Origin of the sequence: Lysinibacillus sp. C5.1 (assembly GCF_016350185.1) — a bacterium.
GTDB lineage: Bacteria > Bacillota > Bacilli > Bacillales_A > Planococcaceae > Lysinibacillus > Lysinibacillus sphaericus.
In genome coordinates this window covers 2,316,243-2,431,585 of record NZ_CP066226.1, presented here as the reverse complement: position 1 = coordinate 2,431,585, position 115,343 = coordinate 2,316,243, and the positions used below count along the sequence as shown (strand labels likewise).

At 36.7% G+C, this 115,343-nt stretch carries 109 protein-coding genes, 1 pseudogene, 4 riboswitches and 1 other annotated feature (1 of these 115 only partly in view); of the genes and pseudogenes, 28 read left to right on the top strand and 82 right to left on the bottom strand.

The window, feature by feature from the left end; translation table 11 throughout:
- A riboswitch (cobalamin riboswitch) is annotated at positions 1–97 on the bottom strand; it reaches 96 nt to the left of the window's first position.
- Between the two features lie 483 nt (positions 98–580).
- On the top strand, positions 581–856 hold the full coding sequence (locus tag I5435_RS11760; RefSeq protein WP_024361739.1) for a YqhV family protein: 276 nt from the start codon (positions 581–583) through the stop codon (positions 854–856).
- 333 nt (positions 857–1,189) lie between these two features.
- Here I5435_RS11760 and I5435_RS11755 read toward each other — a convergent pair whose 3' ends face one another.
- Positions 1,190–1,903 carry an SDR family oxidoreductase gene (locus I5435_RS11755; protein ID WP_024361738.1) on the bottom strand — a complete coding sequence of 238 codons (714 nt, stop codon included), beginning with the start codon at positions 1,901–1,903 and terminating at the stop codon, positions 1,190–1,192.
- Between the two features lie 30 nt (positions 1,904–1,933).
- Positions 1,934–2,485, bottom strand: a complete 552-nt coding sequence (locus I5435_RS11750) for an NAD(P)H-dependent oxidoreductase (RefSeq protein WP_108030360.1) — start codon at positions 2,483–2,485, stop codon at positions 1,934–1,936.
- Between the two features lie 322 nt (positions 2,486–2,807).
- Here I5435_RS11750 and I5435_RS11745 point away from each other — a divergent pair, with 322 nt between their 5' ends.
- The gene (locus tag I5435_RS11745; RefSeq protein ID WP_337982286.1) at positions 2,808–3,146 is read left to right on the top strand and encodes a winged helix-turn-helix transcriptional regulator; all 339 of its coding nucleotides are present in this window, start codon (positions 2,808–2,810) and stop codon (positions 3,144–3,146) included.
- Between the two features lie 668 nt (positions 3,147–3,814).
- On the opposite strand, the gene I5435_RS11740 is transcribed toward I5435_RS11745, so the two are convergent.
- The 4 genes from I5435_RS11740 to I5435_RS11725 all read right to left on the bottom strand — a co-directional run bounded on the left by I5435_RS11740 (position 3,815) and on the right by I5435_RS11725 (position 6,599).
- Positions 3,815–4,633: an SPL family radical SAM protein gene (locus tag I5435_RS11740; RefSeq protein ID WP_337982285.1), complete on the bottom strand. Its 819-nt coding sequence runs from the start codon at positions 4,631–4,633 to the stop codon at positions 3,815–3,817.
- Positions 4,634–4,655: 22 nt separating this feature from the next.
- Positions 4,656–5,189: a methylated-DNA--[protein]-cysteine S-methyltransferase gene (locus tag I5435_RS11735; protein WP_231786219.1), complete on the bottom strand. Its 534-nt coding sequence runs from the start codon at positions 5,187–5,189 to the stop codon at positions 4,656–4,658.
- Complete coding sequence (locus tag I5435_RS11730) at positions 5,173–5,799, bottom strand: bifunctional transcriptional activator/DNA repair enzyme AdaA (protein WP_258842151.1); 627 nt, start codon at positions 5,797–5,799, stop codon at positions 5,173–5,175. Before I5435_RS11730 ends, I5435_RS11735 begins: the two co-directional genes overlap by 17 nt.
- 86 nt (positions 5,800–5,885) lie before the next feature.
- Positions 5,886–6,599, bottom strand: coding sequence for a 2OG-Fe(II) oxygenase (locus tag I5435_RS11725; RefSeq protein WP_025219496.1), 714 nt, complete (start codon positions 6,597–6,599; stop codon positions 5,886–5,888).
- A 178-nt stretch (positions 6,600–6,777) separates the two neighbouring features.
- On the opposite strand from I5435_RS11725, the gene I5435_RS11720 reads away from it, so the two are divergent.
- Both I5435_RS11720 and I5435_RS11715 read left to right on the top strand, forming a co-directional pair.
- On the top strand, positions 6,778–7,689 hold the full coding sequence (locus tag I5435_RS11720; protein WP_108030355.1) for a DNA-3-methyladenine glycosylase family protein: 912 nt from the start codon (positions 6,778–6,780) through the stop codon (positions 7,687–7,689).
- A gap of 317 nt (positions 7,690–8,006) precedes the next feature.
- Complete coding sequence (locus I5435_RS11715; protein ID WP_024361728.1) at positions 8,007–8,627, top strand: class I SAM-dependent methyltransferase; 621 nt, start codon at positions 8,007–8,009, stop codon at positions 8,625–8,627.
- A 192-nt stretch (positions 8,628–8,819) separates the two neighbouring features.
- Here I5435_RS11715 and adhP read toward each other — a convergent pair whose 3' ends face one another.
- The 15 genes from adhP to I5435_RS11640 all read right to left on the bottom strand — a co-directional run bounded on the left by adhP (position 8,820) and on the right by I5435_RS11640 (position 24,520).
- Entirely contained in the window at positions 8,820–9,836 is a 1,017-nt protein-coding gene (gene adhP, locus I5435_RS11710) for an alcohol dehydrogenase AdhP (protein ID WP_337982284.1), read from the bottom strand.
- A gap of 313 nt (positions 9,837–10,149) precedes the next feature.
- Positions 10,150–10,662 carry a DinB family protein gene (locus I5435_RS11705; RefSeq protein ID WP_025219498.1) on the bottom strand — a complete coding sequence of 171 codons (513 nt, stop codon included), beginning with the start codon at positions 10,660–10,662 and terminating at the stop codon, positions 10,150–10,152.
- A 137-nt stretch (positions 10,663–10,799) separates the two neighbouring features.
- Positions 10,800–11,549, bottom strand: a complete 750-nt coding sequence (locus I5435_RS11700; RefSeq protein WP_337982283.1) for a glycosyltransferase — start codon at positions 11,547–11,549, stop codon at positions 10,800–10,802.
- Positions 11,550–11,799: 250 nt separating this feature from the next.
- A complete protein-coding gene (locus I5435_RS11695) occupies positions 11,800–12,942 on the bottom strand; it encodes an MFS transporter (protein WP_038509638.1) in 1,143 nt (380 codons plus the stop codon).
- Positions 12,943–13,227: 285 nt separating this feature from the next.
- The gene (locus I5435_RS11690) at positions 13,228–14,583 is read right to left on the bottom strand and encodes an NAD(P)-binding domain-containing protein (RefSeq protein WP_337982282.1); all 1,356 of its coding nucleotides are present in this window, start codon (positions 14,581–14,583) and stop codon (positions 13,228–13,230) included.
- A gap of 143 nt (positions 14,584–14,726) precedes the next feature.
- Positions 14,727–15,008 (bottom strand): Fe-S cluster assembly protein HesB, encoded by a 282-nt coding sequence (locus tag I5435_RS11685; protein WP_337982281.1) that lies wholly within the window; start codon positions 15,006–15,008, stop codon positions 14,727–14,729.
- The gene (gene arsA / locus I5435_RS11680) at positions 15,005–16,774 is read right to left on the bottom strand and encodes an arsenical pump-driving ATPase (protein ID WP_337982280.1); all 1,770 of its coding nucleotides are present in this window, start codon (positions 16,772–16,774) and stop codon (positions 15,005–15,007) included. The genes I5435_RS11685 and arsA overlap by 4 nt, the downstream gene beginning before the upstream one ends.
- A 1-nt stretch (position 16,775) precedes the next feature.
- Positions 16,776–17,135, bottom strand: coding sequence for an arsenite efflux transporter metallochaperone ArsD (gene arsD / locus I5435_RS11675; protein ID WP_229389716.1), 360 nt, complete (start codon positions 17,133–17,135; stop codon positions 16,776–16,778).
- Between the two features lies 1 nt (position 17,136).
- Positions 17,137–17,556, bottom strand: coding sequence for an arsenate reductase (thioredoxin) (gene arsC / locus I5435_RS11670; protein WP_229389717.1), 420 nt, complete (start codon positions 17,554–17,556; stop codon positions 17,137–17,139).
- Positions 17,557–17,569: 13 nt separating this feature from the next.
- Positions 17,570–18,628: an ACR3 family arsenite efflux transporter gene (gene arsB / locus I5435_RS11665; protein WP_024361719.1), complete on the bottom strand. Its 1,059-nt coding sequence runs from the start codon at positions 18,626–18,628 to the stop codon at positions 17,570–17,572.
- A complete protein-coding gene (locus I5435_RS11660) occupies positions 18,621–18,947 on the bottom strand; it encodes an ArsR/SmtB family transcription factor (RefSeq protein WP_024361718.1) in 327 nt (108 codons plus the stop codon). Before I5435_RS11660 ends, arsB begins: the two co-directional genes overlap by 8 nt.
- A gap of 345 nt (positions 18,948–19,292) precedes the next feature.
- The gene (pdxR, locus tag I5435_RS11655) at positions 19,293–20,723 is read right to left on the bottom strand and encodes a MocR-like pyridoxine biosynthesis transcription factor PdxR (RefSeq protein ID WP_337982279.1); all 1,431 of its coding nucleotides are present in this window, start codon (positions 20,721–20,723) and stop codon (positions 19,293–19,295) included.
- 99 nt (positions 20,724–20,822) lie between these two features.
- A complete protein-coding gene (gene hemL, locus I5435_RS11650; protein WP_337983866.1) occupies positions 20,823–22,115 on the bottom strand; it encodes a glutamate-1-semialdehyde 2,1-aminomutase in 1,293 nt (430 codons plus the stop codon).
- A 181-nt stretch (positions 22,116–22,296) separates the two neighbouring features.
- The gene (locus I5435_RS11645; RefSeq protein ID WP_337982278.1) at positions 22,297–23,514 is read right to left on the bottom strand and encodes a benzoate/H(+) symporter BenE family transporter; all 1,218 of its coding nucleotides are present in this window, start codon (positions 23,512–23,514) and stop codon (positions 22,297–22,299) included.
- A 481-nt stretch (positions 23,515–23,995) separates the two neighbouring features.
- Positions 23,996–24,520: a pyridoxamine 5'-phosphate oxidase family protein gene (locus I5435_RS11640; protein WP_038509643.1), complete on the bottom strand. Its 525-nt coding sequence runs from the start codon at positions 24,518–24,520 to the stop codon at positions 23,996–23,998.
- A gap of 326 nt (positions 24,521–24,846) precedes the next feature.
- Between I5435_RS11640 and I5435_RS11635 the strand changes: the two genes are divergently transcribed.
- Together I5435_RS11635 and I5435_RS11630 are read left to right on the top strand one after the other, a co-directional pair.
- Positions 24,847–25,608, top strand: a complete 762-nt coding sequence (locus tag I5435_RS11635) for a methyltransferase domain-containing protein (RefSeq protein WP_337982277.1) — start codon at positions 24,847–24,849, stop codon at positions 25,606–25,608.
- Positions 25,609–25,665: 57 nt separating this feature from the next.
- Positions 25,666–25,881 (top strand): gamma-type small acid-soluble spore protein, encoded by a 216-nt coding sequence (locus I5435_RS11630; protein ID WP_337982276.1) that lies wholly within the window; start codon positions 25,666–25,668, stop codon positions 25,879–25,881.
- 447 nt (positions 25,882–26,328) lie between these two features.
- Here I5435_RS11630 and I5435_RS11625 read toward each other — a convergent pair whose 3' ends face one another.
- The 19 genes from I5435_RS11625 to I5435_RS11535 all read right to left on the bottom strand — a co-directional run bounded on the left by I5435_RS11625 (position 26,329) and on the right by I5435_RS11535 (position 46,005).
- A complete protein-coding gene (locus tag I5435_RS11625; protein ID WP_337982275.1) occupies positions 26,329–27,609 on the bottom strand; it encodes an MFS transporter in 1,281 nt (426 codons plus the stop codon).
- Positions 27,610–27,679: 70 nt separating this feature from the next.
- The gene (locus I5435_RS11620) at positions 27,680–29,149 is read right to left on the bottom strand and encodes an aldehyde dehydrogenase family protein (protein ID WP_337983865.1); all 1,470 of its coding nucleotides are present in this window, start codon (positions 29,147–29,149) and stop codon (positions 27,680–27,682) included.
- 105 nt (positions 29,150–29,254) lie between these two features.
- Complete coding sequence (locus I5435_RS11615) at positions 29,255–30,391, bottom strand: acyl-CoA dehydrogenase family protein (RefSeq protein WP_337982274.1); 1,137 nt, start codon at positions 30,389–30,391, stop codon at positions 29,255–29,257.
- A 19-nt stretch (positions 30,392–30,410) separates the two neighbouring features.
- Positions 30,411–31,607 carry an acyl-CoA dehydrogenase family protein gene (locus I5435_RS11610; protein WP_108030338.1) on the bottom strand — a complete coding sequence of 399 codons (1,197 nt, stop codon included), beginning with the start codon at positions 31,605–31,607 and terminating at the stop codon, positions 30,411–30,413.
- A 35-nt stretch (positions 31,608–31,642) separates the two neighbouring features.
- Positions 31,643–32,056, bottom strand: a complete 414-nt coding sequence (locus I5435_RS11605; RefSeq protein ID WP_337982273.1) for a Zn-ribbon domain-containing OB-fold protein — start codon at positions 32,054–32,056, stop codon at positions 31,643–31,645.
- Positions 32,057–32,067: 11 nt separating this feature from the next.
- The gene (locus I5435_RS11600; protein ID WP_025219512.1) at positions 32,068–33,231 is read right to left on the bottom strand and encodes a thiolase C-terminal domain-containing protein; all 1,164 of its coding nucleotides are present in this window, start codon (positions 33,229–33,231) and stop codon (positions 32,068–32,070) included.
- 20 nt (positions 33,232–33,251) lie between these two features.
- On the bottom strand, positions 33,252–33,674 hold the full coding sequence (locus I5435_RS11595; RefSeq protein ID WP_024361706.1) for a MaoC/PaaZ C-terminal domain-containing protein: 423 nt from the start codon (positions 33,672–33,674) through the stop codon (positions 33,252–33,254).
- 67 nt (positions 33,675–33,741) lie between these two features.
- Positions 33,742–34,197: a MaoC family dehydratase N-terminal domain-containing protein gene (locus tag I5435_RS11590; protein ID WP_024361705.1), complete on the bottom strand. Its 456-nt coding sequence runs from the start codon at positions 34,195–34,197 to the stop codon at positions 33,742–33,744.
- Between the two features lie 4 nt (positions 34,198–34,201).
- The gene (locus tag I5435_RS11585; RefSeq protein WP_025219513.1) at positions 34,202–36,370 is read right to left on the bottom strand and encodes an acetate--CoA ligase family protein; all 2,169 of its coding nucleotides are present in this window, start codon (positions 36,368–36,370) and stop codon (positions 34,202–34,204) included.
- 367 nt (positions 36,371–36,737) lie between these two features.
- On the bottom strand, positions 36,738–38,780 hold the full coding sequence (locus I5435_RS11580; protein ID WP_337982272.1) for a helix-turn-helix domain-containing protein: 2,043 nt from the start codon (positions 38,778–38,780) through the stop codon (positions 36,738–36,740).
- A gap of 269 nt (positions 38,781–39,049) precedes the next feature.
- Entirely contained in the window at positions 39,050–39,727 is a 678-nt protein-coding gene (locus tag I5435_RS11575; RefSeq protein WP_337982271.1) for a DUF6946 family protein, read from the bottom strand.
- A 95-nt stretch (positions 39,728–39,822) separates the two neighbouring features.
- Positions 39,823–40,332, bottom strand: coding sequence for a GNAT family N-acetyltransferase (locus I5435_RS11570; RefSeq protein WP_024361701.1), 510 nt, complete (start codon positions 40,330–40,332; stop codon positions 39,823–39,825).
- A gap of 310 nt (positions 40,333–40,642) precedes the next feature.
- Positions 40,643–42,364, bottom strand: coding sequence for a sensor domain-containing protein (locus I5435_RS11565; protein WP_024361700.1), 1,722 nt, complete (start codon positions 42,362–42,364; stop codon positions 40,643–40,645).
- A gap of 359 nt (positions 42,365–42,723) precedes the next feature.
- Positions 42,724–42,894: a hypothetical protein gene (locus I5435_RS11560; protein WP_024361699.1), complete on the bottom strand. Its 171-nt coding sequence runs from the start codon at positions 42,892–42,894 to the stop codon at positions 42,724–42,726.
- Complete coding sequence (locus I5435_RS11555) at positions 42,891–43,046, bottom strand: transcriptional regulator (protein WP_337982270.1); 156 nt, start codon at positions 43,044–43,046, stop codon at positions 42,891–42,893. The genes I5435_RS11560 and I5435_RS11555 overlap by 4 nt, the downstream gene beginning before the upstream one ends.
- Positions 43,047–43,246: 200 nt before the next feature.
- Positions 43,247–43,396, bottom strand: coding sequence for a hypothetical protein (locus I5435_RS11550; RefSeq protein WP_024361697.1), 150 nt, complete (start codon positions 43,394–43,396; stop codon positions 43,247–43,249).
- A gap of 318 nt (positions 43,397–43,714) precedes the next feature.
- A complete protein-coding gene (locus I5435_RS11545) occupies positions 43,715–44,218 on the bottom strand; it encodes a DinB family protein (RefSeq protein ID WP_229389730.1) in 504 nt (167 codons plus the stop codon).
- Positions 44,219–44,293: 75 nt separating this feature from the next.
- Positions 44,294–45,250: a tyrosine recombinase XerC gene (locus I5435_RS11540; protein ID WP_024361695.1), complete on the bottom strand. Its 957-nt coding sequence runs from the start codon at positions 45,248–45,250 to the stop codon at positions 44,294–44,296.
- Between the two features lie 341 nt (positions 45,251–45,591).
- Positions 45,592–46,005: a hypothetical protein gene (locus I5435_RS11535; RefSeq protein WP_108030330.1), complete on the bottom strand. Its 414-nt coding sequence runs from the start codon at positions 46,003–46,005 to the stop codon at positions 45,592–45,594.
- A gap of 76 nt (positions 46,006–46,081) precedes the next feature.
- Here I5435_RS11535 and I5435_RS11530 point away from each other — a divergent pair, with 76 nt between their 5' ends.
- The 3 genes from I5435_RS11530 to I5435_RS11520 all read left to right on the top strand — a co-directional run bounded on the left by I5435_RS11530 (position 46,082) and on the right by I5435_RS11520 (position 49,404).
- The gene (locus I5435_RS11530; protein ID WP_025219520.1) at positions 46,082–47,572 is read left to right on the top strand and encodes a circularly permuted type 2 ATP-grasp protein; all 1,491 of its coding nucleotides are present in this window, start codon (positions 46,082–46,084) and stop codon (positions 47,570–47,572) included.
- Positions 47,526–48,488, top strand: coding sequence for an alpha-E domain-containing protein (locus I5435_RS11525; protein ID WP_080653292.1), 963 nt, complete (start codon positions 47,526–47,528; stop codon positions 48,486–48,488). Before I5435_RS11530 ends, I5435_RS11525 begins: the two co-directional genes overlap by 47 nt.
- Positions 48,489–48,549: 61 nt before the next feature.
- A complete protein-coding gene (locus I5435_RS11520; protein ID WP_024361691.1) occupies positions 48,550–49,404 on the top strand; it encodes a transglutaminase family protein in 855 nt (284 codons plus the stop codon).
- A 44-nt stretch (positions 49,405–49,448) separates the two neighbouring features.
- On the opposite strand, the gene I5435_RS11515 is transcribed toward I5435_RS11520, so the two are convergent.
- Complete coding sequence (locus I5435_RS11515; RefSeq protein ID WP_024361690.1) at positions 49,449–50,324, bottom strand: tyrosine-type recombinase/integrase; 876 nt, start codon at positions 50,322–50,324, stop codon at positions 49,449–49,451.
- Between the two features lie 357 nt (positions 50,325–50,681).
- Between I5435_RS11515 and I5435_RS11510 the strand changes: the two genes are divergently transcribed.
- Complete coding sequence (locus tag I5435_RS11510; protein WP_025219523.1) at positions 50,682–51,476, top strand: enoyl-CoA hydratase/isomerase family protein; 795 nt, start codon at positions 50,682–50,684, stop codon at positions 51,474–51,476.
- A 45-nt stretch (positions 51,477–51,521) separates the two neighbouring features.
- Here I5435_RS11510 and I5435_RS11505 read toward each other — a convergent pair whose 3' ends face one another.
- Positions 51,522–52,334, bottom strand: coding sequence for a hypothetical protein (locus I5435_RS11505; RefSeq protein ID WP_337982269.1), 813 nt, complete (start codon positions 52,332–52,334; stop codon positions 51,522–51,524).
- 245 nt (positions 52,335–52,579) lie between these two features.
- On the opposite strand from I5435_RS11505, the gene I5435_RS11500 reads away from it, so the two are divergent.
- Positions 52,580–53,746 (top strand): aminotransferase class I/II-fold pyridoxal phosphate-dependent enzyme, encoded by a 1,167-nt coding sequence (locus I5435_RS11500; protein WP_337982268.1) that lies wholly within the window; start codon positions 52,580–52,582, stop codon positions 53,744–53,746.
- Positions 53,747–53,844: 98 nt separating this feature from the next.
- Here I5435_RS11500 and I5435_RS11495 read toward each other — a convergent pair whose 3' ends face one another.
- Both I5435_RS11495 and I5435_RS11490 read right to left on the bottom strand, forming a co-directional pair.
- On the bottom strand, positions 53,845–55,044 hold the full coding sequence (locus I5435_RS11495) for an AI-2E family transporter (RefSeq protein ID WP_337982267.1): 1,200 nt from the start codon (positions 55,042–55,044) through the stop codon (positions 53,845–53,847).
- A gap of 63 nt (positions 55,045–55,107) precedes the next feature.
- The gene (locus I5435_RS11490) at positions 55,108–56,058 is read right to left on the bottom strand and encodes an LCP family protein (RefSeq protein ID WP_025219526.1); all 951 of its coding nucleotides are present in this window, start codon (positions 56,056–56,058) and stop codon (positions 55,108–55,110) included.
- A 174-nt stretch (positions 56,059–56,232) separates the two neighbouring features.
- Between I5435_RS11490 and msrA the strand changes: the two genes are divergently transcribed.
- Positions 56,233–56,754 carry a peptide-methionine (S)-S-oxide reductase MsrA gene (gene msrA, locus I5435_RS11485; protein ID WP_337982266.1) on the top strand — a complete coding sequence of 174 codons (522 nt, stop codon included), beginning with the start codon at positions 56,233–56,235 and terminating at the stop codon, positions 56,752–56,754.
- Positions 56,755–56,833: 79 nt separating this feature from the next.
- Here the strand turns inward: msrA and recQ are convergent, their stop codons facing one another.
- The 13 genes from recQ to I5435_RS11420 form a co-directional block, all read right to left on the bottom strand.
- The gene (gene recQ / locus I5435_RS11480; protein WP_024361683.1) at positions 56,834–58,597 is read right to left on the bottom strand and encodes a DNA helicase RecQ; all 1,764 of its coding nucleotides are present in this window, start codon (positions 58,595–58,597) and stop codon (positions 56,834–56,836) included.
- Between the two features lie 8 nt (positions 58,598–58,605).
- The gene (locus I5435_RS11475) at positions 58,606–59,709 is read right to left on the bottom strand and encodes a TcaA NTF2-like domain-containing protein (RefSeq protein WP_337982265.1); all 1,104 of its coding nucleotides are present in this window, start codon (positions 59,707–59,709) and stop codon (positions 58,606–58,608) included.
- A 286-nt stretch (positions 59,710–59,995) separates the two neighbouring features.
- Positions 59,996–61,177, bottom strand: coding sequence for an MFS transporter (locus I5435_RS11470; RefSeq protein WP_337982264.1), 1,182 nt, complete (start codon positions 61,175–61,177; stop codon positions 59,996–59,998).
- A 185-nt stretch (positions 61,178–61,362) separates the two neighbouring features.
- On the bottom strand, positions 61,363–63,036 hold the full coding sequence (gene argS, locus I5435_RS11465; protein WP_337982263.1) for an arginine--tRNA ligase: 1,674 nt from the start codon (positions 63,034–63,036) through the stop codon (positions 61,363–61,365).
- A gap of 41 nt (positions 63,037–63,077) precedes the next feature.
- Positions 63,078–63,295: a binding site (T-box leader), on the bottom strand.
- Between the two features lie 164 nt (positions 63,296–63,459).
- Positions 63,460–63,774, bottom strand: coding sequence for a hypothetical protein (locus I5435_RS11460; protein WP_025219532.1), 315 nt, complete (start codon positions 63,772–63,774; stop codon positions 63,460–63,462).
- Between the two features lie 286 nt (positions 63,775–64,060).
- On the bottom strand, positions 64,061–65,521 hold the full coding sequence (locus tag I5435_RS11455; protein WP_337982262.1) for a pyridoxal phosphate-dependent decarboxylase family protein: 1,461 nt from the start codon (positions 65,519–65,521) through the stop codon (positions 64,061–64,063).
- Between the two features lie 108 nt (positions 65,522–65,629).
- A complete protein-coding gene (locus I5435_RS11450) occupies positions 65,630–67,156 on the bottom strand; it encodes an MFS transporter (RefSeq protein ID WP_024361677.1) in 1,527 nt (508 codons plus the stop codon).
- Positions 67,157–67,186: 30 nt separating this feature from the next.
- Positions 67,187–68,089, bottom strand: a complete 903-nt coding sequence (locus I5435_RS11445) for a prephenate dehydrogenase dimerization domain-containing protein (RefSeq protein WP_025219534.1) — start codon at positions 68,087–68,089, stop codon at positions 67,187–67,189.
- A complete protein-coding gene (gene pabB / locus I5435_RS11440; protein WP_337982261.1) occupies positions 68,079–69,539 on the bottom strand; it encodes an aminodeoxychorismate synthase component I in 1,461 nt (486 codons plus the stop codon). The genes I5435_RS11445 and pabB overlap by 11 nt, the downstream gene beginning before the upstream one ends.
- Positions 69,520–70,131: an anthranilate synthase component II gene (locus I5435_RS11435; protein ID WP_337982260.1), complete on the bottom strand. Its 612-nt coding sequence runs from the start codon at positions 70,129–70,131 to the stop codon at positions 69,520–69,522. Before I5435_RS11435 ends, pabB begins: the two co-directional genes overlap by 20 nt.
- Entirely contained in the window at positions 70,128–70,424 is a 297-nt protein-coding gene (locus I5435_RS11430) for a chorismate mutase (protein WP_024361673.1), read from the bottom strand. The genes I5435_RS11435 and I5435_RS11430 overlap by 4 nt, the downstream gene beginning before the upstream one ends.
- Before the next feature lie 187 nt (positions 70,425–70,611).
- Positions 70,612–71,442, bottom strand: coding sequence for a N5-glutamine methyltransferase family protein (locus I5435_RS11425; protein WP_024361672.1), 831 nt, complete (start codon positions 71,440–71,442; stop codon positions 70,612–70,614).
- Entirely contained in the window at positions 71,442–72,881 is a 1,440-nt protein-coding gene (locus tag I5435_RS11420) for an FAD-dependent oxidoreductase (RefSeq protein WP_337982259.1), read from the bottom strand. Before I5435_RS11420 ends, I5435_RS11425 begins: the two co-directional genes overlap by 1 nt.
- 357 nt (positions 72,882–73,238) lie before the next feature.
- On the opposite strand from I5435_RS11420, the gene I5435_RS11415 reads away from it, so the two are divergent.
- The 5 genes from I5435_RS11415 to I5435_RS11395 all read left to right on the top strand — a co-directional run bounded on the left by I5435_RS11415 (position 73,239) and on the right by I5435_RS11395 (position 78,338).
- On the top strand, positions 73,239–74,156 hold the full coding sequence (locus I5435_RS11415) for a polyprenyl synthetase family protein (protein ID WP_025219537.1): 918 nt from the start codon (positions 73,239–73,241) through the stop codon (positions 74,154–74,156).
- 14 nt (positions 74,157–74,170) lie between these two features.
- Entirely contained in the window at positions 74,171–74,332 is a 162-nt protein-coding gene (comX, locus tag I5435_RS11410; protein WP_081769888.1) for a competence pheromone ComX, read from the top strand.
- Positions 74,333–74,671: 339 nt separating this feature from the next.
- Positions 74,672–76,969 (top strand): sensor histidine kinase, encoded by a 2,298-nt coding sequence (locus I5435_RS11405; protein WP_337982258.1) that lies wholly within the window; start codon positions 74,672–74,674, stop codon positions 76,967–76,969.
- A 16-nt stretch (positions 76,970–76,985) separates the two neighbouring features.
- Positions 76,986–77,642, top strand: a complete 657-nt coding sequence (locus tag I5435_RS11400) for a response regulator (RefSeq protein ID WP_337982257.1) — start codon at positions 76,986–76,988, stop codon at positions 77,640–77,642.
- 138 nt (positions 77,643–77,780) lie between these two features.
- Positions 77,781–78,338 (top strand): hypothetical protein, encoded by a 558-nt coding sequence (locus tag I5435_RS11395; protein ID WP_024361667.1) that lies wholly within the window; start codon positions 77,781–77,783, stop codon positions 78,336–78,338.
- Positions 78,339–78,490: 152 nt separating this feature from the next.
- Here I5435_RS11395 and I5435_RS11390 read toward each other — a convergent pair whose 3' ends face one another.
- The 12 genes and pseudogenes from I5435_RS11390 to I5435_RS11335 form a co-directional block, all read right to left on the bottom strand.
- Positions 78,491–81,007, bottom strand: coding sequence for an ABC transporter permease (locus tag I5435_RS11390; RefSeq protein ID WP_337982256.1), 2,517 nt, complete (start codon positions 81,005–81,007; stop codon positions 78,491–78,493).
- The gene (locus I5435_RS11385) at positions 81,000–81,680 is read right to left on the bottom strand and encodes an ABC transporter ATP-binding protein (RefSeq protein WP_024361665.1); all 681 of its coding nucleotides are present in this window, start codon (positions 81,678–81,680) and stop codon (positions 81,000–81,002) included. The genes I5435_RS11390 and I5435_RS11385 overlap by 8 nt, the downstream gene beginning before the upstream one ends.
- A gap of 112 nt (positions 81,681–81,792) precedes the next feature.
- A complete protein-coding gene (locus I5435_RS11380) occupies positions 81,793–82,638 on the bottom strand; it encodes a sensor histidine kinase (RefSeq protein WP_024361664.1) in 846 nt (281 codons plus the stop codon).
- The gene (locus tag I5435_RS11375; RefSeq protein ID WP_024361663.1) at positions 82,639–83,316 is read right to left on the bottom strand and encodes a response regulator transcription factor; all 678 of its coding nucleotides are present in this window, start codon (positions 83,314–83,316) and stop codon (positions 82,639–82,641) included. It abuts the gene before it with no gap.
- Positions 83,317–83,746: 430 nt separating this feature from the next.
- The gene (locus I5435_RS11370) at positions 83,747–83,983 is read right to left on the bottom strand and encodes a hypothetical protein (RefSeq protein ID WP_337982255.1); all 237 of its coding nucleotides are present in this window, start codon (positions 83,981–83,983) and stop codon (positions 83,747–83,749) included.
- Positions 83,980–84,999 (bottom strand): MoeB/ThiF family adenylyltransferase, encoded by a 1,020-nt coding sequence (locus tag I5435_RS11365; protein WP_229389747.1) that lies wholly within the window; start codon positions 84,997–84,999, stop codon positions 83,980–83,982. The genes I5435_RS11370 and I5435_RS11365 overlap by 4 nt, the downstream gene beginning before the upstream one ends.
- A complete protein-coding gene (locus I5435_RS11360; protein WP_337982254.1) occupies positions 84,992–85,762 on the bottom strand; it encodes a thiazole synthase in 771 nt (256 codons plus the stop codon). Before I5435_RS11360 ends, I5435_RS11365 begins: the two co-directional genes overlap by 8 nt.
- 1 nt (position 85,763) lies before the next feature.
- Positions 85,764–85,958, bottom strand: a complete 195-nt coding sequence (thiS, locus tag I5435_RS11355; RefSeq protein WP_337982253.1) for a sulfur carrier protein ThiS — start codon at positions 85,956–85,958, stop codon at positions 85,764–85,766.
- Positions 85,948–86,740: pseudogene (locus I5435_RS11350) on the bottom strand (FAD-dependent oxidoreductase). The gene thiS and the pseudogene I5435_RS11350 overlap by 11 nt, the downstream one beginning before the upstream one ends.
- The gene (locus I5435_RS11345; protein ID WP_337983843.1) at positions 86,697–87,317 is read right to left on the bottom strand and encodes a thiamine phosphate synthase; all 621 of its coding nucleotides are present in this window, start codon (positions 87,315–87,317) and stop codon (positions 86,697–86,699) included. The pseudogene I5435_RS11350 and the gene I5435_RS11345 overlap by 44 nt, the downstream one beginning before the upstream one ends.
- 132 nt (positions 87,318–87,449) lie before the next feature.
- Positions 87,450–87,548, bottom strand: a riboswitch (TPP riboswitch).
- A gap of 226 nt (positions 87,549–87,774) precedes the next feature.
- A riboswitch (TPP riboswitch) is annotated at positions 87,775–87,883 on the bottom strand.
- Positions 87,884–88,224: 341 nt separating this feature from the next.
- Positions 88,225–88,635, bottom strand: a complete 411-nt coding sequence (locus I5435_RS11340) for a hypothetical protein (protein WP_337983842.1) — start codon at positions 88,633–88,635, stop codon at positions 88,225–88,227.
- 519 nt (positions 88,636–89,154) lie between these two features.
- Complete coding sequence (locus I5435_RS11335; RefSeq protein WP_024361655.1) at positions 89,155–89,583, bottom strand: HEAT repeat domain-containing protein; 429 nt, start codon at positions 89,581–89,583, stop codon at positions 89,155–89,157.
- A gap of 719 nt (positions 89,584–90,302) precedes the next feature.
- Here I5435_RS11335 and I5435_RS11330 point away from each other — a divergent pair.
- The gene (locus I5435_RS11330) at positions 90,303–91,907 is read left to right on the top strand and encodes an ABC-F family ATP-binding cassette domain-containing protein (RefSeq protein WP_024361654.1); all 1,605 of its coding nucleotides are present in this window, start codon (positions 90,303–90,305) and stop codon (positions 91,905–91,907) included.
- Positions 91,908–92,020: 113 nt separating this feature from the next.
- Here I5435_RS11330 and I5435_RS11325 read toward each other — a convergent pair whose 3' ends face one another.
- Positions 92,021–92,491, bottom strand: a complete 471-nt coding sequence (locus I5435_RS11325) for a DinB family protein (protein ID WP_337983841.1) — start codon at positions 92,489–92,491, stop codon at positions 92,021–92,023.
- A gap of 225 nt (positions 92,492–92,716) precedes the next feature.
- On the opposite strand from I5435_RS11325, the gene I5435_RS11320 reads away from it, so the two are divergent.
- The 6 genes from I5435_RS11320 (at position 92,717) to I5435_RS11295 (ending at position 96,753) form a co-directional block, all read left to right on the top strand.
- Positions 92,717–93,712 carry a S66 family peptidase gene (locus tag I5435_RS11320; RefSeq protein ID WP_024361652.1) on the top strand — a complete coding sequence of 332 codons (996 nt, stop codon included), beginning with the start codon at positions 92,717–92,719 and terminating at the stop codon, positions 93,710–93,712.
- Positions 93,713–93,771: 59 nt separating this feature from the next.
- The gene (locus tag I5435_RS11315) at positions 93,772–94,428 is read left to right on the top strand and encodes a hypothetical protein (RefSeq protein ID WP_337983840.1); all 657 of its coding nucleotides are present in this window, start codon (positions 93,772–93,774) and stop codon (positions 94,426–94,428) included.
- A 57-nt stretch (positions 94,429–94,485) separates the two neighbouring features.
- A complete protein-coding gene (locus I5435_RS11310) occupies positions 94,486–95,310 on the top strand; it encodes a S1C family serine protease (RefSeq protein WP_337983839.1) in 825 nt (274 codons plus the stop codon).
- Between the two features lie 382 nt (positions 95,311–95,692).
- Positions 95,693–96,058: a DUF2089 domain-containing protein gene (locus I5435_RS11305; RefSeq protein WP_024361649.1), complete on the top strand. Its 366-nt coding sequence runs from the start codon at positions 95,693–95,695 to the stop codon at positions 96,056–96,058.
- A 13-nt stretch (positions 96,059–96,071) separates the two neighbouring features.
- Positions 96,072–96,461: an SHOCT-like domain-containing protein gene (locus I5435_RS11300; protein ID WP_024361648.1), complete on the top strand. Its 390-nt coding sequence runs from the start codon at positions 96,072–96,074 to the stop codon at positions 96,459–96,461.
- Between the two features lie 10 nt (positions 96,462–96,471).
- Positions 96,472–96,753, top strand: a complete 282-nt coding sequence (locus tag I5435_RS11295; RefSeq protein ID WP_337983838.1) for a hypothetical protein — start codon at positions 96,472–96,474, stop codon at positions 96,751–96,753.
- 103 nt (positions 96,754–96,856) lie between these two features.
- Here I5435_RS11295 and I5435_RS11290 read toward each other — a convergent pair whose 3' ends face one another.
- The 3 genes from I5435_RS11290 to I5435_RS11280 all read right to left on the bottom strand — a co-directional run bounded on the left by I5435_RS11290 (position 96,857) and on the right by I5435_RS11280 (position 98,248).
- Complete coding sequence (locus I5435_RS11290; RefSeq protein ID WP_024361646.1) at positions 96,857–97,336, bottom strand: YkvA family protein; 480 nt, start codon at positions 97,334–97,336, stop codon at positions 96,857–96,859.
- A 207-nt stretch (positions 97,337–97,543) separates the two neighbouring features.
- Positions 97,544–97,744, bottom strand: a complete 201-nt coding sequence (locus tag I5435_RS11285; RefSeq protein ID WP_004230088.1) for a cold-shock protein — start codon at positions 97,742–97,744, stop codon at positions 97,544–97,546.
- A 222-nt stretch (positions 97,745–97,966) separates the two neighbouring features.
- Complete coding sequence (locus I5435_RS11280; protein WP_024361645.1) at positions 97,967–98,248, bottom strand: DUF1033 family protein; 282 nt, start codon at positions 98,246–98,248, stop codon at positions 97,967–97,969.
- 131 nt (positions 98,249–98,379) lie between these two features.
- Between I5435_RS11280 and I5435_RS11275 the strand changes: the two genes are divergently transcribed.
- From I5435_RS11275 to I5435_RS11260, 4 genes are all read left to right on the top strand, one after another.
- Positions 98,380–100,107, top strand: coding sequence for a methyl-accepting chemotaxis protein (locus tag I5435_RS11275; protein ID WP_337983837.1), 1,728 nt, complete (start codon positions 98,380–98,382; stop codon positions 100,105–100,107).
- Between the two features lie 41 nt (positions 100,108–100,148).
- Entirely contained in the window at positions 100,149–100,430 is a 282-nt protein-coding gene (locus I5435_RS11270; protein WP_024361643.1) for an acylphosphatase, read from the top strand.
- Between the two features lie 267 nt (positions 100,431–100,697).
- On the top strand, positions 100,698–101,348 hold the full coding sequence (locus tag I5435_RS11265) for a 5-bromo-4-chloroindolyl phosphate hydrolysis family protein (RefSeq protein WP_024361642.1): 651 nt from the start codon (positions 100,698–100,700) through the stop codon (positions 101,346–101,348).
- Positions 101,345–102,415, top strand: a complete 1,071-nt coding sequence (locus I5435_RS11260; RefSeq protein ID WP_258842112.1) for a toxic anion resistance protein — start codon at positions 101,345–101,347, stop codon at positions 102,413–102,415. Before I5435_RS11265 ends, I5435_RS11260 begins: the two co-directional genes overlap by 4 nt.
- Before the next feature lie 64 nt (positions 102,416–102,479).
- On the opposite strand, the gene I5435_RS11255 is transcribed toward I5435_RS11260, so the two are convergent.
- The 9 genes from I5435_RS11255 to I5435_RS11215 form a co-directional block, all read right to left on the bottom strand.
- A complete protein-coding gene (locus tag I5435_RS11255; protein WP_025219552.1) occupies positions 102,480–102,677 on the bottom strand; it encodes a DUF6501 family protein in 198 nt (65 codons plus the stop codon).
- Between the two features lie 500 nt (positions 102,678–103,177).
- Entirely contained in the window at positions 103,178–103,909 is a 732-nt protein-coding gene (locus tag I5435_RS11250; RefSeq protein ID WP_024361639.1) for an amino acid ABC transporter ATP-binding protein, read from the bottom strand.
- Between the two features lie 13 nt (positions 103,910–103,922).
- Positions 103,923–104,648, bottom strand: a complete 726-nt coding sequence (locus I5435_RS11245) for an amino acid ABC transporter permease (protein ID WP_024361638.1) — start codon at positions 104,646–104,648, stop codon at positions 103,923–103,925.
- Between the two features lie 284 nt (positions 104,649–104,932).
- Positions 104,933–105,787, bottom strand: a complete 855-nt coding sequence (locus tag I5435_RS11240; protein ID WP_337983836.1) for a transporter substrate-binding domain-containing protein — start codon at positions 105,785–105,787, stop codon at positions 104,933–104,935.
- A 119-nt stretch (positions 105,788–105,906) separates the two neighbouring features.
- A riboswitch (Lysine riboswitch) is annotated at positions 105,907–106,092 on the bottom strand.
- A 375-nt stretch (positions 106,093–106,467) separates the two neighbouring features.
- Positions 106,468–107,712: a 2-oxoglutarate dehydrogenase complex dihydrolipoyllysine-residue succinyltransferase gene (gene odhB, locus I5435_RS11235; RefSeq protein WP_337983835.1), complete on the bottom strand. Its 1,245-nt coding sequence runs from the start codon at positions 107,710–107,712 to the stop codon at positions 106,468–106,470.
- A gap of 91 nt (positions 107,713–107,803) precedes the next feature.
- Positions 107,804–110,626, bottom strand: a complete 2,823-nt coding sequence (locus I5435_RS11230) for a 2-oxoglutarate dehydrogenase E1 component (protein WP_025219556.1) — start codon at positions 110,624–110,626, stop codon at positions 107,804–107,806.
- Positions 110,627–110,858: 232 nt separating this feature from the next.
- Positions 110,859–112,244, bottom strand: a complete 1,386-nt coding sequence (locus I5435_RS11225; protein WP_337983834.1) for a sensor histidine kinase — start codon at positions 112,242–112,244, stop codon at positions 110,859–110,861.
- Complete coding sequence (locus tag I5435_RS11220; RefSeq protein WP_024361633.1) at positions 112,241–112,918, bottom strand: response regulator transcription factor; 678 nt, start codon at positions 112,916–112,918, stop codon at positions 112,241–112,243. The genes I5435_RS11225 and I5435_RS11220 overlap by 4 nt, the downstream gene beginning before the upstream one ends.
- Positions 112,919–113,016: 98 nt before the next feature.
- On the bottom strand, positions 113,017–115,044 hold the full coding sequence (locus tag I5435_RS11215; protein ID WP_337983833.1) for a diguanylate cyclase domain-containing protein: 2,028 nt from the start codon (positions 115,042–115,044) through the stop codon (positions 113,017–113,019).
- Positions 115,045–115,343 lie beyond the last annotated feature (299 nt).

Genomic DNA, 115,343 nt, shown 5'->3' with positions numbered 1-115,343 from the left:
CTCATTTACAGTTGCGGGACAGCATGGGATTTACACCCATTTTCCTTTTAATTGAATGAAATTTCATTTCACTCAAACTTGTAATAATTGCTATGAAATTAGTATTAAACATAACATGCACGAAAGTTTACGTCAATTTTATTTTCAGAATATAATAAAATAAGAAAAATCTTCATTATTTTATAAACTTGCTGAGTGTATTCATTTAACTAAAAAAGACCATTGTTCCAAAAGAGAATAAGGCTGACGTTTTATTAAATATCTACTCCAAATATAAAATTTTAAAAATCTTAGCGTAGCCTTCCAGTCTCATTTGATAAATTGATAAACCTCTCTTTAAGTACTAACTTCCCCAGGATTTTACAAAACAGAAAATAGATTTATAAAACTGATTGTATTAATATTTTTTGCACTTTTAACTAGATAATCAACATAGTAATTAACACTATCAAGCATACGATTACAAGCATATCTCATACGAATGATACATATAGTGATGTTAGTATTTCATTCAAACAGAATTCTATAATTAGACTGAGATGGATTTATAAGATATGCGAATATTATCTATAAAGATAGGATGATGACCATTATTGAAAAATCGGTTCTAGCTATGGTTATTTTACGTGTATTGTCTGGAAGTATTGAAGTAAGTGCTGGTTTGTTGATGCTAAAGTTGAACAATTTAGAAAAAGCATTCTATATTAATACAATGCTTGCATTGGTTGGTCCAACAGTTTTAATCGTAACAACAGCAATTGCATTATTTGGACTAGCTGATAAAATACCTGTGGCGAGAATTATTTGCTTATTTACTGGAATTACACTTATCATTGTTAGCTCACATATAAAGTAATAGGGACATTTCGTTCTAAATCCTTGTTATGTATTAGCCATCCTGAACAATATCTTTACTGTTCAATAATTTGCTGTAGCGTGTGACGACGCTACTTTTTTTATGTAAAAGTCACCTCTACCTAACAAATTGAGATTGTGTGTATCGCACGCAATTATTCGTTTGTGGCGTTGGTGCTTAAAATCGTCCACACACTGTTGTTAAAAAGAACACTAACTAAACACCTCCGCGTTAATTGATATATACAATACTCGTTAGTCAACGCGAAAGGTGTTTTATTTGTTAGGTCAGTTTTAGTTCTACAAAAGTTTGTTTAGGAAATATATTCTGGTTTTAAGTTAACATGTGGCCGCCTTCTACATGAAGAACCGTTCCAGTCACGAAACTATTTTGTAGCAAATATAGTACGCTTTGTGCAACATCATCAGCTCGCCCTATTCGTTTCACAGGGAGTTTATTTTCAACTGTATTATAGAAGTGATTACGTGCTTCTTCTGGCATTTTGCTACGGGATGGTGTATCAATTATACCTGGTGAAACGATGTTTACTCGGATAGGAGCAAGTTCTAATGCCAAAGTCTGACCTAAATTGGAAATAGCCGCATTAACTGCACCTAGTATTGCTGAGCCCACCATAGCCTTGTAGGCTACAACGCCAGAAAATAAAATAATAGAACCGTTTGGTGAAATGTTAGAAGCACCGTATTTGGCTGCATAATATTGTCCCCAAAATTTGTTTTCAAACAGTTTTCGTGCTTGTGCTGTATCCGTTTGGAGGAATGCCCCGCTGGATGTTTCTGCCGCGCTTATCACCAGATGATCGACATGACCAATCTTTTCAAAGAAAGATTGTACTTGCTGTTCTTGTGTTGTATCTAGAATATAAGTTGTTGCCCTAACTCCTAATTGCTCTTTTGCCTTCTGCAATTTCTCTTCGGAGCGACTGGCAATGATTACTTCTGCCCCTTGCGCTACTAGCTGTTTAGCTGATGCCAAACCAATCCCAGAGCTTCCACCGATAATTACAACTTTTTTATCTTTTAACATATTTCTCTCCCCTTATTCGTTTACATAAGTTTAAAAATTCAATATCTCTTGCAGGTGTAAATCAAGTTCGGATACAAACTTTTCAATCTTTGGATTTTTGACTACGTCATAACAAGAGAAACTCTTTAATGGTTTCATTCCGATAAATTTCTGTATAAGATGTAAATGCATTATTGCATCTTCTAGGGTATTCCCTTCAAAAAATTCACTTGGATTGTTAAATGCTTTTTCAGGGGCATTCCAGGTAAGCGAAAACATATATTTCTTTTCAGTCAACAATCCACCTTTCCCATACTCATCAGCACCCCTAAAAAATAAACCATAGGCATATACCTCATCCATATACGTCTTCAATAAGCCGGGGACACTGAACCAATAAATAGGTGTTTGATAAATGACAATATCAGCCCATATAAATTTTTGTTGTTCTTCTTCGATTTTATATCCGTTTTGAATAATTGTTGTTTTTACATTGTTCTTTTTTTCTAAAAAACTAACCATTTTGTTCATCAATGTTTGGTTCAAATTCCCCTCAGCTGAACTGTATTTCTGATGACCGTTAATAATAAGTATATTTTTCATCTTTTTCTGGCTCCTTCAATTCTGTTATCTCTTAAAACAAACCTAGTGTCTTGCCAATGTTCTACTAACCGTTTGCTACAGCGGGAAAATTCCCTTAGTGTTGTACAAATAGTAATAGCAACGGTAGCTTATTTCATTGATTTCTGACAATAATTTTGAGCACCTCCTCAATTAAGGATGAAATTAACAAATACAAAGATATTATAAATATAGTAACTTCCTTTAGGGAAGTAGTGATATTTAATTCATTAAGTTTCTGAAAGTATACTATTGTGCTATGATGAGGTAAATTGCTCAAAAATTTTGAGGGAGGATGTTTCAAATGAGTGTGATTGAGACAGTAGTGTTGACCAAAGGAGTACCTGGTGAGGCTTGCCCCATTGCGAAAACACTCGATGTAATTGGAACTAAATGGACATTTTTAATAATTCGCGATTTACTTATAGAAGGAACAATGCGGTTCAGTGACCTATTAAAATCTATGGATGGAATTAGTCCGAAAACACTTTCCCTCCGTCTTAAAACACTAGAAAATCATGGGATTTTGATTAAAAAGGTTTTCCCAGAAGTTCCCCCTCGTGTGGAATATACGTTAACAGACAAAGGAAAACAGTTGGAAGGTGTTTTCATTGAATTAAAGCGATTTGGATTAAATTTATAAATAGTTTAAACAAGTCATGCTTTACATTTTGGTATGTTAATATATTGTAAAAAAGGGGCTGGGACATAACTAAAAAAATTTAAGAAACAGACGAAAGCTGTTCATAATTTTTTGCTATATGGAGACCTTAGCTATTCTTGCTTTTGCAATTAAAAAAATTAGAAGTGTTCACTAGTTGTTGGTAGCGAAGGCGGTGACTCCAGTGGGAACAGCACATAATGTTAGACGCAACAGACCGCGCGTTAGCGAGGGTTGCGGCTTACGGTGTGCCCGCGGAAAGCACCGCCGTAGCGGTCAACAACGGCATAGCAAAAAAGTGTTAGATTGATGGCAGTCAATCTAACACTTTTTCTCTTATGTCCCAGCCCCTTTTAATGCACTATATGATGCTCCACAATCCGCTTGGACCCATTTCCATACTTTCGATAACTAGAAAATTGTGACAAAAGTAATTATATTAGGGTAGATTATTACACATTGCTTTTACGGATTTTCCCATAAAAATTACACTGTAAAACATATCGAGATTCAACCACACATACAGTTGCCCATCTCGATAGCTCTCACAGCGCACAAGCATCGTTTATATAAAATTCAGCAAGGATGCTTGTAATGCTCGTTCCGTTATTTGCAAAGCTCCATTTGTGATAGCCAATGTGCTATTACTTTTAGGGCTCAAATCCTGCTTGACTTAGATAAACATCACTTTCTGGAAAGATTTTAATAAATCGATTATAGACATTATTAATTACATGTGGTCCGTACCAATCTTCTAAACCAAGTTGGGCATATTTCTCCTCCATGCCAAGTTTTCTTGTGCGATATCCACCACTGCCATCTCCTAAAAAGTAGTCATCCAAACATATTCGATCGACGAATGGTTTCAATTTCTCAGGAAAATATTCCCCACTTGGTAAAATGGGGGCTATAGCCACTTGGGTCGGGATTTTGTTGGCTGCTAATGTTTCTAATGTCTTAAAACGCGCCTGAATTGGTGGTGCATCTGGCGTAAAATGTTTACGTATTGTTTCGGAATCTGTCTCAATCGTTACACTTACTCGAACTTTCTCTTTAAATTGCTGTAGCAAATCAATATCACGACTTACAAGAGGGCTTCTAGTTTGCACTAAAAGGAAGTCTGGGGGATCTGCGACCATCACTTCTAGTAAGGACCTTGTCACTTTTTCCTTATGCTCGATTGGCTGATAAGGATCTGTACTTGATGACATAAAAATGGTCACATTTCCTTTAGCTTTGGCGCGCTGAAGCTCCTTTTTTAATAAATTTGCAGCTCCGTTTTTTATATCGACCCATTTGCCCCATTCACCATCTCGAAAAAGTGCCACAGGCATTGCTCGTACATAACAATAGGAGCACCCAAATGAACAGCCTGTATAAGGATTTAGTGAATGCGTATAGCCAGCAAGAAAACCAGTTCCTTTATTCAGAATCGTTTTTGGATTTTTATAGAATAATTCACTTTTCATCACCGTCCCCCTCCATTCATAATTACTCGTAGCTAGTTGAAGTTCCCTTTTCTAACTCTAGGAGCTGTGTTTTCATTTCTAATCCTCCTCGATAGCCTGTTAATGAGCCATTCTTGCCAATTACCCGATGGCACGGTACAGTAATTAATACTGGATTGGCTCCAATCGCTGTGCCAACCGCGCGCACAGCTGCTGGTTTATTAATAGCATTGGCAATTTCTGAATAGGATTTCGTCTGTCCATAAGGAATGTCACAAAGTGCATTCCACACTGCTATCTGAAATGGTGTCCCTACATAATCAAATGGCATAGTAAATGTTTTTCGCTTTCCTTGTAGGTATTGAATCAATTCAACCATATAGGGTTCTAGCTTTTTATTATCTTCAATTAGTGGACTTCCTGGAAAGCGCTTCTTGGCCCATTCGATTAACTCCTCGAATGCGCTGTTCTGTGAACTTACATACACTAACCCTTTAGAAGTGGAAGCAATATAAAAATGCCAATCTTCAAATGTTAGTAAAGCCCAATAGAGCGTTGTTTTATTGTTTGTTACCACTATCTTTTCCTCCAGTTATATGCATTTGTCGAAATTGTGCTGGTGTCAATCCAGTTTTCTTTTTAAATAACGTAATAAAATAAGGCGTATTCATCATTCCTACACAAATGGCGATATCTCCGATGGCTTTATTTGTTTGCATTAATAATTGTTTAGCCTCATGTACGCGAACTCGTTGTATATACTCAACCGGTGTTATACCCTTAATTTTTTTAAATGTGCGATGCATATGATAGGGACTCCCATGGCAAATTGTAGCTAACGATTCTAGGGTTAATTTTTCTGTGTAATTTTTATCAATGTAGGCAGTAATTAGCTCGACCCATTCGCTATCAGGTAATTTTTCATTAGTTGGCTTGCAACGTTTACAAGGCCGGAAATTTGCGCGTAGAGCTTGTTCTGCGTTTTGAAAAATACAGACATTTTCTTTTTTAGGGACGCGCGATTTACAAGATGGTTTACAGAAGATCCCTGTTGATTTGACAGCATAGAAAAATTGATGATTATACGTTGGATCATTATTTATTATTGCTTGCCACTTTTCATCTGTTATCTGTTCCATATCATTTGAAGTTTTATCATGACACTCGTGATTGAACCTATCTAGCATTACGCTCACCTCTCTTTACACTATACTCCTTAGAAATTCCCAATGTAAGATGCTTGAAATAGAATAGCAAGATATTGAAGTAGTTTTTATGTCGCATCATGAAAAATGATTCCAAGACCAAAACGTTCCCCTAAAGTAACTGTACTTACTCCGTGACGAACCTTATTTTTGTAATACCCTTTTTGACCAAGAACAACTCTATAGTTCGTAGGGAAAATGAGCGCACTGCCTTGAGCTAAAGTAATAACATGTCCTCTACTTTGAGCACGAGGAATTTGTTCCACTAATAGCGATTCTCCACCGCAAAAGTCTTTTTCACGTTGATTTAAGACAAAGACTACTTGAAATGGGAAAAATATATCGCCGTATAAATCTTGATGCAAACAATTAAAGCCCCCTGTTTCATACTTTAATAGTAAAGGTGTTGGTCTTGTTTGCTCATTTTCTTTACAGATGGTCAAAAAATCTTGAAGGTTGTTGGGAAACTGTGCTGTTTTTCGTAAATACCCCAACCAACGATTCGCTGTTTTTGACAATTCTACATAGAAGACCTCTCTTAAACTTTGGACGATATCAGGTAGTGGATAGGAAAAGTATTTGTACTCCCCATGGCCAAAGCGATAGCGTTTCATATTGATTGTTGTTCTGTACGGCTCTTTCTCAAGATACAACGCTTTTAGAAATTCACATTCCGCCTTTGTTAAAATCACTGGAAGCTTTGCAAACCCTTGTGCATCTAATTCATTTTGAATGGTGTCCCAATCTAAGTTTTCCACTCTTGTTTTAATATCTTGAACCATTGTTACACCCTCCTATTCGCATTCTTGATAACTAACACTATAACCGCATCAGTAGAAAAACATAAGGTGTTTAGAATGTAATAGCAAGATAACAAAATTCGTCTCGATTATGATATGGTAAAGTAAATTTTAATCGTGTATGTTTCCTAATAATAAGTTTGTAGAGGAGAATGCAAAAGTGAGATGGCATGAAAATAATGATGAGATGGTCATTCCATTACCTAACCATTTCGATATGAATGCAAATCTAAACTATCTATTACGAGAAAAAAATGAATGTCTGTATGAAGTTGAGAACAATGTTATTACAAAGGTTATTGCGATAGGAGAAATGCGCTCCTTAGTGCAGATTAGCGTAAGCCAACATAACCAAATGATTGTTCAATTCCTAAATGATTCTAGACCGAATGATAAGCGGATACGACAACAAATTGTACACTATATTTATGAATGGTTTGACCTTGAGAACGATTTAACGCCATTTTACGACATGGCAACTACAGACCCATTACTTGAAATGCCCGCCCGAAAATTTTATGGATTGCGTGTAGTCGGCATTCCTCATTTATTTGAAGCTTTATGCTGGGGCGTTATAGGGCAACAAATTAATTTAGCCTTTGCTTACTCCTTAAAGAAACAATTTGTAGAAAGCTTTGGCGATTTTATCGAATGGAGAGGTAAAAAATATTGGGTGTTCCCAACGTACGAGCGCATTGCACAGTTAACACCATCCGACCTAGCAGATATCAAAATGACGGCAAAAAAAAGTGAATATATCATTGGTATTGCCAAATTGATGGAAAATGGTACATTATCGAAGGAAAAATTACTGGCAATGAACTTTAAAGATGCCGAAAAAAGCTTAATTCAAATACGCGGCATCGGTCCATGGACAGCCAATTACGTGCTGATGCGCTGCCTGAGATTCCAAACAGCTTTTCCAATTGATGATGTCGGTCTGATTAATTCGATAAAAGTATTACGTAATATGACGCAAAAGCCTACAAAAGATGAAATTTTAGCACTATCAGTCAACTGGAAAAATTGGGAATCATACGCTACCTTTTATTTATGGCGTGTTCTATACTGATAACGTTCTGATTATAGTTAAATGTCTTTGTCATATGTAAGTAGGAGGCATCGTTGTTATTACTGGTTTCAGACTGAAGTCAAGGTAGATTGTCTTCAATTTTTTTCTGTAATAAATAGCTGGAATCTGTGTGTTCATCCCACTTTATTAGACACCTATGTCGCTAGCTCTAGATGTCTAAGGAGGATATGTTCGAAGCTATAGTTTAGTATACAAGGAATATTTAGTGACAATGCTTGCGCTGTACGGAGTTACCTTCCTTAAGCAATTTAAAATGACTTTCCTTTAATTTTATGGATGAAAGATGGGATGACCGATTGAATAATAAGTGGAATAAGATTGTCTACAAAGTGGGCTCTTCTTTCTATGATAGATTTTTTAATACTGGTGTTTTTTTGAAGACGAGAAAAAAGATTTTTCAACAAGTCCCTTTTCAAAGCAAGCAGAAAATCTTATTTGTTGGGATCGGTACTGGAGCTGATTTAGAATACATTGACTTTATGAATTATGATATTACAGCCATTGATTATTCGCCTGATATGTTAGCTATCGCTAAAAGTAAATTCGAGCACTCTGCTATCCAATTTATCGAAATGGATGCGCAAACAATGACTTTTGAAGATGAATCATTTGACTATATTGTGGCGAGTTTAATTCTTTCTGTCGTGCCTGATGAACATAAATGCTTTGAAGAAATGATTCGCGTTTTAAAGCTGAATGGAAAAATACTAATTTTTGATAAATTTGCTGCTAAACATCAACGAATAACTGTAACCAAAAAGCTGTTAAGGCCCTTTATAAGCCTATTAGGTACTGATATTGGTCGAAGTTTTGAGGAAATGTTTAGCCAACAAAAACAAAGGCTTAAAATTATAAAGGATGACCCTGTTATGTTAAAAGGAATGTATAGATATATTGAAGTTATGAAAATTAAGTAACTATGACAGAAGCAATTTTCTAATTCAATTAACTTAGAAACGCCTTTGTGCATAAAAAATATGAATCTAGATGAAAGTCAATTGCTTCCTTTCACTAAAAAACACAGGTATTTGTAAAGATAAAAGAAAGGCACCTCCTTTGTAGCGGAAGTGCCTAGTTTAGTTATTTATAAATTAATAGATAACAAGCTATTAATTTGTAAAGTCAATTACCATACGTCCTGTTATTTTACCTTGTTCCATCTCTTCCATAATCTCGTTAATTTCTTCGATTTTTCGCAATGTTACTTTCGGCACTACCTTACCTTCTGCAGCAAATTGGAATGCTTCTTGTAAGTCTTGGCGTGTACCTACTAATGTACCAATCACTTGGATGCCATCCAGTACTAAACGAGGGATATCTAAATCCATTTTATCTACAGGTAAACCAACTGCTACTACTCGTGCGCCTGCTTTTACCACATCAATCGCTTGATTGAACGGCGTTTTAGCTACAGCTGTAACCACAGTTGCATCTAAGCCTTTCCCATTCGTCAGTTCTTTCGCTTTAGCAATTGGGTCTTCATTTAATAAATTGACAATAGCATCTGCCCCTACCTCTTTAGCAAATGCTAGCTTCTCATCATTAATATCGAACGCCACAACGTTTGCACCATAAACATGTTTAGCGTACTGCACAGCTAAGTTGCCGAGACCACCAATACCAAATATCCCAATCCATTGTCCTGGACGGATATTTGACACTTTCACAGCCTTGTAAGTTGTCACACCTGCACAAGTGACAGAAGAAGCGGCGGCTGGATCTAAATTAGCTGGAACCTTAACTGCATAATCAGCTGATACAATCACTTGCTCGGCCATAGCACCATCTACTGTATACCCTGCATTTTTAACATCGCGACAAAGTGTTTCACGACCTGTCGTACAATATTCACAGTGTCCGCAACTCTCATACATCCAAGCAATAGATACTCGGTCACCAACTTTTAGTGACGTAACCCCTTCTGCAACTTCAATCACTTTATCAATACCCTCATGACCTAATACAATCCCTGTAACATCACCGAAATCTGCATTTTTGACATGTAGATCCGTATGACAAACACCACAAAATTCTGTTTGTACTAATGCTTCACCATGTTTTAATGGTCTTAGTTGCTTCTCCTCTACACTTACTTTTTTGTCTTTCGTTACGACTGCTGCTATCATAATTAACATGCCTCCTTATAATGTAAGAAATCATTTTAATTAACAAGCGTGCATGCACTAAAGTGTGAATTCGCTTTCATTTTATAAAGGATTTTAATTGAATTCAATTATTTTTAGGACGATTCATAAAAAATAAGTCTACCCTCATAGAAAAATACTATTATTTTAAATAAATAGAATATTTTTAAAATTAAATAAATCGAAAGCTGTAGGATGATTTTAAAAAAACCTCGCCCAAAAGCCTTTTAATAGTAATCAGCCTACAGAAAATGAAAAAAGAGCTGCATTATGCAACTCTTTCAACTTTACAACCTTACACCAAGTTACGTAATGGGGCTTCTTCATCGGCTGATGGTCCATAAAAGCCTGGCACCGCAATATCAAGAAGGCGTAAGTATACGCCCAGTTGTGCACGGTGGTGAACCATATGACTAATTCCAAAAGTACGTAACGCAAGTGCTCTCGGCTCTTGGCGAATAATATGCTGGCCATGGCGAAGTGTCCATTCATCGCCGAGCGCTTTGTCGTCACATTCGGCAAGCAACTTATCGAGTTTGGAGACGTTGGCGTCAAATTCTTCTAGAATGTCAGATTGTTTTTCTATTGCTTCTCGTCGAAGTGGTACTGTTGAAAGATCCAACTCCGTGTGCTGAATAATTGTGATTTGCCAGTTTAGCAGATTGATTAGATGTGTGGCTAGTCCACCAAGGGTCATTGATTTATCATGTGGTCGCCATGACATATGCTCCTCGGGTAAGCGTTCCAATATGCGACGTGTAGAAGCTAGTTCTTGCGTTACGTCGCCGATGATTAATTGTTTACTCATATCTGTTGCCCCTCTCTTTTAGCTATAAACAAATAATTTCAATAAAAAAAGCGTTAATCCTGCTTCGATTAACGTCTCTGTAAATTTTAATAGATGCTTGACAATTAGAATCTTTATTTTTCCCTCAACTTCATAGATTATCGATCATGATTTTCATAATAGGCTTCATCTGCATAGTGTTTATCTGTTCCTTTCAGATAAGCTAAAATTAATTTCGGACGTTTAAGTAACACCCAGTCTCCGTGTTTATCAAACTTTCGGCTGGAAGTTATCATACCATTTTGAATTGTTCCGTATTTTTTCCCTTTCTTTTTTCCCCACACTTTTAAGCGTTTGGCAAAATCAGCATCTTCCGCCATAAGCATGGCTTCATTAAATCCGTTAATGGACTTAAAATCCTCTTTGTAGCACCAAAAAATCCCCACGGATATGGCACCATATTTAAAAAGTAAAGGTCCTATTAATAACATAGTTGAAACGAAAATCCCTAAAGACATTCTTTCAAATTTCCCTGTAACTCCTCCGCCAATATACTTTCCCGAGCTCAAGTTTTGTACTACCTTTGTAAGCATATGCTCATTCATCTGTGTATCTGCATCTATCGTTACGATGATTTCCCCGCTAGCTCTTTCAACGCCTGTGTTTCTAATTTTAGAAAGGTTTTTATCGTCATTGTTTACTGTAATACAATTATAAGATTTTGCAATTTCTTCCGTTTTGTCTGTACAGCGATTTAGCACAACAATGATTTCAACTTGATTTTGAAATAATTTTGACGCTTTTGAAATGGATTCTAAACATTTTCCAATGTACTTTTCTTCATTATGGGCGGGTATAATAATAGAAATGATTACATCCTCTTGATGCGTATTTGTCGAAGTGTCCATCCAATCTCCTTCACCATTATATTTAATCTATTCATATTAGCTATTACTTAAATATATTCAAATGAAAATGTGAAAATGCCTAACTGACTTATGGTGCTTTAGTTCTTCTTTCATACAATCAAAATAAAACTAGCCTGCAATGTTACGGGGCTAGTTTTATTTTAATCTATTTTACAAATATATGATATATTTTCTATTTATTGTATTAATCCTTTAGGCTTGATTGGACAAAAATTGACCATATATTTATTTAGTTTCTTTGCCATTTAAAGGTTAGTATGGCTACTATCAATGCGATACAGGCAATTGTGCCACCGATTATCGCATTTATTTCAGCAGTATATGCGTCAATGGTTATGCCCCCTATCGTGGAGCCTAATGCCATACCAATATGGGCACTAGAATTATTTAAACTTTGATGGATATCTGATGTAGTCGATGCAGAAGAAACAATATAACTTTGAATCGCAGGTTGTAGTGACCAACTTAGTAAACTCCATAATAATATTGCTCCAACGAACAGCACGACAGAAAATTTTAAGAACGGTATCGCAACAATCGTTAGTGTAAATAAGGATAGTACGGAGAAAATTGTTCGTTTTGCACTAATACGATCAGTAAAATATCCACCTAATAAACTTCCGCATATGGAGAATATACCAATGATTAAATACATTAGGCTAAGAGACTTCTCTGACAAATGTAGCGTTGACTGAAGAAATGGTGTTAAGTATGCATACAAAGTCATATGCCCTGTAAAAAATATGATGGAAATCGAATGAATAAGTAAAATCTTTCGTTCCTTTAACGCCTTTACTTGTGCTTTTAAAGGTAACTTCTTCTTTGGCTCGATTTTCCCCAATGCAAAAAATACAATTAACATAAGCAATAATGTCAAAATAGCAATAAATAGAAATGGAGCCCGCCAACCTAATTCGCTACCTAACCATAAACTAAACGGAACACCAAACACCAGGGAAGCACTAACCCCCATTAATACAAGGCCAATTGCTCTTGCTGTATATGCATCATCGCTTATTTGAGAAGCGATGGTGATACATAATGAAACAAGAAGCGACGCACACATAGCTGATAATATTCTAGCAGCCAAAAGAACAGTATACATATCACTCAACACAATGATCATATTCGAGACAAAGAAAATAAACAAAACAATGAGAAATAATCTTTTGCGCTCCATCTTTGAGGTTAAAGATAATAAAATAGGGCCTGATATGGCAAAACTTAATGAAAACATGGAGATTAACATTCCTACTTTGCCATACGAAATCTTTAAATCTTCCGCAATCAGTGGAAGCAACCCTCCAATTACTAATTCAACTAGACCAACTATAAAGGCAATCGTCGATAATAGGTAAATTCTTTTATCCATCATTTCACTCCTCTAAAAAAATACAAAAAGCAGCGCCTCCAATTTAGGAGGCGCTGCATTAAAACATTTTCTTTGTCAATTCGCTAACATGACATCCAAAGTCATGTCGCCTTATTCAATTAAAAATTTCTTAAACAAAAATACCATTTTGCATTATTGGTTGTCAATTATATTTATGCCATTATTTTTCGTCAACATAGGACTCCGAAGACGGTTCCAGCAACTTGCGCAATAGGAATTAATACTAGTGCAAAAGACTGCTAGCTTTCGCTAACAGTCAATTTTTTAACAACACGTATTGGATGGTTGACCAAGTTGAGCACTACATACACCTGTTTCAGGTAACTCTAATTCCACACGTTTTGAAGCTTCTGTATCACCACATAAGTATGCCGTTATGGAACGGACTTGTTCATAACCTGTTGCCATTAAAAATGTTGGTGCGCGACCATAGCTTTTAGCACCGACAATATAGAAGTCTTTTTCTGGTTGTCTCAGTATTTCTTCTCCATGCGCTCTTACTGTTCCACAACTATGCTCATTCGGGTCAATTAAAGGCGCCAATGCTTGCACACTTTCTGTTGCTGCATCGATGGAAAGGCGTAGTTCGCTGTTAATCGTAAAATCAGGTCGATTACCTGCGTTAACAATTAGCTCTTCAAATCCTGTTAATACTTTTGTTTCCCCGTTAATAGTACCAATAATTTGGATGTTCTCATCTTGACGCAACTGTGAGATATAGAAAGGTGTAACGACCTCAACCTTACCTGTCTCAACTAATTCGTGAATACGTATTCCCAGTGCGCCTCGTGCAGCTAATGCATCTTTTTCCTCACCACCATAGGCTTCTTCTACAGATTTCTTCCGCATTATCCATACTAATTTTGTTGCAGGATTATCTTCTTGTAGTACCGCAAGTGTCAATAAGGTATTAATCGCTGAATGGCCACCACCAATAACAGCAATCTTCTTATTTGCATATCTCTTAGCATTTGAATTTATATCAGGAATACCATACTCAATGTGATTTGCTAGGGCTTTTTCATTTTGTAGCCACACACCTGTAGTATTCGCCGGATTTGGATTTCCCCATGTACCAGTTGCATCAATAACAGCTCTTGCCGCAATGATATGAATGTCATTCTCTCGTTCAACATAAATAGTAAAGGGTTGTTCTAGTCGATTTTTCGTCTTCATCTTATCATTAAATTGTCGTGAAATACCCACTACTTTTGCATTTAATTGAATGTTAGGCTTTATTTGTACTAACTCAGCCAAAGGTTTTAAATAGAGATCAATTAATTCATTTCCTGTTGGTAACGTATCTAAATTAGGTTCAACCCAATCGGAGGTTTCTAATAATGCTTTAGCAGCTTTATTGATGTTATAACGCCATGGAGAAAATAACGTCACATGCCCCCAACTACGCATATTGTGTGCTATTTCATGCCCTGCCTCTAGTACAATAAAGGCTTGTTTTTGTGCCACTAAATGAGCAGCAGCAGCTAAACCAATTGGACCTGCGCCAATTATTACGACGGGTAAATTTTTATTGGCATTAGGATTAATCTGTTGAATTTCAATGCTCTTTGCAGGGGTGCAACAAGATGTATTTTGTTTCATTACATTTAGCGTGTTCATCTTACTTCTCCTTTTTAGTCATTTACATAAGTAATTACTTATATAAAAGATATTTTTTACGTCTAGCAGTTAGCTAGACGTAATATAGTTATGCTTTGTAACATAAGCAAACTTTTGTAGCCTCTATTCCTGTCGGCTTTTAATTAGCAAGAGGTCGGAGAATATCCTTCCAATACTAAACCAAGATCACCATTCTCTTCTTCGGCATGGATTGTTACATCTGTCAATTGTGGTGCAATATCAGGATGGATTGCGACTTGGATACCTTCGATTGTTTGAATAGTATCTTCTGCTGTTGGTGCTTCTAAGCCTACACCTAAATTAACCCCACAGCAGCCTGCAATACCAAAGAAACGAAGTGTTTTAACCTCCGAATCAGCTATTACCTGTTCTAAATAATGTTTGCCTTCAGGACTCATTTTCATTTGATTTTCTCTCCTTTTAGTTCATGTAAGCCTTTTGTTCCGATTGGTGGTGTTTTTACCCATGGAATGGCTACGAATTGATTGTTGCTGATGGATTGTACTGCATTCAGCCATTTTGTTTCTGCTTGTTGTTTTTGAATTAATATGGCACTTGTTGTGTGGATTGAAGAAAATGTTTGATTGACAACCCACCAATCAACAGATAATCCAGCACGCTGTAAATCTTCCTGTAAGCGTGTCGCTTCATAAACAGGTGTTGCTTCAGGAAGTGTTACAATAGCAACACTGGTATAAGAAGCATCACGCAACCTTGGTAACAGGTTAGAAACAGCTGGAGGAATATCCCCTTGTGAACGGCTTATTTCGCGATAATAAGCTTCTGTTGCATCTAGTAAAAGTAACGTATGCCCTGTTGGTGCTGTATCAATAACAATGACCTCATCTTGATGATTTTCTACCACATTTGCAAATGCACGAAATACTGCAATTTCCTCGGTACAGGGGGAAGCTAAATCTTCCTTCACAAACGCTAAACCTTCTTCGTTCATTGTTTCACTTGCCTTTGCCAACACTTCAGCTTCATAATTTGCAACTTCTTCTTTCGGATCTATTCGACTTATCGTTAAATTTTTGACTTGTTCGTTTCCAAATGTCCAATTTAAATGCGCAGCAGGGTCTGTTGTAGTTAAATGTACAGGAATACCTTCTTCGGCTAAGCGTAAGGCAATATAAGAAGCAATCGTAGTTTTACCAACCCCACCTTTACCCATTGTAAAAATCAATTTTGGTTTACGTTCTAAATAATCAGCAATCATTTCCTCGACTTCTGGAATCTTAATTTCTTCGTTTGATGCATGTGTATGTGAAATTTCCTGATTAGTCATCCATGCTTGCAAACGTTCCATACTTGATAATGAGTACGGTACAAACGGTAAGTAGAAATGTTCAAATCGATTTAGTTCTTTTGGAATTCTGGCTAATGCATCCGATTGACGTGCAATGAATGCTTCTTCTGTACAATCAGTAGAATTGACATTACGCATATAGCCATTAATTAATAACGTCTGATTTTGAATACCAATTTCATACAACTCGTTAGAAGCACGAGCGGCTTCTTTTAAAGGGTTTTCTTCAGGGCGTGTCACTATCATTAACGTTGTTTGATTCGCATCTTTTAAACGATGAACAGCCTCTTTATAAACTTCACGTTGTGGTTCTAACCCTTTTAAAGGACCTAAACATGAAGTGCCAGTCGTATTTTCATCTAGAAATGTAGACCATGCAGAAGGTAGTTGTAATAAGCGTAATGTATGACCTGTTGGTGCTGTATCAAACACGACAGTGTCAAAATTTCCAATCACTGAAGTATCAGTCAATAGTGTTGCGAATTCATTAAAAGCAGCAATTTCAACTGTACAAGCCCCCGAAAGTTGCTCCTCCATATTTTGAATGACCACATCAGGTAGTTTTCCACGGTACGGACCAACCATTCGTTCTTTGTAATGTTGTGCTGCTTGTTCAGGGTCTAAATTTATCGCAAATAGATTGTTTATGCCTTCAATTTTTGTTGGACTATTCGAAAGCGTTTGACCAAAAATATCTTGTAAGTTAGATGCGGGATCTGTACTAATTAAAAGTACCTTTTTCCCTTTATTTGCAATGGCTATTGATAGGGCACAAGCAACAGACGTTTTCCCAACGCCCCCCTTCCCCGTAAAAAACAAAAATGGGGTGTCAGGGAAATGACTTCTTGTAAAGCGTTCCATTTTACGCATCTCCTTTTAGTGACAAGCGTACTTTTGGCTTTTGTAGTAAGTTTTCTTCTGAAAGCCCTGACCACTGTGAAAATTGCTCATTAGTGGGATATATCCCTTTACAAAGTAACTCCCCATCAACAAACGTTGCAGGCAAGGCATCCATTCCTTGTGCCATTAAAAGTTGATTGATTGCTTCATTTTCTATAAAAGCATTTGGATCGTTCGTGAGATTAAATCTTACAGCTTCAATGTTTGTATTTTTTAAATTATTCATTATAAACGACATACGTAATAATTCTGGGTCTATAGAAGGGCCACATAAGCCTGTTGAACAGCACATGGCTGGCTCATAGATATGAATTTTTTTCAATTTACTTCAGCTCCTCGCCTACAAATTTTTCAATACGTTGACCTATAGCATCGCGTACATTTTGGAAGACAGTCCATTTGTCCTCATCTGTACCTATTGCTTTCGCTGGATCTTCAAATCCCCAATGCTCACGGCGAATATGCGGAGGCGTCATCGGACATTTAGCAGCGGCATCCCCGCATAACGTCACAACTAATGTGGCATTGTTTAATGTCTTAAAATCAATTAAATCAGATGTATGATTTGAAATATCAATCCCTACCTCCTCCATTGCTTTAATGGCATTTGGATTTACGCCATGAGCCTCAATCCCAGCACTTTTCACAGTCCAATTAGTAGGTAACAATTTTTTAGCCCATCCTTCAGCCATTTGACTACGGCATGAGTTCCCTGTACATAAGAAATAAAGTGTGTTAGTCATAAGTGTTTGCTCCTTATAATTTAATCGTTTTAAAGTATTTTTTCTGCCAACGTAAAGCAACCCATACAAGTCCTATGAGAACGGGTACTTCTACAAGGGGGCCTATAACTGCCGCAAATGCTACGCCACTATGAAGACCAAACACACCAACTGCTACCGCAATCGCCAACTCAAAGTTATTACTTGCCGCTGTAAAAGAAAGAGCAGCTGTAACCGGATAAGATGCGCCAGCTTTACGGGAAGAGAAAAATGAAACAGCAAACATCACGACAAAGTAAATAAATAATGGAATAGCAATTCGTACGACATCAAGTGGCAGTTCAACCAATTGCTCACCTTTTAAAGCAAACATCATAACAATCGTGAATAAAAGTGCAATTAAAGTAAGTGGAGAAATTTTCGGTAAGAATTTTTCCTCATACCACTGTTTTCCTTTTGTTTGAATCCCAATCCATCGTGTCAGGAACCCTGCCGCAAATGGGATACCTAAGTAAATAAGTACGCTTTTTGTAATTTCCCACATGGAGATGGAAACATTGAAATTCTCTAAACCAAACCAACCAGGTAATACATTTAAGAAAAAGTATGCAAAAATCGAATACGTTAAGATTTGAAAAATCGAGTTAAAGGCAACTAAGCCAGCTACATATTCGCGGTCCCCACGTGCTAGATCATTCCACACAATGACCATGGCAATACAGCGAGCCAAGCCAATCATAATGAGTCCAGCCATGTACTCTGGATAATCGCGCAAGAAGATGATGGCTAGAAAGAACATTAAGAATGGTCCAAGTAACCAGTTTTGAAAAAGGGATAGTAAAAGCACTTTCCAATCTTTAAACACTCGCCACATTTCCTCATACTTTACTTTCGCTAATGGTGGGTACAACATAACAATTAAACCTATGGCAATCGGTATGGACGTTGTACCAAGAGACATGGACTCTAACGATTCTCCAATATTGGGCATTGTGATACTGAATACGACACCTAGCCCCATGGCAACAAATATCCAAAGAGTAAGGTAACGATCTAAAAAAGACAGCTGTTTCGTTAAAGACTCATTACTCACTATCAGTTCCCCCTACATGGCAGCCATTTGTGCCACAGTTGCACCCAGTTAAAGGCTGAATATGCTCTAAAATTCCCTTCATCAGTGGCGTTTGTTCCTCTACTAAACGATAATGTTTCCAAGTCCCTACTTTTCGTTCTGTAATAATACCTGCCTCCTTTAATTTTCTTAGATGCTGACTAACGGCTGGTTGTGAAATGCCTAGAACCTCTACAAAATCACAAACACATACCTCTCCATTTTTCATACACGCAAGTAATTTCATGCGATTCAAATCTGCTGCTGCCTTTAATTGTTTTTCAATTAGCATATAATCCATTTATTTGCCCTCCTTATATAATCATTTGCTTATATATTATTGTAAATAAAATCACCTTGAGTAAAAGGTGATTTTAACTATATATAACTATATTCTTATATTATGATTTTATGTTTTGAAATGCAACAGTTAAATACATGATATGAAAAAAACTTGCATATCTTCATAAAATCGATTGTTAATGGTGAAAATCAAGAGAGCCAATGTTGGAATGCCTCTCCCTCTTTTCGCATTAGATACTGAAGGCATCGACTTTTATCGTTGGCTATGCCTTTGGCAACGCTATGGTCGCCTAAAAGTTTGCTCCTCATGGGCTTGACGTTAAAACCTAATAGTATTATTCGATTATAAAAGTATCTTGGCAAGGCGGTTAATGCCTTCTTCAATTGCGCTCTCATCCATTTTAGCAAATCCCAGTACCCATCCTTTTCGATTCGTTTCCAAACAATACTTACTAAGTGGATATACACGAATTCCTTTTTCGAGCGCTAGGTTTGTCATAGCCTCTTCATCAAACGATTCTTCAGCTTCAAGAAGCATATGCAAGCCTGTTTCAATGCCACTTAGTTTAAAACGTTCAGCTAGTCCAGTTGCCATGATGGCCTTGGTCATCGCTTCATGTCTACGTCGATAAACATTTCTTGCTCTCCTCATATGACGCATAAAATGACCTTGTTCAATAAAATGACTAAGCGTTAGTTGTTCCATTATCGGCAGATGTCGATAGGTTAGGGCTTGTACTTGAGCAAGCTGACGAATGGCATCCTTTGGCCCAATCACTGCCGAAATGCGTATGCCAGGCGCCACCATTTTGGAAAAACTCATCATATACAATGTATTCTGTGGTTGTTGGCTGAACAAAGTAGGAAGTGGACCTCCACGGTACCTAAATTCACCATCATAATCATCTTCTACTATCCAAAATTGCTCTTGCGCTGACTTTTGGAGCAACTGTTGTCTACGTGGTTCAGACATAATCACACCAACTGCACATTGGTGAGAAGGCGTAACAAAAATAAGCTTGCTTTGCGGATGAATCCGATTTACTTGTATTCCATAGTTATCAACCGGTACGGAAACGACATTCATCCGTCGATATTGCATGGTCGTCCAGGCAGCGGGGAATCCAGGATCTTCAACAGAAACCGTTTCTCCTTCCGTTAACAGTGCTTGCGCAATAAGATCAATGCTATGCTGTGCACCAGAAGTTAAAATGATTTGGTCAATATTTACATGAACACCTCTTTCAAATGTTAAATAACGTTGAATCTGTTCACGGAGCGGAGTAAAACCATATGGGTTGCCATAACCCCAAGTGGTCAAATCTGCTTCGGATGAAGCCTGTAAAAAAGATTGTCTCCAATTTTTTTGGAAATGTTCGTCCAAATAAGGCTCATGAGGACAGAAATCGATTTCTACGTTTCGATTTTCGGCGCCTCCAAACCAACTGTTTAATTCATCAACTGCCGCGTTTAATAAAGGTAATGCTGGCGTAGATGGTCCATAAGGAGTAGTTTCTTCTGCTGAGTTGGCTTTCAATCCCCAATCACTTACCCTTGTTCCCCCACGCCAATTAGTAACGGTATAGCCTCGACTAAATAATTCCTCATAAACAATTTGTATTGTTGAGCGTGAAACGCCGACTAATAAGGCAAGCTCTCGAGATGGAGGAAGTAATTCACCTGGTGGCCATTTTCCTGTTGTTATATGGTGGATAGCCTGATCAAGCAACTGCTGCCATATCGGAATTTTATCTTCTCGGTTTATTTTTAACATTTTCATTCACTTCCAGTTAAATGATGCGAACATTAATACAGTTCATCATCATTATAGTTGTTATGACACACCCATTATTTAAGATGGTTAAAATATTTTCTAAAGAAACGATGACATTCGTTGAAAAGCTACATCTGCAGCATTAATTGTTTCATCAATATCATGTATTGAATGGGCAGTCGATAAAAAGATGCTTTCATATTGCGATGGGGGTAAAAGTATCCCTTGTTTTAGCATTTCGACATAGAAACGCCGAAACATCTCTGAGTCTATTTTGCGTGCATCATCAAAATTTTGTAAAGGATTATCTGTAAAGGACAACCCAATCATTGTTCCAGCTTTAGTTGTCATCAGCGCTATATTCGATTTACGGGCTACTGTTTTTAATCCTTGAATTAGTCTGTCTGATAGTTCTTCAATATAGTTGTAACTATCAGAGGTTAATTTATTTATTGTAGTATATCCGGCTACCATCGCGATTGGATTACCCGATAAAGTGCCAGCTTGATAAATATTCCCTTCCGGTGCAATTAGATTCATAATCTCTTTTTTGCCACCATATGCGCCAACAGGCATCCCGCCACCGATTATCTTCCCTAAGCAAGTTAAGTCAGGTTGAATGTTATAAAGCCCTTGAGCAGAGTGATAATCGATACGAAAACCCGTCATTACCTCATCAAGAATAAATAGCGCCCCATATTTTGTAGTGAACAAACGTATAGCTTGAAGAAATTCGGGGGCAGCAGGTATGCCAGCCATATTACCAGCAAATGGTTCTACAATCACTGCTGCAATTTCTGAACCAAGTGTATCAAATACACTATAAAGTGCTTCAATATCGTTATACGGAACGGATAAAGTGTTTTTTGTGATTTCTAACGGTACACCTGGACAATCTGGAATGCCTAATGTTGCTATGCCTGAACCAGCTTTTACTAATAGATAGTCACTGTGTCCATGATAGTTTCCTTCAAATTTAACAATTATGTTTTTGCCTGTAAAACCTCTAGCTAGCCGAATAGCACTCATTGTTGCCTCTGTACCAGAGTTAACCATTCTAATCTTCTCTATGGAGGGAATCCGAGTAGTGATTAATTGTGCTAGCTTATTTTCTTGCAAAGTGGGCAATCCAAAACTTGTCCCCTTTTTTATTGCTTCGAGTAATGCACTCGCAACATCTTTATCTGCATGTCCATGAATTAATGGTCCCCAAGAAAGGATATAATCTATATACCTATTCCCATCAATATCATATATTTCTGACCCGATTCCATGACTAATAAAAATAGGATCGATTCCAACGGATTTAAATGCTCTTACTGGACTGTTTACACCACCAGGCATTAGTTGTTTTGCTATTTCGAATGCTTCTGTCGATTGCTGTGTATTGATTTTAAAAACCACCTTTCATATTAGAGAAAACTATTAGCTATATGCTCATCTAGAGGATCAATTGATTCGTTTTCTATTTAAACATCTCTGTAACAACTGTCCCCTTTTTTCTACAAACAAGACTCCAATATTTTGCTTTTTAAAACTTGTCACGTTACATGTACTTAGTTTTCACATGAAACTATTTTTGTGGTATCCCATTCATATTTTGTGGTTTTTTAAGAAATGGAACATTAATTAATAAATGTGCTGCTAAACCAGCTACAAGCCCCCAAAATGCCCCTCCTACGCCAAGTAATGTAACATTTGCGGTAGTTGCCAAAAAAGTAATGAGGGCAATTTCGCGTCCGTTCGGATTTGTTAAAGCATTAGCAAGGCTACTACCAATTGTACCGAGCAATGCTAATCCGGCTAATGTGGCAATAAACGTTGCAGGAAGAATTAAAAACAATGCAGCCAATGTTACCCCAAAAATTCCAACAATTATATAAAAAATACCACAGACAATACCTGCAATATAGCGTTTCGTTGAATCTTCATGAGCGTCTTTTCCAGTACAAATTGCGGCTGTAATTGCGGCAATGTTAAACGCATGTGATCCAAATGGTGCTGTTAGGAGCGAACCCAATCCTGTTACAATTAAAATCGGATTCGCACTCGTTTTAAATCCATCATTTCGCAACACTAACATTCCTGGCATATATTGTCCCGTCAAGGTAATAATAAAAAGCGGCAAAGCAACGCCTAATAAGGCATGAAGAGAAAACGCTGGAACAACAAATACTGGAGAAGCAATGGCCAATTCGACATTGCTGAAATCTACCTTGCCCATACTTATCAAATAAATCAATCCAATTACTAAGATACCGACAATTGCATAGCGAGATGTAAATCGTCTTAATAGGATATACGCGGTAAATAGGACAATTACAAGTAAAGGGTCAACTTTCGCACCACCAAAGGCCGAAATACCAAACTGCAATAAAATACCTGCTAAAAGCCCTGAAGCGATGCCTGGTGGAATAAGCTGGACAAAACGTTCGAACATTCCAGATAATCCTAAAATAACAAATGCTACAGCAGATATAATATATGCGCCAATTGCTTCAGGATAAGAAGTGACCGCCAAAGCGGAAACAAGAAATGCCACACCTGGTGTTGACCAAGCTGTAATAATCGGTTCGCGGTATCGATAACTTAACCAAATACCAGTTACTCCCACACCGATGGAAATCGACCATATCCATGAGGCAGTCATTTCAGGACTCAGGCCAGCAACCTTGGCAGCCTGAAACACCAAGATAAAAGTACCTCCATAGTTTACTAACACAGATATAAAAGCAGCTATGGTGGGTGATAGCAAATCACGCAAACGCAGTGAAACGGATGTTGTATTCATACACTTTCCCTACCTTTCATTCCAATAGTGGTCAAACACTTTCTCTCTACTCATAAAAATAGCGTTCATTCTTTAAAACCAAATTTGAAAACTCCAGTGATTCTTACCTGTCAGAATGTCCATTCCATACATCGGGGATTTGCTATTATTTGTGTATCAGACTTTCCAATGCCGTCATTAGGTCTTTTATATGTAATGTTTCAAATAGAGGTAATTGTTCAGTTAGATACTTCATTGCTATGCCCTCTTTTGTTAGTTTTATTAAAATGAACGCTCTTAGCATAACGAATAACGGACTGTAATAAAACATCCAAAAACACCATTTTCACCAGTCCATAAATATTGATCATTCACTACTTCGGATGATTGTATTTAATGAATAGCACGCCTCGTTTTCGTTAAATCAAAAAGACCACTTACCTATGGGATATAGGAAGTGGCGTTTAAATGGATTATTTAATATAGTGTATGAAAGATGTTTTTAACTTTTAAACATTTTCCCTACTTCAATTGGATTTTCTTTCGCGGTCATTTGTTGTGGATCAATCCGATAAACTTGAACTGGACCACCGAAAACGGCTGATCGATATTTGTCCACATGTTGCTCAGATAAAGGACGATTATAATAACCAGGCACATATTTATTTAGCATCTCTTGCAACATATGTGTAGCTTCATCCAAATCTGTGATGGGTTGAGCCTTCCCAAAAACGATAACACTCATATACGCAGTGTCCGTCTTTGCGGGCACTGGATCAGTAATCGTTCCATATTCTTCACATACTGTAAAGCAGACTTCCTGATTTTCATCCATAACTTGATTGCGTCTTCCGCCAGTAGCTCCGTGGAAATACAGCAGCCCATTTGTCCAAACAAAATTAAGTGGAACAACATAAGGCAAATGACCGTCAGCCATTCCCAGATACCCAATTCGAGCTTGCTTCAAAAATATATCAATTTTGTTTTGATCTAATACTTCTCTTACTTTGTAACGTACCTCAACCATTGATATCCCTCCTACTTGTAGTATTATGTAATCTTATCAACGTTTGGATGGAATAAAAACGTCCAAAATTATAGTGATGAAACAATCCAATTTGACGAATGTAGAAGGTCATTGCAACAACTATCCATTGGATAAGGGAATAATAAAAGGCAGAAATCAATGGGGATTTCTGCCTTTCCATATGTTTTTATAGATTTAGTAAAGAAGACATGCCTCTATCTACGTCCTAACAAAAAATGAAATATAAGTCTATTTATTTTAGATAGTGCGTGTGATAATGAGGTTGCGCAAATACTTCATAACGTTGTGATGAATAGAAGGGTAAAATGAAACAGAATATATATGATAACAATACGTTCTTTAGAAAATATCAAGAAATACGAGGACGAGAGCATAATTATAATATTTTATTGGAACAACCCCATTTTTTGACATTACTACCGACACTTAAAAATAAAATCGTATTAGATATCGGATGTGGTGTAGGAGATTTTGCAGCTTATTGTCTTAAGCTCGGTGCAAAATACGTTACAGGAATTGATATTTCTTCCAACATGATTGCGCATGCAAAAAAGCATCATGTTCATGACAATCTATTTTTTGAACAGGTTGCATTTGAAGAGATGACAGTGCCTGCGGAAACCATTGATTTTATAGGAAGTTCTTTAGCTTTTCACTATATTGCAGACTTTCAGTTACTTATAAAAAAGATTAGTACCGCGTTATGTGAAGGTGGAGTGTTGTTATTTTCAATAGAGCATCCGATTGTAAGTGCTAATATGGGAAAAGACAATTGGATAGCCACTGCAGAAGGAAACTTACTCTATTTTGCAATAGATAATTATCAGTTGGAAGGCTTACGTACGCAACATTGGTTAGTTGACAATGTTGTAAAATATCACCGTACACTATCAACTATTGTAAATACACTTATTGAACATGGCTTACAAATCGAAAAAATGGTGGAGCCAATACCAACTAAAGATGCAGTAAGTAATTTACAAAATTTAAACAGAGAATTTCGGCGACCTTCGTTTTTAATTATAAGAGCCAAAAAAACAAATACTCACCAAAATGTAAGTAACTAAAAAATAAAGGATAGATTATCACCTTCTGTACAAACTAATGTCAGGAGGTGATTTTTAATGAACAATCAAAATAAAACTGATGTTAATCAAGTAAAGCAGCAAATTCAACAAGCAGAAGCGAACAAATTACAAGCTTCTGGTTCAGCGAATGCAATGGATGTAGAATTTGGAAATGAAATGGACATAAATCAAATTAAACAACAAATCCAACAAGCAGAAGCAAATAAAAAATTTGCTTCTGGTCGTTTTGCAAACGAAAACAATTTAAAATAATCATCATCTCTTGCCGGCAATCTTTGTTTGCCGGTTTTTCTATTCCCTAACTCTTTTTTAAATGAATAAACGAATTGTTATTACTAGGCTAACACCGCTTCTTGCATTAATTCCAGCAATTTTTTCTACCGAAGTCTATTACGAGTAGGCTACAATTTTCTGTCTTTTCTACATACCTAAATGAGTCAATTCTTTTAAATGTTCGTATTTTAGTGCACACCCCATCTGTCCAGCCGCTGAACAAAGCGCATTTCTTAGTTTGAAAGACGAACTTTAATGAATGTTTATATAAAAATAGTTCGATATTTATTTTTTAGAAAGCTCAAAGTTGCTCCTCTGTAAGAAATACATGCACAATAAAAAGAGAGTTCCCCCCTTGGAACAAAATAAGTAAATTGACTACTTATTTTAAATGGAGAAATCTCTCTTCATTAAAGTTAACCGTAATCAAATACCTTCCATACTTTCTTCTATAGCCACTTCTTCAACAGTTGAGTGCTTTTTCTTTTTCATACCATTTGCTATTAGAATACAAAACATACTTAGTATAAATAAACCTAAAAATATGAACCATGCTACTTTGTAACTTTGTGTAAGATCATAGATAAGACCGGAAACGATAACACCAAGTGAACTCGTTGCTACGAAGAATATTTGGACAACACCGAAAATAGCTCCAAAATCTTTTTTGCCGAATAAATCATCTGTCATAAATGGAGGGCCAATTGTCGCAATAACAATACTGAAACCGTAAGCGATAGCAAATACGAACGCAAAACTCTTCGCGTTTGCCAGCAGCAGTGACACCATCGCGATCGTCATACAACTGCCTACAAAAAGAATGCCTCCGGTTGTTCTAAACTTATCAAAAATAGCACCAAGAATAAGCTTGCCAACGGTATTGGATAAAGATAAAAGCCCGAAAATTGTTCCTGCAAATAGCGCTGGATGGCCAATATCTATTAAATAAGCGGGTATATGCATTTGTACGCCACCTGCAACAAGTGCAAAGCAGATGACACCGAAAATAAATAACCAAAATATGCCCGATCTCTTTGCCTGTGCTAACGTGACACCGGATTGTTCCGTATTTGCCTGTGCGATTTCTACACGATTGGCCCCAAGCGCAATCGTCCCTTTTTCAGCAGGACTTTTCTTTGTGAAAAATAAGATTAATGGCAGTGAGATTACTATAATTAGCACCCCAGCAATAATATAAGTTGTTCTCCAGCCATAATTTGAAATGAGCATAGTTAAAATCGGGCTTAGTGCAGCTGTTCCAATGCCTGAACCTGCAAATGCTAATCCCATAGCTAGCCCTTTTTTCTCATAAAACCAATTCGTTAGCATGATGGAAATAGGAATATTCGAAAATCCAGCAACACATATCCCAATACAAAAGGCAATGACGGCAAAATAAACGGCCGATTGTGCGAGAGAATATAACATAAAGCCGCACCCTGCAAGAATTACGCAGACAGACATGATTAACTTCATATTGCCATTTGCAAGTAGCTTGCCCATAAAGGGAGAAGCGATGGCGACACCTAGACCTCCTACTGATAGAACAATCGAAAACGTTGTCCTCGTTAAGCCTAATTCTGTTGTTACCGGCACAAGAAATAAACTGTGTAGAGAATTGACAATCGAAAATGCCGAAAACATAATCAAGAAGCTCGTTAAAACAATATACCAGCCATAAAATAGCCCGTTATTCCGTTGTGGCATACTCGTCCCCATTTCATTTTTCTTGTTCTACGGATTATATTTTCTTGCCTATTTTTGTGTTGGCTTCCTACTAGCCAATTTGGATATAGCACGTTTTTTCACGTGTAAATTCGCGTACAGAGTCTGTCCCAAAACCGCTCGCTTTTTGACCGCCAAATGGTAATTCTGTACCAACGATTCGATACGTATTGACCCAAACATTGCCTGATTCGATTGCGCGAATCATGCGATGTGCACGATTTAAATCGGATGTCCAAATACCAGCCCCTAATCCGTATTCTGTATCATTTGCAATCGCCAGTGCTTCTTCTTCCGTATCAAATGGGATTACCACGGCAACGGGTCCGAAAATTTCTTCTTGGCATACTTGTAAATTATTACCTTCTACTTTGATTAAGGTCGGTTCAATCCAATAGCCTTCAGCCAATGTATCTTGACCTGGTAATAAGTTAGCACCGCCGAAGCGTCCACCAATCAGGATTTCTCCGCCTTCTTGTTGCCCAAGCTCGATATACGAACAAACTTTTTTATATTGCATCTCATTGGCAACGGGTCCCATAGGTGTTTGGATGTTTAAAGTATCCCCCAACTGAATATGCGTAGCAATTTCCTCTTTCATCAAAGCAATCATTTGATTTAAAACAGAACGTTGAATTAAAATACGAGAACCGCCAACGCACAGTTGCCCTGCATTACCAGTAAAAATCCCATTGACCGTGACACCATTGGCAGCTTTCGCTAAATCTGCATCCTCGAAAACAATATTAGGTGACTTCCCACCCAATTCTAATACCATCGACTTAGGGTTTTGTGCAGTGGACTGCGCAATTGCCTGCGCCGTTCTTCCTGATCCTGTTAAACTCACTTTGTTCACGTTTGGATGTTTTACAAGCGCATCGCCTACTTCCGCACCTGTACCCGAAATAACATTTAAGACGCCTGGTGGTAAGATACTTTGAAGAATTTCACCGTAGCGAAGCGGGGCTGCTGCTGCCAACTCTGATGGTTTAATAATAACCGTGTTTCCACCTGCAAGGGCAGCCGCTGCTTTCACCGTAAATGTCCATAAAGCTGAATTCCAAGGAATAATGCCGACGACAACGCCAAAAGGTTCACGTGTTGTAAACCCTATTGTATTCGGCCCAAGTTGCACGGTTTCACCTTTACTCCCTACATGGATAGCAGCCGCGGCCGCATCATACCACATATTTGCAAGTACTGGAATAAGTCCGTACTTCGTTTCCCGTATTACCCAGCCATTATCTATTGTTTCTAGTTCAGCCAATTCATCTCCATATTGGGCTATGGCATCACCAATACGTCGTAAATAACCCGCTCTTTCACTAGCAGAAAGAGCTGACCAATCTGGCAGGGCTGTTCGTGCGGCATGCACTGTCGCGTCTACATCTTCAACTGTGCTACAAGGAATGGTTGCCCAAACCTTGCCTGTTGCTGGATTATAGCTATCCATTTTATGACCTGAAGATGATGGAATGACTTTCCCATTAATGACATTTTGATAGTCTTTCAAAGTATGCATTGTTTTCAATGTTTTTCCCACCCTTTCAAATACAAGATGACTTACTTTCTATTTGGAAAACGATGCCGTTGCCAACGGTTAAGACGCAAGAAAATCGGTTTGATGCTACCAACCTAATGCGACTGCTGTCTGCTCATAATATTGCTGTGTAGTGCCAAGATAATTTTCATAGAAACGCGCTCTTTTCACATAAAGATGACAATCAATTTCTTCTGTAAAGCCGATGCCACCATGAATTTGAATGCTTTGAGATGCAACTTTTATAAATGCTTCCGTTGCAAATAAGCGAGCACTTGAAACCGCTTCAACTTTATCTTCCGCATCACTTTCAATCGCCCAGTTTGCATAATAAGCTAATGAACGAGCTGTTTCTAAATCCATTTTCATATCGACTAAACGATGTTTAATTGCTTGAAATCTGCCGATTGGTTGATTAAACTGCTCACGAATCGTGGCATATTCAACTGCCGTTTCTACAATTTTTTCTATACTGCCAACAATTGAAGAGCAAAGCGCTGCATTAAACGATAATAAAGCTTCTTGCAACGCGTCCCACCCTTGATGAACAGTGCCCACAATTTGCTGACTTGATACTTGCACATTATGAAACGTCACTTCTGCAAGCAAACGTGTTTCATCCATATTTTTTTGACCTTGCACTTGCAAAGACGCTGCATCACAATCAACAATTACAAGTGATATTCCTTGCTTGTCTTGCCCTTCTGCCGTTCGCACGACAACAAGTAAGCTATTTGCTAGCTCTACATCAGGCACTAACGCTTTCACCCCATTCAACGTAAGAACGTCTCCTTCTAATGTGCCATGAACTTGCACATTAGAAGGCTTGTAGTTACCGCCAGGCTCCAACCATGCCACCGTAAATGTATGGTTGCCACTCGAAATCGCTGATAAATATTTCGCTTTTTGCTGCGCTGTACCGAATTGCTCCAATAATGGTACAACTAAAGCGTTCGTTTCTAAAAATAACCCTGGTAGCAATGCGCGACCCATCTCTTCTAGAATAGGCACTAAATCTAACTGACCTAGCCCCATACCGCCATGCGCTTCAGATACATTGACACTCGTACAGCCAAGCTCAGCTAAGCCAGCATACAGCTTCTGAAATGAGCTAGTGTTGCCTTCTGTAAACTCACGTGCCACTTTTGTTTGACCGACATCATCTAAATATTTGCGTACATAACTTCGAAACATTTCTTGTTCTTGATTTAACGAAAAATCCATATCAGCCACCCCCGCTATTTTATCGACCCATATCCTTTGGTAAACCTAGTATTCTCTCAGCAATGGTATTCTTTTGTATTTCACTTGTGCCCCCACCAATCGTCTGACCAAAAGAGTATAAATAATTGTCCTGCCAATAGGAGCGATCAATCAATGCATGTTCTTTCCATAAGATGCCATGGTGACCTTGCATCGAAATGGCTTGAGCAAACAGTTCTTTCGTCAATTCACTTACAAGCAGCTTATCCATCGAGCTTTCTGCACCAGGATGACCATTTTTTAATTGCTTCGTTAAATTACGATAATAATTTAACAGGGAACCACGAGAACGAGTATACAGATCCACCATTGTTTTTCGAATAAATGGATTTTTGATCAGTGGTTCATTATCATCACTTACGTCTTTCGCTAATGTAACTAAATCATGAAATTGTTGTTCTAACGTAAATACTTGACCACCAATTCCCGTTCTTTCATGCATCAAGAGTGCAATGATAACGTTCCAGCCTTCATCTACTTGACCGATAATTTCGGCATCGTAAGCGACAGCATCATTTAAATACACTTCATTAAAATCTTTTTGACCATCCATTGAAACAATTGGTCGCGTTTCCACTCCTGGCTGATGCATATCTAACAAAAACACCGTAATGCCTTTATGTTTTTTCTCCAATCGGCTCGTTCTTGTAATTAAAAAGCAACGATCTGCCACATGACCGAAACTCGTCCATACCTTTTGTCCATTAATAATCCAACGATCCCCATCTTTTACGGCAGTCGTTTGAATAGCTGCTACATCTGAACCTGCATTTGGCTCTGAATAACCTTGGCACCAAACTTCTTCCCCCGTAATAATCTTTTCAATGTATTTATCTTTTTGTGCTTGTGAACCGATTTGCATTAAAGTCGGTGCAACCATATGGAGTCCCACATAATTAATTAACGGTGGCGCTTTCACCCGTACCATTTCTTGTTGATAAATAATTTCTTCCATCAACGTTGCATTGCGGCCACCGTATTGTTTAGGCCATGCAATCGCTGCCCAACCACCTGCATATAGTTTCTTTTGCCAATCTCGTAAAAATAACTCGTATGCTTTCGATTCTTTATCAAGTTGCACGTCTCCTTGCAACCATCCATCAGGTAAGTTCGCTTCCAACCACGTTCTTAACTCTTGGCGAAATTGTTCTTCCTTTTCCGTAAATGAAAAATCCATCGAATCATCCCTTTCTATGAATATTTAAGATTTACTTAAGCCTGTATCCATTGAGGAAGCGCACGATCTTCCGTAATATCTTGCCATATCATTTTCACAGGCATGCCGATTTCTATTTCCTCTGGTGGACACTCCAGCACATTGCCGATAATCTTTACCTCTTGTAAATGGTCTAACTGTACGACCGCAATAATCGTCGGCAAATCGTCTTGAAAGCCCGGTAAGAAAGGTCTATAGGACACCACATAGGAATAAATAGTTCCTGTAATATGACAACCTTGACTTTCCCAGTTCAGTTCTGTGGACCCGCATTTTGCACAAGCCGGACCTGGCGGGTGGTTATAGGCATGGCATGTTTGACATTTTTGTAGCATTAACTCATGGCGATCCGCCGCATCCCAATATGGTTGATTATCTTGTGTTTTCAGTGGAATTGGTTTTTGATACATGACTTTCCCTCCTAATTTCTTAAAATCATTGCACCTGCAATATCAGGGCCAGACCAACCCGTACAAATACCGATTTCACAATTTTTCACCTGTCGATCTGTTCCTTGATAGTCATGACGAATTTGACGAACAATTTCCAGCACATTGTTCATACCATGTGTATAGCCTTCTGAAAGCATGCCCCCTGCTGTATTCGTTGGTAGCTTTCCTCCCATTTTTAGGTTGCCACTGGCAACGAAATCACCTACTTCGCCACGTGCTGCAAAGCCATATGCTTCTAACTGCCGTAATACAACCCAACTAAAGCAATCATAAATTGAAGCGACCTGAATATCTTGTGGTGTCACCCCCGCTTTTTTATAAAGAGAAGGCGCTACAAAGTCAGATGCCACTTCATCTAAATTCGTCCAATAATGCGCATGTGATACCGTGCGTCTCGCTTCAATGCCCATAATATAGACAGGCTTTGACTTGCAATCCTTTGCTTTTTCAGCCGATGTGACGATAATCGCATTGGCTTCATCTGATTCTAGGCAAAAATCATGCTTAGAGAATGGGTAGCTTAAAGGTGGTGTCTTTAAATACTCTTCCATCGTAAGTGGTTTACCATAGAAAAAGGCTTTCGGATTCCGTTGTGCGTGCTCATAAAAACTGACACAAACATGTCCTAAATGCTCATGTGTCAGTCCAGTTTGTTGCATATGACGCGTTGCAAATAAACCGAACCATTGCCCTGGTCCACCAGCTCCATACGGAATAAAAAAGCTTCCGCCATCCATCGCACCTTGTAGCATATTGACATCCCAGCCACCTCCTCCCATTCGAACGCCAGAACGGCCATTCATTGAACGGTAAATAAGTACGGTATTGACCTGACCTGTTTCGATTAAGCCAATGGCATCCGCAATTAACATCTCTGTACTACTGCCGCCGCCCATAATATCTTTTACATATTTTGGTCGTACTCCTAAATAGGTTGCTAGTTGATGTGATGTACAAGAATCATTTTCCGAGTAGCTCATAAAACCATCAATTTCTCGCGCTTCTAAACCTGCATCTTTTAATGCAGCTCGGGCAGCATCTAATGCTAAATGTAAAGGTGTTGTACCCGAATTTTTTGAACGTTCACTTTCGCCTACCCCCACAATGGCATAGCGATCTTTAATAGTAGCCATATTGCCAACCTCCTTGTTTCCTATAGTTCAATCAGTTGTAGTGTCGCTTCACCAAACCCTACAATTTTCCCTGGTGCTTTCTCCGCATACAAATCCAAATCAACGAATTGTTTTGCTTGTTCTTGGTAAATTTTTTTGACGATAGCCAAGCAGGTAATTTCATCACCAGGTCTCGTCATCGCACCAAAACGCATTTTAAAATTCGTAAGCGTAGCAGATGTACCAGCAAGTTCCATAACGTATTGACCTAGAAAGCCCATGACAAGCATTCCATGTGCAATCACGCCAGGCATTCCAATACTTTGAGCAAATGCATCATCCGTATGTAAAGGATTAAAATCCCCTGATGCACCCGCATACTTGACAAGCTGAACTTTCGTAACAGCAGGCTTCACAAGTGGTGCCAGCTTTTGCCCTTGTTGTAATTCTTTCAATTGAAGCATGATTTTTCCCCCTTAGTTATCGAGTGAAAGCTGAACGAAGAGCGTAAATCTTCGTTCAACAGTATCGTTACGCTTTAGCACTGGCTAATGCGCGATAAATGATATTGGTGCGACTAATTACGACAAGCTCCCCGTTTTCATCTTTCATTTCTGTATCCATTACTAAAAACTGCATTGTTCCATTTTTGCCTTCTTTCTCATAGACATTTGTTACCTTCATCTGACAATGCAAACGATCTCCAGAGCGAATTGGACGTTGATAAATAAACTCTTGTTCACCATGTAGCATGCGACTGTAATCCAATGGCAAGTTAATGCCTTGTCCACTGTCAGCACCTATCGCAACTGGAAAGCTCGGCGGGGCAATAATACCACCGTAACTGGTTGATTTAGCAAAGGCTTCATCCACATATAATGGATTTGGATCGCCGATTGCTTGTGCAAACTGTCGAATATGCCTTTTCTCTACTTCAAAAACATAGTGGGGTCCTGTTAAGCCAATTAAACGTTGATCTAGTTCCATCTATTTACCTCCCGACTACTGACTTTTCTATTACATCTTTATTGATGACAATCATCGCGTCTGCCGCCTTTACACCGTCTTCGTAAACAATTAAAGGATTGATGTCTAATTCTTCTATCACCGCTTCATTTTCCGTAACAAGCTGCGATACCTTGAGTAAGACATCAATAATGGCTTCGATATCACTCTGTGCTTTGCCACGTGCTCCTTTTAAAAGCGCTTTCCCTTTTACTTCTTCTATCATTTCAACGGCATCAGCTCTCGTTAGTGGTGCGACCCTAAATGAAATATCTTTAAAGACTTCAACAAAAATACCGCCTAATCCAAACATAACGACAGGACCGAAATTCGGATCTTTTGTCGCGCCAATAATCACCTCTGTTCCTTCTGGTAGCATTTCTTGTACGGCAATACCATTGATTTGCGCATCGGCTTTATAGGTTTTCGCATTGTGATAAATTTCAGTAAACGCTTTCATTACTTCGTTCGCTGATTGCACATTAAGACGAATAGCATCGGCCTCAGTTTTATGAGGGATATCTGCTGAATCGACTTTTAAGACAACAGGATATCCAATAGCATTGGCAAATTGAACCGCTTCCTCTGCTGTAGTAGCCACCGTACGTTTCGTTGTGGGAATGCCATAGACATCGAGTATGTCCGTAGCTTGTGCTTCGCTTAGTGTTGTTCCACGAATATGTGAAATGTCTATCCGTTTGATTGTCGTGTCCTCTTGTTGGTGCGTTTTTTGCTGATGCTTTCGATAACTTTCGCTATATTCTACAAGCTTCGCTAAACCTTTAATTGGATTTAAATCACCTGGTATAACGGGAATGCCATTTTTCTCAAGCGTCTCTTTCCCTTTAGGAACAGACATACCGTCCAATGGGAATGTTGTAATAAAAACGAATTTATCGGAGTTTTTACATAGCTCAATAAACTCCTGAAGGTATGGATTATCCGCCTCCCAGTACAATGGAAATTCCGTTAAAATAATATTATGCACTTCTGGATCAGCAATGAGTGCTCGTAATGGCGCTATATACAGCTCGGGATTGGTTACTGAAGCGGCTGCCGTTAAGTCGATTGGATTGCTGGCACTTCCGAAAGAAGGAATGTGCTTTTTAATCTCAGTCTTCGTCTTTTCACTTAGTGGTATAATGTTTAAGCCTAAACCTTCACAGCGATCTGCTTCGTTAATGCCCCGTCCACCAGAACTAGTAATTAACACCGTATTTTTTCCTTGTGGTAGTCGATTGGATAAAAATAATTTTGAAAAAGTAATAATATCTTCATAGTCATCGACTCTGACAATGCCACTTTGTCTAAAAAATGCATCATAAATTAAATCTGAACCAGCTAAGGAGCCTGTATGTGAAGCAGCTGCTCTACTGCCAGCTGTACTTCTGCCCGTTTTCATTAACGCGATTGGCTTTTTGCGATTCAGCGCTTCTTTTGCTAAACGTCGAAGCTTCTTAATATCTTTGGCCCCTTCTAGGTAGCCTGTAATCACTTTTGTTTTAGGATCATGAATCATATATTCCACTACATCCGAAAATTCTGTTTCCATTTCGTTGCCGACACTTGCAAAATAATTAAAGCTTAACCCTTTTTGTGCAGCGGCCATATATGTTAAAACGCCAAATGCTCCACTTTGCGAAACGTAGCCTACTGCTTTTTCTTCATGCAATGGCACTGCCAAAATCGCTGGTGAAAATGTGCCAATCATACCATTCGTTGTGTTCACTAGCCCTACACAGTTCGGGCCAATAATACGAATGCCATGTTCTTTCGCAATGGTCGCTAAATCTTGTTGTAACATGACACCTTCTTCACCAATTTCAGCGAAACCAGATGCGAAAATAATGGCAGCTTTCACCTTCTTTTTAGCACATACTTGGAGATTATCCTGAATTTGCTCTGCTCCTACACAAAATATAGCTAAATCTACTTCATCGGGTACAGCTGTGATCGAAGGGTAGCATGGCAGACCTTCTATTTCACTAGCTTTCGGATTAATTGGATAAATGTCTCCTTTAAATCCACCATCGATTAGCGCTTTCAATTGAATGTAGCCAATTTTATATGGATTGGTAGAGGCGCCTAGTACTGCCACAGACTTTGGATTAAACAAAGGTTCTAACGTTTCATAAGCCTTTAATTCTTTCTTCATTATTTCACCTCGGTTTCGAATAATAGAAAACACTTGATTATGTTGTCCATTGTATCGAACACGTTTTAAAGACAATGAAAAAAAGAAGCTGTAAAATAATTTAATTATTAGGGAGGGAAAAAAAGAAAAATAAGTAAATAGCGTAGGCAAGGCAAGGGCTAAAATATTTTTATTTTCTTTGATGCACACATTAACCACGACTTCTACACACGATGACCTCGACTTAAGGGTAGGATAACGGTAAAAATGGCAATAGGAGCTAACTATAAATGAAGATTAGAAGCGGATATAGGTGGGAATAAAAAAAGCGACCTATATACCGTATTCAAACGATAGATAGGTCGCTTTATGCTAATACAATATTCTTTTAATGAAATTTTTGAAGCCATCGCTTTATGTTGTTTTGAATTTTGACAGAAGGGGTTTTGATGCCTCGCTCGATATTACTTATATATGAAGGTGAAATTTCAAGTTCTTCAGAAACTTGTAAAAGCGATAGATTAAATTGTTTGCGTATGGCTCGCAATTGATTGCCAATAGTAGCCCCCTTGTCTTTATGTTGTACGCTATCTTGGATATAACTTATAGAATGTGTTGTATTTCTTGTCTTTTCAATGGACCGGTATTGTTCTTTTATAAGTTCAGGTGGTTCAACAAGAATCGTAGCATCTAACCATAAGCGCACCCATCCCTTATGATTGGCGATGGATTCATCCCATTTATGATAATGCCATGCAGCAAGAACGCCATCTTCGAGTAATTGGTCTAGCGCTTTTTCTAAGCGATCTCTCGTGCGAGAAGGTGTACGTTCATTGATATTTTCTCCAATTGCTTCTAGCAACGTTCGGATTTTATTTGGCTGTAAGAAATCGCCCTTTCTTGCTTGCGTTCGCCAACGCCAACTCAAATAGCGTGCCAATCTTTTTTCCCATTTTTGACTATAGGGGTTATAATGCAACGTTTGAATCGGTAACAAGGCAATTTGTCTTCCAGAGCCATAAAGATACTTTGTAAAAATTTTATCGACTGTGACCGTAAATGTTTTTTGATTGTCTATATGAGCAATATTATATTCATTTCGGTTTTCATCGACAAAAAGAAATGTTCGTCCTTGTAGTTTTGTTTGAACAGGCTTGCCTTTTTCATAAATCGTTGCTTTATTTAATTCGAGCCATAAGCTCTGAATTTTTGTAAGCGATTGCAAAACTTTGTCTTTTTGTTGTTGCTCATACCCACCTCTTCGCCCTTCGCCTCCTAATTTCGGCTTTAAACCACGAATCCTCAATAAATCATTAAAGTGGATTTCAATAATATCTTCAACATACCTTGCTTTAGATAGAAAGATACTACATAAGGCATCAAACATATCAACGTCTAAATCCGTTAAGCTTTGTGCTAGATTTTGGCCTTGTTCAATCTCTGTATGTGTGTCGATAGGGCCGTCATTATATTGAAACGGGCGTAATTGGATTAAGCCTTCTACATGTCCTTTGACTAATGGTGTAGTCGGCCAAGGTGTAGTGTCGATGGATTGAAAACTATTTTTATATAATGCTTCTCGGACATACTGATACGGTGCATTATTCATGACATGGAGGTGCTGTTCTACCCCTAATGAAAAAATTAAATTTTTACTATGTGGTAAGGTATCCTCGTTACTCGAGTTTGCGATTTGAAGCATGGAAGCAATTTCTTGAGCGTTTAAATCCGTGAGCTTCATTAATGCAATAATAGTATGAAACCATTGCGCCATATAATGATTGACGATATTTGTATATTTTGAAATAAACGATGCATTAGATGCTAGATTTTTCGTTATTTGCTGAAAAAATACGTGATTTAATTCCTGACTGCTCAACTGATGCACCTTTTCAGAGCCTAACGTACTTTCTAGTTCTTCCAGTACCCACTCTGTTAAGTAGACTTGAAACCATGAGCAAAACTCTTCCCACGCATTATCTTCACCTAGAAATGTGTTCGCCTTAATCATTTGCTCCATTCGATGAATATATCTCTCGTAATGAAGTCCGTTATTATGCATCGACGTCCGCTTCTGCGTTTCATTTAGCTGGTCCTCATATTTTTGCAGTAAAAACGAAACGATGTTTTTGGCAATTTCAGTGATAACACGATTTCTAGAAGAAATTCGTAAGTTCATAAATAGCTGTTCACTCTCTTTATAGGTACGATCCCAAATAACAAACGAGTTGGACATCACATTTTTTGTCAACGTAATTTCTTTCGTCGCTTGATCATTACTCGCTATTTTTTGTTGTTCGTAGATACAAAGTACATAATAGTTATCAATTTTATTGATCAACTTTCGATTCATTGTAGTCCGATTAATCTCATTTCGTAGCATTTCCAATTGGTTAAAGGCAACATTGTCGTAATCATTTTTATTTATCATGAATACCTCCTTGAAAAAATGCGAACCCAGATGACTTATAACTTGTACTATATGTGTATAATGGTCATTTTAACACCTATTAACAGAATATTCTATATTTATATTTTAGATAGTGTTAAAGTAACTATGTATCTATTAAAAACGAAAAGACCTCTTTGAAAATAAAGAGGTCTTCTGGTGTAGGCAAAATGGCTCGAAAAATCCGATGCTCTTTCGAGTTGATAGGAGCGGAGGGTTGCGGCTAATGATATGTCCGCAAGAGCGCCCATTTAAATACTTTTTACATCTGTTATCCAACTAAAATACAAATTTACGTGATTAAACTGTATTGGACCAACAATCGTATTTTGCTTCGGGGATATATGAAACAGCTCAACAAATGCTACGAAATCTTCAAACCATGCGGTAGTATTGCTAAAAGAATGGACTAGTATTAGGGCATTATGAGCATTTACTCGGTTTGCTTCTATTAAAGCGGATGCTGCTCGATGTAATAACTGATACCTTATCTTTTTCACCGACGCTTCTTCTAAAGCAAATAATTGGAGTAGATAAGCTAATCTTTTCCTTTTTCCTTCACTTGGGTTGTCTCCTAACCAGCTATCAACAGTTTTTCCAAAAGGTTCTGCTACTTTCCCTTCTATCATCATCGGGATAAGTTCATTATGCGCTTTTGCGAGTATATAAAGGTCCGTTTGTGAACTTGCATTTCCTCCAGGTAAAGCTACCTTGTATTCAGGAAACCCAAATAATACTTCAATATTGTGAAATAAAGTAATGTTACTATTTTTAAATACATTGTCCACGGTGTATGGCAAATTATTTGCATTCTCCCAACTAACAGCTAATTCAAAAGCAGAGCATCCTTTTTTCCATTGCTTTAGAGGATCTGCAAGGTATTCTTTCCACGACAGTATGCCTTTTGACGGTACAAAAAATTTGCCCATTAGCTCACCTCATTATTATTTTTATAATTCATTTCATATTTTGCTATAGCAAAAAGAGTCTTCATTTTTTGATATGAAGGCTCTTTTTTAAGTCACTATTTTTGGGTAAATTTCCAATAATATAATGCAGCTGTTTCTTTATACAATTTCGCACCGGACTTTTCTAATACTCTATGGGATGCGATATTGTCTTTTTCCGTATCCGCAATAACACACTTCACATTGGGTTGATTTAACAACCAATTTTTCATTGTTTCAAGTGCTTCTGTCATATAGCCGTTTCCTTGATATTCAGGTAAAGTGTAATACCCAATTATGACTTCTCCATTGTTGTTTGGAAGTCCTTTTACCATAATCCCCCCAACACTACAATTTTGACTATGCGAGACGATGAACCAATTGGTATACCAAATATAATTATCCTTATCACGTAGTAACTTAGAAAGTCGAATTTCCATAGCTTGTTGAAGTTCCATACTTAGAGAACTACTTGATTCAATGAAAGAAAATTGTAGGTCTAACTTCTTTGGATTCTCAATAAGTAGTTTTAGATTATCTGCACTTAGCGGTAGTATTCTTAATCTTGCTGTTTTTAATTCAATCATCATGATTCTCCTATTATCATTTTTGGCATCTTTATTAGACAAAAATTTTAAAATAGGTATATATTATTGGCAGCTACTCCCATTTCATTATTGTTTAGATTTAATGCAAGCAATCTTCGCTGATAACAGCTTGCTGTTTGCACGCCTATCGTTCTTTTAGCAAGAGCAAAGGCGAATTGATTAAGTGTTTAAGCAATTTCCCTGAATGCAACTTGTTAGAACCAAATTATACCATGAATTTCTTGCAGCCACAATTCATACAATAATATTATTATGTAAACTATATTTAAGAAAATAAATCTAGCCCCATTTAGGAGTTAGATTTACTTGTTGGCGATTGATTTAAGATGGTTGTGGTAAAATCTTTCACTGATAGTGGTTTGCTAAAGTAATAGCCTTGTACGAAATCACAGCCATGCTCTCGCAGTACATTTAATTCAGCCTCTTCTTCGACACCTTCTGCTACTACTTGGAGATTTAATGCATGAGCCAAGGAAATCATTGCGGAAATCATTGCAATCCCTGTTTTCTCTGGTAAAATATCACGAACAAACGCGCGATCGATTTTTAACACATCTACTGGGAATTTTTTTAAATAATTTAAGGATGAATAGCCTGTTCCGAAATCGTCTAACGCAATAGTAATCCCTAATGCTCTTAACTGTTCAATAGTATTAATTAAATCTTCCGTATAGTCTAGCATACTCATCTCTGTAATTTCGATTTCTAATAAATGCGGATCGATTTTTGTAGCTGCAATGACATCACGTACCATTTCAACAAAACCAGGTGTGCTAATATGAATGGGTGATATATTGACAGCAACGCTTAAATTTGAATGAAATGTTTTGTTCCATGCACATACTTGTGCACAAGCTTTATGTAATACCCAAACACCAATATCATTGATAAGTCCACATTCTTCAGCAAACGGAATAAAACGATCTGGTGGCATTTGTCCTAATTCAGGATCGTACCAACGCAGTAAAGCTTCCATCCCAACAACTCGATCTGTTTTTAAATCAATTTTTGGCTGGTAATGTAGTTCTAGTATATCTTTTTTTAATGCTTGGTGTAGTTTGGTTTCAAGTAGTAACCACTTATCATTTGCCTCATCCATATTATGTCTATAAAGTCGATATTGATTGCCTCGAGTTGATTTTGCAGCATACATCGCTATATCAGCATTTTTTAATAAATCTTCTATTGTATTGGCATGATCCGGAAAAACACTAATACCAATGCTTATACTTGCATAAAATTCGTAAGCGTCTACGATGAAGCTATCATCGAAAACCCCAATTATTTCTTTTGCCATTTCTTCAATTCGTGAAACATCATTTAATATCATAACGAATTCATCACTATTGTGGCGATAGAAAGAGTTAGATGTGTAGTCTACATTACGAATACGATTTGCCATTTCCACAAGGAACATATCACCGATGATGTGGCCAAGTCCATCATTTATGTTTTTAAAACGATTCACATCAATGAAAAATAACGCAAACTTCTCACCTGTACGTCGAGATTGATGGAATTCATTTTCTAAACGTTGTTCTAACTTACGACGGTTTGGTAACCCTGTTAATTCATCATGATAAGCAATATGGGTAATTTTCTTAATATCCTTTTGTGCAGTAATATCTACTCGAATGGCAATATATTGATAAGGTTTGTTATTATCATCGAGGAAAGGAATGATTGTTGTTTTCACCCAGTATAAGCTACCATCTTTGGCGCGATTGCACACCTCACCATTCCACATATCTCCTTTACCAATTGATTTCCACATTTCTCTAAAAAAAGATTTAGGATGGAAACCTGAGTTTAGTAAACGGTGATCTTGTCCAATTAATTCTTCACGCTTATATTTCGAGATTTTACAAAAATGATCATTAACAAATGTTATTTTTCCGGTCCGATCTGTAATAGCAACAATGATCGAACTATTCATTGCTGAAAAAATATCTTGTAATTCTTTCAGGCTGTAGTTAACTTGATTAATACTACCAGGCGTGATATTCATCATTTTTCATTCTCCGTTCATTAAAATAAGAGGGTTTAGTACTTTTTCTTTACATAATAGTGAGGTATAAAGTTGTGGTAGCTGGCCCTTTTTTATGTAATTATATTATAGTCTTAGAAAAGCAGTTAATTCAACCCAAATATAAAATCTACAATTATCTAATTTTATAGATTTCAATAAATTAGACAAAAAAGAATGACTTTAAACGCACTTCATTCGACAATTTACCAATCTCAATAATTACATTTGTACTACTATTAAAACTATCGTTATACTATTTACCTTTAAAACAATAAAATAGATTCTTATAAAAAATTAAAAATGCCTTACTGTCACAGCTGGCAGCAAGGCATTTTTACATGTTAAGACACTTCATATTCAATTTGACCTCCCACAATTTTTGCTTGTTCATTGTAAGCATCTAGTTGTTCTTGTGATAAGTTTAATATATAGTAGTGAAAGTTTATTGGTTCTAATCCATGTTGATCACAAATCTGTCTGTAAAATTCATAGCCTTGTCGATAGTCCGTCATGCCAATAACTTCCTTTCGTGTGCTGCTTCATTGTAGCACGCTAATTGCTTTTGAGATAACTTATTCATATAATAATAAAAATTAATAGGCTCTAAATTAAACTGCTCGCATTTTTTACAATATAACTCATAACCTTCTCTATAATGTGCCATCCATTTCCCTCTTCTCTTTGTACTATAACAGTTGTTTATTTGTATAAATAATATATAACAGATATCGACTCAAGTCAATAATATTTCTGAAATTTCTTTCATATTAATCAAAGCCCAGTCCATGTATTTAGTATGGCTGGGCTTTTCATAAACTATTCACTTTGGCGTCCGTTATAACCACATCCTTTGTAGCGATTATTTTAAATTCCAAGTTGTTTTGCTTGCATATTATAAGCTGAAAGTTGTTGCTGTGATAATTGGATAATGTAATAACGGAATGAAATTGGCTCTAGCCCATAACGTTCACACATTTCACAATAAAACTCATAACCATCTCGATACTTTGACATATACAATTCCTCCTGCACAAACTGTTTTATAACAGTTGTTTTTATTTTTATTTAATATATAACAGATTATGTTGTTCGTCAAGTAAATATTCATAACGAATTGTAAATTAAAAAACCCGACTTCTGCGTAATCAACGTCAGAACTCGGGTTTTGATACAATTTTATAGTATATTTTTTAGTAAACGAAAAATTTGTCTCGGAATCCATAGAATGATATTCCAAATAATTTCTATAAACGCACAATTTCTTAGTTCTTTCAAATTGTTTTTCATAATCTGCTTTAGTTTTCTTTTCTTCATCGTAACTCCTAGTCCAAGTTAAATGACAATTCCTTTCATTTCATGTATTTGTTCAATGTGTCGTTGTTCATGCAAATACACTTGCTCAATCCATTGATTGAGTGGCAATGGTCCGAAGGCTGGGTGATTCACAGCTTTTTTAGCAAGTAAGGATGGCTCTTCTAGTTGAAGCAAAAATGTCGTTAGTTTCGCTCTTGTTTCATATAATAATGTCACCATTTGCTGGACAGCAAATGCTTCCTCTGTCGGTTCCACAATTTTTGGTGCTGCGAGCTTCTTTGTTCTATCTTTCATTAGTTTAACATTGATCGGTTCAGGTTTGGTATTTTCTTGAGAGGCTAACCCCCATGAAATGGCCTTCATTGTTGAAGTTTCTACTAGCACTAAATGATGACATATTTGAGCAATGCTCCAACTGTTTGCATCAGGTTTTTGATTAAATTGTGCATCGTTTAATACTTCTATTTCCTTTAATAGTTGTTCTCTCGTAGTACTTAATTGTTCAAGATATGTTGAAATCATATATTTTCCCCCTTCAGTTTTGACCCTACTCTGTATATATGCATCTTACTTGTTCGTATGCTTTTACGCTAGTTATTAATCAACAATATTAAAAGGATTATTCTCCAAAACATGTTGCAATTGCTCATCTTCAATATGGGTATAGATTTGGGTTGTAGCGACACTGGAGTGTCCTAGTATATGCTGTAAGCTACGAATATCTGCCCCAGCTTTATACATCATTGTCGCCGATGTATGACGCAATTTATGTGGTGTAAGTCTGTCCTTTTGTAGACCCGATTGTTTATTGATTTGCTTAACAATTTTAGCGACGGTTTGTCGTGTAAAACGTGTTCCTTTTTGCGAAACAAAAAGAGGCTCTTCCCCTTCCCCTTTGTATGGTGTTTTCCCACTCTGTTCATAATTATTTAGCGCTTGCATGCAACTATCATTTAAGTAAACCGTACGCTCTTTATTTCCTTTTCCGATTACGGTCAAATAACGACCTTGTAAGGATGAAGTATTCAGTTGGCACAGTTCAGATACGCGAATACCAAGATTTAAGAAAAACATCATCATGCAATAATTCCGTGGTGATGCGCGATGCAGTTGAATACCCTCAATAAACTGGGTCGCCTCATCCATATTCATGTATATCGGTTTTCTGCGTCCAATCTTTGGTGTTTCCAACTCCTCCGCTGGATTTTCTTCTATAAGGCGTCGTTTTCCTTTAATGTATTTGAAAAATGATTTTAAGGTAGCGACTTTTCGGGCTCTTGCGGAAGCAGAATTTTTACGTTGTACTTCACAATACTCCATAAATAAATAGAGATCTTCCAAAGTGATGTCACGGATTTCTTCTATTGTAATAGTAGCAATATCGACTTCGTTTAATTGCGCGATATCTATATCATTTTGCATAGCTAAATGAAAACGAAAGAATAAAGTGAGATCGTATTCATATTCTTTTCGAGTGCGTTGGGACTTTCCTTTGATTGTTGTTAAGTACACTAAGAAGTCTTTCATTATTTTAGGTTGTGGATTCTTTTGCATAAAATCACCTCTATTTTCTCTATTTTCTCTATTTTACCATAAAAAACGTTCCCAAATATAAATTTGGGAACATTATTGATAAAAAAATGCCCTTTCCCCCTTATTCGAACGTATGTTCTTATTTTAAGTAATTAAAAAAGATGATTTTCTACGTATGAAAAATCATCTTTTTTTGAAATTTTTTTGCAAGGTCTATTTATTTATGCATAAACGCGTCTCAAAATGAATATTAAACTCTAGTATACTACTATACGCTGAGACGAATCGAAAAATGATTCCATGGGTAATGATACGAGTCGATTCGTCTCACAATGCGCGTGGAATTTTTTGGTTATTTGTAGTTAATTAGCGAAAATGCTATATGTGCCATCCATTTGTTGTGTAATTTTCCAGTTCGTCGATAACATGCTAAGAAGCTTCGAGATTATGGCTTCGTCGCACACCAAATTCTTAATACCTGTTTCTGCCAATTGAAAGTCCTTCGTTTCTTCTAATTGAAAGCGAAGATGTAGTAAACGCTGAATGCCAGGTAATGTTACATATTTTATTCGATAATTACCATGCAGCGCGTCTAAAAATTGTTGCTCCCCTTCTTGATAAAGAGCCAGTGTTTCTTGAAATTCATAATTGGGTTCCTTTGTACGCCATGACGATACTTCCCCAGTTCGCAATGTCTGTAAGATTTCCTCGTCTGATATACCTAGTTTCGATAGCTTGTCTAACTCGTAAGCTTGCAATAAGTTAATGTTTATCATTTTTTACTAGCTCCTTTTATGTATTCTTTTTAGTGTAACATGTTTTGACTATTCCTTAAATTCGGAGGCGGTTCACATGATGAAATTATATGATTCGGGTTCTTTTTTTGATGAAATGATAGATGGTGACCAGCCGAAACCGCATTATCGCTCCTTCCATCGTAAACTAAGTGCTTTTTCTCAAGAACAGCTAGAAGAAAAATACCAGCAAGCACAATCGAGCTTCCTTAGACAAGGTATTACATTTACTGTATATGGTGCCCAAGGGGGGACAGAACGGACAATGCCTTTTGATTTTGTACCGATTATTATCCCACATGCACAATGGAAGATGATTGAGACCGGTATGAAACAACGTGTCAAAGCGTTAAATTGTTTTTTACATGATATTTATCATGAACAGTTAATTGTAACGGCCGGAATTATTCCCAAAAATCTTATCGAACAAAATCCATATTATTGTCGAGAAATGTTGGGTGTTCAAGTGCCAATAAATAATCATATTTTTTTAGCTGGCATTGATGTAATTCGTGATCAAAACGGTGTTTACCGCGTATTGGAAGATAATTTACGTAATCCTTCTGGCATTTCATACGTATTCCAAAATCGTTATGTTATGAAGGAAGTGTATCCTGAATTTTTTTCCAAACATACGATTCAATCCCTTGAAAAACAAATGACCCATATGAAAAAAGCGCTACTTTCACATCGACCACGAAATTTAAAGGCTCATGTTGAACCGAAAGCAGTCCTTTTAACAGCCGGTATGTATAATTCAGCCTATTACGACCATGTCTTTTTAGCGCAACAACTAAATATTCAGCTTGTAGAAGGACGCGATTTAATTGTGCAAAATTTAAAAGTTTATAAAAAAACCATTTACGGATTAGAGCAAATCGATATTATCTATCGCCGCATTGATGATGACTTTTTAGATCCTACTGCTTTTCGAGAAGATTCTTTACTTGGCGTGCCCTATTTAATCGAGGCTTATAAGGCAGGAAATATTGCAATACTAAATGCAGTGGGCAACGGTGTCGCAGATGATAAAGCGATGTATGCCTATGTCCCAGATATGATTCGTTTTTATTTAAATGAAGATCCTATATTAGAAAATGTCACAACCTACCATCTTGATGATGAAAATCAGCGGGCATGGGTACTAAAACATTTACACGAGCTGGTTATAAAAAATGTAAGTGCCTCAGGTGGCTACGATATGCTGATTGGTCCACATGCCAGTGCTGAAGAAATCGCTAGCTTCCGACAAAAAATAGTAAACCAACCAAATCAATATATAGCACAACCGACCATTCAGTTATCACGTGCACCTGCCTATCAGAATGGTAAATTCTATCCTTGTCATGTCGATTTGCGTGTATATGTCATTACAGGTGATGAGATATTTGTCCTTCCAGGTGGGTTATCTCGTGTTGCGCTAAAAGAAGGATCGTTAGTCGTAAATTCCTCACAAGGAGGCGGAGCAAAAGATACGTGGATATTAAAGGAGGAATTGCCGCATGCTAAGTCGAGTAGCAGACGCACTATATTGGATGGCAAGATATAGTGAACGCACAGAAACGAATGCACATATATTACAAGTACAGCTGTTGAATATGCTGGAGCAATCTGGTAAGGAACATGATTATCTCGACCATTGGGAAGCTATTTTAGATATTTGTGCTTCGAAAGAAGAATTTCTAGCATGCTATGAAGTCATTCGAGTGAATCCTCTTATTGAGTACTTGTTGTTCTCTGAGAACAATAGCAACGCTTTGCATGCAACTTTGCGCGCCGTTCGAGAAAATGCACGAATAACACGGGATAGTATCCCTATTGAGCTTTGGGAATTACACAATGCCTTTTATTTATATATGCAACAAGAAGTAACGGTGCAGAAACGGCCATTTCCGTTAATATCCCTAAATTATTTTTTACACAATGTACGTAAGACATCTTTAACGGTTACAGGACTAGTTGAAGACTCAATGGAACGAGATTTACCTTTTTATTTTATGCAAGTCGGCAAATGGATTGAACGTGCAGAAAAGACGATCCGTATGATATTAATAATGCTAGAGCAACAACCAATGACTAGCAATATAGAAGAAGCCGATGGGATATTTTTGCTTGATTTATCAAAAGCAACAGAATCTTATAAACGTAAGCACCATCAAACAAATTTACTATGTGTCATGCAATATTTATTACAGGATGCGCATTTTCCACGCTCCGTGAAGGTCTGTTTAAAAAAATTAGAGGAAGCATTTATGCATATTGAAAAAGACCATCTCACTGCTCGATTTGTAGCACTTAATACACCGTTACGAGCTTTGTTAACGGCCATTAGCGAGCTCAATTTATCAACATCTTCCTTAGAGGAAGCTATATTTTCAATGGAGGAAAGATTGTGTCAATGTATTGATTTTGGTCATACATTTTCAGCAATTTATCATTTATATGAACCCAGCCTACAAGCTTGAAAGGAACCACTTACAGCTCCCTTTCAACACGCAAGTCAGTAATCAAAAGGAAGCGGACACGATGAAATTTGAAATTCAACATACAAATATTTTTCAATATGAATCTGAAGTCGATCAAAGCTTGAATACTATCCGCTTGAAACCTCGGGGTGATGAGCGTCAACGCTTGCTGTCTTACCGTATCGCGATTTCACCATCTTCACTAACGCGTGAGCATGCAGATATTTGGGGGAATACAGTCGGTACATTTTATATTCCGGAGCAACATCAAGTACTAGAAATAGAAACAACATCCATCGTTAGTATACAGCGTGCACCATTTATTCATCGCATTCAATATTCACCCGAAATGCAGACGATTTTTCATTCCCAACTCTTTTATGAACATTATTTGCCCTATTTAAAATCAACAAACTTTACGTATATGACAGATGCTCAGATAGAAGAAGTGTTTCATGCGATTGGTCACGCAGAAAATCCAGTGCTGTTTTCGCTTAATTTAATGCAATATTTATATTCAACATTTGAGTATGATCCAACAGCAACAAATGTTACGACAACTGCAAGCCAAGCATTTGACTTAAAACGAGGAGTTTGTCAAGATTTCACCCACGTTATGCTCGCTATACTACGTGCTAAAGGAATACCTGCTCGCTATGTAAGCGGTTATTTATATGTCGATGAAAATTCAGGTTTAATCGGAGATATAGCAACACACGCCTGGGTTGAAGTGATGATTCCTGGTATTGGTTGGATTGGGTTAGACCCAACCAATAATGTGGAAGTACTAGAAAATCACATTATTTTATGTATCGGACGTGACTATACCGATATTAGCCCTGTCGAAGGCGTCTATACAGGTGGTAAACATGATTTAACGGTAAAAGTTCAAGTAAAAGCGTTAACGCATTTTTAATAAGAAGTGCAGCAATTTGTGCTTGATAGACAATTGCTGCACACTTACTTAAAACGTTCTCCTCGTTCTGTTAATACCCATTTTCGAACATATCCCATTTTTTGTTGTATGTTTTCAACCGTTTCCTCACTTTGTAACGCCCTTTGTAGCACCGTGTAACGAACATCTGTCGCTCGTACATTTGTGCCAATATCTTTTGATAGTGTTTGAAAAATCCGTTCAATTGTTTTTGTCGTGATCGATTTAGTAAGACTTGTTTCACTGACCCAAAGCCACTCCCCTACATTCCCTTGATGTATATCCTCCGTCGCATTTTTATAATGCTGTAACATTTCCATCAAAATAGGTGAAAGTCTCATCTCCCTTCTGCCATTCTGGTTTGAAATCGAAATATGTGATGATGGAATCTCAAGATGTCCCCATTTCATACGGACAAGTTCAGCAGGCTTGCAACCAGTTTCGATAAACATTTGTACAATACAACCATTCCGTCTTGCAAGCCACGCATGCTCAGGTGTTTTTGCATATTGAAAATAGGTCGGCCATACTTCTAAAATGTTTAACAATTGCTCTTTTGTCAGCACTTTTAAGGAATCCTTGCCCCTCTTTTTTGGCTGTAAAATGCTTTCATAATCAAACGGTTCAACCCATTCTCGCAAAAATACAAAGTCTACAAAACTACGGAGTGACGCTATTTTCCGATTAAAAGTATTAACATTTTCATAATTTTCTTTTAGATAATTACTATATATAAATAATAATTCTTTCAATTGTTTATCCAGCATTTGTACATTTTGCTCACTTGCAAAAGCTAAAAATTGCTGTCCATCAAGGTTGTATTGTTTCTTTGTAGCAGTACTTTTCTTTAAAGAATTTAATAGTAATAAATAACTTTGCCATGCTTCCTTTAATGGAACCATCATGCTCCCTCCTTGTTTACTGTGCGTGTGATAGTTTTATTTTATACTATTTATGGTGCGTAAGTTATTATTTATCTTTTAAAATAGTAGTGTCGGATAATCTGTAATTATCAATTAGACTTATCTTTCTGTAGACGATGCTCCTTAAGAAATAAAGAAACAAATGTTCCTATAGTAGTTTCTCATATCTTTTGCTTTATTACAATAGCAATAATCTGTTGTAGTACAATCTCTATAAAATGCCATTAATCTTGTGTAACAGGTTGAAAAAACATGAAAATTCGTATTATTTAGTGTTTATTGCTCTTTGTGTTATATAATATAAGTATCAATTTAAATGTAGGGGGCTTTTCAATTATGCAAGTAAGAACAACTCGTCTTGAGGCTGAGGATGCGAAAATTATTTATCAAGAAACGGCTGGACTCGCAATTATTACGATCCATCGACCACAGGCGAAAAATGCGCTTACCGCAAATATGTGGGATGAATTAGCTAAAATTGCACTAAAAGTGTTAGATAATCCTAAAAATAAAGTGCTCATTTTACGAGGATCTGGTGAGAATTTTACAGCAGGCTCTGATATTAAAGAATTCAACGCTATTTCTTTAGAAAAGGCAGAAGAAGCTTTTCTACATATGGAAAAAACAATATCAACGATTGAACGTTTGCCGATTCCAACAATTGGTGTTATTAACGGTCCTGCAATGGGAGCAGGGTTAGAACTTGCTTTAGCATGTGATATTCGCATCGGCTCTGAAAAAGCAAAATTAGGCATTCCTGTAGGCAAATTGGGCATCACATTAAACAATAAATTTGCCCAGCGTCTTGTTCAACTTGTTGGCCCATCTACAACGAAAGATTTGGTATTTACAGGTCGTATGTTTAAAGCCGATGAAGCCTTTAAACTGGGTATGCTGAACTATTTAGTAACTGAGAAAGATTTAAATAAATTTATGATTCGAATGGGCAAGCTGGTAGCCGGTATGTCTCCAGAATCTTTACTTGCTGTAAAGCAATCTGTACAAGAATGTGTCGATAGTGTACCAACATTATGGCAAGGTTCTACACCATTTGTAGGCAGTGATTTTACAGAAGGCTGTCGTGCCTTTGTTGAAAAGCGTCAACCTCAATTTACACGCGCATCAAAATAGAAAACAGGTACTCACTCGCTCTATTGCGACTGGAGTACCTGTTTTTTATTTTCGTTTTTGTACAACAGAGTGCACTTGAACATTGATAGCATCTAGTTCGTAGCCAAAATGCTGGTAAAAAGATTGTTGTACGTCTTCTTGTAACTGATATAAGCGGCGAGGTAATGAATAATCTATCGGCATCTTTAATTGCAAAGAAATGATGACCTTTGCCTGCTCTCCAAGGCTAAACTGTATTTGTTCTACTTTTTTCACAATATCTTGCTGTTTACAAATATAGGTTAGTAATTGCACATAGACTTGCTTCTCTATTTCAATATATTCCTGTTGGAAATCAGGACGCACAATGGTTGTTTCACCGATTTTTTCACGTTTAGGTGTGAAAATTTCCTTCCCTTTTTGCACCAGTCGTTTAAAGAAATTTTGCTCTACTTGTCGGTACGGTATTGGCATAACATGTTTTCCTTGCGTTTGGCGAATAAATCGAGCCTTTTGGATTTCCTTTTGAGAACGAATATCCTCAACATAATAATACGTTTCAATCGGCCCTAGTTCCAAGCGCTTGGCAATATTATTGGTCATTTTATCAGACGTACCAATCAGTAATATAGATTGAACATGATATGTATCAAGAGCTTTGACGACTTCTTCACGATGCGCTTCTTCTGAAAAAATCGCACGTCGAACAGCAGTTATCGTATTTTTTTCAAACTTCGCAGAAATCCCTGCTACTTTCACGCCATTGACAATGAGTAAACCGTCATCGATAATGGCTTCCACTCCTATTTTATGTGCAAAAACGAGCGCGCTTGTACTTTTTCCTGTTCCACTTGGTCCACTTAAAGAACATACCTTCATCTAAAAAACCACCCTCCTTGCTTAATAATAGCAGAAATGTATCCCTACTATCATTTAACATCGTTACCCGTAATTATTTTGTGCATATACATTCATTTAAGCTTAATTTTTTCCGCTAGCCTATGCAAGCATCTTCTCCATTACAAGAATATATTCTTTTTTCAGAATAACTTCCCCTTTCTGTGCTTTAGTATGATAAAATGTGTACTACTATTCTGTTATACAACTATAAGGAGTGTACTAGTTTGAAAATCGTACCATCAAAAAAAATGTCTCTATTTACCCCAGCAATTTTCGGAGATTTAAAGCACTTTGCTAAACAACAACAAGCAAAAGGTATGTCTTTAATCGATTTAAGTTTAGGGAGCCCTGACCTTCCACCACATGCAAAAATCCGTGAGCATTTATCATACAGAGCGGGCTTGGCAGAATCATATGGCTACACATTAACTGGCACACAACGTTTTTATGATGCAGTTAGCCGTTATTATAAACGTCGTAGCAATGTTGATTTAGACCCTACAACTGAAATCATTCAAACAATCGGCTCTCAAGAAGGCTTAGTTCATTTACCAATCGCCTTTTGTGATCCAGGAGACATCGTTCTCTCAACAAATCCAGCTTACGTCGCTTACGATGCAGGCATTCATCTAGCGGGGGCTACACCCTACTATATGCCGCAAACAGCCGATAACGATTATTTACCTGATTTAGATGCAGTGCCAGAAGAAGTTGCACAAAAGGCAAAGCTACTTATCTTAAATCTACCAGGTAATCCCGTACCAGCTATGCCTTCTCTTGCCTATTTCGAAAAGGTCATTGCTTTTGCTAAAAAATATAACGTGATTGTGCTTCATGATGCGGCGTATTCAGAGTTTTACTTTACTGGTGACGGTCCGATAAGCTTTTTAGCGGCACCAGGTGCAAAAGAAGTAGGGATGGAGATCAATTCTTTATCAAAAAGCTTCAGCCTAGCTGGAACACGAATTGCCTATATTGCTGGTAATGCTGACATGATTGCTGTCTTAAAACAACTTAAATCGAATTTAGACTTCGGTATTTTTGAACCAATTCAAGATGCAGCGGTAGTTGCTTTAGACCACGCGGAAGAAATTACAGAGAACTTACGTGCAACATTCTCAGTACGTCACAAAACGTTAATGAATGGCTTAAGCGAGCTTGGTTGGGATGCAGCCCCTTCAGATGGTGGTATGTTCGTGTGGGCAAAATATCCGTACGATATTGACTGTACAGATTTAGCATTTAAGCTAATTGAACAAATTGGTGTTGTAACAGTACCGGGAACAGTGTTTGGCACTGCAGGACAAGGCTACCTACGACTAGCACTTGTTCAGCCAAAAGAGGTTTTACAAGAAGCAGTAGATCGTCTAAAAAACGTTTCCATCTCCTAACATTTAACGAAGCATGTGAACAGGAGGCATCCTTATTACATGCTTTGTTTATATCATTAAAAAAACAGCTACTGAATGCTCGCAGTAGCTGTTTTTGGTTACACATCATATTTTTGTACTACTTCATCTTCGTAGCGATTATATCGTTGCTTAAATAGCTTAAATAAATGTGTGACGAGTACTTTTAAAATCGCATAGCCTGGAATCCCTAAAATTACACCTGGTACACCAAATAATGAACCTGCTGTTAACAATACGAAAATAATTGAAATGGGATGGATGCTCAAAGATTTCCCCATAATTTGTGGCGAAATGAACTTCCCTTCTATTAACTGTACTATCGTCCAGACAATGGCTAGTTTAACAAGCATAAATGGCGAATTAACAAGCGCAATAATAGCTGCTGGTGTAATTGCAATAACTGGTCCTAAATAAGGGACCACACTTGTTATCATAGCTAAAAAACCAAGTAGCAATGCATACTTCATGCCGATAATTAAGAAGCCAATTGTGACCATTGCCCCAATACACATTGACACTAAAATTTGCCCTTGTATGTAAGAACTAATTTGTTTGTCCATATCGTGTAAAACATCATGTAAACCCGGACGCATGCGAGGCGGACATATTTTCATAACAAATTTCGGTAATTTCTCGCCATCTTTTAATAAATAAAATAATATAAATGGTACCGTAACAAGCGATAAAATAATGCCTGTTAAAGTTGAAAGAAAACCTGTTATACCTGTTGCAACACCTTGTGCTAAATTGGCCGCGGTATCTTTTACTGTTTCAATAATATCTGTCGTAAAATTCATCACGACTTTTTCATAATTAAAATCCATAGTGGCTAAATACTCATTAACACGTGAGTTATTTAAGTATTCCACTATATTTTGTGTTAGGGCCATAAAATAGACAGGGAATTCCTGCGCTAAATTCGTAAATTGATCCGTTAAAAATGGATAGACCAGCACGACAAGTAAAGTAATGACGCCAACTACACCAATATATAAAATTAAAATGCCCCAAATTCTTGGGATACGCCACTTTTCAAGTATTCCTAATAATGGACGTAATAAATAATACCCGATTACGGCTAGTACTCCTGGTAAAATAACAACCTCAAATAATACTTGTAGCGGGGTAAATATAAAGGAAACTTTTCCAAACATGTAAATTACACATGCGAGTAATAATAAAATAATTAACGTAAATAATAAATTTTTACCACCTAAAAAGCGGATAAACTTCGTCGAAAAGAAGTTTGAATGCTCCCTCGGTCTTTTTTCACTCATCTACTCACCCCAATCCGAATGCTCACCTATATTTTACAGGATAATGTTGGCTTTTGCGAAGTATCACTCTAAGGAAATTCCTAAAAATTTACTTAAAAACGCTTTGTTTGCCTTTTCATCAATCACAATAGCAGATCCTGCATGGCTAAAGTTTTGGAAATCATAGCTACCTTCAATGGGAATTGTCGCTTTCTCTATCGATACTTTCCCTTTAGACACCATTTTTAAAACTTGTTGGATTTCTCCTGCTGACGAATAATCAGTCGTTACATAGCCTTGTGCAGCACCGATGAATTTAGGCAAATTCAATACATTTTGCGGTGCTAATAGTTCATTTTTTAATGCTTCAATTACTTTTTGCTGACGAGCAACACGGCCAAAATCTCCTTCAGCATCATGGCGGAACCTTGCATAGCCAAGCAATTCCTGTCCATTTAGATTATGCGTACCTTTTGTAAGGGTAACACCAATTTTTTCAGACATATCCTTTTCTACATCCATTTCCACACCATTAGGTGCTAAAATGTCTACAAGTGATTCAAAATTTTTAAAATCGACAAGTGCGTAATGATGAATTGGTAAACCAAACATATTACTTAATGTGTCTTTTAACAGTTGAACACCACCTAAATAATACGCCGTGTTTAGTTTATAGGATTGATAGCCTGGAATGTCTGCATAAATATCCCGCATAAATGATACGAGTTTCACATCGTTTGTTTTCTTATTCCAAGATAATACCATCATTGTATCTGTTCGCGATTTCTCTTCACCGCGTGTATCGATTCCTAATAATAAATAGTTCTCAATATCGTCCTTTACTTCGTCTCCACTAAAGTCTTCTTGGGGTACCAACGTGTCTGTGGCTAATTGCAAGCCACTTCGATATTGCATAATGCTGTATCCAGCAATGACAATGACACAGAGTAATAAGAACGTAAACAGTGCTCTCCCTTTACGCAATCGACGTTTCTTAGGACGTTGCGAGCGTCTTGTATAGTCTTGCTCTTCCATAACAAAATAACTCCTCTATTTTTTTATAGTTAATGTAACGATTGAAAGTAAGGAAAGTTTCATTTTTCTCCTACTATCCTCATCAGCATCTATCTATTCGTTATTTTACACCCTATTTGCCAGTAATGAACAAAATAATGCTATAATATTTTCACAAAAGAAAGGATGATGAATATGATTGAAAAAGCGACGTTTGCAGGCGGCTGTTTTTGGTGTATGGTGAAGCCATTTGTAGAATGGGATGGCATACATAAGGTTACATCAGGCTATATGGGTGGCCATTTAGAAAATCCAACATATGAAGACGTTAAAAAAGGCAACTCAGGCCATTTAGAAGTAGTCGAAATTGAATTTGATTCCTCTATTTTTAGTTATGAACAGTTACTTGATATTTATTGGATGCAAATCGACCCTACAGATGCCTTCGGTCAGTTTCACGACAGAGGCGAATCCTATGCAACGGCCATTTTTACTTATTCCGAAGAACAAAAAAGAATTGCGCAGGCATCAAAAGAAAAGCTTGCAAATAGCGGGCGCTTCGATAAACCTATTGTAACCACAATTCGTGATGCTCAACACTTTTATCCAGCAGAAGATTACCATCAAGACTATTACAAAAAAGAACCAGACCATTATAAACAAGATCGAGCAGTATCAGGACGTGATGAATTTATTGCGCAACATTGGAATAAATAATAGATTCTCAAAATACAGTTTCCTAAATCAGACAAAAAGAATCCATCGTGTGAAAAACACTAGATGGATTCTTTTCTCATTACTTTAAGCTAAATGACTGCATTGCATCAAAGAAACGCTTGCCATACTTCTCGAATTTCACTTCACCAATACCACTCACTTGTCTGAGCCCTTCCAGCTCTGAAGGCTTTTTATCGCATAATTCACGCAATGTTTTATCAGAGAACACGACGAATGGTGGTACCTTTTCTTCATCGGCAATCTCTTTGCGTAATATGCGTAAGTGTTCAAATAATGGATCATTGTCTGCAAGTAGACGAACTGTCACGGCTTGTTTTCGCATAACTGTTCGCTTGCCTAACAAAACAGATTTCCCTTCCTCCGATACGTAAATCGTTGGAAATGTGCCATGCTTAACAGCTAATAATCCTTCCGCAATTAAAAATTCGATAAAGTTAGAAACCTCCTTCGAAGATTGCCCTTTTAAAATGCCATAGGTTGAAAGTCTAGAAAATCCAAATTCAAGGACTTTTTGATTTTTGGAGCCAATTAATACTTGCGCGACCATTGTTTTGCCAAATTTTTGTCCCATTCTTACAACACAAGCTAATACCTTTTGTGCGTCTTCCGTGACATCTTTTACTTCTCGGTTATCTTGACAATTACTGCAACGTTTACATGGTGCACCTGCCTGTTCACCGAAATATGTTAGTATCGCATTTTGTAGGCAGCCCTCTGTATGACAGTAATCGACCATCGTTTGTAATTTTTCTAATTCCTGTGCGATACGCGCTTCATCACGTGTCTGCTCAATTAAAAAACGTTGTGTTTGTACATCCCCTGAAGCGTAGAGCAAAATACAAGCACTTGGCAGGCCATCACGCCCTGCGCGTCCCGCTTCTTGATAATAACTTTCCATATTCCGTGGCATTTGATAATGAATGACAAAGCGAACATTACTTTTATCTATTCCCATACCAAACGCATTGGTTGCAATCATAATGCGCGCCTCATCTTTTAAAAATCGTTCTTGTTCAGCCATACGCAAGTTCTCTGACAGTCCTGCATGATATTTTGCGACCGACACACCCGCACGTGTCAGTAAGTCATACAATGCGTCGACTGATTTACGTGTCGCCGCATAAATAATGCCGACTTCCGATTTATTTTTTTCAATATAATTTTTAATATAGCGCTCTTTATTTTCACCGATTAACACCGTAAAAGCTAAGTTTTCACGTTCAAAGCCTGTAATGAGTGTTGCCTTTTCGTCAATCGATAATAATTGACGGATATCCTCACAGACGGCAGGAGTTGCTGTAGCAGTTAAGGCAAGCACAGTCGGTTGTTGAGCCCATAATGTAAACAGTTTTTGAATGGCGCGATAGCTGGGGCGAAAATCATGTCCCCACTGCGAAATACAATGCGCCTCATCTACAGCTAGCAATGGTACATATAATTGTGATAATGCTTGTAAAAAGGTAGCACTTTCTAATCTTTCCGGTGCAATATAGAGCAGCTTCAAATAACCTCCACTCGCTAGTTGCATCGTTTCATCCACTTCTTGTGCTGATAATGTACTATTGATATAAGCTGCCGGTATATTCGCTGCTCGCAACGACTCGACTTGATCTTGCATAAGGGAAATTAACGGTGAAATCACAATCGTTAAACCCTCAAGCATTAATGCCGGAATTTGATAGCATATCGATTTTCCTCCACCTGTCGGCATCACGCAAAGGCTCGACTGTCCACTTAATGTTTGTTCAATAATTTGCGCTTGTCCGGTGCGAAACGAATCGTAACCAAAGTGGTGCTGTAGCATTTGTCTTGCTTGCTCCATTCTCTTTCTCACTCCTCTGCTGTAAGGCGTATTAGTTTGTAATCGCCTTGATCATTTTTGAAAATCTCATAGGTCATGATGGAATGTGCAAGTGCTTCCTGTCCTGCTGAATTGGTCAGCACGTATTCCGTTTTTGCACGCACAATAATATTTTGCCCTACTTTCTCTATCCGTTTAATCGTCGTATTAGAAAAATGGATTTTGGCTTGCTTGGACGCATAATAAGCAACCATATCTTCAAGCGTATGCTGTAAATCCTCTGCACCAGTAACAGACTGCATCACACTGGCATCATTAATCCCCACAGCCGCCTTTAAATGCTCATGAAATGTATCAATAAATATTTTTACCTCGTCCTCATTATAGGCAAAAATATTCTTCCCGTATTTTTCAAGCATTTTTTGCACCGCTTCTTTGTCACCGACTTCACTATAAGCATACAAATTTTTAGATTGAGACAAACGGTCCTTTGCCTTCATGCCGTCAGTAATCCATTCATCAAGTAACTGTACTATATCTTGAAGTGGCAATATGTATGGTTGTGAAACGCCCTGTTGCTGTCGATTAAAATAAATGCCCACTATTTGACCATTTTCTGCTTCCATCACAGGGCTACCGGGTGGTAAAGCTTGGTCTACATCTATATAATAAGCAGCTACCTTGTCACTATATCTGTTAATTGTGTGGGGTAAGCCATCGACATACACAGCTAAGTGATCCAACTTGCCATTGAAAACAGTTGGAACATTGACGGACGCAAGATACTTCACTTGTAAAATAGCAATATTATAAGCAGTAGATATATAGCGTATATCAGCTTCTACAAGTTTATCGTTACTAAATTGCACAAGGGCAGTAGGTTTTGATGCGACCAACGCTCCGTTTGTTACAATATAGAGCATCGAAGGGTCTTTCTTCACAATAATACCCGCACCAATAGCGCTCTCCCCTATAACCTTCACCTCTGGAATGAGCTTTTCCTCCTGTTTCTCCACGGGTTTGTCAGATTTAATTGCTGTTTTTTCCTTGTTAAACATTTCCGCAACGGATTGATCGCCACAGCCTGTTAACAGGAGGGTTGCCGCTCCAACGATAAGCATCTTTTTTCGCATTTGTTCACCAATACTTTCTATCGAACTTCTTTCTTTACTATCATAAACAACGACGTCATTTGTTTCAAGTTTACATAATATAATTATTGTTTTATATTAATTAAATCAAAGGTATTTATAATAATTTATCTACTTATTTTAAAGAAACATAGCATTTTGTCACACTTTTGCGAAGTGCTATAAGAAGCACTCTTTAAACGAGCAAAGGCAGTAACGACATGGGGACTTGCTTGCCGTTACTGCCTTTTTCATTCTATCTTTGTGCATCATCCATAAGACATGCTAGTTATTGCTTCCTTAATACAAGTGCTGTAGCAATAATCCCAAACATTAATAACAAAAAGATAACGAAGGTAAACGAATGGTTGCCTGTTACATCATAACAATAACCGATTAGTGTAGGAATAATTGCGCTCATCATAAATCCACCAGACATGACCATTGATGACCAGCTATTTGCCTCTTCATGCGTGCGTGCCTCATCCAATGGTAATAATAAACCAATAGGAAACAACCCACTTAGCACAATCCCAATAATTAAAACGCCAATCCATAATAGCCAGCCCGTCCCGAACCATAAAAGTACAAACCCGCTGACACCGATGATTCCTAATGACAATAGCCATCGAATACGATTTGACCATTTTTCCATTAGGATTGGGACAACAATATTCCCTATCATCTGAACGATTGACAGAAAAGTTAACATCGAACTAGCAGCAACGAGTGTTAAGCCTTTGTCTTGTAAAATAGGCGTTAACCAAGACATCATCGAGAAAAATAACGATGTTTGAAAACCAAAATAAAGTAAAATCGTCCACGCACGGCTGTTTTTCCACGGATTACGTACAGTTTCCTTTGTTCGCTCATCCTTTTGTACAGACGACTGCTCTACCTGATTTGGGATAACAAGCAACCAAATTATAAGAGCAAGCACAGCCAGCACTGCCCAGCTACCAAGGGCAATGGTCCAATCTTTATGAAACCCATTATAAAATGATACCGTTAATGCCGCACTTAATGTTGCACCTGTCCCGATGCCAAAAGAATATACCCCAACTACCGTTGCGAAACGATTAGGAAATTTTTCTTTAATAAATGCATTTAACATCGGCCCAATAATAGCGATCGCAAAACCTGCAGCAAAACTAGTGACCACAAGCAAAACATAGCTTTCTTGTAACAATCGGAGTCCGTTGGCTAACGCAATAATTGTTAATAGTAGCGCAATCGCAAACTTCGTACCAAGACGTCGCTGTAACGGAACAGCCACTGGTGCAAAAAGCCCCATACAAAAGACAGGAATGGATGTTAATAAACTCATTTGCGTATTGGATACTTGAAGAGACTCCATTAACACATTAAATAGTGGCCCTATGCTAGTTACAGCTGGGCGCATATTGAGGGCGACGAAAAAAATACTGACAACAACGACGATTGTCGAAGCTGTCCATTGTTTATTATTCATAACGTTGAATACCTTTCTAATGCCAAGTTCACTACTATGTCATTGTCCTTGATAAATAGTGTTATCAGACATCCGATTTCTTCTAGTCTTCTTTTAGCATTTTCTCTGCTTACCGTCAATATTTCATTATTTTTATATGCATCCTGCTTTATTTGTGCTTTTGGCACAATAAACTTAGAGAAGTGTCACATATTTTTCGGTGCTTCGATTCCTAATAAAGCTAATGCTTCGTTTAGAATCATAGCTACACAATGACATAATGTTAAACGGCAACCTTGTAAGCGATCTTTTGCTAGAATTTTATTCGTTGCATAGTATTTATTAAACGCACGAGCTAATTGTAAAGCATATTTAGCTATGATGGAAGGATCAACTTGCTCATACGCGTTCGCAATTACGCGAGGAAATTGTTCAAGTAACAACAAGACCTGCCATGCTTGTTGTCCTAACGGTTGGAAAGACACTTCCTCAAGTGGACCATCTGCTTTGTCCAAAATGGAGTGAATGCGTGCATGCGTATATTGGATATATGGGCCCGTTTCCCCTTCAAACTGCATCATGTCGTTTATAGAAAATTCAATATCATGGATGCGATTATTTTTTAAGTCATTGAAAATAACGGCACCTACACCAACCTGCCTCGCCACTTCTTCTTTATTTTGTAAATGTGGATTTTTCAGTTGAATACTTTGTTTTGCAGTCTCAATCGCTTCTGTCAATACATCATGAAGAAGAACCATTTTCCCTTTTCGCGTTGACATCTTTTTTCCCTCTTGAAGCATCATTCCAAAAGCCACATGACATAAATCTTGTGCCCAAGCATACCCCATTTTTTCAATAACGTGAAATAACTGTTGGAAATGTAATGTTTGTTCATTGCCCACGACATAATAAATTTTTTCAGGATTATACTGTTGCTGTCGATAAAAGGCGGCTGCTAAATCACGCGTAGCATACAGTGTAGCTCCGTCTGTTTTCTTGATGATACAAGGAGGCATATCCTCAAGTTCAACCACATATGCACCTTCTGATAGTGTTAGTAGTTCTTTTGCTTGTAATTCTCTTACAACCGTTGCCATTTTATCATTATAGAACGCTTCTCCTTCGTAACGATCAAATTGAATACCTAACAGCTGATATAGTCCCTTGAATTCTTCTAATGATACCTCTCTAAACCATTGCCAGAGAGCAAGCGCCTCTTCATCTTGATCTTCTAACGCTTTAAATGCCGCTCTCGCTTGTACAATTAACGTTGCATCTTGTTGTGCTTCTTCATGAAATTTTACATAAATTTTCAATAATTCTTTAATTGGTGCTGCTTCAATTGCTTGTTGGTTTCCCCATAGATGATAAGCGACAATTAACTTTCCAAACTGAGTACCCCAATCGCCTAAATGATTGATACGAATAGCCTTATAACCATTTTTCTCTGCTAAATTGGCAAGCGCATTCCCTATAACAGTTGAACGTAAATGGCCCATTGAGAAAGGCTTGGCGATATTAGGGGAAGAAAAGTCGAATACAACATTGCCTTTACTTATCGGACTTGTTCCATATAATTTTTGCTCTATCATCATTTTACTTAATACTTGTTGCGTGATGTGGTGTTGATTTAAAAATAAATTTACATATCCGCCAACTAGCTCGACGGATTGAATTAACTCACACGTTACATTTTTTTGAATTTCAACTGCAATGGTTTGTGGAGATTTACTTAGCTGTTTAGACAGTTTAAAACATGGCAAGGCAAAATCACCCATTGCTCTATTTTTAGGTTTTTCAAGTAATGTTTTAATGTCCTCTACTGTTACTTGCTGATGTAATGCGATCGCTAAACTTTTCGCAATTTCTGTTATCATATCCATTCCCTCCTCTACAAATAAAAAAGCCCCCGTCTCAAATAAGAGACGAGAGCATTGCATTCCCGTGGTACCACTCTAGTTGCCATTATTATGACCACTTTCAATTGATAACGGGGTGACGCCCCGGTATTCCCTACTAGTATTTCGGGAAACTTCTCTAAAGTGCGTTTCATTCAAACGATCTGCATTAGGCTCACACCATCCCTAACTCGCTTAGCAGCTCAAAATGAATTACTATCTTTTTCACAGAATGTATAATTATTAATTAATTTTGGAATATTTTACATGATTATATCCTTCAAGTCAACGTTGAGTTGGTTTAAGTAGAAAACGATGGACAATGTCAAACTGTTTCTAGTAAAGACAGAAAGCATTTTTCCTTCTGACATTAAGCTCACTCTTTCATTAAAAAATTATCCATTAGCGTAATTCAATTAAATTAGGTAGCTTTTCCAATACTTCTCTAAACTCTAGTAAGTCTTTAAAAATATATTGTTTATCAATTCCATTAAAGAAAGTATATTGCGCACGTTCGAGATTATCCGTAATTTCAAGGGAAATCGACACATGCGTTAAATCACAGTCAGGCAAATGACAGTGTTCTTCAGCAAACCATTTAACAAATACAGGTTCCGTAATCTCTTTTGTATAGAAAAGTAAATTTTGATCTTCATAAAATCTAAACTTAAAGCCCTTTTGCAATAACAAGTGTAATATTTGTTCTTTTGTCTCCATTGTTCATCCTCCTATAATGAAAGAATTCTTTCGCTTGTAACCGTTTTACACCTAGATTATACCAAAGTAAATATTACCAATTATATACATCTTTCTATGTTAACATTATTTGTTTGATTATTAAAATAATACACCTACTTTTACAAGTATAATACCTACAGCTAATAAGGTGTTTATATGCGTTTGGCCATAAGAAAAGAACATATTTTGATTTTCAAAACATGTTCTTTTTATATTAAATAAATACCTTTCATCTAAATGATGCGAAAACAAATAGACAGCATCTTCAATTTTTGACAGTCTGTAGCTCCTTGCTTTTATTGACATCGGAAAGCATTTTGACAGAAATGGCTCTTGCGTATTTATCCAAAAGTGCAATCGTCTTCTTTATTTCCATATCGGTTGTTTCAGGATTAATCGTACAAATTCTTAAAACTACTTGGCCGTTTAAAATTGTCGTAAAGACACCGGCATAAGCACTACTAACCATTTTTCTCGAAATTTCTGTATTCACTTTATTTATGATTTCATCGTCAAAATGCGGTGGTGAAAATCGAAAATTGACGATTGCCAAGTTCGCTTTCGTTATAATGTTCCAATCCTTGTACTTTAATACTTCACATTCTGCATATTCTGCTAGACGTATACCATGATTAATAAATTCCTCCATCTTATCCGACCCCAGAACTTGCAACGTGAACCACAGCTTTAGCGCTCTAGCTGGGCGTGTCAGTTCCATACCAAAGTCCCAAAAATTGATTTCTTCATTATTTATTTGTGCATCTCTTAAATATTCAGGGTTAGTATGAAAACTATGAAATAATAAGTTTTTATTTTTAACCAAAATCATACCACAACCATACGTCTGAAATAACCATTTATGGGCATCCCAACTGACGCTATCAGCTTTTTCAATCCCTTTTAATTTACTTTTATGCTTTTTTGACAAAAGGACAGTCGCACCATAAGCCCCATCAACATGCATCCAAAGATTAAACTTTTGGCAAATGCGATGAATATCTTCCATCTGATCAATACTTCCTGTATTAGTGGAACCAGCACTCGCAATTACTATAAATGGCTTTAAGCCTAATGATAAGTCTGCTTTTATTTGTTCATTCAACATCATTGTATTTAATTTAAAATTATCCGTTTGAATAATTCGAATATTACGATCGCTTACACCAATTATTTTAAGACCTTTCTTTACAGATGAGTGTGTTTGATCGGAAATATAGGCTATTCCTTTGGCAAGGTCGCCATTTAATTTGTTATCGCGCGCTACTGTTAACGCAGTAATATTTGCAATCGAACCACCTGATACAAAAATTCCTCCAGATTGTTCGGTGTAACCAATTTTATTATTTAACCAAGCGATCAGTTCCTTTTCAATATAACTAGCCGTAGGTGTTGACATCCAACTTCCTGCATGCATATTGTAAGCATTGGTTACAACATCAGCTACCCAAGAGATAAGTGATGCAGGACCTGGTACAAAACCAAAATAACGAGGATGATTTAGCTTAGCTCTATATTTATAAATAAATTCTACTGCATCAGATAGAACGTCGCACATCGGTCTACCTTCATTTGGTATCGCTAAATCATCCAATATTTGAAATACATTGTCGTTTGAGAATTCAATGACTTTTTGGCTATGCAAATTTTGCTGATCTGATAAAAATTTTCTTATAAAGTTCATCATTGTCTCTTCTATTTCAATTATATTATCGATATTGTTATTCATATATCATCATTCCTTCATTTTAAGTTGTTCAGCAAGTGCCATGATTTTAGCAATTAATGTTGGTCACCCTATCAATAATTCGTTCTCCACTAAAAAATCCCCCTAATTTCAATGATTAGAGGGATGCTCTTCTTTAATAAAAAAGAAAGTTAAAATAGCAGTAAGTAAAATGAAACAAAAGGCTGCTAAGCTCGTATATTCAACGCCCTTTAGAAAGGCAGAGTTTGCAATATTGAGCAAATCAGTCGATAAATCTTTTGGTAACGACTCACTTACGGCTAAAGTACCTGCAAGCGTATCTGTCGAACCTTCTGAAATCTTGGTCTGAAGATAATCTGGTAGTAAAAACGATTGTCTATACCACCACGTAATCGCTCCCCCAATTAACGTCGTACCAAGGACAACGCCAACTTCATAGGCCGTTTCACTTACCGACGAGGCCCCACCCGCTTTTTCAGGAATAACTGATGAAATAATAAGGTCATTGGATACTGTAGTAATGATGCCCACACCACTACTAATGAACAGAAAAGCTAAACCAATAATTAGAGGTGTCAGTGTTAAACTATAGACGGCTAAAAAAGAAATCGCAATAAGAATAAGGGACACACTAATAATAAAATTAGGCTTAACTTTTTGTGCGATGACAACGATACCTATTCCAGAAATAATCGCTAATATTTCACCTGGTACAAGGATAAAGCTACTAATTAATGGCGATATTCTATGAGATATTTGAAGTAATTGTGTTGCAAAGAAGATAAATCCTATTAATGAACCTAAGCTGACCATATTGATAAAGACAAGCGACGAAAAGCTTTTATTTCTAAACAGACTCATATCTAACAAAGGATTAGGTAATACAAGCTGTCGTTTTACAAACAGCACAGCAAAAATAGCGCCAATCCCTATGCTTAGTAAGCTTACTTGCCATTCTCCACCAGTAGCAACTTGTTTTAATCCAAACATAATACCAAACATGGCAATGAAAGACATGCCAATACTGAAGAAATCTACTCTGCCAGTTAACTTTTCTTGTGATTCGGTAATAAAATTGCGAATAAAGAATATGACAGGAATAAAAAAAGGAATTGAAATTAAAAAGATTGCGTGCCAAGAAAAGAAAGTAAGTAATACACCACCAATAATTGGTCCAAGTACAGAACCAATTGTTAAGCAAGTAGCCCAAGCCGCTACTACTAATCTTCTCTCCTCTCGGTCAAGAAAAGTTGAACGTATTAAGGCTAATGTAGCAGGTAGAATCATTGCACCAAAAAAACCTAGCGCCGCTCTACCAGCAATAATTTGGCCTGCATTTTGCGAAAAAATGACAATAAAAGATATAATCGAAAATCCAAGACTACCGATAAAAAGTACTTTTTTGTGTCCTTTACGGTCACCAATACCACCCATCGTAACAAGTAGACTTGCCAGCACTAAAGCGTAAGCATCAATTATCCAGAGCTGTTGAGCAGCACTCGGTGATAATGCATATGTAAGCTGTGGTAAGGCAAATGACAGGATCGTATTATCAATTGTAACACTCAAAACTGGCAATAAAATGATTAAAAGCGCCAATAGTTTTGGTTTACTTTTAACAATGGTGACAAAAGGACTTACAGACTTCTCTTCCATAATATGCCTCCTTTTACTGTAAGCATAAGATTAATTGCTATTAAAATATCGGTTCCACTTTTCTTTCAGCTCATTTAAAGATTCCCCTAAAACCTCTTCATGGTTTTTCAACAAAACAGAAAAGTCTTTGAAGCAATCCTCTTCGATGATGTGATTGAGATTCGTTATAGAATGGATGACATCATTTCTAATTTTCTCGGAATAAGGATTATACTTTTGAATGTCCCAATACACATCGGGTGAATTTTGTGTTAGCCTGGCTGATAAGCATAACATCATCTGCATAGGCGGTGGAGAAAGCTGCATCATTTCGTTTATTGAAAAATCATGTTTCTCCCCTAATACACTAATCAATGAAAGCGTTAAAATATGAGGAAGTGCTTGCACAAGTGAAACTTTCTCATCATGGCCATGCGGGTCAAACTCAAATACTACCATATCATTGTATTCAATTAGAGTTTTCATCATCGTATATGCCTCTGACTCTTCCTCTTTTACAATCGCTACCGCTCTTCCTTGATAAGGCAAAGTAGGTGAAAACATAAAATTAATCCCTACCATAGGGTTATTCGGTAAAAAGGTTTTACCATGCTTGAAAAAAGAGCTTTGTATAGAACATGTATTAATGATTTTTACTTCTTCCTTCATCAAATGAGCTTTTGATGCTAATACATCTAAACAGGAGGATTCGGGTAATGCAAAAATAATTGCATCCCCCGAAGAATAAAGATCATTTATATCATCAGATAGTACATCAGATACGATAATTTCTAGGTTCGAGTAAAGATTGCCACACGCAGCTCTTAAGGAATCTCCTTCACACGGCTCTTTGTCTATAATGACTAGATGATGCCCTGACTTCATTAATAATGATGATAAAAATTGCCCAATTAACCCATTTCCCCCCAATACTATTATTGTCTCATGTTTCATTGTGCTTTTGAACCCTCCTTATACTTTGAAACGGAACACTTGCCTTAATTAATGTTTCACGGAACTCTTCCTCTGCATCTGAAGCCTCTATAATAGCTCCTCCTACGCCAAAAGTTGCAATTTGATCTTTAATGACGACCGTTCTAATAACAATACTCAAATCTGTATAACCATTAAAGCCAATCCAACCAATAGATCCAGAATAGATCCCTCGAGGAGACTCTTCCAATTCATCTATTATTCTCATCGTTCTTAGTTTTGGTGCTCCAGTCATTGAACCCCCAGGGAAGCATTTACCTATCGATTTAAAAATACCATTATCCCAATTTAATTCGCCAACGACTGTGGAAACTAACTGATGTACAGATGAATAGGTTTCTACAACAAAAGCTTCTGGTACACTCACCGTATCAGGATGGCAAACTTCATTAAAATCATGCCTTACTAAGTCGACAATCATTAAATTCTCTGCTCTATCCTTTGAGGAAGTCATTAAACTTTCTTTCTCCAAACGATCTTGTTCTTCAGTAGTCCCTCTTGCTCTAGTTCCCTTAATAGGTTTCGATGCCATTTTTCCGTTTTCGTCAATGCTTATAAACATTTCTGGAGAAGAACTTACGATTGAAAAACGTTCGGTATTGAAAAAAGCGCTATACCTTACCGGGCTCAAAAGTCTCATTTCTTTATATAGCAGCAATGGATCCAAGCTATAAGGCAGGGAAGCACGGTTTGTTAAACATATTTCGTAAGATTCACCTTCAGTAATATATGTTTGACACTGTTTTATCTTGTCCTTGTAGTCATCACTCGATATCTCTAAGTCAATCTCATCTTCTGTTGGAGGTATTAAAAATTGGACCGTTTTTCTTTGTATAGACTCTTCACTTTTCTGCAGTAGAGCTTCTGATACAGTTAAAATTTCACCCCACAAGTTGCACACATAACGCTTCTGATCTCGATGATCAAACACTACAATATTTTTAGGTAAATAAAGAACAGCATCTGGCAAATCTGAACTATGTTTATTCGGTATCCCTCGAAGTGCTTTTAACTCGTATCCTAAATAGCCAATGACTCCTCCATTAAATGGATGTAACACCTCTTTAGGCATTTCATTGGTTATTAAAGAAAATATGCAGTCCATAACTTCGTAAAAATCTCCATAAACCGACTCTTGTCCTTTAGGGCCAGTTATATCCAACCTTGAATCTTGAACATAATACATGAAGGAAATTGCAGCATCTATATCACAATTTCCCATAATCGAAAACCGACTGCCAAACTCACTTGCTAACTCTCCATCTAACCAAAAACTATCTTTTGAACCATAAAATAATTTTTCATAGATATCGATAGGAGAAGACGCCCACTCTATTTCAATATTCTTTGGCGCCACAAGCATTGGGCACCCTACACCCTCTAGCTTTTCTTTAAGCGAAATCTCGTACATGTAATGGCCTCCCGTAGGATTTTTCCGCAGAAATATCAATAAAATTTTTAATTAATTCAACGCCAAACTCCGAATCAATGGACTCAGGATGAAATTGGACGCCATAAATAGGTAACTCTTTATGGGCAATCGCCATAATTAAACCATCTTGAGTATAAGCAGTTGCTTCAAGGGAAGGCGCAAGTTTAGTACAGATTAAAGAGTGATATCTAACTGCAAAAAAACTATTTGGCAAGCCTTTAAATAGATTGTCACCACTATTGACAATAAGCTCTTTGTAACCATGAACTGGTTTTGGAGCTTTGCCAACCTCGCCACCAAAACAATAATTAATCCCTTGATGCCCTAAACAAATACCTAAAATAGGCATATTCACTTCTTTAATAATCCGTTTACATATACCAAAATCTTCATCCTTTTCTGGCGTTCCAGGTCCAGGAGATAGAATGATATTATTAAATTCCGATAGATTAATTTTATGAAAAGGATAATCATTCGTTACGACAACAGGAGAAACATTCGTTACTCTATAAACATATTGCGCAATATTATTAGTAAAAGAATCATAATTGTCTATTATTAGTGTTTTCATTGGTTTGCTTTCATTCCTTTGATTAACTTATCTTCAACCGCACACGTTTCATTAATAATAATTTTAAATACATCCTCAATATATTTTGGATTTAAATTGTTTTCTTTTGCTACGATGCTTGTTTTCTTTAATACTTCTTCAATCCTTTTTGGCTGCATCATATTCACATTGTATTTGTATTTATATTTTGCTATTTCTGTGCATACTTCCATTCTTTCCGATAACAGTGCAACAATTTTAGTGTTGATCGTATCGATTTCTGCTCTCCACTCTTCAAGTAACTCTTCTTTCATTATTTAATCCTCCTTCTCTAGTGAAATCATTTCGTTACTACAAATTTCTAGCTACAGATGAGCATCTGTTTAAAATGCCTTTGATATAGCGTGATAGCAAATAGTAGACAAATATCTGAAATTGAGAACGATTTATAAAGATAAAAGATTGTACCCTTATGATTTGAGATATTTCTTGGATATTTATTTATAGCTTATAACCTATAGTAAAGATGGAGAGTCCTGTCTCGTCAGAATATTTCTCGCTTACGATTGTTTGGATGTTATAAAAATTATTGCTTGCTAATATCGCACTGACGCTTTCTCCTTGATTTTCATCATGTTCGATTAATACAACGCCATCTTTTTTTAATGCTCTATTGGCAAATAAAGCTGACGCATAAATAATATCTAGGCCATCCTGCTCTGCATAGACCGATTCTTCTGGATGATGCACCCCCCACTCAGGGGGTTGCGCCATTTCTTTCGGTACATATGGGGGATTGGATATAACAATCTCTGCTTCGACTGCTTTTTGCGGCATATCATCAAAATATTCTTTGATGTCTCCTTGATAAACGTCAACCTTCTCGGCATTATGACGCAAAATGTTTCGCTTGAGATACTTAGTAGCTAAATCTGATTTTTCTATACAGACAATGTTTGCATTTGTCATTTTCCAAATTTCTATCCCGATTGCACCCGAACCAGAACATAAGTCATAAACGAAAGAACTCGGAGCAATTGCTTTATTTTCTTTCAGCCACTCAACGATCCCCAAACTTTGAATTCTCGGTATAAAAACGCCTGTTCCAACAACATATCTATTAGCGTTCAGTTCTGCGTAGCCTACAATATGCTCCAACGGAATTCTATTACATCTTTCATGAATATCTGCCTCAAATTCCTTTACTGCTATTGGGTCATTTTGTCCCGCTTCTGTAAAATAATATTGACTGTATATTTTTTCGTAGTCTCCCACAGGGTCCCAAACCCCTGCGTTTTTTAACAAGTTAATATAATCATCTTTTGTCTTCATCATTCACTCCACGCATTGTAGTATGTTCTTAGCTGTTCTTTAGAAGATTTAGGATGTGTCAGGTAAAGAGAAAGGATTTCAGGTGGTGGAGCAAATTCCTTATGTAGCTCGTCTAAAATTTCTTCAAAACTATGAAGCATTCCTTTTTCTAAAATAGGATGCCAATAAGGTTGCACGTCCCAACGATATTCGTAACCAGTGGCAAACATTTCGGATGTTGTTTTAGCAATCAATTCATGTCTTGGTGTATTATAGAGAGGCTTTCGAATTGGATGAAAATCAGAAAGGTCAATATCGTTTACAATCCCACTTATTTCGTTAGCTAAGTGTTCAGCGATTAAAGGAGATTGGTGTAACCCATCTCTATATGTTCCTGTAGCCAACCAAAGACCATCATATTTAATTTGACCGATTAACGGGAATCCATCAGCTGGTATCGGTCTATTTCCAACTTGAATTTTTTTAATGTCGGCATTAAAAAGATCTAAGTGTAATTGTTCTACTGCACAATCTAATAAAAATTGTACATCCGATACATAGGCATTTTTCCTTGGAATATCCGATAGTATATTGGTTGCACCGATGTAAAGCTCTTTCCCATTTCGAGGAACGCAATGTAAACCGCAGGCAAATGCTCGATTTGGCGTTCGAATGACCCTGTTATAATTTTCTATGTCATCTAATTCTAAAAGTATTGACACACCGTACCCTGAAAACATTGGCGGTATTTTATTTTTCAATTCTAAATCGAAATCTAATAAATCTAACGAATGAACCCCTGCAGCAATAATGATATTTTTTGCAAAAATTTTCTGTTCGCTCAGTTCAATCCCACAAACTTGATTGCCTTCTGTAATTACTGATAGTGCATGTTCATTGAAAAGGGTTCCTCCAAGATTATGAATGGCTTTGGAAAGTTTAGCTAATAAAATGTTAGGATCAACTGCATTTTCTTCTGGTATTAGTAATGCTTTAAGAGGTCTTACTTGTTCATCTGCCTTTAGCCATACGTGGTTATCTGAATCTATTATTTCATAGCGTTCCGAGTTTTCTTTTAGCGCTTGTTCAATTTTCATAAAGTTAACAGAATCTACATCTCTTGTTCCTGCCGTATTAAGGATTACTTCCGTACCGTGGGCAATGATTACTTCTCTTTCATCACCTGAATCTTTCGTCAGTTTGGATAGCCAACCTTCCCACATATTTTTAGCCTTAATGTCCATTAATAATTTTTTTCGACCGAACTCACTTTTCATAAGACTTTCAGTCACTTCTCCATAACAGCCATTCATCGCGCCAGCAGCTGTAGATGCTGCTGATTCACGTGCTTCCTTCCCTATAAGTGCAACCTTTTGACCTCTAGAGGAAAGTTCGTATGCTATAGAAGATCCTATTGCTCCATTCCCTACAATAATCGTATCGAAATTAACATTGCTCATTATATAAGCCTCCAATATACTTTGAATTTTTTGATTCATTAGCAAATCTAAATGAAACTACTTACTATCATTACTTAAAGTCTAGAAATCACTTAATTAACCGGTATTAAAATAATTCTGACATTTAAATCTTCACATATTTTCTGTTGCAATTCACCGAAAATCACATTTCGGTATACCGAAAATAATTTGAAAAAACCGACCAATGCATTCAGTTTGGCAGCGATAATAAGCACGAAAAAGCTTATTGCCACCTTTATTTAACCTATATTAGCAGTTCCTTATTTTACAATGCTTAGGATATATTTTAATATAATGTTAATATGTGGTATTATTTACGAGATGGTGGTGTTATAGATGAGTTTAGATGTTAATAATCGATTGTATTCAACTATGGTAGATATTTTAGAGACTTATGTAACGAATAAGGATATGAAAACGCAGTTATATGAATTTATCGACTTTAAGAAAGAGGAAGGTTATTTATTTGGGGAGTTAGTCGTACTCCATTATGTGATTTATAACAATAAAATAGAAAATCACATTTTTAAAGTAGCAGCGGCAATTGAACTTCTTATTTTATCTTTTGATATTTTAGATGATATTGAAGACCAAGATAATCTTTCATCGCCTTGGGTTCAACACCAAAATTTATCGTTAAATATTTCAAGTTACTTACTCTTTTTATGTCAGTTAATCATTAAAGAATCCGATTTTAAACATAAATATATAGCATTAGAACTCTTGATCACAAAAGCTTTGCGTGCTATTGAAGGACAACATATCGATTTATTAAACAATATATCTTGTGAAGATCGCTATATTGACATGGTTGTTTTAAAGTCTGGGTCCTTAACGGAGTTAGCTTGTTTAATAGGAACTGTTCTTGCGAATCCGGATAAAGCAACTGAAGTTCAATTTTACGGTAGTCACATCGGGGTAATTGGTCAGATTCAAAATGATATGGAAGGTATGAAATGTTGGGATGGGAAAAATGATTTGCTGAATAAAAAATGGACTTTACCCATTTTATATTTGTTAGCCGTGGAACAAAATCATCCGGTGATAGAAAAAATCCAAAACTATTACAACGGTAGTATAGAAAAACACGAAATATTGGAGCTTGCTAAAGTGATTGAATCACTGTTAGAAGAAACAGGTGCTTTTCTTTATTCAAAAGTCACCCAACAACTGTATCGAAACAAGGCTGAATCCAGCATCATGTCATTATCAATTACTAAAAAATATAAAGAAGCACTACTTAAATACATTTAAAAGGAGATCTTCATATGAAAAACATCATTCACTATCTAATGAAAGACACTGAAGTTTTACATCTCTTAAAAAACAATAAAATTTGTATTATAGGTATCTCTCCAGAAGAGAATAAGGCTCTTATAGACGTTGTTTTAAATAAAAAACCGCAGTTGCAAGCCTATTACTGGAAATAACTTCAACGTAACAGTATAACGCAAAAGGATTATCACCACGATATGCAGAAGAGGAAACTACGATAATACTTGTAGCCTTTTTCTCGAAAAAATGCACGAGCAAACTAAAAAGCAAGCTGAATACATCACCACTATACACACACCATCCCTACCTATTGCATTTGAAAGGAACTATACATCATAAATAAATTAAGGGTTACGACTCTTCATTTATTTGTAATGGCAACAAAAGGGAATTCGCTAAAACTTAATTTCTACGTCCAATATTCATAGTAGCCAATTCCCTCTATTTTAATATGTCACTCCTATGGATTGTCACTTACTTCTAAGGAGGAAATGATGAAAAAGCAAAAATTTATTTGGATGGGATTCCCCATTTTTATTACTACACTATTAATCATTTATTTTTTTTATCTTACAATGAAATATCCTTTAATTGGGATAGAGGTATTAAATAAAGATAAACAATACTTTGTAGATACTATTTATGAAAATTCATGGGGAATAAATCGAAATATCCAACCAGGTGACCAAATCTTAAAAGTCAATAACGCTCATCCTTCACTTCATCACTCTATCATTTATTTCCAACGAATAGAGTTAGCTGAGTCTCTAACTATTATTAATGCTGCTAATGAAACTGTTACATTTATCGTTGAAAACGGAAATAAAAGTTTAATGCTTGAAGTGCAACTTTTCGTTAAAATTTTATCTGTCATCATTGCGATTGCGCTAGCAATCATATTGAATACCCGACATTCTGAAAAAAGTTCATCACAGGTTCTCACTTATTTTTTATTAACGATTGCGCTTTGTTATAGTAGCGCCCCGATTTCTGCAAGAGGAGATGTAATTGGACGTAGCATCAATACGATCACGCTTCCAATATTCGTTATTTTATTTATACATTTTTTATATTTACATTTTTCTTATTCTAAACTTCCATTCATTAAAACCAGTTATCTTAAAGTATTATACCTTTTATATTTTCTTACTATGGCCATATCATTTGTCTCCTTTGTTAATAAAGACCTAGAAATTTCGAGTACGACTATTCAATTAAAATTTTTTTCGTCTTTAATATTTTTCTTACTATTTTTACTTATAAGGTACTATTATATTAACCATGAACCGAATGTACGCATTAAACTAAAAATAATGTTCTCAGGTTACTTTATTGCCTTCTCACCATTTATATTGTTTTATGCACTACCAATTATTTTCCACGATCGTTATATTATTTCTGCTGAAATAACAGGAATCTTTATTTTCATTATTCCTATTATTTTAGTTTATTTGCAATTGACCTATGAATTAATAGATATTGACTTCTTTTTAAATAAAATTAAATACTTTACGTTATTATCTTTACCATTTTCTATACTAACCACGCTTATAATAAGTTTTATGACTGAAGTACATCTATTATCGATTGAAATACTTATACTGGGCATCTTTATATTCTATCTTTCTTGCATCTTGCTCTATATTAAAGATTATTTAGACTATAAATTAAATCCTCATTTATTTTCTAAAAATAATCGATTAGACATTAGCTTATATGGCTTTTTCCAAAAAGTGAAATTTGAAACCAATCCTTTTACATTGATTGACGCACTTCAAAAGCAAATTAAAGATGTACTTTCTGTTGATAACTTAAACTATATCCAAATTGAAAAAAGACCCGCAGTAGACAATTGGACTGTTAAAACGGCTCACCAAAGCCTCGTAAATAATGCCATTCAAAAAATTAATTGGGCGCAGTATTCAAATGGTTCCTTGCTTAAAGTACATAAAGGCTTCGCAACGGTTATCGGTAGTAACGGCATTAGTAAAGAAATTATCTATTTTGAACAAAAGAAAAATAATGCAAAACTGAACCCACAAGAAAAGGCGTGGCTAGAGTCGATATCTTATTTTTCAAGTATTGTTTTAGAAAATAATTACTTAATTGAAGAGTTGAAATGCCAACTCGACTCTTATAAAAATAATATTGATGAAGTAATCATGCCTACTTCCTATTCAAAACTGCTCATGCATGTGACCGAAAAAGAACGTATTAATTTATCCATGGATTTACATGACAGTGTTTTACAAGGCTTATTACAATTAATAAGAAATATAGAAGGACTTATTAAACATGCTGAAAAATCATCAATAAGTAAAGAGTTAGACTGTCTAAAAGAAGATATCATCGACATAGCTCATTTAGTACGAGAAACATGCATTGAACTTCGTCCACCCTTTTTAAAAGAAGAAGGACTAGAACAAGCTTTAGGACATATGATTGAATCAACACGACAACATTGTGATTTCTCTATTTATTTTGATTATGATGGGCGGCTTGAAGGGCTTTCATATGAATTTGAAATTAATATTTATCGAATTGTTCAAGAACTACTCAACAATGCTCGTAAGCATGCGAATGCAAACGAAGTAGAACTTTCGATATTTTACGATGAATGCCATATCATTCTGCTATACGATGATGATGGTGTGGGATTACTCGAGTCATCTGAAATGGATACGAATAAAATCGGTATGTTCAGCATTAAAGAACGTGTTCGAATTTTAAATGGAACGATAGAAATTAATTCTTCATTGAACAAAGGACTTCACATTTGCATCATTATTTGAAATAGAGGTGAGATTTTTGATTAGCGTTTTAATTGTGGACGATCATCCTGCAGTACGAACGGGTACAAAGGCTATTTTGGAAACTGCCGGTATGGAAGTCACGATATTAAAAAATATCGATGAAATTATCCAAGCTGCCTCTAACCCAACATTCGATATTTTTCTTGTAGATTTGTATATGCCTGACATTAATGGACTGGAACTATCTAAAAGAATTTTACAAGTAAATCCTGAGGCGAAAATTGTCATTTATACAGGTTTTGATATTAATACCCATTTTGATTTATTAATTAATGCAGGTATTGCTGGTTTTGTAAGCAAAATGTCCAGCTCTGAACAGCTCGTAAATGCTATTTATTGTGCATTGAATGAAGAAGTAATCATTCCACTATCTTTATTACGCCAACTCCGGAGAAATTCGATTTCTTCTAATAATAATTTTGAAGAGAATAGTATTATCACGCTTTCGAATAAGGAACAAAATATCCTTGAGCTTATTTCGAAAGGATACACAAATAAAATGATTGCGGAAGAGTTATATGTCAGCCAACGCACAATCGAATACAGCTTAACTAAAATTTTTTCAAAATTAAAAGCAAATTCTAGAATTGAAGCACTACAAATAGCTCAAAAATATGGCTTAATCTCTAATCTATTTATTCCGGATAGCTAAATTGAATAGATTCACCAAACGGAAATTGAAAAGACATGTCAAAGGGATACAGGCGGTTTCGTTCAGTTCAACTTCCTGCAATATCCCTTTAATTGTAAAGTTGTAGCATGTGAATTGACGTAAAAAGGAGGATGTAAGTTGAGTAGACCTGAAATGTATGTCAGTTTAGTCGTAGGACCGAATTGTGATATGGAATCGTATGCTATACGATCAGCACTAGAGTATTTTGGCGTAAGGGTAAATATACATTGGATAGGTAGACCCAATGATCTGATTGATGTTCTATCCGGTAAAGAACTTGATAATAAAGTAGATTATTTAATTTTAAATTTTCATGGAGATGAAGGTAGATTATGTATGCCTGAACTTGGTGAAGATGTTTATGAAGGCAATGAGCCAAGAGGTGATTTTTTTGGACAGCAAGAGATTAAACAATATACGAATATAAAAGATGTGAAAGTGATAGGCTCTGGTTGCACATTAGGCAAGGAACAGCTAGCAAACGCTTTTCTTGCATGTGGTTGTCACTCTTATATAGGCCCTGATGATTACATAGACGGTAATGCTAATTTTATGTTCGTTATAAGGTTTTTATATGAAATTATAAATAATCATAAAACGCAAGAGGAAGCTTTTAAAATTGCTCAATCTATTGATAACGAAACGGCCATGTATAAATTGTATAAGTCATCGTGAATGCCTATGCTGCAAAACAACAATCTCGCATTCACTTCTCTTCGCTACCCCTTTAGTAGATACACAAAAGGCAACCCCAAGAGAGTTGCCTTTGTTGCGTGTAAATTCGGAGCTATAATTAGCTAGCTCAAAGGTTTGATGGTAATAGGTACCTACTCTATTTTACGTAATCGCTCTACAATACTGCTTTTTGAAATGACCTTTTGGCACATGACAGGAACTATTATCGCTATGACAAGAAGTATTGGAAGGCATAGCAGTGATGGAACAACTGTAAAATATAGCTTCATATAGGCTGCCCCTGCTGTAAATGCATTTAGACCCAGATAGCAAATTGCACTTCCAATAGTAAGCGTTGCAGCTATAGTTAGCAGAATATACATGGTACTTTCCAGTATAAGCATTTTAATTACCTGTCTATTTAGCATACCGATACTTTGTAGCATCGCAAGCTCTCGTCGACGTGCATTGATAGAGGTAATGACAGAATTGATGAAATTCATAATGCCAATGAAAGCTACTAGAATGCTGATGGTAATCCCAACGATTTTCAACGTTTTTTGCAAGTTTTCAAATTCTGCCGCTAAAGACGCCTTGGATTCAAATTCCATGTTTTGGTCGGTGTTAGTACTATAGTTTGCTAAAAAACGCTCCATTTTTTCCATTGCGCTATCTTGCACATCAATCGTGCTTAGCATTGGGGCTTTTTGTTCAATTTGCTCTAAAAAGACTTGGCTTGGCAAATAAAATGTTGGCGTTAACGGATGCGAGTGTCTTGCGCTTATGCTTTCTGGAATGTCCGCAACAGCAAGCACTTCATATTCCCGCATTTGTCCGGTTGGATCTGGAAGCTGAATTTTGTCACCGATTGCATAGTATAAAATATTGCCTTGTGCATCAAATGATGCAGCTATCACATATTTTCCCGAATAAAGCTTTTGCTCCTCTATTTTGCCATGCAGTAAGATTAACTTTTGCAAAGCACCCTCATCAAGACCATACAGATGCAATAGTTGTTTTGGTTCTTGAGCATAGCGTTTAAGTGCTTCAACTCTCTTACTATCTGCGCCATATTCCTTTGCCAATTGTTTAGGAATATCGACAAAGCGCGGCCCTGTTGGCACTTCATATTCTGTAAAATAGATGTTATTGATGCTTTCGATGCCTTCTTGTAAGGACAGCTCAGAGAAAAAGCCTTCGCTTAACGTATCTTGGTTGCTATAGTTGAGATTGACGTTAAAGTTAGACACGTCTCCCACTGCAAAATCGTTCATGATAGAACGGCTTAAATATTCATCCATATCAAAGCTATTTGCAATCGAATAGGTAGCATTTAAAATCACAAGCCCTAAAGAAAGTGAGATGGAGACAAGCACGACCTTCTTTTTATTGCGAGCAAGATTTGAATAGGCCATCGTCCACAAATTTACTTTAGTCCCTTTCTTTATCTTCCGTTTACTCCCTGCACTGTTATCTGTAACACGAAGCGCTTCAATCGGACTTACTTTTGCCGCAATTTTTGACGGCTTTGAAACACTGACAAAAACAGTGACTGCTGAAAAAATACTAGACAAAATAAAGATAAGTGGATGAGCTGATATTTTAATGACATCGGTGTTCATAATAGACAAGACAATCGGAACTAGCATCATTCCCACAAGATATCCAACTAGCAACCCAATTGGCAAACCGATGAAACAGAGCCACATCGCCTGTCTACGTATCAATTTACGAATTTGCTTTGGAGTTGTACCAATTGTTTTAATCAGACCATAGTACCGTACATCATTTGCCACACTAATTGTAAATACATTAGCAATCATTAAATAACCACTAAAAGCAATCATTAAAATGGCACCAACAGTCGCAACGATGGTACTTATGTCTAGAGATTCACCGTTTCCGGTATAAGCCCAGTTGACGCCATAATCAATGTCGTCCAGACTGAACCCACTGTCTACAATCACTTTTTGCAGCTTGCTTTCAATACGAAAACTGTTCTTGAAATTGACATCAGCGTTGATAAGACCTACATCATAGCCCTGCTTACTTGGTTTGTAATTGGCAAGTTGCTTCTCCACATAGCTTTTGTTCACCCATGCTTGACTTGCCTGCATAACCTTATCACCTGTCCAATAACCTACCAGTGTAAAGGTTTTGCTTATTTTTTCCCCTGCTAAAGAATAGTCTAAGGTAACCTTCTGACCTAGCTTCGCAGAAACACCAAGTTGCTTTAAAACGAGTGTGTCTGTGGCAATTTCATCATCATTTTGTGGAAGTTTTCCTGTTGTCGGCATAGAAAACATACCCTTTGCATTGTTTTCACCGCTAGTGTATCGAATTTCAGTAGGGTGTTTGGCTAGCTCCTTATTTTCACCCACGCCCAAAACTACAGAGAAAGAAATATCTTTAATATCAGGATGCGTTTTCAGCGCGTCATATTGCGCTTTTGACAGATATTTAAAGCTACCATGTGCACTGCCGCCCACCTGTCGCATAGTACTTTCCTCAATCGATGCAACAAGGCTTGTAGCTACTGTAAATAGCCCCGAAAACATGACCGAAGTCAAAATAATTGCAACGATAGCAAATAAGTTTCTCATTCTACTTGCTTTGAACGAACTTTTTGCAAGCAAATGAATGGTTCTTTTACTATTTACTTTAAGCATGGATACCACCATCTACAATCTGTCCGTCTTCTATACGGACAATTCTGTCTGCAAGCTGTGCGATTTCCTCATCATGGGTAATCATGACAATCGTTTGCTTGAATTGTCTACTTGTTACTTTAAATAAAGACAGAACATCTTGACTGGTCTTAGTATCCAAGTTTCCCGTTGGCTCATCGGCTAAAATAATGGCAGGCTTTGATGCCAAAGCTCTAGCAATAGCAACGCGCTGCTGCTGCCCTCCAGATAAATTATTGGGCATATTTTGAAGTTTACGCTCAAGACCAAGCGTGTGAATAATGGCATCCACATATGCTTTATCAGGCGTATTGCCATCTAAGCCAATAGGAAGAACAATGTTTTCATAGACATTTAAAGTAGGGACAAGATTATAATTTTGAAAAACGAAGCCTATTTTTCGGCGGCGGAAAATCGTAAGTTCTTCATCCTTTAACTTAAAAAGTTCTTGACCATCCACAATCACCCTTCCGCTAGTCGGGCGATCAAGACCACCAAGCATATGAAGCAATGTGGATTTGCCGCTACCGGAAGTACCTACAATCGAAACAAACTCACCGTTCTCCACTTTCATACTGACGCCATCCAATGCATGAACGGCAGTATCCCCTTTCCCGTAAATTTTCATTAAATCCTTCGTTTCAAGTATAATCATTTAAATTTCCTCCAAAAAAATATGTCTTCCATCTCTGCAATTCATATTATAAACTTCGAATCTTTCGAGAATCTTTCTGAAGCAAAATCAAATCTAACAGTGCTGAAAGAATTCAATTTTTTATTGGAAGAAACACCGAGAAAACAGAGCCAACTCCCAACCTAGACTTGACCTTTATATATCCGCCTTGGGCTGTAATGATTTCTCTCGCAAGGTAAAGACCAAGGCCGACGCCTTCTTTGTCGGTTACCTCCTGTGAACGATAAAAACGAGAAAAAATCTTTGCCGTTTCATCCTCTGAAATACCGAGTCCTGTATCGGCCACATCAATCCTGCAAAAAAGCTGATACGGAGTGACAGATAACTGGACACTTCCGCCACTTGGTGTATATTTAATGGCATTATCTACAATGTTGTATAGTGCCTCCACTGTCCATTTTGGATCAAAGACTGCCTCTACATCCCTACTATCTACCGTTAAAGCAATGTTTTTTCCTATAGCTTTCGGTGTAGCCTGCTCTATAACCGTTTCAAGCATGTTCGCTACGTTGTTGTTTGTAGGGGTAACTGTAATAATTCCCGTTTCAAGCCGAGATGCTTTTACAAGAGAAGAAATAAGAAAGTTTAATTTTTCTGCCTGCTGCGTTAAAGCTGCCACACAGTTTTGATCATAGTCAGACAGCTCACTTTCCGCTAAAAGTTGAGTATAGAGCAGAATATTAGCAAGAGGCGTTTTCGTTTGATGAGATATATCGGAAATCAGTTGATTGATTTGTGATTTTTCGTCAGCTAACTGTATTTTTGTGGCACTGTTTGCTGTAAGGTAGTGGGATAATTTAGTTTCCAGCGCAGACAGCTTGCTTTCATCAAATCCATTTTCAATTGGTCTTCCCTCTATCGCATTATCAATCATTTTGTTTAATCGATCAATGACCTTATTTGCTTTAAAAAACGCCATTTATTTCACCGCCCATAAATAACCTATACCATACACTGTTTTTATATATACGGGTTTTGTAGGGTTATCCTCAAGCTTGTCCCGTAATCTCTTTAGCGTAACAGACAAAGCATTTTCGTCCACATAATGTGCGCCATCGCTCCAAATACGTTCAACCAATACGCTGCGTTCTAAAGTAACGCCTTTGTTGGCTGTTAAAATTTTTAGCAGTTTTTGCTCGGTTTTACTCAGCTCAACTACCTTTCCGTTTTTAAAATATTCCATGCGGTCAAAGTCAAAAACAAAGTGATCTTGTTTAAATTGATTTCCTTTTGTGACCACTTGTTTTCTGAGCTGCGTATTTACTCTTGCACGCAACACGGCAAGGCTAAATGGTTTAGTAATGTAATCATCTGCTCCCATTTCAAGTCCTGCTACAATGTCTGTTTCCATATCGTTTGCTGTGAGCATGATTACAGGTATAGTACTGTTTCTTTTCACTTCGCACAGCAAGTCTAGTCCGTTCCCATCAGGCAAATTAATGTCCAATATCAACAAATCAAAGTTAGTATTAGATAACTGCATTTTTGCCGATTGAATACTGTGAAATGGCAGAACATCCATTTCACTCCCTTGCAAAGCAAGAGCAATACCATTTGACAATGCCTTGTCATCTTCAACAATCATAATTTTATACAAATACTCACCTTCCTTCAGAGCGAAGTTATGGAATTTCGCTCCTCGAGCATTAAATTGCGCTCTACCACTTCAAAAATATTTTATCGGGTAGTACATATAAAAGTTTACCATGTTTGTATCTTCTCTCGCTTGCTGGATTATTATCCTTAGCAATACTGCTGATATGATTGAAAGAGTAGATGGATATGCTTTATTAGCATTTGTTCAATTGACCTGTCTCCCTCGCTAGCAGTTCGAGATTATTAGGTTGAAAAAGTCGAAAACGTTGAAATACAAAATGTGTTGATTGTACATAAAAAAACCTCCTCTAAGTTTTCATTTTTATACTAACTTAAAAGAGGTATTAAAAATAATTTAAACTAGCTTAAATACACGGCTAAGGTCGCCGTCTTTCATCTTTTATCGACAATATTGTTGCTTGTTCGTTTTTTCAATAGCCCTTCATCCCAATATTATCTCTGACGATGACTTCCCCAATAGATATGCTATCATGTGATACTTCATCGCCTAACTCATCAACAATTTTCACGTTCGTACCAATTATTGCATTATCTACTTTTGCTTTTAAACGATAGTTTTCTTGGTCAGATAAATCTTGAAAATGATGTCCATTACATGAAATCTTACTTGCCCTCGGAAATATGGAACATTTTATACCTATCCTCATCCAAAATATTGATGATAGATTTTCTTCGCTTCTACAATATCATTCGTTCCATGAATCAATACACGTCCATCCCGAAAAAGAATAATCTGATTTTGATTAACTTGAAAATGAATTAAAAATGGATTTGACTTCAAATGTTGAACATGTGGAGCCAGGTTCTTTTCAAACTCAATAATATTAACTAACTTTGTTTTTGCAGGACGAATTTGAACCGTATTACGACCGCATAGTACTGCAACCTTGGTGATTGATTCTTTCGTTAAATATGGATAGGTTGGGTTTAATCCACAAGTCAAACATGTAGACTTTTTTAAACTTTTTACATTGATCTTTGTTTGCTCGTTTTTCCACAAATCAAATGCCAATAATTCTTTTCGGATTGCTTCCCAATCTTCCACTAAGATTTTCAATGCTTCTACCATTTGATGTGACACAACTTGCGTAACTGTAGGCGCAATAATTCCTACAGTATCACAAGTTGTCCCTCCGAATAAAGGAATGATTTCCATCAAACAGTGTAGGCAAGGTGTTTCATGCGGCAAAATGGTATATGTAATACCATAGCTACCTACACATGCTCCGTAAATCCATGGAATTTCATACTTGACTGCAAAATCATTTAGTAAGAAACGTGTTTCAAAATTATCTGTTGCATCGATGATTAGATCTACATCTTGAAACGCAAAAAGTTCAGATGACGAAATGTCTAGAACAAACGCTTCAATCAGCACATCACGATTAATTTTCTCTAATCTTTGTTTTGCAGCAACAGCTTTTGGCAAATGTTGAAACACATCTTCTTCACTGTATAGTTGTTGGCGTTGTAAATTTGACCAATCTACATAATCTCGGTCCACTATGGATAACTTACCTATTCCAGCACGTACAAGTATTTCGGCATTGCTACTACCTAATGCTCCTGCTCCAACAATAAGTACGTGTTTTTGTTGAATTTTTTTTTGGCCAACTTGTCCTATAAATGAAAATAGTTCCTGTCTTGAATAGCGATTAATCAATAATACTCATCCCCTGTGAAGGACTACTAGCTTGAGCCCGCTCTTTTTTCTCTATACTTCCTGCTTCAAAACCTAGTCTACCTGCATGAATTGCTAGTTTCATAGCTTCTGCCATCTGCACTGGATTCTTCGCACCAGAAACTGCTGAATTTAGCAAGACTGCATCCGCACCTAGTTCAAGAGCAAGTGCTGCATCAGACGGAGTACCTATCCCTGCGTCTACAATAACAGGTACTGTCGCTTGTTCAATGATAACTTGTAAATTATATGGATTTAAAATTCCTTGTCCTGAACCAATTGGCGACGCACCTGGCATAATGGCATGAACCCCCAGTTCTTGTAATTTCCGAGTAAGAACGACATCATCTGAAGTATACGGTAGTACAATAAACCCTTTTGCTAAAAGCATTTCACATGCACGATATGTTTCTAATGGATCAGGCAATAATGTATCATCACACCCGATTATTTCAACTTTCACCATATCGCATAACCCAGATGCTTTTGCTAGTTTAGCAATACGTACTGCTTCCTCAGCTGTTTTCGCACCAGCAGTATTTGGTAATAATCGATAGTTTGATAAATCTATTTTATCTAGCAAATTAGGCTGGGATGGTTCAAAAATATTCATACGACGCACAGCAAATGTTAAAATTTCAGCTTCTGATGCTTCTATTGCTCCTTTTTGAATATCAAAATCTGAAAATTTCCCTGTTCCTAGTAATAATCTTGAAGTAAATGTATATGGTCCAATTTGATACATGTTAACCCCCTCCGACAAATGTAACAATCTCAATAGAATCAGTAGACTTAACCACTGTCGAATAATTTTCTTTTTTCAAAATTACGCCGTTTTGTTCGACAACAACTATTTTTTCCTGAAGCCCTAAGTGAATCAATAAGCTCTCAATTGTTTTCACATGGTCTGGAACTTCCATCTTATTTCCATTAATAATCATAGTGTTTCACCATTAATTCTGACATATATTCTCCTACGAATGGGCTTAGCAATATGCTATAACGATAATGTCCTGTTGATACAAATTGCCCTTGAATTGTCGAATGTACTTCCATATAACGTCTGCCTCCATTTCGTAATCCTGCCCATGTTCGGTCCCAACTCGCATCTTGTAGGGCTGAAACAATAGAAAATGCCTTTTGTAATATGTCTACAATACTCATTGCTTTAACATTTCTTGATATAAATTTGGCTCTATCGTTGCACCAGTGACGTATTTACTATAACGTTTTGATACAATATAAAATCGTTTTAAAAATATAGGAGCATTAAGTAATGGGCGATTACTTTTTAAGGAAATCACTTCCATTTGGTTCAAAATTTCTTAATTCTTCTGAAAAAAGCAACAATGCTGCTTCTCCAGCTGATACTTGCCAAAAGCGAATTTGTTGAATACGTTCAAATTCTTCTTCTTAATTTGCAATCCTGTATATTCCTTTCACTTCGTACCCTATATCAATACCTGTTTTTGCACGGATTTTTTCGGCTACTTTTGGAAATAATGTTCGACTTTTTCTTACCATTTCATACAAAGGATCGTCATCCCATTGTGCTGAACCCCTAGTAATCCAGCAGCTACATGTGAAGCACCCTCTGCAATTACCTTTTTCTCAAGAATTGCTACGTGAAAACGCGTTCAGCAAGTCAATGTGCGATTGTACTACCGATGATGATCATACTATCGAAACTTTTCGTCTTCCCACTCCTTAAGTTGAAGAGCATATTCTTTTACCTTTTCAATAGGGTCATTTGCCTGCCAAATTCCTGACATCACTGCAATTCCTGAAACTCCTGACGCACATACTTCTTTTGTATTTTGCGGAGTGATTCCACCGATAGCAATCACAGGAATAGATACATTGCTTACAAGCTGTTGTAATAATTTTGTTCCACGACAAGCGATTCCTTTCTTACTTTCTGTATCAAAAATATGTCCATAGAGTAACCAATTGGCCTTTGTATTTGTAGCCTCTTCAAGAGAGTGAATAGATGCACCAATTTTAAGATTTGAGAACTTCTCACTTGCGATAGCTACAGGAATACTACGATAACCTATTTGCACATGAGAAACATCCGCAGCAAGTGCAACATCGATTCGATCATTAATCACAATCTTTTGTAATGGAAAGCCTGCATATTTTAATTTTCTTATACAATCAAAGAGTTCAGAAGCAGTGCAACTTGGCTCACGAATATGCAAATAGCTTATATAGGGTTCAAACTTAGTTACAAAATGGACCACTTCATGTAGTGAATGCTGGCCATCTGTAATGATATGGAGCGCTATTTTTTTATTCATTTCTTAAATCATCCTATTCTTTCATATCTAAAATAGAAATTAAGTTGTTGTTCACTTCCTTTCATTATAATTCCATACAAAAAGCCACCCCTCAAGCATAGAGAAGTGGCTATAAATCTTGTACATTGAAGTACAAAAAGTAAGCCACTTCCCTTCGCTAGTATGATCTAGATCAGGTTCAAAGAGTTGAGTTTCCTCTCTCAGCACATCCGTGCACCCCTAGTGGTCTTTTCAATATTCAATTAAAATGTTATAGCAAATAAAGTGCAACTTCCATCAAGCGGGACTTCTTCATCCCCACTTGATGGTTAGTCGAACCAATCGGCTTTTACAGGCAGTTATCCCCCATCTTTCTTCTTCGCTTCTCTCAATCTTTAGATGAGGGTTATACAGCCCATTAATGAAAGATAAAAAAGCCCTTGCTTCCACAATAAGGAAACAAGGACTTGTATAATAGACAATATCCTATCTGCTTCCCTACGCCAGCATAATCTAGATCAGGTAAAAGGATCATGAGCTTACGGCTCTACTCTCAGCTGGCAACACCAGCTCTCCTAGCAATTATTGTATTAAATTACAAATTAAAGTATAGCACTACCGATTTAATTGTTCAATAATGTATTATTAGAATAAAATCAAATCTTTATAGTACAAAAGCTGAACTCATTAAAACACAGAGTTCAGCTTTAAATTCATAGAAATCTATTTTTAAGAAAAGATGTAAGTTTAATTATGGATTTAGTTGCAACAGTGCGCTATGCAAATCATGTCATTGTTTAGCTACTTCTTCCGCTTCTAAATTTGTTATTAGTCCTGCATGGTTATATGAGATTTTTATAAAAAAGTTTGAACATTTTCAAGCTATGTTGTTCAACAATCGTGCCATTTTGGGATATTTGAAAATTGATTAACCTTCAACAAGCCCATAGTATTTATAAAGCTTACCTTCTGATTCAACGAGTAAAATTGGTCCTCCAATTTCTTCTTTTTCTTTAACCGAAAAGATTTTTGCACCAACAGGTAATTTGTTCGACATTTCGTCTTCAAAGTTGGTATCTGTATCGTTTTTTGTTTTTATTTGTCCTACCTGCTCGTCTTTTGTTAAAGTTAGTTCTTCAACCCAATCAATTCCAGTTTTATAAATCACTCCATTGAATTGAAATATATCGGCTTCAGGATCTAATTTTAAAATCTCTCCCGCACTAGAATTTTCAGTTGTATAAACTTCTACTTTGGCTTTATCCGCTGAATTAGAACATCCAACAGCAGTTAATAAAACGAAAATAACCAAACCCCAGAGTAATCTTGACACTTTCACATTATCCCTCCTTAGATTTTTAGACGGATAAAGGTTAATTAAGTTACCTATTTATTCCGTTAACTGGTCTGTTTGTTAAACAAAAAAACCCGGCCGATCAACACAAGATTTTAATCAAACTTTATTATAAATGATTCATAAATGCATTAACTATAAGGATTGTTCCTACCCTTGTTAATGCTTTTTTCAGTTGTTATGTAAACGATTATTACGAGTTTTGGAACAGAGGTTGATAGACAGGATTGTTCTTGTTCCGCAATCGGGCCATTTTCTTGAGTAACAAAATTTAAAGAAAATCGTTATGGAGCTAAGAAATTGTGCAGATTTACACTTTAAATAAAGGAGCAGGTTAGTTTAATAAGTTGTTTGTTTTATAATTAAATAAGAAAGATAGATAATCAATAAAAGAAGTAATTCAATTTAATATTAGTTTCGATGAACCGCAGCGTAAGATAAGAAAAAGCCATTCCCTCCACAATCGGAGAGAATGACTTGCTTTCATAAGTCGTAAAACTATTGTTACAATTTTGCCCAACGTTCCTCTAACCAGTTCATAAATTCTGCACCTTTGTCGCCTTCATACGCATCAAAGACATCTAAACGCATACGTTTTAGTTTATCCGCAAAATCTGCCACTGTATGGTCCTTTGGCAAGCTCTTTTTAACCCGTAGGAAAATTTTGTCTGTTCCTTTGATAATATCAAAACGTGCAGGTGATGGTTTCTCTACGTCCTCGCCAAGCGCCACAAGTGCTTCATAGGCTGCTAATTGGACCTTGTTGACAGTATCATGTTCCATACGATTTTTTAATATATCTATGATTTTGTCATGTTGATAAGCCGATAATATTTCGACTGCGGCTAAACGCTCTCGCCAGCTAGACGTATAATTGGCCTGTTTTTTTAATGTTTCATACTGCTCAGGTAATGCTGTTTCAAATTGTTTCAAGTGAGTGCACCTCTTTTTTTCACTAGAGGAAAAATGAATTCTTCTTCTGCTTTTCTTATTATACATTGTCTTGGTGAAAATAGCGATGAATCGCTGGTAAACACACATATATATATATAATGGAAACTAACTATATTAAGGTGAACCGTATAATAATTATGTACTATTCTTTATAGATTTGCCTTTCTTTTTAAACGAACGAAGGCTTTAGTTTAAGAAGAAATATGGTTATGATTTTCCACAATCGTGCGCTTTTCTAGAGTAACGAGAATTTCTCAATTTTAATGCGAGAAACGGTGCTTTTTTATATTTACTTATAGGGCAAATTGCCAAATAACTAACTTTATCAATAATTATCACCAATTTTGGTTTAATTAAGTGTATCAAGTTACAATCTGTGATACCCTGCATTACAATTCATTTAAAACAGAGATAACGTTTGTTGTTCCAATTCCTCAGTTAATAGGTAAAATCTCCTTTTCTGCTTAAACTTCACTTCACAAAATTACTTTGCATGGTTTACGACATACTCATTGCACAATCTTATTAAATCGAGGTATGAATGTATATTTATTTAGTAACAGTTTAGAAGTAGTTGGGGCAGCAACAGGGCTAATCACTAAATCAATGAACGATAAACGTTGCTGTCATAATGTTTATAGACTATGGAACATATTTCATGATATACTAGAGCCATTGTGAAAAAAGGAGGAACTTGCATGATTCAAGTAAGTAATGTAGGTCTTCGCTATGGCGATCGTAAACTATTTGAAGACGTAAATATAAAATTCACACCGGGGAATTGCTACGGTTTAATCGGGGCAAATGGTGCAGGAAAATCAACATTCCTAAAAATTCTTTCTGGTGAAATTGAAGCACAAGAAGGAAATGTTTCTATGGGTAAGGACGAACGTTTATCTGTCCTTAAACAAAACCACTTCGAATATGATGAGCATACAGTATTAGATACTGTTATTATGGGTAACAAACGCCTATATGATGTAAAAAATGAAAAAGATGCAATTTATGCAAAAGAAGATTTCTCTGATGAAGATGGCATGCGTGCTGCTGAATTAGAAGGTGAATTTGCAGAGCTAAACGGTTGGGAAGCTGAATCAGAAGCTGCAACATTATTAAACGGTTTAGGCATCTCAGATGACCTTCATTATATGTTAATGGGTGACCTTGAAGGTTCTGACAAAGTCAAAGTATTATTAGCACAAGCTTTATTCGGTCAACCAGATGTTCTATTACTGGATGAGCCTACCAACCACCTTGACTTAAAAGCAATTCAATGGTTAGAAGAATTTTTAATTAACTTTGAAAACACAGTAATCGTCGTATCCCATGACCGTCACTTCTTGAACAAAGTATGTACACATATCGCGGATTTGGATTTCTCTAAAATCCAATTATATGTGGGTAACTACGATTTCTGGTATGAATCTTCTCAGTTAGCGCAAAAAATGGCGCAAGACCAAAATTCGAAAAAAGAAGAGAAAATTAAAGAATTACAAGCGTTTATTGCTCGTTTCTCTGCCAATGCATCAAAGTCAAAACAAGCAACATCACGTAAAAAAATGTTGGATAAAATCGAGCTTGACGATATTAAACCATCTAGCCGTAAATATCCATTTATCAACTTCCAAATCGGTCGTGAAATCGGTAATGATGTCTTAACAGTGGAAGGTTTGACAGCGAGTCAAGAAGGTCAAACGTTATTTAAAGACATTCGCTTCTCAATGAATAAAGACGATAAAATCGTATTACTAGGTAGCCCGATGGCAAAAACAGCGCTTCTTGATATTCTAATGGAAGAAAAAGAAGCAGATGCTGGTACATTTAAATGGGGTGTCACAACATCTCAAAGCTACTTCGAAAACGATCATGATAAATACTTTGAAGGCTCTGAAAAATCATTAGTAGAATGGCTTCGTCAATATTCACCTGATGATGAAACAGAAAGCTTCCTACGCGGTTTCTTAGGTCGCATGCTATTCTCTGGTGAAGAAGTGAAAAAATCCCCTTCTGTCTTATCAGGGGGAGAAAAAGTGCGTTGTATGTTGTCTAAAATGATGTTAGCAACTGCTAATGTTATTTTACTTGATGAACCAACGAACCACCTTGACCTTGAGTCCATTCAAGCGCTAAATGAAGGGTTAATCCGCTTCAAAGGTGCCATGATTTTCACATCACATGACCATCAGTTCATCCAAACAATTGCTAACCGTGTCATTGAAATCCGTGAAGATGGTACGATTTTAGACAAACAGTTAACTTATGATGAGTTTTTAGAGTGGAAAGACAGCCAAGGTTTAAACTAAACCTTTCTCTAAATAACGTTTCATAGTATGATGCTCCCCCACTTACTTGGGGGAGTTTTTATTTTGGAAATTAAAAAACGACAAATACTGCTTGTATTTGCCGTCTCATTAGATTATTGCATTTCTTTCGTTGGTCCTAATACACCTGGTACAGGTAAACCAGCTTGTCGTAATAGTACAGTCATTTGTCCACGATGATGTGTTTGATGATCAATCATTGCGCGTAATAATGCGCCTCTAGAAATCGGTCCTTTAAAACCGTTCACTTCTTCTAGTAAGCCCTCATTTGATAGCTTTGCCGCTTCCTCTTTAATACTATTGGCTAACTTTTCATAGGTCGCTACAATTTCAGCTGCTGTAGCTGGAACTGGATCTTCTTGACGAATCATCGGCACTGTTAAACCTGCTAAATAACTAAAATAGCCTGCTGCACCAACTAAATGCCAGCCTAACCAACCTAACGAATTATGCCCTTCAACAATACATTGCTCTAACTTGTCATCCGTTATTGCTTTTAGTACTTGAACCGTTCCTTCCGCTGCAATTGACCAGTCGTTTAGAAAATCTTCTACTTGTCGATACATCAAATCGCCCCCATTTTTTGACTCTGACATTATCATAGTCAATTCTAAACAGTATCGCAAGTTCCTAGAATGTGGTTAACATACATAACAATATCAACTTTGCTACAAATGTTCTAAATTTCTGTTGATAGTAGCATCTATTTCATAAAGTAGTAGAGTTCACCCATATAGTTGTAAAATCATGTATAATGGGCTACAACTTAAATAATTGGAAAGAGGTATTTTATGTTCTCCCCATTAAAACAAGGCGATACTATTGGTATTTATTCGCCCTCCAAACCAGCTTCAGTACTTGCTAAAGCACGTTATGAACGAGGTAAGGCAAGATTACAGGCACTCGGCTTTACCATCAAGGAAGGTCTATTAACTGGCAAAAGTGATACATACCGTTCTGGTACGCCAAAGGAGCGTGCACAAGAGCTCAATGATTTACTACGGGATCCTACGGTGAAAATGATATTACCTACGATGGGAGGCACAAATGCAAATAGTATGTTGCCTTATATAGATTATGCAGCGTTACAACAAACGCCTAAAATACTTGTGGGCTTGTCGGATGTAACAGCCATCCTACTTGCTATCTATGCAAAGACTGGCATTCCGGTGTTTTACGGTCCTTCTGTTGCATCCACATTCGGTGAATTCCCACCATTCGTCAACTACACAGAACAATATTTTAAAGAGTTGTTTATGCAAGACGTGCCAATTCCTTATGAAATGCCCACTCCCCCTATCTGGACGGACGACCGTATTAATTGGCTTGAAAAAACTGTAGAAAAAACACAACATGATAATGCATGGATTACCGTACAACAAGGAAGTGCGGAAGGTCGTTTAATTGGTGGCAATATCAATACAATGTATGGTTTTATAGGAACCCCCTTTTTCCCACAAATAAAAGAAGGCGATATTTTACTGTTAGAAGATACATCTAAAACGATTGCTGTAGTGGAGAAAAACTTCGCCATGCTAAAATTACATGGCTTCTTTAACAACATTTCCGCAATTATTTTAGGTAAACATGAGCAATACGATGATGAAGGAACAGGACGAAAACCATACGATGTTCTGTTAGAACAGCTGGACGGGTTAGCCATCCCAATCTTGGCGGAGGTGGATTGTTGTCATACACACCCATTGCACGCAATGCCACTTGGTTTACGTGTCAAAGTGGATGCAACGCAAAAACGCATTACATTTTTAGAGAGCTGGTTCTGTTAATATTCGTATCTAGTCGTCACTTCACGTATACTTAAAGAAAAATGGCAAAGGAGTTGGATATGAGACAAATCATATTCTTATGTCTAGCACTCATTCTTGTTGGCTGTGCAAACAATCCAAAAACTGAGCGTCAGGAACAAGCTAGCCTTGCAACGAATCATGACAAGACCCAAACAGATGAGCAAAATACAAAACAGCTAGATGCAGGACTGATAACTGACTATTTCCCTCCAGATGGATCAACAGCTTATTTTCAAGGTGAAGGCAACGAATTTGCTAGTTACACACTTCAGACAAGCTATATCGATAAAACGTCAATTGCACAAATCGAAAATAATGGCGGTGTCATTTTATTAAAAGTTTATCGTATTACAAATACCGCAATAGAACTTGTTTATATGGAAGCGGTCGATGAAGCTCCTACAGTGCCAACAGCTCAAGAAATAGCATCCTTTCCGGTTATGGAAACGATTTTACAACAACCGCTGCAAGTTGGGCATCGCTTTGATGGTTGGGTCATTCTATCGACTACTGCCGCTATCACAACGAGCTTCGCCACTTTCCACAATGTAATTGAGCTTAGGAAAACAAAGGACAACATGACGACGACAAAATACTTTGCCAAAGGTGTGGGGCTGATCCATACTAAAGACGAAATGAAAACAAATAAAGAAGAAGTTTTTACGGTCACTTCAACGCTTCAAAAAATCGAATAAATTGTCTACATCGGCGTCTCTCTGGCGCCTTTTTCTTTAAGTAAGGAGGTAGCTTACATGAGCGATATACATAAGCACACTACTGAAGAAGAGTTAACAGAAGAGGAATTGATTGAACTTGTTCTGGCAGAGCAACAAAAGGCTTTAGCTGAAGAACGGGAAAGACGACTGCAAGGAAGCAAGCCGAAGAAGCAGAAGCCTATTATTAAATGGATGATATGGTGCATGGCGTTCGTCTTATTTATGAATACATTTGCGCTGATTTTCCAAATTTACTCGATACCAGCTATTGAATTTCTCAAGGTCTCTAGCCAATTATCAAAGCAAGAAGATATTCAAACGTATAAAAAAGCGATTGTTGAAGTCTCTACTGGCTCTAGTAAAGGGACAGGCTTTGTCATTTCTCCAGATGGCTTAATAGTAACAAATGCCCATGTGGTGGAATATGCGCTTACATTGTCTGTTGTCTTTCCAGAACAAGGGCTTATGGAAGCACAATTAGTACAAAGTTTTCCTGAAGTCGATTTAGCTCTTTTGCAAGTTACTGGTACCAATCTACCGTCGTTAACGCTTGCCAATCGCCCTAGTTATCAAGAAGATGAGGCAGTTTATTTCATTGGTAATCCACTAGCTTTCACAGGTATTGCAAATAAAGGAACATTACTAAAAGAAATTTATCTTGATGATTGGCAGGTGCCCGTTATGATGATGCAAGCACCTGTATACAAAGGCAATAGTGGGAGCCCTGTTCTTAATACAGACGGTGATGTTATTGGTATTGTGTTCGCCACCATGAAAAAGGAGCCTTATGGACGAGTAGGATTGTTTATACCTGTACATGTTTTACAAGAACAAATCGAGCAAACTATTAATGCATCGTAATTAACTTAGCAACTGATGTACTTCTATGATTAATAAAAGCCCCCCATCTATCTTCAATAGATAGCGGCGGGGCTTCTCCTATTACATCTTTCCTGACATTTCATCATGATTATATACGCTTCACTACACGATATACTTTCAGTTAGACATAATTGTACCCCCCTTCTTTCAAGAATATATTCCAATTTCAAAAACCACTCATATTTAGTGATACGTCACTCCTCCTATTGCTCTTATAAATCGAAAATCAAACTACAATTTAATACAAAAGATTAAATTATTGAAGTTTTTTATTAATAAAATTAATTTATTTAATTTTAATGTTTATTTTATTGATTTTTTATTATATAATTTAATCAACAAATAGAAAGGATGTCACACTATGGCTTATAAAGTAATTACAAATTGTCCGGTCTGTAGTAAAACATTAAAAATAACCAGGCTAAAATGCTCTCATTGTCACACTACGATTGAAAATGAATTTGAATTATCAAAGCTGGCTTCCTTATCAAAGGATCAGCTGCATTTTGTGGAAGTATTTTTGACATGCAGAGGGAATATTAAAGAAGTTGAAAAAGAATTGGGTATTTCCTATCCAACGGTAAGAGGCAAGTTAACAGACATTATTTCATCCCTTGGATATGAGCCAAAAAAGAAAAATGAAATCGACGAAAAAAAAGTTGTCACTATGTTGGAAAATGGCGAAATCACAGCTGAAGAAGCCATTAAACTTTTAAAAGAAGAATAAGGAGGAATCAATGATGAAAGAAGAAATTTCAAGAGTGTTAACCATGATTCAAGAAGGAAAAATTGATGCAGACAAAGGATCTGAACTAATTCAAGCATTAAAGGATAAAGAAGAAACGGGAAATATATCGTTAGAAAAACCAACTACCTATTTAGATAAAACATTAAAAATTCGTGTGATTTCTGCCGAAAATGATAATGTTACAGTTAATTTGCCTATAAAACTTGTAAAAGTAATATTAATGGCAGGTCACAGCATTGCTGCAAGCATACCTCAATCAGAAAAATATGTTAAAGATATAGATATCAACCTTATCTTAGAAGCAATCGAAAACGAATTAGATGGCCAAATTGTTGATATTAAATCTGCAGACGGGGATACCGTTTCAGTTATTATTGAATAGTGAAACGCTTATGATGTATGTCAAAGTAAAAGCAAAAGGTGTGCGCTTCACCATTCCTATTCCATATGCATTTGTCAATATCGCTATTTCCATTTTAACTTCAAAGTTTATCCAGCTAATGGCAAACAAATGGACAAAAGATCACTTCGAAAGAAAAAAAATAGACTTTACTTTTCCACCAATAGATAGAGAAGTGCTCAAACATATTGTTCGGGAGCTGAAAAATTATAAAGGAATCGTACTAGTGGATGTCAAAGCAAATGATGGTACTGAAGTGAAGGTTAAATTATAGTTTGCAGTACGTGGAGAAGGTACAGTGAACAAAGCGAACAATCCCCCCTTTCTAAAAGAATGGGGGATTTTAATTCGGAACAATTTAAGTTAACATAATATAATTATTTTTTGTTTTTGTGCAGATAGTTTGTAACAATTGATTTTGCAGGCATTTTACTTAAAAGTTCCTCGCTTGTTTCTGTTAGTTTTTGTAAAAGTCCAAGCAATTTCTCATCACCAGTCCAATGTTTTTCAATCACTTCAGGGCCCAATTTATTAATCGTCATATTAAGAACATACGTGGCTAACATCAAGTCATCCAGAAAACCGCCAAAACCAAATATACCTTCTGGTAAAACATCCATTGGGAAAATAAAATACGTAATGGTTGCCCCAATTAATGTTTTACTTTTAGAGTCAATTGCAGGATCTGTCACGATTTTAATTAGTAAATGAAATATATCAGGTACAAATAATAAATAATCAGCATATCGATGATTCTTCCCTGTTTTTGAAGTGAAAAATTGTACAAGTTTCTTCCGCAATGTTTGATAATAATCATGATGTTCCTGCTTATTCTGTTTGTTTCCGTTGTTATCCATGTTGAGCTGCCTCCTTCTACTTTAATTTCCTTTTACCCCAAAACGAAAAAATAATCCTATTAATAATTAAAAATGAGCTATTGAAAACGAGTCCATAGCAAAATACCTGCCCTTACTATTGTCGAACTAGCGCAAAAGTATACAAAAAAAGCACCCTATAAAAATAGGGTGCCTTTTTTTAACGAAAGTAATTTTAATTACCGAGAATTAAAGTTTAGTTACGTTAGCAGCTTGTGGTCCGCGGTTGCCATCTACAACTTCGAATTCCACTTTTTGACCTTCGTCAAGTGTTTTGAAACCTTCGCCTTGGATAGCTGAGAAGTGTACGAATACGTCGTTTTCGCCTTCAACTTCGATGAATCCAAAACCTTTTTCTGAGTTAAACCATTTTACTGTACCTTGTTTCATTTAAAAAAACCTCCAAAAAAATAAAAGTGAACAATATGTAATTTCTTCAACGAATTAAAAAAATTCACATATTACAAAGAGTACCGAACTAACGCGATCACTTTTTGTAATATGTGAATCCATGTTTCCGGTGAAGCAATTAAATTGTTAAGTTAAGTATACCATCATTCATAATTTTGTCAAATAAAGAAAATTGTTTTTTTAATTAATTTGAAAATTTATTTAACAATGTCCTTCAAAAGCCATTATGCCATGGTATACTTGCGCATCATCATCACAAGCTTCGCAGTAAAAACTTTCATCTTCAGACCAAAAAGCCCAAAAACCACCCTCTTTAGTCGCTTCATGTTCATATACTGATCGGAAATGCGCTAATTTCCGTTGTAATGCTTGCTCAAATTGCTCTTTTGTATCAAACGTTTCTTGCGTTTGAATAAAAGCTTCCCAGCCTTCAAATTTCCACCAAGGCTCATAGTCAGCTTTCATGTAAAGTATTGTATACATATTTGCCACATTCCTTGCTGTTATAAGATATTCTAATTTTAGCAAACACTTCTGAAATGTCTATTAAAACACCCTGCAATATGCTATTATTACCTTATTATTCATTATTTAATTTGGGAGGTATTTTTTTTATGTTTTCAAGTATTCGACCTAAGGCCGAGCTAGAACAATTGCTAAAGCGAGGGACCAACTTAAGTGCAACAGGCCGTTTCAACAAGACATTGGCATTTAATCATTTTAATAAACAAGATGAAGAAAATTTAAAAGCTCTCTTTTATAAATTGAAGGATATTACGCCTTCTATGAATGCAATATTTAAAAATTATTTAAATGAAATCTCTCCCTCCTCTCAACAAACGATTAGTGAAGAAAATATTAGTCGCTATTTAACACAATTTTTCTTGGCCACTCGTGATGATGAATATGTGGATGAAACGGTAAAGTTTTTCAATCTGTTTCGAAAAAACCAATATGAACCTGGTAAGTTAATTGTAGTATTTAACCAATTTGCCTTTTATATTACGACTTACATTTTACATAACTTTGGTTTAAAACCATACAAAGCTTTTGAGTATATGAAATCTTTCCAATCAGCTGTCAATGTGGACCAGGAACTGCTTGTGGAAGTATTAACAGAGCGTATAATCGAGAACGTTGTCGCTGAAATTTCATCACTTATGGATGTAAATGCAAAAATTATGTACATGAAAGATTTAGTATTTAGTTTAGATAAACAAAATGAAGAAATACAATCTTCTACTGCTGCAACAGAGGAAATTGCCGCATCAATCAATGAAGTTGCTCGGATGTCCTCGCATATTTCTGAAAAAACAACGGAATCAGTTGATCATGCTGTCAAAGGTAAGAATGCCATTGAGCATGCTTTATCAGAAATTTTTAAAACGGAAGAAACGTTTACTAATATCGTTGATTCGTTTACTGAGTTACAAAAACGTGTCAATGATATCGAACACGTTGTGACATTAATAAACCAAATTGCCGATCAAACAAACTTACTTGCACTGAATGCCTCAATTGAAGCTGCTCGTGCTGGTGAACATGGCAAAGGATTTGCTGTAGTAGCGCAAGAAGTCCGTAAATTAGCAGAAGGAACGGTTTCCGCTCTTAGTGAAGTATCAACAAATGTTCACCATCTGAAAAGTTACTCCAATGATGTATCACATTCCATAACGGAAACAACAACGATTATTAAGGAAGCTACAATTGAGGCAAAACAATCATTACCACTGCTAAATGCTATTGTTGCTGCAATTGAAGGGATTAATCTCGATGTGACCAATACAGCTGCCATTTCGCAGGAGCAAGCTGCTGCCATAGACGAAGTATCAGCACGAATGATTGAAATTTCAGGCCATCAAGATGATATTCGTGATTATAGTTATAATACATCCAGCGATATACACTTACTCGGGCAAGAAATTAATCGTTTCCGTAATGATATTATCGCAAATAATAATGTCCAGTTATCTTCCATTGCTTTATTACAACTTTCAAAAGCAGACCATATTTTATGGAAATGGCGTATTTATAATATGTTCCTTGGTTTAGAAGAAGTGCAACCAAGTGACGTGTCTTCACATACTGAATGCCGACTCGGTAAATGGTATACTGCTCCTCGGACAGTGGAACGTTTTGGTCATTTACAAGATTATCGTGAATTAGACGAATATCACCTACAAGTGCATAAATCGGCTAAGTTAGCTGCGGAAGCATATCAAGAAGGCAATATTCAAAAGGCTGATGGCCATTTACAAGAGGTAGACGAGGCCTCGAAGCGTGTTCTATTCTATATTAATAATTTAATTACGTACTTGGAAAAAGAACGTGTTATGCAGTAAGGTGGAGGGACTACCCTCCTCTACTTTTGGGAGGTTTTAGCGTGAACAAGAGAGCGCTGATTAAATTTTTCGGAGATGTTTATGGAACAGGATATCGCTTTTTTATCAAACAAAAAGCGATAGAATTAGGCTTGAAAGGTTATTGCAAGTTGAATGCTCAAGAGCAAATAGAAGTAGAGGTAGAAGGTTCAAAAAAAGCAATTGATGAATTTCTACTATTTGTTCAAAAGGGTGTTAGCCTACAAGCAGATTCAAATTCTTTTGCTTTAGAACTTTTCGACGATTTAAAAGGTTATGTACGTATGGAGTCGGACATTGTTTAAGTCTGACTTCTTTTTTCTACTTGTCATTTTACACAAGAAAAAACAGTAAGTGACGGACTTTTGCTAATGGTCTTCTATAAAACGAACATACTATAAAGAATACACGCCTAGCAAAATGTGAATTCTACCCATTTGACAAGTGTATTTATTGAGAAACTTAGCAATTAGCAGTAAAATTTATGTAAGTCTTAAGATAATTATTGAAACTTTATGTCGATTTTAACGTATTAAAAGATAGACATATTGAAAAGCAAGGAGGAAGAAACGATGCTCAGTATCGGACAGTTTTTCTCAAGACATACCGCTAGCCTTTTAATTTCTCTATCAACTGTTTCTATTACAGCGTTTGCGGCAAATCCAGGATTCTTCCTTGGTGGTTGTTTGTTCGCTGGCACCTATGCAACGAGCACAACTTTGCTAAAACTAAATCAAAAAAGAAAAGTTATGCACATAGCAGGAATTACAAAGGATGAGTATAAACATATTGATTTACAGCTATCGACAGCTAACAAACATATTCAAACATTAAGCCAAAACTATTTACGAGTACGTTCCGTGTCAGCCTTTAAGCAATTACTCGAAATGACACGTATTTCAAAAAACATTATCAAAATTGTCAAAACTGATCCAAGAAAGTTTTACAACGTGGAGCCATTTTTCTATGCGCATCTTCCTTCTGCTGTTGAATTGACTGAAAAGTATACTATGTTGTCAAAACAGCCTGTCAAAGATAAAGAAATCCAAATTACATTATCAAAAACGCGTGAAACATTAGCGGATTTAAATTCCACGTTTCAAATTGATTTAAAGGATGCACTCTCTAATGATATCGATCATCTTCAAATGGAAATTGAATTCGCAAACCGTTCCAATTTAAAACGGAAAGAACAATTGGAATGGCGAGGCGAGGAAAAATGACAGCTAACAGAGATGCTTTCGTCCATTTAGATTCATTGCAAGGAATCTCACCTCTTGTACAAAGCTATTTAGCATCGTCAAATCAAGAAGCGATGGAGACCTATGAGACACTGTCACCTCTTGCCCAAAGTCGTGCACTTTTATATGCAAGTCAAATTGACCTAAGTAGTTTTGAATCCGTATTATCATTAGGTCAAGACTCTCAACGTGCAGTCTCTCAATTTGCAGATCGTATGCTTGCCCAAGTGAAGGATAAAGATGTCACAAAAATTGGTCAAATGCTAGATTCCTTAATGCAAACATTAGACCGTGTAGACCCTGCGGCACTAGAGCCAAAAAAACCTTCCTTCTTTAAAAAAATGTTCGGTAAAACGAGTCCTAGCGTCAAACAAACATTAACGGAATTTGAACGCATTAGTATTCAAGTCGAACGAATTGGTGTTCAACTCGAACGTGCTCAACTACAACTGTTAAAAGACGTAGAAATGTTAGAACAGCTATATGCACACAATAGAGGATTTTTTGAAGAGCTTGCAACTGCCATTGCAGCTGGACTGATGAAAAAACAGCAAGCCATTGAAGTAGAGTTACCTACAAAAGTGGATATTGTACAAACAACTAAACAACCGCTAGCTATTCAGCAGCTCAATGATTTCACAGCACAACTGGAAAGACTCGACCAACGTATTTATGATTTACAAGTGTCCCAGCAGGTTGCATTACAAACTGCCCCTCAAATACGCATGATTCAACAAGCTAATCAAACGCTTGCTGAGAAAATAGAGTTTTCAATTGTGACACTCATTCCTCTTTGGAAAAATCAATTGGCTATGATGTTATCCATGAATATGGATCATCATTACAATCAATTGGAAGAAAGACTGGCACGAACAAACGAGCGCTTTACTAGTCCTACTTTTGAACAGCAAGTAATGAAATTTAAAGAAACACAGCAGGAGCTTAAAACGGCCATTCAAGATGTTTTTGCTTTGCATACTGCGACAGAACAGGATAGACAACATTTACAACTAGATGTTGCTGGGATGAAAAAAACAACGAAGGAATAATATACTGGGTCGCTAAATATATAAAGGGGTGTCTCAGAAGTTCTCTGTGACACCCCTACTCATTTTATGCGAAATACTCTTTGTAGTAACCACCGATATTACCCGTGTTGTCAATAATGAAAATGAACTCTTCTGTTTCATTTTTCACTTCATACTCTTTTCCTACTGTTAATACGTTGGATACTAAATATTTTGATGCATTCGTATGTTTGCAAGTAACCGTACGAAGTGTTGGCGCATCTTTCCATTTTAAATGTAACATAATTTCTCTACCTCTCTTTACTAGCACTTAGCTAACGTCTATTGTTTATTTTATACGATTTTAGCTCTTTTGTGGAGAAAAAACTATAGAAGTCTATATTTTGTACTTAATGACGTTTTATTTACACATTTACCCTAATAAAATGATACTAGAGGTGTTGTTATGAGTTTTGGTGGTGTTCCGCAATGGTTTTTTATCATCGCTGTTGCATTTGCCATTTGCTTTATTTTATATGCAGAATGGAATTCTAGAAAATAAATGAGTCCATATGTTATGGAACTCCCTTAAGACTGTAGAAACTTGTTTTTACTTTAAAAATACTTTCCTAGCACTCGTAAGCCCTACCGCGACTTTTCATGGTGGGGCTTGCCTAGTGCTATTACATTTTACATGTAGATTTCCGATACGGAGTGCTTTCCTATTACAGATGTGACTGAAGCATTATCAAGTGTCAGCACGGACTGAAATCCATTGATGCTGAAGATAAACGAACGCTACACTTACTTCAGCGTTCGTTTTAAAAACTCTTTTGTACGTTCATGTTCTGGGTTTACTAGCACCTTCGATGGTGGCCCCTCTTCCACAATTACCCCTTTATCCATAAATACAACACGATCTGCAACTTCCTTCGCAAACTCCATTTCATGTGTTACGATTAACATCGTATTTCCTGAATCCGCCAACTCTCGCATAACTTTTAAGACTTCCCCGACCATTTCTGGGTCTAGCGCAGATGTTGGTTCATCAAATAGCATTACATCTGGATTCATCGATAATGCCCGCGCAATCGCTACACGTTGCTTTTGACCACCAGAAAGTTGACGTGGCTTAGCATTGACGTATTGATCCATACCGACGATTTTCAGATATTTCAAGGCTGTTTTCTCTGCTTCATCTTTTGAACGTTTGAGCACCTTTACTTGCCCTACTGTACAATTTTTTAACACATTATGATTGTTAAATAAATTAAACTGTTGGAAAACCATTCCTAAATGGGTACGATAAGCTTTAATATTATGCTTTTCGTTTAAAATATTTTCCCCTTTATAAATAATTTCGCCACCATTTGGCGTTTCAAGTAAATTAATGCAACGTAAGAGTGTTGATTTACCGGAACCTGATGAACCGATTAAGCATACAACCTCTCCTTTTTCTACTTTAAAATTCACATCTTTCAACACTTGGTTACGTCCAAATGATTTACTTAAATGCTCTATTTGAATGATTGCCATTTGTTCGTCCTCCTTAGTCAATTTCCTTTAATTCTTTTTGATAAGCATCCGGTCCATCAAGGCGTTTTTCAACGTATAATAATATTCTTGATGCCGTAAATGTCATGATAAAGTACAGCACACATGCAACAAAGAATGATTCGAAATAGCGGAAGTTATTACCTGATATTGATTTCGTTTGGAAAAATAGTTCCGTTACGCCAATCACACTTAAAACAGCCGTATCTTTAATATTCATAATTAATTGGTTGCCTGTCGCCGGTAAAATATTACGCGCAACTTGTGGTAATACGACATACATCATTATTTGTACATGTCCCATCCCAATAGCAGAAGCAGCTTCGTACTGTCCTTTATCAATGGAAACAATCCCTCCACGAACAATTTCTGCCATATAAGCACCTGTATTAAGCGAAACGACTAAAATACCTGCCGTAATAAAGTGCATATCAATCCCAAAAGCAATATCTAGTCCGTAAAATACTACCATTGCTTGTACAATCATTGGTGTACCACGGAAAAATTCTACATAGCATGTCAGTATAAAATTAACACATTTTAATACATAATATTTTATACCCTTTTTACGTACTGGAATGGTATGCATAATCCCAATAAAAAATCCGATAAATGCACCAATGACTGTACTGATAATTGAAATAAGTAATGTATAATACGCACCTCGTAAAAACATTTGCCAGTTGTTTTCTATTATAGAAATGATCCAATCTAAACTCATGATGTTCCTCCTAACAACGCGTTGTTGCTTGATATCAAATATGCCTTAGCGAAATCATCTCTTCATTTGAATGATGTTGCTTTATTCAAATTATGTGATACACACCATAGACATGAGCATTTATCAGAAGGTGCTACCCTTCTATATAAACGAAAATGATTGAGGCTGCACCGCTTAATAAAAATCCTTTTTATTTCCAAGGATTCATACTTTTATATCAAAAAATAGCATACTAGAAATACTTCCAGTATACTATTTTCCATTTTGGCGCAACCTCAACGAAATTACTGTGCTGCAGGTTGTTGAAGAATTGCTTCTTCCATAATTTTTTGGCGATCATCTTCTGAAATACCTTTTAGGATTTCATTGATTTTATCTAGACTTGCATCACCTTTACGTAAACCAACTGCAATTGAAGTATTTGAAATATCTGTATCAAAGCCTTCTTCGAATGATACAAATGTAAATTTGTCATTCGCTGCTGCAGCGGAAATACCTTCTGGACGCTCTGCTACATAACCATCAATTTTGCCTGCTTCTAAAGCGACACGCATTGCAGAGAAATTCTCCATTGCTGTCTGTTTTACTACGCCTTTAATTTGATCAATTACATTGTAGTTAGACGTATTTAACTGTGAAGTAACTTTTGCACCTGAGAAATCTTGAATAGATTTTGCATCTTCGTATTTACTACCTTTTTTAATTACCATGACGAAATCAGAAGTATAGTAGTTTTCTGTAAAATCAATTGTTTGTTTACGTTCTTTAGTTGGGGACATCCCCGCTACAATCGCATCAATTTTTTTGGATTGTAGTGCTGGAACTAAACCATCCCATTCCATTTTGACAATAACTAATTCTTTTCCTAAACCTTCAGCAATCTTTTTCGCCATTTGTACATCATAGCCGCCTGCATATTCTGCATTATCAGCAATTTTTACTGCACCATTTGAATCATCTTGCTGTGTCCAGTTAAATGGAGGATAACCTGCTTCCATACCTATGCGGAATTCTCCACCTGTTTCTTCTTTCGCCGCATCACCTGATGCTTTGTCTTCCGATTTGTCTCCAGCACCACAAGCTGCTAACAAAATCGCTGTCATTGCCGTTAACATAAATAGCAACCATTTTCTTTTCATCTAAAACTCCCCTTTTCTGTAAAAAAAATAAAGCAACTGTACAAAAAAAGACCTAAGTTTTGAACTTAGGTCTTACCTTTTATTGACAGTTGCCCAAATCCTCACTATAATTTCCATCATTCTGAGATAGCACAACCTAGTAAACTGGAATTAGATTTACTAGGACAGTCCTGCACTTATTCACTGCAGACCCAGCATAAAAGTACGAGCTCCTTTTATACTTCGGCGATATTTCCTTCTCCATTACGTCTTCGCTTGCTTTAACTCAGCAATGGACTAATAAATACCGCGCCTCTACCTCACATAGATAACAGTGAGGTTTGTTTATTTAATTGATATTTAGATATTACTATAAAGCTAGTCTATTCGTCAAGATAGTTTTATCATTTTTCTGACTAATGACAAAATTAGGTTATTATCCTTCTAAAATCCATAAATTACATCTAAGAAAGTAGAAGTGTTGTAATTATTATTTAATATTTTTCCATAAAATATTATCATGTTCAATACTACCGGCAATACAAAAGATTCAGTATTTCTCTACATTTAAAGGCCTTTAGACCAATTGTATAAGGCGAAATTTCGTCTATTCCTTGAGAACCGAAGCTTCCCTATACAGGGACAACAAAAAGCCCTGCAAACCGTTAAATTTGCAGGGCTTGAACACATATTTTTCTATATTAAGAATTTAATAATAAATCTTCTGGATTTTCAAGTAATTCTTTAACTGTTTTAAGGAAGCCTACAGAATCTTTACCATCGATAATGCGGTGGTCATAAGATAGTGCTAAGTACATCATAGGACGAATTTCTACTTCACCGTTCACTTCTACTGGACGTTTTTTAATTGAGTGCATACCTAAAATAGCAGCTTGAGTACCGTTCATAATAGGTGTTGACATTAATGAACCGAATACACCACCATTTGTAATCGTGAATGAACCGCCTTGAAGATCAGCGATACCTAATTTTTTATCGCGAGCTTTTTTAGCTAAATCTGCAATTGAATCTTCAATTTCAGCAAAGTTTTTACGGTCAGCATCGCGAACAACTGGTACTACTAAACCTTCTTCAGTTGATACAGCTACACCAATATCAAAGAAGTTATTTAAGTGAATTTCATCGCCAACGATTTGAGCATTCACATATGGGTATTTTTTAAGTGCAGCCACTACTGCTTTTGTGAAGAATGACATGAAACCAAGCTTAGAGCCTGTTGACTCAAAGAATTGTTCTTTTTTACGTGAACGTAATGCCATTACGTTTGTCATATCTACTTCATTGAATGTTGTAAGCATAGCAGTTGATTGCTTCACTTCTAATAGACGTTTAGCAATTGTTTGACGACGACGGCTCATTTTTTCAATTGTAACACGAGATTCGTCAACAGCTACTACTGCTTTTGGTGCTGCTGGCGCTGCTTGTGGCGCTACTACTGGTGCTGTACCATGAGCTGCAACGTCTTGAACACGTACACGGCCTTGTGGATCTACTGGAGATACAGCTGCAAGGTCAATACCTTTTTCACGAGCAAGTTTACGTGCTGCAGGAGACGCAATGACACGCTCACCTGTAGTTTCTTCTACAACTGGTGCTGGTGTTGGAGCTGCTGCTTGTGGCGCTGCTGGTGTTGGAGCTGCTGCAACTGGTGCTGCAACTGGTGCTGCAGCTGGTGCTGGTGCTGCACCTTCGCCAGCTTCTACAACTGCGATTACTTGACCTACAAGAACAGTATCGCCTTCTTCAGCTAAAATTTGTGTTAGTACGCCAGCTTCTTCAGAGATGATTTCAGCGTTTACTTTATCTGTTTCAAGTTCAACGATAAATTCACCTTTTTCCACGCGGTCGCCCACTTTTTTAACCCACTGTGCAATACTACCTTCTGTAATCGATTCTGCTAATTCAGGGACTTTAATTTCAGCCACTTTCATTTCCTCCTTTGATTAACGTGCATAATGCACATAAAAGGGCTACCGCCTTAGGCAAGTAGCCCAGCTTCCAGTAATGTTGATATGTTTATTTAACTTTAACCGTTTCAGCCACTGCTTCTTCAATGACAGCAGACTGAGCTGCTTTATGAGAATCTGCATCGCCTTCTGAAGTTGAGCTCATTGCAGGACGACCTACATAACGAAGCTTTTTACCTTCAGATAGCTCATATAATGTTTCTAATGCGTAATTCCAAGCACCTTGGTTTTTAGGTTCTTCTTGCACCCATGCAATTTCTTTTACATTTGGATACTTAGCAATAATATCAGCTACTTGCGCTGTTGGGAATGGGTAAAGTTGTTCTACACGCACAATGTGTAAGTGATCGAAGCCTTCTCCATCTTTCACGCGGTCTGCTAAATCGATCATTACTTTACCAGTACCTAATACAATACGCTCAACAGATTCCGTTTTTGTACCTAATCCTGGTTGCTCAATTACTTCTTGGAATGAACCATCTGCTAATTGCTCAGCACTTGCTGCAGCTAATGGATGACGAAGTAAAGATTTTGGTGATACAACAACTAATGGGCGTACACCCTCTGTTTCTAACATTGCTGCTTGACGGCGTAATAAGTGGTAGTAGTTACCTGCATTCGAGCAGTTCGCAACAAACCAGTTATTTTCTGCTGACATTTGTAAATAACGTTCCATACGACTTGAAGAGTGTTCAGGACCTTGACCTTCATAACCATGTGGTAAAAGGATGACAAAGCCTGATTTTTGACCCCATTTAGAACGTGCACCTGAAATGAAGTTATCAAACATCACCTGTGCCATGTTTGCAAAGTCACCAAATTGTGCTTCCCATACAGATAAAACATTGCCTTTTTCTAAATTGTAACCGTATTCAAAGCCTACAACTCCAGCTTCAGTTAATGGAGAGTTGTGAACTGTAAATGAAGCATTTGCACCTGAGATATGGTGAAGTGGTGTAAATACATTGCCGTTATTTTTGTCATGTAACACTAAATGACGTTGTGAGAATGTACCACGTTGCGCATCTTGACCAGTAAAACGAACAGGTGTGCCATCTTGAATAATTGTTGCATATGCTAATGTTTCAGCATGACCCCAGTCAATTTTAGCAGAAGTAAATGCATCGCGACGTTTTTCTAAAATTTTACCTAATTTCTTTTGTGGCTCGAAGTTTTGTTCAAACACTAAAAGTTCTTCGTTTATTGTTTGTAAACGTTCAGCACCTACTGCTGTATCAATTTGTGGGAATTCAATTTTTAATTCTTCTGGCATCTCTATCTGTTTATGTTCATCTTTAGCTGCCATTTCTTTTACATGATCGTAAGCCACTTGCATTTCAGCATAGATTGCTGCATCAAGTGCTGCTACTTCATCAGCAGTAACTAGGCCTTCAGACACTAATTGCGCACCATACAATGTACGAATTGTATCATGTTTTGCAACAAGTTTATATGTTTCTGGATTTGTTACAGTTGGGTCATCTGTTTCATTGTGACCATGTCGACGGTAACCAATTAAGTCAACAATAATATCTTTACCGAATTTTTGGCGATAGTTAGCAGCAAAACGACCTACTTGTGCTACAGCTTCTGGGCTATCTGCATTGACATGTACAACTGGTACTTCGTAACCTTTTGCTGGGTCAGAAGAATAAACAGATGAACGTGAGTCTTGTAGTTCCGTAGTGAAACCAATCATATTGTTCGCAATGATATGAATTGTACCACCAGTTGAGAAACCTTCAGTTTTAGAATAGTTTAACACTTCTGTTACAATCCCTTGACCTGGGAATGCAGCGTCACCATGCACAAGGATACCTAGTCCTTTTGCTGGGTTATGCACAGCTTGCCCTGGCTTAGATGTCTCATCTTGTGTTGCACGAGTAGAACCTAATACTACCGGATTTCCAACTTCTAAGTGTGAAGGGTTATACGCTAGTTTGACATTCATACCTGATTCACGTGTATAAGAAGCACCCATGTGGTATTTCACATCACCAGTCCAACCTTTTGTAATTTCAAGTCGACCGTGCTCTGGCATAAATAAATCGTTTGAAACATGTGCAAAGTCAGAGAACATCATGTCATATGGCTTATTTAAAATATGTGTTAGCACATTTAGACGACCACGGTGTGCCATACCAATACGAACATTTTCTACTTTGTTCGCTTCTACTGTTTTTAAAATTTCATCAAAAAGGACGATTTGAGTATCTAAACCTTCACCTGAGAAACGTTTTTGACCAACAAATGTTTTGTGAATAAATTTCTCAAAGTTCTCAACACGTGTTAAACGGTCTAATAACGCTTTTTTCTCATCTGAAGATAGTGCTTGTTTTAAAGAACCAGATTCAATTTGAGTTTGAATCCAATCACGTTCTTCAGTTACGACAACATGCCCATATTCAAAAGCTATTTTATCTGTATAAACAGATTTTAAATAATCAATTGCATCCTTACCATTTTTCACGCCCGCTGGCACATCTTTGAAGAAGATAGCAGCAGGAATTTCTGCTAAATCCGCAGGACTTAAGTTGAACGCACTTTCTTCAATTTGCGCTGTTTGAAGTGCACGATTTTTCAAAGGATAAATATCTGCTGCTAAATGTCCTTGTGAACGAATTGCATCAGCTAATTTAACAGCTGCCAATACCTTTTTATAATCGCCAGCAGGAGCTGCTGAACCACTTACTACAGCTACATCACCTTCTACTACGACTGGTGCACCAAATTGTTGGAATAATGATACTAACTCCGGTTCTACTTCTTCAGGAGACTGTAAGAATAAGTCGTATTGCTCCATCACATATCCTAAGTTAGGACCAGAGAAAGCTGACCATGGAGAACTTACAGTTGTAACGTTGTTCGACATGAAAAATGACCTCCAAATTTTGCCTATCGGCAGTTCCATTAATTAAATTACAATTAATTATATAATATTTTCCCGCTCATTAAAAGGATGTTTGACACAACTTATCCATAATTTAAAGAACGTTTTTTCCATCTCAATCTTACTACTCTTCACAGAAAATACAACTCTTTTTAGCAAATTAAGCAATTTTTTTCTCGAAGGCTAAAATTCTTAAATAAAGCGTGTATTTTTCTTAATATTTTAGCGGTATCTTCAACAAGAAAACGGTTCCAACATTTACTTCACTCTTGACTTCTATTGAAGCATTATATTTTTCAAGTAACATTTTAGAAATACTTAGCCCTAAGCCTGTACCGCCAATTTGACGATTTCTTGCTTCATCTACACGGTAAAAACGATCAAAAATATAGGGAAGGTTTTTTTCAGCTATTCCAATCCCATTATCTGTTATTTGAAATTCTACTTTTTCACCCTTCACAAAAAGGGAAATATTTACTTCCGGAACTTTTTCACAATAACGAATGGCATTTTCTACTATATTGCGAATTACTTGAGCAAGAGCATTCGGTGTTATAAAGACAGCCCCTATTTCGTCATTTTTCGACAGCGTAATAGTTGCATTCGGGTACAATTTCGCCATTTCACTTATGACACCTTCAATGACCGCGACCGGATTTGCTTCACTGGTGTCATCTTTCTCTTCACGTCGTGCGAGTTCAAGCAACTCTTCAATCATTTTTCGCATCCTAGTAATTTCCGTTAATGATGTATCTATCGATTCTTCTAGAATCACTGGATCATCCTTACCCCACCGCTTGAGTAGTGAGAGATGGCCTTCAATTGCTTGAATAGGTGTCCGCAGTTCGTGAGAAGCATCCGCAACAAATTGCTGCTGTTGAGCAAATGATATTTGTAGCTCATTCATCATTGCATTGTACATTTTCAATAAGTCACCAATTTCATCTTGTGATGAGTAGGATAGCTGTATTGGTTCATTAAAACCTTGGTCCATTACAGTTTTCATTGATGCACGCAATGCATGAAGTGGCTTCGTTAAATAATTCGCTAAATAATACCCAATGGAACCTGAAAGGAACAATGCGCCGACTCCTGCTATAAGCATGGCGGTCAACAAATAACGCATTAAGGATTCAAAACGTGTTAACGGATGAATCACTTGAATATATACTTGAAAAAAACCAAGCTTTATTGGCTCATTGACGACATATGCCTCTTTTTTATCAATGGTCATTTGCACAATTTTCTGCATGGGAGAAAGAGGTGCAGCTTGGGAGGCATTATTAATTCGCAAAATTTCAATACCATCATTATTATATAGTCTAACCGTTTGATCGCGATCAACTATCGATTTTAATAATCCTGTATTTTGCTGGATTTGTTGGATAGATATATTGGGCCCTTGTGATTCTAAAAATGAAGCGACATCATCTCTAGTTCGTTTCACTTTACTAACTTCATCATTTAGTAGCCAAGTATGCAGTGAAACATAGACGACGATACAAATTATAGCGTAGCTAATAAAAATGACCGCACTCGATGTCAACATCCACTTTCTTTGCAAAGAAAGATTGCTGAAATAGGCTTTTATTTTATTCATTCACGCATCACGTATCCTACCCCACGTACGGTTTCGATATAGGCATTTAAATCACCAGGTAGTTTTGTCCTTAGATGACGGATGTATACATCCACCACATTTGTCTCAATATCTGCATCATACCCCCAGACAGAAGTTAATATAAGCTCTCTTGTACATACGCGGTTTTTATGTTCTATTAATAACTTCAACAAATCATATTCGGTTTTTGTAAGATCAAGTCTTTGCCCTTGCACCAATACCTCATATGCATCAATATCGATTTCAATATCTCGAAAACGTAATGTATGACCCACCATTTTTTCATTAGGCTCCACACGGCGTAAAATGGTACGTATACGTGCCAGTAATTCTTCAATGGCAAAAGGCTTCACGATGTAATCATCGGCTCCTGCGTCTAAACCTGCAACTCGATCCATCACTGCATCTCTCGCAGTAAGTAAAATAATGGGTACTTGAGACTGCGTACGAACGCGGCGACAAATCTCAATTCCATTAATCCCCGGCAGCATGACATCTAATAATAGAACATCATAGTTTTCTGTTGTAGCAAGTGCAAGACCTTCCCGCCCATCAAAGGCTACGGTCACATCATAGCTTTCATGCTGTAACTCCAGTTCAACAAAACGAGCGATATGTTTTTCATCTTCTACCAATAGTATTTTTTTAGGCATCTAATCACCTTCTATTTCAATCTAATAACTTCTTTTCTAGCATAACATCATTTAAAAAGCCTGTACCACAAGTAAATACTCGTTTGTACAGACTTATTTTAAAGTGGGCCAGTTATAAATAAATTGTTTTTCCCACTTTCCTTTGCTTTATATAATGCTTGGTCTGCTAAATCCATTAGCTCCTCTAATGTAGTTGCATGGTCTGGATAATAGGCAATTCCTATAGAGGCAGTAGGTGCAAAGAAATGATTTTCGATTGTCCAACCTTTTTTTAATTCATTGCGAATACGGTTAATGATATGCATCATTTGACCTTGCCTTGCTTCAGGTTTACGCGTTAAACCTGTTAAAATAATGATAAATTCGTCCCCACCCATTCGAATAACAAGATCGTGACTACGCACAGAGGTAATTAACACATTACCAAATTTGCGGATAAAATCATCCCCCATATCATGTCCGAATTGATCATTTACATCTTTAAAGTCATCTCCATCAATATATAACATGGCAATACAAGCGTTTTTGGCATGTGCGTCCATCAGTATTTTGGGAAATTCCTTTGTTAGATACCTTCGATTCGGTAGCTGCGTTAAACTATCATGATAAGCAAGATAAAGTAAATCATTTTCTCGTTCTTTACGATGGGTAATTTCACGTGAAACCATAATAATTTGTGAGATTGTTTCGCGTTCTGTATCATGAACGACCGTTACATTTCCTTCTGTCCAAACTGGTGTACCATCTTTCCCTTGAAGCAATAGCTCAAATTGTGTATCAGTCTTCTCTGTAAAATCATTTAGAAACGCTTGCCACGCTGGTTTACTTTGCTCATCAATAATATCACTGTAAAACTGGCCTTGTAATTCAACAAATGCGTAACCTAAATACATTCTGTAAGACGGTGAGGCATAAATAATGATACCATCTTCATTTAAGATGACAATTAAATCATTTGTATTTTCAGTAATTAATCGGAATGTCCGTTCAATATTTTTTAATTCCGTTAACATTCTTTTCTTGTCCGTAATATCATAGTTAATGGATAAATATTGCTCCACTTGGCCAAATTCATTTTTCAAGGGCACAATAGCAGCCTCTACCCAATAGTCTGCATGATATTTAGTGCGGTAGCACAGCTCACCTCGCCACACCTCTCCTAATGCCAGGGTTTCATTGATTGCTTGAAACACGCTTTTTTTATTATTACGGGGTTCAATAAGGTCATAAGGATGGCCTAGCAATTCACTGGCTGTAAATCCCGAAGCATTTAAAAATAAATCATTTACTTCCACGATTTTTCCTTCGATATCTAAAATAGCAATGGAAGTGGCAGAATTTAAAGCTGCCTTGTACACTTCAAGGCCATGGGATGTCGAACGCAATGCGGCCTGTTGTTCTGTGAATTGCGTAAAATCTTGCATGATTAAGAAAATAGCAAAGGAATTGTCTCCTTGCATTACTGGTGACATTGATACTAAATACATGCGCTCCTGTTGATCCAACGTATGTAATTTAATAAGCTTCTCTGCAATATTTTCCCCCATTGCTGCTCTTTGTAAATAGTCTTGTATTTTTTCTATTTCCTCTTTTGGAATGATGGGCAAATCGATAAATGGCTGATGTTTCACCATATCGTTATCCAAATCAAAATCTTCCATGAAGCTTGTATTTACTTCAAATATAGTACCTTCAGCAGATAAAATAACGGTTGAAAAAAAAGCGTGGTCAAAAATAGACCGCATAAATAAAAACTTATCTTCAACACTTCTGTCATATAAGATTTCTTTTGTAATAGCTAAAATATAGTATTCATTTCCGTCTTTAATCGGGCGGACAGATGTCTCATATTTTCGCACTTCCGATTCAACATAGGCATAATCGACGTAATCGACCTGCTGATGTTGAGCGATTGCTCGATGATAATTTTCTTGAATAATGACAAAATTCCGACTAGAAGTAACAGCAGATAGCATTTTTCCAATGGCGTTATTGGATAACAGTGCTTGGGCAGCTTGATTTAAGCGAATATATTGATAATCGTCTCCAACTCTTTTCATTAAATAGACGAAATCTTCTCCAATAAATAGTTGATTGAATAGTTTTTCGCTTAAAAGATATTCCATGATGTCACTCCCCATTATAAAGTCACATATATATATAAATTCGTTATAAATGTATTTATTTATAAAATAAAAATTACACTAGTATTATAACATATTTACAATCATTTAACTTTGTTGAATTACGAAAGATTCTATCCTTTTTCGAGTAAAATTTGATAATATTTCACTTTTCACAAGGCAAAACGATACTAAGGAAATACTTTTTTTCGTCATTTTTATGAAACATATAACTTTAATAGACTTTAAATCATATATAACAAAAGTAGGGAAATGATATCTTTCACCTTTTTTCTGAATTA

Bases quoted from the DNA above. Each gene is read 5' to 3' on its own strand.
- I5435_RS11760 (WP_024361739.1), top strand. From the start codon at position 581: ATGATGACCATTATTGAAAAATCGGTTCTAGCTATGGTTATTTTACGT.
- I5435_RS11755 (WP_024361738.1), bottom strand. From the start codon at position 1,903: ATGTTAAAAGATAAAAAAGTTGTAATTATCGGTGGAAGCTCTGGGATT.
- I5435_RS11750 (WP_108030360.1), bottom strand. From the start codon at position 2,485: ATGAAAAATATACTTATTATTAACGGTCATCAGAAATACAGTTCAGCT.
- I5435_RS11745 (WP_337982286.1), top strand. From the start codon at position 2,808: ATGAGTGTGATTGAGACAGTAGTGTTGACCAAAGGAGTACCTGGTGAG.
- I5435_RS11740 (WP_337982285.1), bottom strand. From the start codon at position 4,633: ATGAAAAGTGAATTATTCTATAAAAATCCAAAAACGATTCTGAATAAA.
- I5435_RS11730 (WP_258842151.1), bottom strand. From the start codon at position 5,799: ATGCTAGATAGGTTCAATCACGAGTGTCATGATAAAACTTCAAATGAT.
- I5435_RS11725 (WP_025219496.1), bottom strand. From the start codon at position 6,599: ATGGTTCAAGATATTAAAACAAGAGTGGAAAACTTAGATTGGGACACC.
- adhP (WP_337982284.1), bottom strand. From the start codon at position 9,836: ATGATAGCAGCAGTCGTAACGAAAGACAAAAAAGTAAGTGTAGAGGAG.
- I5435_RS11705 (WP_025219498.1), bottom strand. From the start codon at position 10,662: ATGAGTAAACAATTAATCATCGGCGACGTAACGCAAGAACTAGCTTCT.
- I5435_RS11700 (WP_337982283.1), bottom strand. From the start codon at position 11,549: ATGGACACTTCGACAAATACGCATCAAGAGGATGTAATCATTTCTATT.
- I5435_RS11695 (WP_038509638.1), bottom strand. From the start codon at position 12,942: ATGGATAAAAGAATTTACCTATTATCGACGATTGCCTTTATAGTTGGT.
- I5435_RS11690 (WP_337982282.1), bottom strand. From the start codon at position 14,583: ATGAACACGCTAAATGTAATGAAACAAAATACATCTTGTTGCACCCCT.
- I5435_RS11685 (WP_337982281.1), bottom strand. From the start codon at position 15,008: ATGAAAATGAGTCCTGAAGGCAAACATTATTTAGAACAGGTAATAGCT.
- arsA (WP_337982280.1), bottom strand. From the start codon at position 16,774: ATGGAACGCTTTACAAGAAGTCATTTCCCTGACACCCCATTTTTGTTT.
- arsC (WP_229389717.1), bottom strand. From the start codon at position 17,556: ATGACTAACACACTTTATTTCTTATGTACAGGGAACTCATGCCGTAGT.
- I5435_RS11660 (WP_024361718.1), bottom strand. From the start codon at position 18,947: ATGGATTATATGCTAATTGAAAAACAATTAAAGGCAGCAGCAGATTTG.
- pdxR (WP_337982279.1), bottom strand. From the start codon at position 20,723: ATGTTAAAAATAAACCGAGAAGATAAAATTCCGATATGGCAGCAGTTG.
- I5435_RS11645 (WP_337982278.1), bottom strand. From the start codon at position 23,514: ATGAATACAACATCCGTTTCACTGCGTTTGCGTGATTTGCTATCACCC.
- I5435_RS11640 (WP_038509643.1), bottom strand. From the start codon at position 24,520: ATGGTTGAGGTACGTTACAAAGTAAGAGAAGTATTAGATCAAAACAAA.
- I5435_RS11635 (WP_337982277.1), top strand. From the start codon at position 24,847: ATGAAACAGAATATATATGATAACAATACGTTCTTTAGAAAATATCAA.
- I5435_RS11630 (WP_337982276.1), top strand. From the start codon at position 25,666: ATGAACAATCAAAATAAAACTGATGTTAATCAAGTAAAGCAGCAAATT.
- I5435_RS11625 (WP_337982275.1), bottom strand. From the start codon at position 27,609: ATGCCACAACGGAATAACGGGCTATTTTATGGCTGGTATATTGTTTTA.
- I5435_RS11620 (WP_337983865.1), bottom strand. From the start codon at position 29,149: ATGCATACTTTGAAAGACTATCAAAATGTCATTAATGGGAAAGTCATT.
- I5435_RS11615 (WP_337982274.1), bottom strand. From the start codon at position 30,391: ATGGATTTTTCGTTAAATCAAGAACAAGAAATGTTTCGAAGTTATGTA.
- I5435_RS11610 (WP_108030338.1), bottom strand. From the start codon at position 31,607: ATGGATTTTTCATTTACGGAAAAGGAAGAACAATTTCGCCAAGAGTTA.
- I5435_RS11605 (WP_337982273.1), bottom strand. From the start codon at position 32,056: ATGTATCAAAAACCAATTCCACTGAAAACACAAGATAATCAACCATAT.
- I5435_RS11600 (WP_025219512.1), bottom strand. From the start codon at position 33,231: ATGGCTACTATTAAAGATCGCTATGCCATTGTGGGGGTAGGCGAAAGT.
- I5435_RS11595 (WP_024361706.1), bottom strand. From the start codon at position 33,674: ATGCTTCAATTGAAAGAATTACAACAAGGGCAAAAGCTGGCACCACTT.
- I5435_RS11590 (WP_024361705.1), bottom strand. From the start codon at position 34,197: ATGGAACTAGATCAACGTTTAATTGGCTTAACAGGACCCCACTATGTT.
- I5435_RS11585 (WP_025219513.1), bottom strand. From the start codon at position 36,370: ATGAAGAAAGAATTAAAGGCTTATGAAACGTTAGAACCTTTGTTTAAT.
- I5435_RS11580 (WP_337982272.1), bottom strand. From the start codon at position 38,780: ATGATAAATAAAAATGATTACGACAATGTTGCCTTTAACCAATTGGAA.
- I5435_RS11575 (WP_337982271.1), bottom strand. From the start codon at position 39,727: ATGGGCAAATTTTTTGTACCGTCAAAAGGCATACTGTCGTGGAAAGAA.
- I5435_RS11570 (WP_024361701.1), bottom strand. From the start codon at position 40,332: ATGATTGAATTAAAAACAGCAAGATTAAGAATACTACCGCTAAGTGCA.
- I5435_RS11565 (WP_024361700.1), bottom strand. From the start codon at position 42,364: ATGATGAATATCACGCCTGGTAGTATTAATCAAGTTAACTACAGCCTG.
- I5435_RS11560 (WP_024361699.1), bottom strand. From the start codon at position 42,894: ATGACGGACTATCGACAAGGCTATGAATTTTACAGACAGATTTGTGAT.
- I5435_RS11555 (WP_337982270.1), bottom strand. From the start codon at position 43,046: ATGGCACATTATAGAGAAGGTTATGAGTTATATTGTAAAAAATGCGAG.
- I5435_RS11550 (WP_024361697.1), bottom strand. From the start codon at position 43,396: ATGTCAAAGTATCGAGATGGTTATGAGTTTTATTGTGAAATGTGTGAA.
- I5435_RS11545 (WP_229389730.1), bottom strand. From the start codon at position 44,218: ATGATTTCAACATATCTTGAACAATTAAGTACTACGAGAGAACAACTA.
- I5435_RS11540 (WP_024361695.1), bottom strand. From the start codon at position 45,250: ATGCAAAAGAATCCACAACCTAAAATAATGAAAGACTTCTTAGTGTAC.
- I5435_RS11535 (WP_108030330.1), bottom strand. From the start codon at position 46,005: ATGATAAACATTAACTTATTGCAAGCTTACGAGTTAGACAAGCTATCG.
- I5435_RS11530 (WP_025219520.1), top strand. From the start codon at position 46,082: ATGATGAAATTATATGATTCGGGTTCTTTTTTTGATGAAATGATAGAT.
- I5435_RS11525 (WP_080653292.1), top strand. From the start codon at position 47,526: ATGCTAAGTCGAGTAGCAGACGCACTATATTGGATGGCAAGATATAGT.
- I5435_RS11520 (WP_024361691.1), top strand. From the start codon at position 48,550: ATGAAATTTGAAATTCAACATACAAATATTTTTCAATATGAATCTGAA.
- I5435_RS11515 (WP_024361690.1), bottom strand. From the start codon at position 50,324: ATGGTTCCATTAAAGGAAGCATGGCAAAGTTATTTATTACTATTAAAT.
- I5435_RS11510 (WP_025219523.1), top strand. From the start codon at position 50,682: ATGCAAGTAAGAACAACTCGTCTTGAGGCTGAGGATGCGAAAATTATT.
- I5435_RS11505 (WP_337982269.1), bottom strand. From the start codon at position 52,334: ATGAAGGTATGTTCTTTAAGTGGACCAAGTGGAACAGGAAAAAGTACA.
- I5435_RS11495 (WP_337982267.1), bottom strand. From the start codon at position 55,044: ATGAGTGAAAAAAGACCGAGGGAGCATTCAAACTTCTTTTCGACGAAG.
- I5435_RS11490 (WP_025219526.1), bottom strand. From the start codon at position 56,058: ATGGAAGAGCAAGACTATACAAGACGCTCGCAACGTCCTAAGAAACGT.
- msrA (WP_337982266.1), top strand. From the start codon at position 56,233: ATGATTGAAAAAGCGACGTTTGCAGGCGGCTGTTTTTGGTGTATGGTG.
- recQ (WP_024361683.1), bottom strand. From the start codon at position 58,597: ATGGAGCAAGCAAGACAAATGCTACAGCACCACTTTGGTTACGATTCG.
- I5435_RS11475 (WP_337982265.1), bottom strand. From the start codon at position 59,709: ATGCGAAAAAAGATGCTTATCGTTGGAGCGGCAACCCTCCTGTTAACA.
- I5435_RS11470 (WP_337982264.1), bottom strand. From the start codon at position 61,177: ATGAATAATAAACAATGGACAGCTTCGACAATCGTCGTTGTTGTCAGT.
- argS (WP_337982263.1), bottom strand. From the start codon at position 63,036: ATGATAACAGAAATTGCGAAAAGTTTAGCGATCGCATTACATCAGCAA.
- I5435_RS11460 (WP_025219532.1), bottom strand. From the start codon at position 63,774: ATGGAGACAAAAGAACAAATATTACACTTGTTATTGCAAAAGGGCTTT.
- I5435_RS11455 (WP_337982262.1), bottom strand. From the start codon at position 65,521: ATGAATAACAATATCGATAATATAATTGAAATAGAAGAGACAATGATG.
- I5435_RS11450 (WP_024361677.1), bottom strand. From the start codon at position 67,156: ATGGAAGAGAAGTCTGTAAGTCCTTTTGTCACCATTGTTAAAAGTAAA.
- I5435_RS11445 (WP_025219534.1), bottom strand. From the start codon at position 68,089: ATGAAACATGAGACAATAATAGTATTGGGGGGAAATGGGTTAATTGGG.
- pabB (WP_337982261.1), bottom strand. From the start codon at position 69,539: ATGTACGAGATTTCGCTTAAAGAAAAGCTAGAGGGTGTAGGGTGCCCA.
- I5435_RS11435 (WP_337982260.1), bottom strand. From the start codon at position 70,131: ATGAAAACACTAATAATAGACAATTATGATTCTTTTACTAATAATATT.
- I5435_RS11430 (WP_024361673.1), bottom strand. From the start codon at position 70,424: ATGAAAGAAGAGTTACTTGAAGAGTGGAGAGCAGAAATCGATACGATC.
- I5435_RS11425 (WP_024361672.1), bottom strand. From the start codon at position 71,442: ATGAAGACAAAAGATGATTATATTAACTTGTTAAAAAACGCAGGGGTT.
- I5435_RS11420 (WP_337982259.1), bottom strand. From the start codon at position 72,881: ATGAGCAATGTTAATTTCGATACGATTATTGTAGGGAATGGAGCAATA.
- I5435_RS11415 (WP_025219537.1), top strand. From the start codon at position 73,239: ATGAGTTTAGATGTTAATAATCGATTGTATTCAACTATGGTAGATATT.
- comX (WP_081769888.1), top strand. From the start codon at position 74,171: ATGAAAAACATCATTCACTATCTAATGAAAGACACTGAAGTTTTACAT.
- I5435_RS11405 (WP_337982258.1), top strand. From the start codon at position 74,672: ATGAAAAAGCAAAAATTTATTTGGATGGGATTCCCCATTTTTATTACT.
- I5435_RS11390 (WP_337982256.1), bottom strand. From the start codon at position 81,007: ATGCTTAAAGTAAATAGTAAAAGAACCATTCATTTGCTTGCAAAAAGT.
- I5435_RS11385 (WP_024361665.1), bottom strand. From the start codon at position 81,680: ATGATTATACTTGAAACGAAGGATTTAATGAAAATTTACGGGAAAGGG.
- I5435_RS11380 (WP_024361664.1), bottom strand. From the start codon at position 82,638: ATGGCGTTTTTTAAAGCAAATAAGGTCATTGATCGATTAAACAAAATG.
- I5435_RS11370 (WP_337982255.1), bottom strand. From the start codon at position 83,983: ATGAGGATAGGTATAAAATGTTCCATATTTCCGAGGGCAAGTAAGATT.
- I5435_RS11360 (WP_337982254.1), bottom strand. From the start codon at position 85,762: ATGTATCAAATTGGACCATATACATTTACTTCAAGATTATTACTAGGA.
- thiS (WP_337982253.1), bottom strand. From the start codon at position 85,958: ATGATTATTAATGGAAATAAGATGGAAGTTCCAGACCATGTGAAAACA.
- I5435_RS11345 (WP_337983843.1), bottom strand. From the start codon at position 87,317: ATGAATAAAAAAATAGCGCTCCATATCATTACAGATGGCCAGCATTCA.
- I5435_RS11330 (WP_024361654.1), top strand. From the start codon at position 90,303: ATGATTCAAGTAAGTAATGTAGGTCTTCGCTATGGCGATCGTAAACTA.
- I5435_RS11325 (WP_337983841.1), bottom strand. From the start codon at position 92,491: ATGTATCGACAAGTAGAAGATTTTCTAAACGACTGGTCAATTGCAGCG.
- I5435_RS11320 (WP_024361652.1), top strand. From the start codon at position 92,717: ATGTTCTCCCCATTAAAACAAGGCGATACTATTGGTATTTATTCGCCC.
- I5435_RS11315 (WP_337983840.1), top strand. From the start codon at position 93,772: ATGAGACAAATCATATTCTTATGTCTAGCACTCATTCTTGTTGGCTGT.
- I5435_RS11310 (WP_337983839.1), top strand. From the start codon at position 94,486: ATGAGCGATATACATAAGCACACTACTGAAGAAGAGTTAACAGAAGAG.
- I5435_RS11305 (WP_024361649.1), top strand. From the start codon at position 95,693: ATGGCTTATAAAGTAATTACAAATTGTCCGGTCTGTAGTAAAACATTA.
- I5435_RS11300 (WP_024361648.1), top strand. From the start codon at position 96,072: ATGAAAGAAGAAATTTCAAGAGTGTTAACCATGATTCAAGAAGGAAAA.
- I5435_RS11295 (WP_337983838.1), top strand. From the start codon at position 96,472: ATGATGTATGTCAAAGTAAAAGCAAAAGGTGTGCGCTTCACCATTCCT.
- I5435_RS11290 (WP_024361646.1), bottom strand. From the start codon at position 97,336: ATGGATAACAACGGAAACAAACAGAATAAGCAGGAACATCATGATTAT.
- I5435_RS11285 (WP_004230088.1), bottom strand. From the start codon at position 97,744: ATGAAACAAGGTACAGTAAAATGGTTTAACTCAGAAAAAGGTTTTGGA.
- I5435_RS11280 (WP_024361645.1), bottom strand. From the start codon at position 98,248: ATGTATACAATACTTTACATGAAAGCTGACTATGAGCCTTGGTGGAAA.
- I5435_RS11275 (WP_337983837.1), top strand. From the start codon at position 98,380: ATGTTTTCAAGTATTCGACCTAAGGCCGAGCTAGAACAATTGCTAAAG.
- I5435_RS11265 (WP_024361642.1), top strand. From the start codon at position 100,698: ATGCTCAGTATCGGACAGTTTTTCTCAAGACATACCGCTAGCCTTTTA.
- I5435_RS11260 (WP_258842112.1), top strand. From the start codon at position 101,345: ATGACAGCTAACAGAGATGCTTTCGTCCATTTAGATTCATTGCAAGGA.
- I5435_RS11255 (WP_025219552.1), bottom strand. From the start codon at position 102,677: ATGTTACATTTAAAATGGAAAGATGCGCCAACACTTCGTACGGTTACT.
- I5435_RS11250 (WP_024361639.1), bottom strand. From the start codon at position 103,909: ATGGCAATCATTCAAATAGAGCATTTAAGTAAATCATTTGGACGTAAC.
- I5435_RS11245 (WP_024361638.1), bottom strand. From the start codon at position 104,648: ATGAGTTTAGATTGGATCATTTCTATAATAGAAAACAACTGGCAAATG.
- I5435_RS11240 (WP_337983836.1), bottom strand. From the start codon at position 105,787: ATGAAAAGAAAATGGTTGCTATTTATGTTAACGGCAATGACAGCGATT.
- I5435_RS11230 (WP_025219556.1), bottom strand. From the start codon at position 110,626: ATGTCGAACAACGTTACAACTGTAAGTTCTCCATGGTCAGCTTTCTCT.
- I5435_RS11225 (WP_337983834.1), bottom strand. From the start codon at position 112,244: ATGAATAAAATAAAAGCCTATTTCAGCAATCTTTCTTTGCAAAGAAAG.
- I5435_RS11220 (WP_024361633.1), bottom strand. From the start codon at position 112,918: ATGCCTAAAAAAATACTATTGGTAGAAGATGAAAAACATATCGCTCGT.
- I5435_RS11215 (WP_337983833.1), bottom strand. From the start codon at position 115,044: ATGGAATATCTTTTAAGCGAAAAACTATTCAATCAACTATTTATTGGA.